We start from the raw sequence: 115,343 nt of genomic DNA on the forward strand, positions 1-115,343 counted from the left end.
CAGAACCATCTAACCGTTCATGGTGCTGGTAAGCACAATGTGCCACTAGTAAAGGAATCGTATTGGTTTTCCGCAAGAAATTAAATCCATCGACTGTATGCCCTTTGATGACTTCAAATTCTATATCAGTAAGCCTGCCTGGTTTGGTAAGGATTTCCTCTGGTGTAAATACTTTACCAATATCATGCAACATCGATCCTAAACCAATTTGTTCAATTTGTTTCTTAGGTAGCTTTAATTCAGTTGCTAGAGCAATAGCATAGATCGTAACATTCAAGGAATGCGTATAAACATAGTCATCACTTATTAAAATGTCCGACAAAAATGATAGTACATCTTCACGATTTTTAACCTCATTGAAAATGTTGTCAACCATTGAGGTGAAATTTTGAGTAGTTTTCTCAAGTATATAACTACTTTTCACAAGGTCATTTTTTCTAAGCACATTAAATGAATCACGAATAGAGTGAAGAGCTTCGATACGCATTTCTTCAGGAATTGGTGGGCTTACCAAAATATCCTCTGTATCCTTTTCTTTTATATATACATAGGTAACCCCTAATTCTATTAAGCGTTTAACCATATTTTTTGTTAATTTCACATCTCGCTGTATCAAAACTTTTCCGTGATCATTTAAAACAGCTTTTGCAAGTTCAGTTCCTTCAGTAATGGATCTGGTAGCAATTAGTCTCATATTGAACTCCTTACACTTATTGCGAATTTTCGACATCTTTCTCTAAAGTTTACCAAAAAGCTTTGAAATAATCCATTAAGTTTGTAAAAATGTCTTATAATTGTAGATATTTGATGCTTTTTCTACTTTTATTGCTTAAATTTTATCTATATTTCTATTCATTAAAATTTCACTAATGTGCTTGCTAAAATATCTCTCAAGAATTCAGGCATAAAATACTTTTTATTTTCAGACCTAGATATTTCTGGAAACATTCTCCCAAATGTAAACATATCTCCTGTAGCAAGTAAATATTTTTTTTGTGAATCAAGCGGTTTTCCATCTACATATATGTGATGAATAAAAATCTGGTCATTTTCTACTTCTTTTAAAGCTACATGGATACCACTAAAAATGATTTTACCAATAACTTTCCCCCTAAAACCAAACCCCTGTAATTTCATATGAGTGAGTTTAGGTTCCAATGAGGCTCTAATTATTTCTGTTATTTCTTGTCCCGTCAACTCTACAGTACAAGGATTTATAGGATGAGGACAAATCCTGTGAACATCTGCTAATGTAACATTTCCTTTTTGAAAACTTTCTAATAACACCCCAGCATTTAGCATACCAATATCTGCATTTGTCCATCTTCTTAAATCCTCAGTTAATGCTTCCATAATTGGTGTAACTGTATACCAGTCTGCTAATAACGGACTTTCGAGTGTTACGACTGTTTCACTCAATTTTTCCTTTGCAGAAGCTTTAAATCCTTCTAGTTTGTTTTCTGTAATTACATCTCTATCAGAAAATTCAATTGATGTTGCATATGCTTCTTTTTTAATTAATTTCTTTTCGTCGTGATCCCAAGTTAAAATGATCTCACCAACATAATTACCATGTTTCCCTGCGGCAGTTAATAGGGTGCCATCCACGTACTCACCATTTTTAAATAAATGGTGTGTGTGACCACCTACAATAACATCAATGTCTTTAAATCTACGCGCTATTTCCTCATCATCATTGATACCAAGATGTGATAAGAATACAATGATATCGCATTTCTCTTTAATTTCTAAAATCTCTTGTTCTAAAACTTCAAATGGAGACTCCACTTCCCAACCCAATAAGTTATAAAAAGCATTGAAAGGAGCAGTTAATCCAAGAAACCCAATTTTAACTCCATTTGAGCTTTCCATAATCGTTGACGTTTTTAACCAAGCGGGATTATCATCACCTATACTTTTGAGATTTCCGCAGATCACTTCGAAATTTGCTTCGTCATATAGATGATAAAGGTCCTGGTAATCCAATGTAATTCCTTCATTATTTCCGATAGTAACGAGGTCATAGTTAGCGTCATTTAACAGTTCTACGTTTGCTTTGCCTAGATGCGCTTCTGCTATTGGATGACATCTATCAACATGGTCACCAATATCAATTAACCAGCTTTCATTACCTTCTTTTATACGCTGTTGTTTTTGTTTTTGAAAATAATGCACCATTTTACTCCAATTATCAAATTGGCTATGTAAATCATTCGAATAATATAAGTATAGTTTTTCCTCCATAGTAATCTACTCCTTTAACCGAGTCCTTGCCAGATTAATCGTAAAGCTATTAAAAATAATATCGTCCGAAGCATAAATTCTACAGCTTTACTTGACATCATCTGATTTACTCTTGCTCCAAGAATCCCACCAAACCATGCCCCTGGAATAAATGCCCAAACATACTGCCATTCCACGTGTCCTAGAAAAATATGAGTGGATGAGCTACTTATACTTAAAAATAAGATCATAAACATGGAAGTAGCAGTGGCAATATGAGCAGGAAAACCAAACAATAAGATCATAACAGGAACCATCAAGGAACCCCCACCTATTCCGAAAAATCCTGATAAGCTTCCAACTGAAAAGGAAACCAGGATAGCTGCAATAACAGAATAAGAATAATGGAAGTCTTCCATCCCTATTTTCTTTTCACGATATAATGCAAATTTGCCTGTATAAGAAGATTTCCTAATATCTCCATCTTTCTTAATAAAAAACATAGAAAAGATTGCCAACATAAATAAACCTAAAAATAAAGAAAATAAATCCGTTGTTACAAATTGATTGGCCCACGCTCCAAAAATACCACCTGGAATACTGCCTGCTACAAATAAAAACCCGCTTTTTATATCTATTCTTCCTCTTTTACCATATGTATAAGTGGAGGACATTGCTGTAAATATCATAATGATCAATGAAATACCTACAATTGTATTTGGTGTAGCCCATTCGAAAGCATCTACGGTACTATGTAAAATTAATAAAATAGGAACTAAAATGACCCCACCACCGAAGCCTACGATACTCCCCATAAAAGCTGATAATAGTCCAATAAAAACACATAAAAAGATAACAGTCATTTTTTAACATCCTACATTTATTTTTGTTTTTCACTTTCTACGATGAAAGAAAAGAGCCCGATATCATCGGACCCTTCTATTATAAAGCTATTACATTCAATTATCCAATACTACCTTCTGATATAGAGCAATGTATGATTACAAGATAGTAAGAGGTGTTTGATTTTACTTTGTATTTTCTGCTAGCGTTTTTAATGCTCTAACCCTTGATATGATAAAATCAGTCATATACTTTTCTAAAAATAATTTATCAGCTACCCAACCAATTGGACCAAATGGTGACTTATATTCAAATGTTTCAATCATTAACGTTCCATCTTTCACTTCTACAAATTGATGTCTATGAATAAAAGAATGGAAGGCTCCGCGGATCATCACATCTTCAAATTTTTTATATTTTTCCATATAAGTTATTTTAGCGGTTAACCTTTGCTTAATTCCAAAATGAGTTGCTTCCCACGTAACACTATCCCCATCTTCTAATAAACCGTGTGTGACTCCATCTACCGCTTTTTCTTTTGTTTTGCCTGTGGTTTTGGTATGTATATCTACATTTCTTGCAAGGTCAAAGCAGATATTAACAGGCGCTTTAATATGCTGCTTGTACTTAATAATAGGCATAGATAACTTCTTTTATTATATAAAGTTTATTCAATTTTATTTTAATTAAGTGATTCTTTACTATATTATAACAATGAAACTCATACATAGAATCTTTTCTTAGCAAAAAAAATTCTGAAATCACATAAAAAAAGCACGAGGGAATATGCTTTTTTAATGATTAACGTTATGAAAAACGCTATCAAAAGCATATACCTCGTACCTAAACTCTTATATTTCAAATAGTATTTTACCCAATACTACCTTCCATTTCGAACTTAATTAAGCGATTCATTTCTACCGCATATTCCATCGGTAGTTCTTTAGTGAATGGCTCAATAAAGCCCATCACGATCATTTCGGTAGCTTCTTCTTCAGAAATACCACGACTCATAAGATAAAATAACTGTTCTTCTGAGACTTTCGATACTTTAGCTTCGTGTTCTAATGAGATATTTTCATTCAGAATTTCGTTATATGGGATGGTATCAGAAGTTGACTGATTATCCATAATTAAAGTATCACATTCAATATTAGAACGTGCACCATCCGCTTTACGTCCAAAATGAACAATTCCACGATAGGATACTTTACCACCTTGTTTTGAAATTGATTTTGAAACGATAGTAGAAGACGTATTTGGTGCTAAGTGGTGCATTTTTGCACCAGCATCTTGGGTTTGTCCTTTACCTGCTAAAGCAATAGATAGTGTCATACCACGTGACCCTTCTCCTTTTAAGATAACAGCAGGATACTTCATGGTTAATTTAGAACCGATATTACCATCGATCCATTCCATTGTAGCATTCGCATCACATATAGCACGCTTTGTAACTAAGTTATACACATTGTTTGCCCAGTTTTGAATAGTAGTATAACGGCAATAAGCATTTTCTTTTACGAAAATTTCTACTACTGCACTGTGCAATGAATTAGTTGTATAAGTTGGTGCTGTACATCCTTCTACATAATGAACGGATGCCCCTTCATCAACAATAATTAAGGTACGTTCAAATTGACCCATATTTTCCGAATTAATACGGAAATAAGCTTGTAGTGGTGTATCAGTTTTTACACCTTTAGGAACATAGATAAACGATCCACCAGACCATACAGCTGAGTTTAAAGCTGAGAATTTATTATCCGAAGACGGAATAACTTTCCCGAAATATTCTCTGAATAAATCTTCATTTTCTTTTAGTGCTGTATCGGTATCTTTAAAAAGAATACCTAGATCTGTTAAATCTTGCTTTAAGTTATGGTAAACCACTTCTGATTCATATTGTGCAGAAACACCAGCTAAATACTTTTGCTCTGCTTCAGGGATACCTAGTTTATCAAATGTTTGCTTGATTTCTTCAGGTACTTCATCCCATGATCTTTCAGAACGTTCTGATGGCTTCACATAATACGTAATTTCATCAAAATCAAGTTCAGAAAGGTCACCACCCCACTGTGGCATTGGTTTCTTGTAGAATTGCTCTAACGCCTTTAAGCGATAATCCAACATCCACTGTGGTTCTTCTTTCATTCGTGAAATTTCTTCTACTATATTTTTCGTAAGACCTTTTTCTGTTCTGAAAATAGAAATATCTCTGTCATGGAAACCATATTTATATTCTCCAACTTCAGGTGCTTTTTTAGCCATTTTATTACCTCCTTATTCGGATTGGTTATCTACACCTTTTTCCATTGCCTTCCAGGCTAAGGTTGCGCACTTAATTCTTGCAGGAAATTTAGCTACACCTTGTAAAGCCTGGATGTCGCCAAGGTCGATATCCATTTCATCCACGTCTTTCCCTAACATCATATCTGAAAAAATCTGGGACATTTGCATTGCCTGCTCTACTGTCTTACCTTTGATAGCCTGCGTCATCATAGATGCTGAAGATAAACTTATAGAACAGCCTTCTCCTTCAAACTTCGCTTCTTGAACAATATCATCTTCTACATGTAGGTGAATTTGAATTCGATCACCACAAGTAGGATTGTTCATATCTATCGTAACAGATTCATCGGTTAAAGATCCACGGTTTCTGGGATTTTTATAATGATCCATGATTACTTGTCGGTACAATGTATCTAGATTATCAAAAGACATCACCAAAATACTCCTTCGCTTTCTTTAATCCTCCAACTAAACGATCCACATCTTCCTCTGTGTTATAGAGATAGAAGCTCGCTCTAGCAGTAGCTGTCACATCTAACCACTTCATTAGAGGCTGTGCACAATGATGCCCCGCTCGAACTGCGATACCTTCTGCATCTAAAACAGTTGCAGTATCATGTGGATGTACATCATTTAAATTAAATGTAACAAGACCTGCTCTTTTAGTTGGACCGTAAATGGTAACTCCATCAATCGTTGATAGTTGCTCTTGTGCATAGGCTACTAATTTATTCTCATGCTCTGTAATAGCATCTAAGCCAATTTCAGTTAAGAAATCAATTGCAGCTCCAAGCCCAATTGCTCCAGCAATAATTGGAGTCCCACCTTCAAATTTCCAAGGTAACTCTTTCCAAGTAGAATCGTAAAGATCGACAAAATCAATCATCTCTCCTCCAAATTCTACCGGTTCTGTTTGTTCCAAAATCTCTTTTTTTCCGTATAGTACACCAATACCTGTTGGTCCACACATCTTATGACCAGAAAATGCATAGAAATCACAATCTAAGTCTCTAACATCCACTTTCATATGTGGGACGCCCTGAGCTCCGTCTACTAATATAATAGCACCATTTTCATGGGCAATTTGCGTAACTTCCTTGATCGGATTAACTGTTCCTAAAACATTCGACACATGCATCATAGCAACAATTTTAGTTTGATTTGTAACAGTAGCTCTAACATCTTCAATAGATATCGTGCCATCCGGCTGTAATGGAATATATTTTAGTGTTGCACCAGTTGCTTTAGCAGCTTGCTGCCAAGGGATAATATTACTATGGTGTTCCATTGGTGTAATAACTATTTCATCCCCCGGCTTAAGACGCTGTCTAGCATAACCATAAGCTACTGTATTAATCGCCGTTGTTGTACCTCTTGTGAAAATAATTTCTTTTGCTGACTCTGCACCGATAAATGATTTAACTTTATCACGTGCCCCTTCGTATAAGTCAGTAGCACGATTCCCTAGTGTATGAACACCACGGTGTACATTTGAATTATTCCATTTGTAATAATGTTCCATCGCTTCAATTACTTGTAGAGGCTTTTGTGAAGTTGCTGCTGAATCAAGATATACTAACGGCTCGCCATTAACTTCTTGGTCTAGTATTGGAAACAACTGACGTATCTTCACTGCATCCATTAATATACTTTCCTCTCGATAACTTCTGTTAGTTGGTCACGTACTGCTTTTATTGGAATTTCTTTTACTACTGGAGCTAAGAAACCATGAATGACTAGACGTTCAGCTTCTTGTTGTGAAATTCCACGGCTCATTAGATAATATAATTGAACTGGATCTACACGTCCAACTGACGCTGCGTGACCGGCGGTTACATCATCTTCATCAATCAACAGAATTGGATTTGCATCTCCTCGAGCATCTTTACTTAACATTAATACGCGAGACTCTTGCTCTGCATTCGACTTACTTGCACCATGTTCAATTTTACCAACACCATTAAAAATTGCAGATGCTTTTTCTTTCATTACACCGTGCTGCAAAATATAGCCTTCGGATTGTTTACCATGGTGAATAATGTTTGTTGTAAAGTTATAGGTTTGATCGCCACGACCAACCGAAACTGTCTTTGCATAAGAATAGGAATTGTCACCAATTAAATGTGTTGTATTCTCAGATACCGTATTACCTTCATTCATTTGACCTAAATTCCACTCAATTTTAGCATCTCGATGGGCAAGCCCTCTACGGTTTACATACGTAGTTGTACCATGCGCAAAGTTATCTACTGCTCCATAAGTAACGGAAGCATTATCATGCGCAATAACTTCTGTAACAATATTTGCAACTGCATGCTCATCTTGGTTATCAGAAATATAGTTTTCTACATAAGTTAACGAGCTATTTGCTTCTGCAACAACTATTACATGATTAAAAGAAGCAGCTTCTTTATCTTCCTGCCAAAAAATAGCTTGAAGAGGTTCTTCTACTACAACATTTTTAGGGACATATACAAATACCCCTCCATTCATAAGTGCAGCATGAAGTGCTGTCATTTTATGCTCATCAACTTGAACTGCATCCTTCATATAATAACGCTGAACTAAATCACTATATTCTCTTAGTGCTGTATTCATATCTGTTAAAATAACGCCCTTATCCACTAATTCTTGAGATAATGATGCGTAGGCTAACGATTGATTTCGTTGAATTACAATGTTGTTTTCTTTTTTATCAAGATCTAAAAGAACTTTAATATCTTCTGGTAATTCCTCTAAGTTAGCTAGTTTCTCTCCAGAAGTATCATGTTTATAATCATCAAAATTCCATCTTACAATATTTGTTTTATCCGGCTTAGGCATTTCTAAGTTGCCAGCTAATTCTAAAGCTTTCAAGCGTAATTCTGTCATCCATTTTGGTTCATTTCGGTTTTCAGAAAAAGTACTTACATACGCTTGATCATATGGTAGTTTTGTTTCCACAGTCATACAACCCCTCCTTACTTATGCGTTTTGTCCTACAGTTTCGTCTTCGATTCCAAGCTCTTGCTTGATCCAGTCATAACCTTCCGCTTCTAAACGATGCGCTAATTCAGGTCCCCCAGATTTAACAATACGACCTTGCATCATCACGTGAACGTGGTCAGGCGTAATATAGTCAAGTAAACGTTGGTAGTGAGTAATTATTAAACAACCAAACGATTCATTTCTTAGTTTATTAATTCCTTTAGATACTACTTTTAATGCATCTATATCTAAACCTGAATCGATTTCATCCAAAATACCGATTGCTGGTTTAAGCATCATAAGCTGTAAAATTTCGTTGCGTTTCTTTTCCCCGCCTGAGAAGCCTTCATTCAAATAACGTTGAGCCATGTTTTTATCCATCTCTAGATAATCCATAGCTGCGTCCATTTCTTTAATAAACTTCATTAAAGGAATTTCGTCACCTTCTTCACGGTGAGAATTTATAGAAGAACGCAAGAAATCAGAAGTTGTTACCCCACTAATTTCACTTGGATATTGCATAGCTAAAAATAAGCCAGCTTGTGCACGCTCATCCACTTCCATCTCTAATACATCTTTACCGTCAAGTGAGATAGAGCCTTTTGTTACTTCGTACTTAGGGTGACCCATGATTGCTGAAGCAAGTGTTGATTTTCCAGTACCATTTGGTCCCATTACAGCGTGAAATTCTCCACCTGTTATTGTTAGATTAACACCTTTTAATATTTGTTGACCTTCAATTTCTACATGAAGATCTTTGATTTCTAAAGTTGAAACTGCCATACTTAATTACCTCCAGAACTTGTGATATTTATATTTTTGCAAAGAATAGAATGATACCCATTCTCACTTTATTCTCATTACAATCTTATACTATTTCGAATCTATTATCAACCTTTACGCCAAACCTGATTAGTCTACAAGGTGTAGCTATTACCTAGTGTATCAGATTAACTTCGAACTGTTTACAAATCTCAACATTTATTTTTTTCCAAAATAAAAACTCCAGTAATTGGAATATACTGGAGTTTCTGTTTTTTATATTATCGATGCACTTGGCGATCTAATTCACTGATTAATTTTTGGCTTTGTACGTGGCTTTCATATCTTTCTTTTTCAATTTCTAGGCGTTGGTCTAACTTACTACCATATTCTGCATAGCCAACTCCGTGCGCTTGATGCATTGCTTTTTCCATTTCACTCGTGTAATTTAGTTCAACCTTATGGTCACTAATAATAAATCAATCCTTTCAAATTTTGTACATGAATAATTGTAGCATCCACTATTTCCGTAAACAAAGAGGAAACAAGATGGTTCAAAACTGTATATCCCTTTTTAAACCACTGTGAATAATAGACATCTTATTTCCTGCAAAATACGTAGCATATGCTCCGTATAAATCATATATCCTCTCCAGGAAATTTTTAAACATAAAAATATCCCTTGGATATTATCAAGGGAGTTAGATCAATACATCTATGAATTATCTAATGGCATTTGTCTGTTTCCACTTTAAAACATGTTCATATATTTTTGGTACTGATTCAAATGCATATAATCGTGCCGAAACACCAGTTATTGTTAAGTGGATCAATGCTGGCACACTCTCTATTTTTTCCTCTTGCATGAATTCTGGAAACATGGAACCATTTAACCGATAAATATTTACTTCAGATTCCATTTCATCTACTACTTTTAACATTCTTTCTGCCAATTGACAGGTAGCACAAAACGGGGTGTGCACAAAAATTATACTTGAATTGGTATCCTGCTTGATACTATTAAAAATTTCTTTCGATACTTCTATCATATGCTTCACACTTTCATTATAAATAATTTGGATTTACCGCAATGCTGCCTGAAACGAGTACACTGGCTAATAATGATTCGGGCGTTGCAGCTACTTCACGAAATGCTCGATCTATATATAAGTGTACAGCATGAGGTAATTCTCTTTTCAGTTGCTTCCGTAGTTTTTTTCCGGCTTGATCTTCATCAACTAAAATCACCACTTCTCTATGGTCTAAATCAAAAGTTTCGATTAAAGTTTCTAATTTTTCCATTCCAATTGTTCCATTCGTACATATAATTTCAAGATTTTCATTAATCATTTTTTCTATTTTCTTTTTATCTGATAGCCCTTCAACAATGATTATTTTTCCTTCATTATTACACATATGTCCATCCACTCCGGTTAAAGAAATGCCTAGCAAGAACACATTTTAAATTTTTTATAGTTCTATTTTTTAAATAATTATACAGAATTGCTAAGGCTCAATCTAATTATATAGAAAGAGATAGCATTTGTCTTCTACACAAATGCTATCTGTTTACAGTGAGAGTTACATTTCTTCTACTTTTTCTTGATAAGATTTCGCGTCTAAAAGTTCTTCTAATTGTGATTCGTCAGTAACTTCTATTTTAATCATCCAAGCTTTCTCAAATGGGGATTCATTCACTAGCTCAGGACTATCTTCTAATTCCGCATTCACTTCAATTACTGTTCCACTAATCGGTGCATATAGTTCAGAAACTGTTTTAACCGATTCTGCGCTACCAAATGGTTCAGATACAATTACGTCTTCCCCTGTAGCGGGCAGTTCAATAAAAACAATGTCCCCTAATTCTGATTGAGCATGCTCTGTAATTCCTACTGTTGCAACATTATCTTCTACTTTTACCCAAACATGTTCGATTGAATATAATAAGTCTTGTGGTAATGACATCTAGCATTTCCTCCTTAGTTTCGTAAAATAATTATTCGCTGATATATAATAAGCATAGTTGAATCTTAATGTTATTTCCACGTATTAGCAAATACTTCTTCTTTAAAACCAACAGTTGCTTGATTATCCCCTACTACTATTGGTCTTTTTATTAACATTCCATCAGATGTTAAATAGGTAAGCTTTTCATCGTCTGATGCGTCTTTAAGTTTCTCTTTAAGATTCAATTCGCGATATTTTTTCCCACTTGTGTTAAATAATTTCTTTATTTCTAGACCGCTTTTATTAAGGATATCCTTTAATTCTTCCTTAGTTGGGGGTGAATCAACTATATGTACTGCTTGATATTCTACTTCATTTTGATCTAACCATTTTTTTGCTTGTTTACACGTTCCACAGTTTGGATACCAATAAAAAGTTAACATTTTAAAAACCTCCAATTACTATCTTGTCTCTTTTTTATTTTATCCAAAAGTTATCTTTGTTCGCAAGTAATGTTTCTTTTATGCTAATGCATAAATTTGTTTCATAGGAACATGATAAAGATATAAAAAGGAGGCTATAAAGAATGCAACATCACCCCAATACCGAAAGTCAAAAAATGAACCAACCACCCGAAATGGTAAGTAATAAGGATCACTTATATCTAACTGACATGCTTTCTTGGACATTGTTAGCCGCAAAGAAAGCACACTTTTATACGCAGCAATGTTCTAATAAAGATGTGAAACAAGCACTAACTAAAGCACAAGAAATGCATCAGCACCATTACGAAAAAATATTGCATCATTTAAATCGTAACTAGAAGGAGAATGTCCATGAATTCCAACTCGAACAAAATTCAGAACCCTGAAACGCCTGTTATGAAAAGTTCACAGATGAGTGATCGTGATTTTTTAAACGATATGCTCACAACTGAAAAATACTTAACAGCTTCCTTTAATTATGCAATCAATGAAGCAAGTAACCAAACGATCTACCAAGATTTAATGCGAATTTCAGAAGATGTTCATCAATGCCAGCGCGACCTTTATAATACAATGTTTGCAAATGGATGGTACAGCTTAACAACAGCAGACACTGCTACCCTACAGCAATCCTATCAACAGTTCGAAGGTTACAAACAACAATTACCACTTCACTAGCGTATATGTTATTATATTAAATGCCCGAACATACTTAAATGTTCGGTTTTTTATTGTTTGACTAGCTTATAGATAAGATACTGTCTCATCTAATGGTATGTCATTCATTGGAAAGTCATTCAGAGGAGATCTAAAACGGAACTGTTCTTATTTACAAATTAAACAGAGAACGGTAGAATAAGAAAGAAGAAATGTATAATGAAAGATTATGTTTTTAGGAGGGATTCCATGAGCGAATCCATTGTTAATATGAGTAAGGTAACATTTTCATATGATGATAAAAAATCACTTGACCAGGTTGATTTTAATATAGAGCGTGGTTCTTTCATCGGACTAGTTGGCCCCAATGGCGGTGGTAAGACTACCTTAATTAAATTATTATTAGGATTAGAAAAACCAAATTCAGGAGAGATCACCCTATTTAATACACCCAGTAATAAATTTAAAGATTGGAATAAAATAGGTTATGTATCCCAAAAAGCCAATTCCTTTAATAGAGGATTTCCCGCAACTGTTGAAGAAGTGGTATCGATGGGCCTAACTTCAAAGATTGGTTATTTTAAATTTTTCCGATCTGCTGATCGCAAAAAGGTTTACAATGCAATCGAACAAGTGGGTATGGCTTCCTATCTAAAAGAAAATGTGGGCGACTTATCAGGCGGGCAACAGCAAAGAATATTTATTGCAAGAGCATTAGTCAGCAATCCTGAGTTATTGATATTAGATGAGCCTACGGTTGGAGTGGATGCAGAGAACGTTAAACGCTTTTATGATCTTCTGCATCATTTAAATGAAAAAGAAGGAATAACACTTCTTTTAGTAACTCATGATATTGGGACCATGACAGCTCATGCCACAAAAGTTGCCTGTATAAATAAACATTTACATTTTCATGGAGATGCGAAGTCATTTCAATCATTAGATCAGGAGGCTTTATCTACGATATATGGTCATCCGCTTCAGGTTGTTACACACAACCACTAATCGCATCATATGTTGGAGGAAACTACATGCTGACACATTTTTTTGAATATGAATTTTTAAGAAATACTTTTTTTACTGGTTTAATAATTGGCATTATTGCACCCTTACTAGGAACCTTTATTGTTGTTAGAAGGCTTTCCTTAATTGCGGATGCACTTTCACACGTTACCTTGGCCGGCATTGCATTTGGTCTATTAATGGAGAAAAAAGTTGGTCCAGGTATCATTACACCCTTTTATAGTGGATTAATATCTTCTGTCATTGGTTCTGTGTTTATTGAGAAATTAAGAGGTATATATAAAGCCTACCAAGAGCTTGCGATACCAATAATTCTATCAGGTGGTGTAGGGTTCAGCGTTATTTTTATTGCTTTAGCTAATGGCTTTAATACAGATCTTTATAATTATCTTTTTGGTTCAGTCTCTGCTGTTAGTAGGCAGGATTTATGGAGCATCATGATTATTGCAATCATTGTTATTACCGTTATCATCCTCTTTTATAAAGAATTATTTATGCTATCCTTTGATGAAGAACATGCAGTAGTATCTGGAATTCATGCTAAATATATTCATTTTATTTTTATTGTATTAACTGCTCTTGTTATCGCTGCCTCCATCCGGATCGTTGGTGTACTACTCGTCTCAGCATTAATGACTTTACCTGTTGCAGCAAGTATTCGAATTGCAAAAGGATTTAAGCAAACCATACTTTTTTCAATTATAATTGGAGAAATAAGTGTTATTTCAGGTTTAATCTTTGGTTATTATTTTGAAATACCACCAGGTGGAACGATTGTTATGGCATTATTAATTATTTTAGTCGGAACAATTTTCGGGAAAAAGCTTTATACAAAAAAGTTGAAATCCAATAGCTATGCATAAAAAAGTTGAAATCCAATAGCTATGCATAAAAAAGGAGCGATCATATGGACACAAATAAAATGAACACTAAACAAGCGCTCAACCTATTAAAGCAAAACGGATACAAATATACTGGAAAACGTGAAGATATGATACATTTTTTCGATAAAGAAAATAGGTATCGAACAGCGAAGGATCTCTTACATCATATGGAACCTAACTATAAAGGTATCAGTGTAGATACGATTTATCGAAACCTACATCTATTTCATTCACTTGGGATTTTAGAATCTACTGACTTAAACGGGGAAAAACACTTCAGGATGAAATGTGATCATCATCACCACCATCATTTCATATGTAAAAATTGTGGAGAAACAAAGGAGATTCATCACTGTCCAATGGACAAAATAGTTCAGGAATTGGACAGTTATGAAGTCGAAGATCATAAATTTGAAATATATGGATTCTGTCCAGCTTGTAAGTAGACATTTTAAAAGGTATGTGAAATAGATGGCAAAAAGATTAAAGATACAAATATTTCAGTTTAGTTTAATAGGTATAAGTAATGCAGTAGTAGATATAGGATCATTAAACTTATTCCTGTGGCTGTGGCCGACACAAGCAGCAGGATTACTACTAACATTTAATACATTGGCTTATACCTTAGCTATCCTTAACAGCTATTTTTGGAATACGATTTATACATTTAAACATGCTGCTAATAAAAACAGAACAGAGTTCAGTTTATTTATCGCACAGGCAGTCATTGCACTACTAATAAGTAATGTAACCTTTATTGGTGCAATCCAACTTTTTCAGCAATTTCCATTTCAAACGCCTTCTAATTTTGTTATGCAGAATACGGCTAAAATACTAGCTATGTTTACTTCATCTAGCTTTAGTTTTATTGTTATGAAATTTTTTCTATTCAAAGATAAACCAAAAAACTAAAGGTTTTATTTTACAATTAATATTGGGCATTTTGCGTATTTTGCCACCTTATGACTGACGCTACCCAACACCATTTCCTGCAAGGCATTTAACCCTCTGCTTCCTATAATTCCAATGTCTATTTGGTTTTTATCGATATAATCTACAATCTCTTCACTTGCATCTCCATATAGCAATTGAACTTTATATGGGATGTTTTGTTGTGTTAACGCGTCCTCAGTTTCCCGCAACGCATTACTAGGAGTATCTATTACTTCATCTTTATCGTCTTTTCCAACCGCCTTTTTTGATTTTGCACGATCAACCACAGAAACAATGGTAACTGTTGCCTCTTCAACTTCTTTAGCTAGGTTTATTGCCTGTGTAAGTGCTCGAATCGCATGCTTGGAACCATCTGACGCAAGTAAAATATTTTTGTACATAATTATCACTCCCTCATTAGTTCTATTCTATCAAACAATTTTTCTAAATTCACTCTTTATGTAAGCGTTCACTAAATTATCATTTATTAATTTTACAGACACTTTACATAGTTTGGTTGTTCTTTACATTATTTCGACGTATGTTTATTATATCAAGAGCTTTAAACATCGATTAAAATAAGGGAGTGTACAGAATGAAAATTGCTCTTTTTACAGATACCTTTTACCCAGATATTAACGGGGTTGCAAAAACGCTCTATCGCTATACAAAATATCTAGATAAGAAAAAGATTTCCTATCTGTTATTTTCTCCACAAAATTCCTACGACGATGAAACGGCCGAGCATGTTTATACACAATCTAGTTTTCCATTTCCACTTTATCCCGATTGCCGTATTTCCTTTCCAAATTCACTTCATATCAGATCAATCTTGAAAAACTTTAAACCTGATATTATTCATGTTACAACGCCTTTTTCCATTGGATTAGCAGGCTTGCAATATGCCAAAAAAAATAGAATACCAATTGTGGCGTCCTACCACACTGATTTTGAAAAATATCTATCTTATTATCATATGGGATTATTATCTAAAACTTTTTGGAGATACATGGAGTGGTTTCATCAACCAATGGAAAGAATATTTGTCCCATCACCCTACACTTTGAACCAATTAAAAGAACGGAACTTTAAGCATTTAGAAATTTGGGATCGAGGTGTTGATACAAAGACCTTTCACCCAATACCATCAAGGAATCAGCTTCGAAAAAAGTATAATATTCGCTCTAAATATATAGTCTGTTACGTTGGAAGGCTATCTCCAGAGAAAAATATCGATCTACTCAAAAATATCATCGAAAAAATTCCCACTCCTTATCAAAATGACATTCACTGGATTATTGCTGGCGATGGACCAAGTAGAGCTAATCTAACTAAAATAAATAATCCACATGTTACCTTCACTGGATTTTTGAATCAACAAGACATAGCAACGATTTATGCAAGTAGCGATATATTTGTTTTTCCCTCTACAACAGAGACATTTGGAAATGTGGTATTAGAATCCATGGCATGTGGGACACCAGTAATAGGTGCAAATGCAGGAGGTGTAAAGACAATTATAAAGGATTCCTTTAACGGCATTCTTTGTAAAGAAGAAGATGAAGACGTGTATATTGAGGCGATAATGAAATTACTTGATAACGATTATTGGCGAAAACAAATGTCACAGCATGCTATGACATTTGCCAAAAAACAAGAATGGGACCAAAAATTCGAAGATTTATTACACGGATATCAAGAAGTGCTTTTTCACTCTCAGCAAAAAAAACTTCATGCATTTGGATGATCTACGGCATATTTGGCTAAAAATAGACCGACATAGCAATTCTCTCTCCATATATGATCATAATATTTCAAAGGTACGGCTCTCGGCCCAACATATGGGGCAATTTCAATAGTGAATGCTGGACGTTTGATTTCAGTTAAAAACCAATCAGTAAATCCCCCACCACTTGGATTTTCATCTGGTGCTACCAAGCTATATCCAGTTAAGATTGATAATTTGTTTGCAAGAATTGCAGCTTCTTTTAATAACGCACCCTCAGTTTTATATTTCCAAAAGATCTCTTCGCCTGAAGCATGATAACTGACAGCGTATAAAAAGTTGTGAGCACATGTGAAGGAATATAGCGATAATGCTTCAGGCTCACTTAAAGGGGCTGGGCCTTTATAATTAGCAAATGCTGGTTTTTGGATTCGATCATCAATTGTGTCCCAATCTGCAGGATATTGACGATTTAAATCTACTCCCCTAACATTTGCTTTCCACGCTTCTTGATACTTTTTTATCTTATCATTTGCCTGATGTCTATTAGGTGTCGATTTTGCAGTTTGAACAAACTCTACTCCATCAGGATTCACCATAGGGACAATCCAAATTGACACTTTATCAAACAATTCATTAATGGCTACAGATTGATACGTCTCTTTCTCTTTTATTTGCTGCGCATACCACTCAATCATGTCCATTAATAATACAGAGGTTAGCCATTCTCTGGCATGATGGCTGCCATGCATAATTATTTCTTTTTCACCAGTTCCAACTCTAATTGCGTCTATCCCTCTTTCTTCAACGGAATAGCCAATTACTGTATGATAAAGAATATCGGAATAACGGGATAGTAATTTTTTAATATCGTGTTTCATTTTTTTATCATTATAATTTTGCTTTGGTACTACTATTTTCTCCATCATTAATCCTCCCAATTGCAAAACTTTATCATTTAAGTATATGCCCTTAGAAAGAGATTCATTATATTAATTAAATGCTTTTCCTGCTAACATCTGGATCACCATATCATCCATTGGTGGGTTGTGAAGTCCAGCCCTGACATCCCGGTAAAGTTTTTCAAATGGCATTTCTTTAGAAAGGCCTCTTCCTCCAGCAATTCTCATTGCTAAATCCACTACTTCATTAGCTGTGTTTGTGGCAACAACTTTAACAGCAGCTAATTCACTGCCTAGTTCACTTCTATTTTCTGGATGCTTATCCCATTTTTCTGCCACTGCATACATAAAATATCGTGCCTGCATTAGTTTTAAATCCATTTCTCCAACCTTCTGACGGATATGATCCACCTCAGAAATTGGTGTTTTTAAACTATTCGGCTGAAAATTTTTAGCAAATTCAACAGCTTCATTTCTTGCTGCTATTGCAATACCCAGATAACAAGCAGGAATATGCAGTAACCATCCCTTAGGCTCTGGACGTTTAGGTTTGGAATTGACTTCTACTAAATTCATTTCTTTAACTTTGACATTCTTTAAAATTAAATCGTCGCTACCTGTTCCTCGCATGCCAAGGGTGTCCCATGTTTTATTGATTGCAACCCCTGCTGTGTTCTTTGCAATTAGAAATGAACCAACTGCCTCTTTTTCATGAATATAAGCAGTAACAATAAAATAATCCAATACAGAAGCCATTGTTGTAAAAGTTTTTCTGCCATTTATAATGTAATGATCATTCTCTTTTTTAGCAGTTGTTTCTGGTATTCCACCACGAGTAGGACTTCCTGTAGCAGGCTCCGTTGCTGCACGATTTACAAGTGACTGGTTTTGTTCAATATCTTTTGCCACGTAGCTAAATATCTCTTCCTCCCAAAGCTTTCCTTCACTAAGTTCCATCATCACTCCAAGATGCCATCCAACCGATAATGCTGTCGGTCCATCACCTTCTGCTAACTTTTCCTGAAGTAATAGGAATTCGTATAAGCTTATCTGCTGTCCACCATATTTTTCTGGCAGAGATAAAGATAAGTATTTTTCTTTTTTCAATGCTTGTAAAGTGTCTAAAGAAAATTGAGCTTTTTCATCCATCTCTTTACTATTTCTCTTGGCTACCTCACTAAGTTTTGTTGCTTTATTATATAAATCCTGCTGCTTTTTTGTCTGAATAAAAGTGTGACTTGTCATGAATTAGCGCCTCCTTTGTATCTCTACCTTTTATGATAGCGAATCAATAAGCATGTATCCAATAATTACACTTTTTGCATGAAAATAAACGAGCTGGTTAGACTAGTAAAAAAGAAAAGGAGGGCTAAACCTCTTATGTCTGGTAATAAGCAAAATTTACATACTACTAAAAATCAATTTTTAAATGAAAAACATACAACACTTCATTCTTTACTTACATACATGAATAAAAGCACTGATTTCAGGAATTTCCCTTTTCAAAAAGATAAAGCAATACATGTTTATTATTATGAGTCATTAGTTGATGAGAAAAAAATACAAGCAAATATATTCCCTTATTTAGAAAATAAAAAATACAGAGGCTTAGAGCGTCTATCTTTAGATATTCCATCTGATAATATTTTAATTACCAAAGACTTAAAAATAATAGAAGAGAAACTTTTATCTGGGTATATATTAATTCAGTTAACTTATGAGAAGGAAAATGTATTGTTAATTGCGGCTTTTTTAGAGCACAATCGTGATATTACTGCCCCCGAAATAGAATATAGTGTAGTAGGTCCCAAGGTTTCCTTTATTGAAGATATTGTTACAAATATTCATTTACTACGAAGAAGAATCAAACTCCCTCATTTACAAATCAAAGAAGTTGTTGTTGGCAAAATAACGAAAACTAGAGTAGCTATTGTTTCCATTGATGGAATTACCGACATGGAAAATTTAAATACGGTCACACAACGCATTTCAGACATTGAATTTGATCAAATTATTGATAGCTCCTTTATCGCTCAAATTATTTCGGATAATACAAGTTCACCCTTTCCAGGTTTAATTGATTCAGAGCGACCAGACCGTGTTGCTAGTGCGTTAGTTGAAGGAAAAGTGGCGATTATTTGCGATGGCTCACCGCACGTTTTAATTGGTCCAACTACGTTACCTGAATTTTTTGCCGCATATGAAGATTATTTTTTACCTTGGCATATTGCAACAGCTTTTCGGCTTATTCGACTTTTTGCTGTTCTATTCTCTGTTTTAATTACACCATTATATGTTGCAGTTTTAACTTTTCACTATCAAATAATTCCGATTGACCTGCTTGGAACGATCACTACATCAAGAAAAGATATTCCATTTCCACCCATTTTGGAAGCATTAATACTTGAATTGACTATTGAATTATTACGAGAAGCAGGAGCAAGACTACCAGTAAAAATCGGGCAAACTATCGGTATAGTGGGTGGGATTGTAATTGGGACTGCAGCAGTAGAAGCTGGTTTAACCAGTAATGTTTTATTAATTTTAGTAGCTTTAGCAGCACTTGCCTCGTTTACAACCCCAATCTATCGAATTGCCAATACCATTCGATTAATCCGTTTTCCATTTATTATTTTTGCTCAATTTTGGGGATTGATTGGAGTACTTATTGCTTTCTTATTTACATTAGGACATTTATTACGGCTAACTTCAATAGGAAGACCATATACCCAACCACTTTATCCACCTAGATGGCAAGACTTAAAAGATTCATTTATCCGTCTACCATTTAATAAACAAACAAACAGACCTATTTTCACGAGAGCCGAGGATAGCGGTAGAATGAATGCAAATCGTGCCAATAAGAAAAGAGGAAAAAGAAAGTAGGGATTAGATGCCTAACCATGCAAATTCAGACATTACCCAACAAGTCTCACCTTTTCTTATTTTCTTTATTATTCACGCTTCACAGGTTGGAGAAGGAGTACTATCATTCGAAAGGTTCATCGCAGAAAAAGCTGGTTATGACAGTTGGATAAGCATTTTACTTACAGGGATTATTTTCTCGATTGCGATTTTTCTTATCTGTAAATTATCAATTAGAAATAATGGAGAAGACCTTATTGCTATTCATCAATCATTATTCGGCAAATACATCGGAGGCTTCTTCTCTTTATTTTTCATCGCTTATTTTTTTCTAATAACAATGACGGTTATCAGATCCTATATTGAAATTATTCAAGTTTGGATCTTTCCTGATCTATCTGTATTCCTCTTCTCATTAATCATTTTCATTTTACTTTTGTATTATGTATTAGGTGGATTGAGAATTGTTGTAGGTCTTTTGTTTTTTAGTATATTTACGACAACTTTTTTATTTTCATTTAAATATGTTGCCTTTACAAATGGTTATTTTAGTAACTTGTTACCAATCATGGATCATTCATTTACTGAAATTTTACAAGCAGTCGAGCCAATGACCTATAGCTTTCTCGGTCCTGAATTAATTCTTGTCTATGCTCCCTTTATTCATCAATTTCAAAAAGGAATAAAGTGGGCAATAATTGGAAATTTATTCACGATGCTTGTCTATTTTCTTTCTGCTTTTGCTATTTTTCTCTACTTTAATGAACAGCAATTACTCCAATTATCTTGGCCTACATTACATATGTGGAAAGTAATTGACCTTCCATTTATCGAGCGGTTTGAATATGTAGGAATCACACTTCATTTTATTGCTATTATTTCTACAGCTGCAATTTATTATTGGGCTTGTACCCAGTCTCTTTTCCGCTTAACTGGACTTTCTTTTAAGAAAATAGCTACTGCTATTTTAATCATATCTATTGGATTTTCATTTTTTATTCATGATTTTCTTGTAGTTGAATTTATAATGCAAAAAATATCAAAAGTAGGCTTTTATATTATTGTTGCTTACTTTCCTATTCTATTTTTGTGGCAGAGTATTCTTTTAGGGGTGAAAAAGAAATGAGAAAGCTTCTTGTCATTATTATTTTAAGTATGGTTCTTATACTAAGTGGCTGTATTAGAACAAAAATAATTGATGATATTCAATTAGTATTAATGAACGGTTATGATTGGGACCCTGTCAATGATTCCTACATCGGCACCGCTGTCATTCCTTTATATGGAAATAGCGAGGAAAGCAACTTACAAGATGATGTGATCTATCATGCTGAATCGAATACCTCTCAAAATATACGAAACAAAATACAAACTAAAACACCTTATCGTATCGAAACTGGTAAATTGCTTGGCATTTTAATCGGAGAAGAACTTGCAAAAAAAGGATTAGAAGAAATTACATTAGGAATTAGTGAAAATCAAGATATTGGGAGAGGTTTGTATCTAGCAGTTGTAAAAGGCGAATCGAGTGAATTACTCTCTCAAGATTATAAGGTTGAAAAAAACTTACCAAGATATATTAACGAATTAATAGAAAGCAACATGGAAAGAAATTTTCCGAGAACAAATTTACATCAATATTTTTATAGTTATTATGGTGAAGGTATGGATCCTTTTCTTCCGCTACTTGCTCACACAAAAACAGAAGTATATTTGGAAGGATTAGCTTTATTAGATGGAGATAAATATGTAGATTCTATATCTTTTGATGAGCTTTTTATATTTAAAATGTTATTTGAACCTAATGACAGCGCAAGTTATCAATTTAATTGGAAGGATAAAGATACTTTTGTGGTCGTTAGTGCCATTTCCTCGACTGTAGATAGAGAATTAACGAGTAAAGAAAAAATCAATTTCAAAATTGATATAAAAGGTACTGTCACGGAATCTGCAGATGTGAAAATCGATTCTTTTGAAGTGAAAGGTGAGTTAGAAAAAGCAATTGCTGAGGACCTAACTAAAAAAGCTGAAGACTTAATTGCTAGACTGCAAAAAGAAAATATTGACCCCTTAAGAATAGGCGCTTTTCACAAAAGCCAAACAAGAGACTGGAAAAAAAAAGAATGGGATGAATTATATCCAACTATGAATATTGAAACAGAATTAGAATTTAAAATCGATCAATCAAATATCACAGAGTAACTCGTGCTAAAAACCTAAAACTGTTACCTGGATTATAAATCTATGTAAATGATGCGTCATCCAACACCTGCGATAAATTATCTAAAAAAAACCAATTCTATGTATTGTTTTGAATTGGTTTTCCTATACTTATATTAATTTATCAACTGTTTCTTTTACACGATCTTCAGTAAATGGTTTAACTATAAAATCTTTTGCGCCTGCTTTAATTGCTTCTACAACCATCTGTTGTTGGCCCATCGCTGAACACATAACAATAGTAGCACTTGCATCCATTTCTTTAATTTTTTTAGTTGCTTCTACCCCATTCATTTCTGGCATAGTGATATCCATCGAGATAATATCTGGTTTTAATTCTGAGAATAATTCTGTTGCTTGTAGGCCATTTTCTGCTTCACCAATTACTACATGTCCTAACTTTGTAAATATGCTTCTAAGTTGCATGCGCATAAATGCTGCATCATCAACGATCAAAATTTGTGCCAAACTATTTTCCTCCTTTTTGCATTCTCCAATTGCTAGTTATTTAATCAACAGCTACTTCTAAAACCTCGTCCATTTCCTCATAATTTAATACGTGGTCTAAATCAAGCAGTAAAAGCATGCCTCTTGCTTCTAACTTAGCTACGCCTTTAATATATCTATAGTCCACACCTGTAACTAGTTCAGGTGCATCTTCCACATGCTCTGGCGCAATATCAATAACATCTGTTGCTTCATCGACAATAAAACCAACCTGCACATCTCTTACATTTGCAATTAAAATACGTGTTTGCTCTGTTGGTACTTCTTCTTCCATACCCAGACGAGTACGCAGATCAATAATAGGTGTTACCTGTCCTCTTAAATTAATAATTCCCTTAATAAAATCTGAACTCTGTGGTAAGCCTACAATATCTTGTACTCTTTCAATAGAACGAATTTGTTCAATATTAGCGCCATACTCTTGATTTTTCAATTTAAAAATAATTGTTTTTGTTAACTGTACCATTACTTCGACCTCCAAATAATTATTTATGATGTCATTTTAAATCAGTAGTACAAATAAAAAATCTTAGTTCAATAACAAAGACATATCAATATCGCCGACAGTTTGAAGATGTATCGTTACCTTTAATATTCGTTTAAATCCTGTTAATTTTGCATCTCCATTAATAATAGTTGGATGCGTGATATCTGTTTCTATGCCTTCCGTTGCTAAATGAGTAGATAAGCCTCCAGCTAACATATTACCGAGCTCCCCTGAAAATGAGTCCAACATTTCATCCGATAATTGCATACCATAAAGAGCTTCACCAATACCACCAAAAACTTCTGGAGTTGCTTGAATTAATAGGTCACCTTTAAAGGAACCGCTATATCCAATTAAAACGCCATATTTAACTTGTACTGGACCCGTCATCATTTTAGGGGCATCAAATTCTTGCGTAATAGGGACAACATTTTTAATCGACATTACAGAACCGTTGTATAGTTCTTTAATCACATGGTTTGGATTTATCTTTTCTGTAGTTTCCATAGTAGTATCTCCATTCTTTGGGTAGATGCTGAAAATAGTTCAGATGAACAATTTTTCCTGCGCCTATCCTTCATTAATTATTTTATCATAAAAACTTTCTCAACTTCTAGTCAAAAATTATTATTTATTATAATTCATAATACCTAATTTTCACAAAATATACAATACTATTTGATTAAATAATAATATTTTATAACTTATAAATAGGTAAAGTTCAATTCTTATAGGTATAATAGTTAACAAACTGACAAAAATGGGAAATTAACGGACCACTTCTCTCACAATGAATCAGGTAATATTATCCAATAAAAAAATAGCACCATACAAGTTGTATGAGCTATTAGTCTTATACCTTTACTTTTATTTTGTCCTTTATGTACATTTATCTTATGCGCTTGTTTTCATTTTTCACTAAAACTTTTACAAGAATGAAACCAATGAGGAAGGTTATAGCTGAGGAGCTTATTATTTGGCTATTGATCTCACTATCCAGATTATTATAAATGGCAAATATCGAACCACTCACTAAACCTATCATCGCAACATATGTTTCGCTCGGATATTTCATTAATATATACTTAATTATTTTACTTGTGAACAAAACTCCCATTATTACACCCGAACCAATTGCTATAATAATAGGAATATTCATTGCCATTAAAGATGTAGTTGCTAATTCATATAGTCCTAGTATAGTCAAAATTAAGGCACCACTTATACTAGGAAGCACGAGGGCAATACTAGCAACAAAACCTGCAGTAAATAATAATAAATAGTCAACTGTGGTGATATTATGTAGATTTATTTCATTTAACCCCCCTAAGAGTTGTCCAACAATCACCAGAAGGAGTAAAAGTAACATGATGAAATAATGTCTCATTTTAAATTTGGTTTCAGAATAATAACGTGCTTCTTTCCATAAGTAAGGAAGAAATCCAACAATTATACCCACAAAAAAGATTAAGGTTGGTGTGCGGAAATTCTCTAAAAGAAAGTTGATTACATAAAGCGCTATTAGAAATCCAATAACCATACCGACCCCAAGCGTAAATAGAAATGGAAATACTTCTTTCTTTCTTTTTGTTGTCAGCATGCTTAATGCATAGAGAAGTCTCTCATATATGCCCAGGATCATAGCAACTGTGCTCCCACTAACACCTGGAACGACCTCAGTCATCCCTATTGCTATTCCTCGAAAAATAATTTGAATCATGCTTATTTCAACACCTTCATAAATGATTATCTTTATTATTATGATAAACAGAGCTATTATAGATCTTTATTCTAACATTTTATTCCATATAATGTTTAGAAAAACTTGGTTTACCGTCTAGTCTTTATGTCAAAAACTTTAGATTTTCTTATACTATAGTCCGATATGTTTTATATGCTTTTCTGAAGTATAAAAAAGGTAGCAAGTAAAACCTGCTACCTTTCCTAATATATATTATTCAGCTGTTATTCCAGCTTTTATTTCATTCACCATTTCAGCAACAGATATTAATCCACCACCAGAAAGATACCAATAATCTGGGCTCAAATAAACGATTTGATCATTTTCGGCAGCAGTTGTGCGATTGACGATATCATTATCCAATGTCTTTTCAGCACTGTATTCACCACCAACTACTTGATTTCTATCAATTACAAACAAATAATCTGGGTTTTTTTCAGCTACATATTCAAAACTAACATTCTGTCCGTGTGTTGCTACCTCAATTTCCTCGTCAGCTAAAGCTACGCCAAATTCATCATGAATGATACCAAAACGAGACCCTGCTCCATATGCATTAATACTTCCATCATTTGTTAGAATGATTAACCCTCTAGCTTCTTTACTAGCTGTTGTCTCTTTTAAATCCTCAATAGCTGTTTCAATCGATGCTAACTCTTCTTTTGCCGCTTCTTCTTTTTGGAATATCTCACCAATAAGTGTTACATTCTCTTCAAATGAATCCAAGTATCGATCAGTGTCTACCCCCATATAAATAGTTGGAGCTAATTCTTTTAAATCCTCGTACACTTCAGAAGTTCTACCAGATATGATAATAAGATCTGGATCAATTTCTGCTAATTTTTCAAAGTCAGGTTCAAATAACGTTCCTGCATTTTGATAGTTTTCTCCTTGATATTTTTCCAAATATGATGGAAGATTATCTTGCGGTACAGCTGTAACCTCTACACCTAATTTATCCAATGTATCTAATGTGCCAAAGTCAAATACTACTACTTTTTCTGGATTAACAGGGACAGTAGTCTCTCCTAATTCATGGGAAACCTCAATTTCTGTTGCTTCTTGTTCTGCTTCAGCTTCTCCAGAGTTATTGTCTTCCACTTCTTCTGATGCTTGGTCCTCTGTATTATTTTCTTGACCTTCTGTTTCTGCGGCGCCACATGCTGCCATTAATAAAATAGCAAATACTGCTATTAACCATCCAAATTTTTTCATTTCTCCCTCACCTTTCTTTATTCCTATATATATTTACACGGATTATTACAAAAAGAATGATCTTGCAAGTGCATTTATTCATACAGGGCCCAATACACTGCATACCTTACTATTAAAGTAATAATCACGGATGCAACAAATTTATTAATGAAAATATAAACAAATCTTACATTGATCAATATCTTGAATATTAATATCCATATCATAGACATCCCTTAGAATATCTTTATTGATCATCCAATCTTTTTCACCATGATGAATAATTTTCCCATCCTTAAGCGCGACAATATAATCCGAGTATACGGAAGCAAAATTAACATCGTGAATAACTATAATGACGGTTTTACCTAGATCATCAACTAATTTTTTCAATACTTTCATTATTTGAACAGAATGCTTCATATCTAAATTGTTAAGTGGTTCATCTAGTAAAATATACTCTGTATCTTGAGCCATCACCATTGCAATATATGCTCGTTGTTTTTGACCACCACTTAACTCGTCGATAAATTTATCTTTCATCGTGGATAACTCCATATAATCAATAGCTTCCTTTATATAACGAAGATCTTCTTTTGTCAGTTTTCCTTGTGAATAAGGGAAACGGCCAAAACTTACTAACTGCTCTACCGTTAACTTGACATTAATGTGGTTTGCTTGTTTTAAAATAGCAATTTTCTTTGCCAGTTCCTTACTTTTACTTTTTGTGACATCTTTTTTATCAAGAAATACCTCTCCACTATCCTTTTGTATAAGCCTACTCACAATGGACAATAACGTACTTTTACCAGCTCCGTTTGGACCGATAAAAGAAGTTATTTTTCCTTTTGGTATACTCACAGAGACATCATTAAGGACAGCTTTATCTCCATATTTCTTCGTTAAATCTTTTACTTCTATCATTGTTTACTCTCCTTCAATATCAAATATAGAAAATAGATGCCGCCTATAAAGTTTATAATGACACTTAATGTTGTTGAAAAAGAAAATAAGCGATCAACTACTAATTGTCCGCCAACCAGCGCAATTATACTGATCAAAATAGCACCTAAAATGATTTGCGTGTGTTTATACGTTTTAATATATTCATAAGAAAGATTTGCTACTAATAAGCCTAAAAATAGGATTGGCCCAACTAGAGCAGTTGCGACAGCAACTAACACTGCAACGATAATCAAAAGTCTTTTAACCACGTAATCGTAATCGATTCCTAGATTAATAGCCTGTTCTTTACCTAGAGATAATACGTCCAAGAATTTCATGAACCTTAAAAAATACAATAGAACAAGAATAATAATAATAATGGATATATATAAAATATCTGTATTTACATTATTAAAGCTTGCAAACATCCGATTTTGAACGATCATAAACTCATTTGGATCTATTAACACTTGCATAAAGGAGGACAGACTACCAAAAAACGTTCCAAAGATCAGACCGATTAACAGTAAGAAATATACATTTTGTTCCTTTTTAAATAAAACAAAATATAAAAACAATGCGAAGATTACCATTAAAACTAGAGATATCAAGAAATTGATGTTTGGATTTTGAGCTACTAGACTAGTAGATCCAAAAACAAAAATTAAAAATGTCTGAATTAATAAATAGAGTGAATCAAGACCAATCACACTTGGCGTTAAAATTCTATTATTTGTGATTGTTTGGAAAATGACGGTAGAGATAGCAATAACAGATCCTGTAATGATAATTGCTAATACTCTAGTTATTCTTCTTGGTAAAATGTAATCCCAGTTACTTGTAATCCCTGAAAACACATAAATGGAAATAACAATTAATGCTAGGACTAATAATAATATTAGTTTTTTACGGTTATGCATAAGCAGATCTCCTCATTAACAAATAGAGGAAAATACCACTACCAATTACTCCCACCGTAACCCCTATTGCAATTTCATATGGAAAAATAATAAGTCTTCCAATAATATCGCATAGTAATACAAAGACAGCTCCTAGAACTGCTGTATACGGTAAGGTCGCTTTGACATGATCCCCGCGAAATATGGTTACGATATTCGGGATAATTAGTCCGAGAAAAGGAATCATACCGACTGTTAGGATCACAACGGAAGTCATGATAGCAACGATGACTAATCCTAAATTAATGACAAGCTTATGATTCATACCTAAATTTGTTGCAAAATCCTCACCCATACCTGCAATTGTAAAACGATTGGCATACAAGTAAGCAAAAAGAACAAGGGGAATACTTATGTAGAGCATTTCATACCTTCCTTGCATAATAAGAGCAAAATTTCCTTGGAGCCAGGAAGACATGTTTTGAATCAAGTCATTTTTATAAGCGAAAAATGTTGTGATCGAACTAATAATATTCCCAAACATCAAACCCACAAGCGGGATAAAAATAGGATCCTTAAATTTTATCTTGTCGAGTAATTTCATAAAGATAAATGTTCCAGCTAATGCAAAGGTAAAAGCAACTAACATTTTTTCCATCGTACCTGCACTAGGAAAAACCATTAATGCAAAAAGAATTCCAAAACGAGCAGCATCCATAGTCCCAGCAGTTGTTGGAGATACAAACTTATTCCTACTAAGCTGCTGCATAATTAACCCACAAATACTCATGCTAATTCCTGCTATTATAATGCTGATCAATCTTGGAAACCGACTAATCCACAAAATCTCTTTCTGGCTTTCTGTTAAATGAAAAAGATCTGAAATACTTAAATCAATTACTCCAATGAATAAAGATATAAAAGATAGTACGATTAAAATAAAAACAAGGTAACGTAATTTCATTTAAGACAAAGCCTTCCTCTATAATTTCATTAATAATGATATTCATTATCAATTAGATAAATTATATCCTACCATATATTTAAAAGGTGTCAAGAGATCTTGATGAAATAATTGTGATATAAAATATAATTTCTTATCTCATGCTATAATGAAAGACAGATGAACTTGAAATTACATATAGGAACGAACTACATGAAAGGAGAAACCAAAATGATTGTAATCATAGATAATTACGATTCTTTTACCTATAATCTTGTTCAATATTATAAAAAACTCACACCAAACGTCATTGTCTTTCGTCCGGAAGAAGTAAGCATTCATGAACTTCATCAAATGGATATTATTGCAATTATTCTTTCTCCTGGACCTGGTGAACCACAAAGTGATGGAATAGTCACGGACATCCTTTCTACTTTTCATAAAACTACGCCTATTTTCGGAGTGTGTTTAGGTATGGAAATGATAATATCTTTTTTTAAAGGCGGTATTATTGAAAACAAGGAGCCAATACATGGAAAACAATCATGGATAGAGCATAATGGTAGCAGTGTTTTTAAAGGTCTCGAATCCCCTACTAAAGTTACGCGCTATCATTCATTAATTGCAGATAACAAGCGTTTTCCTAATCATGAATTGGAAATTACAGCCCGGACAAAAAATGATGAGATAATGGCTGTTAAACATCACAAGTACCCTGTGGAAGGAGTACAATTTCATCCTGAATCGATTTGCACTACTTTCGGTTATGAGATGATTAAGAATCAATATACTAAAGCGCTAGACTATAAACGAAAGCGAGGGAAAAAATTTGACACAACCATATCTTCAATTTGACTTTACATCCGCACTTTCTAACCATCACCATTTATCCTTTAGTGATCCAATTGAAATTTTACAAACTTCTAATGTAAATGAGATTGAAGGGATTTTCCTTAAAATAGAACAAGCCTTAGAAAAAGGATATTATGTAGCGGGGTTTGTTTCCTACGAAGCTGCACCAGCCTTTGACGCTAGTTACAATGTCGGCGAAGCCTCTAACTTCCCACTTGTTTGGTTTGGTGTATTTCATGAACCCTTAAATGAAGAAAAACACGATTCAGAGCCTTATCAACTATCGGATTGGAAATTAAATACGAGCTTTAGACAATATGAACATAATGTTAAGACTATTAAGGCGGCAATTAAAAGAGGCGATACTTATCAAGTAAATTACACAACAAGAATGACTTCTAAGTTTACAGGTAGCAGCTTTGATTTTTATCAGCATTTACAAGCTAACCAGTCAGCAAAATATAGTGCTTATTTAAATATCGGAAATTATCAAATCCTTTCTGCATCACCTGAATTGTTCTTTGAAAAATCTGAGAATAAAATAATGACTAAACCTATGAAGGGCACTGCGAAGCGAGGTAAAACCTATAGCGAAGATCTCTCAAATAAAAAGGAGCTAGCTGAATCCGAAAAAGATCAAGCTGAAAATCTCATGATAGTGGATTTACTTCGAAATGATTTGGGCCGAATTGCTTTAACGGATTCGATTCGTGTGCCTAAGCTATATGAAATTGAAACATACCCTACCGTACATCAAATGACTTCGACTATTGAAGCGGATATTGACCCCGACAAAAAAGTTTGGGATTGGTTTAAGGCTTTATTTCCATGTGGTTCTATAACTGGTGCACCTAAAATCGAAACAATGAAATTTATCAAAGCACTAGAAAATACGCCTAGAAATATTTATTGTGGTGCAATTGGTTATATCACACCAAAAAAAGAAGCAATTTTTAATGTACCTATTCGAACTGTATTAATTGATAAAGAAAAAAAATCAGCAACATATGGTACTGGAAGTGGCATCACTTGGGATTCTACCCCTGAGAATGAATTCGATGAAATTTGGACAAAGGCTAAATTACTTACTGTCAAGCCTTCATCCTTTGAGCTGTTAGAATCTATTCTATTAGAAAACGGAACATATCCATTATTAAATTTCCATTTAAATCGATTAGAAAAAAGTGCATCCTATTTTCAGTTTAAATTTAATAAAGAAGCGGTTAAGTCTGCTTTAAACGAGCAAGCTACAAACTTCAAAGACGGGAATTTTAAAATCCGACTGACACTAAACAAAAATGGAGACATAAAGCTAGATAGAAATCAGATTACTCCAACTGATAGTGGAATAAACGCAGCATTTTCTTCTAACGCGGTGCATTCGGATGATATCTTTTTATATCACAAAACTACCCAACGGGACGTTTACTTAGAAGCTGATGAAAATTTGCCAGCATCCGTTCAAACTGCATTATTATGGAATGAAAATGAGGAAGTTACAGAATTTACGATAGGAAATGTTGTTGTTGAAAAAGATAATAAATTTTATACTCCTCCTGTAAATTGCGGATTATTAGCTGGTACCTTTCGAGAAAAATTGCTACTAGAAAATAAAATTACAGAACAAATTATAACAAAAGAGGACGTTAAAAATGCTGACACTATATGGTTTATAAATAGTGTCCGTGGTTGGGTAAAGGTTAATCTTCTGTAAAAAACGAATAAGTAGGAATCGAACGTTAATTTTGATAAAATCGCTATAAGGTATAGTTTAGTCGAGTTTTTAAATCTATTTCAAAAACTTTAGTAATGTCGGATAAATAGCTATATGTTTTAACGAAGAAAGGAGGTAAAGGTGTGAAGATTTTTTCTATTGAACCCACTCCTAGTCCTCACTCTATGAAAATAAACTTAGATGAAACCTTACCTATGGATACTAGGTTAAATTTTAGTATTAAAGATAACTTAGATGATGCTCCAGCTTATATCCAATCCTTGTTTCAGATTGACGGCGTTAAAAACATCTATCAAGTAGTTGATTTTATTGCGCTTGAAAAAAATGCAAAAGTACCTTGGGAAACTATCTTGCCTAAGGTTAGAGAGCAATTAGGTACAGTTGAAAATATTGAAGTAGCAGAAAAAAATACTGAAAATGAAACAACTGGTTCTTCTTCTGAAGTGCAAGTCTTTGTTCAGTACTTTAGAGAAATCCCAATGCAGCTCAAGCTTATTGTAAATGAGGATGAAGAAAGGTTAGCATTACCTGAAAGATTTAACAAGGCAGTAATGGAAGCTTCTGTAGATGCACCAAACTTTGTGATGGAAAGAAAATGGATTGAAATGCAAAGAAGATATGGAATGCTAGCAGAAGTGAAGACGGAGTTACTAGATGAAATAGATGCCAGCTACGATGAAAAGAGAATACAAGAACTAGTGGAGCTAGCACAAAATCATTCAGCTAGTGATAAAATTAGCAACGAAAAAGAAAAGGTAGATCTAGCAGACTTAGAGCATAGAGATTGGAAGGTTCGTTACCGGGTGCTTGATCAAATGGATCCAACAATGCAAGATCTTCCGCTACTTGCTAAAGCTATAAAAGATGAAAAAGCATCGATTCGTCGATTAGCTACTGCCTATCTAGGAATGTTAGAAAGCAGAGATGTGCTTCCTTACCTATATGAAGCATTGACTGACCCTGCTGTTACCGTTAGAAGAACGGCTGGCGATTGCATCTCTGACTTAGGGTACATGGAAGCCATGCCTCAAATGATAGCTTCCCTTAAAGATTCAAATAGGCTAGTAAGATGGCGTGCAGCAATGTTTTTATATGAAATAGGCGATGAATCTGCTGTTCCAGCTCTAGAATTAGCATCGAATGATCCCGAATTTGAAGTGAAAATGCAAGTAAAAATGGCTCTTTCTCGAATTAATGATGGTGAAAAAGCAAAAGGATCTGTATGGCATCAAATGACACAAGCTACAAGTAAAAATCAAGGAGGAATATAATCATGAACGCATATGAAGAATATATGAAGGAAGTTTCACGTCCAATGCGAGAAGAATTGACCACAGCAGGATTTGATGAATTAACATCACCAGAAGAAGTTGACAAATTCATGAAAAACACAAATGGAACAGCTCTTGTTGTTATTAATTCTGTTTGTGGATGCGCAGCTGGACTGGCTCGACCAGCCGCTATCGCTTCACTAGAAAATGATCAGAAACCTGACCATTTTGTAACAGTATTTGCAGGCCAAGACAGAGAAGCTACAGAAGCTATGAGAGGATATTTTACTGGAGTCGAACCCTCCTCTCCTTCCATGGCAATATTAAAAGATGGTGAGTTAAAGCATTTCATTCCGCGCGAAAATATTGAAGGATTTGAACCAGAAGATATTCTCGACCAGTTAAACGCTGCTTATGAGAAATATTGTTCATAAGATTAAAGGAAAAACCAGAAGGGATATACTCCTTTCTGGTTTTTATTAATACTCTTATTATTAACACTACTTAATAAATAAATGGATAAACAAAATTTAACGAACCTTTTATAATACGTTCTCTTTTAATTCATTTTTTCAAATTCTTGGATCATTTGATCATAATTCATAGCACCCATGCCAATATATTGAATCCGACCCTCCTGATCAATTAAATACGACGTTGGATAAGCCTGAACGCGGTAAAGAGTGGAAACTTCTGATTCTACGTCCATAGGGATAGGAAAAGTTAAGGATAACTCCTCCACAAATTCACTAACACCTTCTACATTTTTTTCAGATTGAGTTAAATTCACGGCTAAAATTTGTATATCTTCATTATCATAAAGCTTTTGCATATCTGGCATTTCAGCACGACATGGTGGACACCAAGTTGCCCAAAAGTTAAGAAAAACCCGTGTACCGCGATAATCTGATAAATTAACTTGTTCCCCGTCTAACGTTTCCAATGTGAAGTCTGGTGCTAATTCACCTCTTTGTAGTCCAGTTTTTTCAGAATTAACCACATCTCCATCATTCAACGACCCTTCAGCTACTATCTTAGTGCCTTCTATTTTTTTTGCTTCGTTTTGTGTATCAATATAGTCATATACAGCATATCCTACCATACCAAGAAGTAGAATAATGACAATTCCTTTTTTCATAAATATCCTCCCGAATCTTAACCTAATTCTGCTAACCATGTATCTTTAATTAAATCTAAAATATAGGATGAAATAATAGGCATTAGTCCAAAAAACAAAACAAGACCCATTATTATCATGAATACAGCACCTATTTTCATAATTATTTGACTTTTACGCACCAGCCATTTTGTTGAACCTAAAAAGAATGTGAGTAATAAAAATGGTAAGCTAAAGCCTATGACATACATGATTGTATAAAAAATTCCTTGACTAGGATTGCTAGCAGCAAGTACTAATATAGAAGCAAAAATTGGACCAATACATGGCGTCCAACCTGCAGCAAAGCCTAAGCCTACAAAAAATGTTCCGACATAACCAGCTGGCTTTGTTTTAGCGTGAATTCTTTTTTCTTTCATTAATGTTTTAATATTTAGCCAGCCACCTATAAATAGTCCCATCACAATTATAAAAATCCCTGCAATACGTTGAATTAATAACCCTGTACTACCGAGTAAAAGTTCTTGCAGCCACTGCCCCAAAAAAGATGCACTCGCACCTAAACTAACAAAAACAAGTGAGACTCCCATTAAAAAAACAATGGAGTGACTTAATAATTTACCTCTGATTTTTGTATTTTGATTATTTTGCAATTCCTTTACACTAATCCCAGTAATGTATGATAGATACGCTGGAAAAATTGGAAGGACACATGGAGATAAAAAGGATAACGCTCCAGCTCCTATTGCTAAAAACATTCCAACGAAAATTAATGTATCTGTTTCTATGCCTGGCATGTAACCCCTGCTTTCCATAAACTCAGTGCATAACTTGTACCACTAAGATAAATATGATAGTAAATTTCTTTTATGAAAAATTTCAAAAAAATTATTGATTAAAAATTTGCTTAATGAAAGATTTTATTCAGAAATTGAAAACTACCACTAATTTTTATTTTAACAACGCATAAATTAATTATAACTAACATATAACCAAATAAGAACAAAACTGCTTATCCAATAGTAACTCAACCAGACCTATAATAATTTTCATCGAATCCTTTTGCTACTTAGCAACATTTCATTCGGTTAAGTGATCAAAAAAATGCCTCCCAGCTAAGTGAGAGACATGCTTTTAAAAAGATATACTATTGAATAACGCGACGAACGTGACCTTTAAAAGTACTACTCCAATAAGAGTTATTCATACTAGCTATAGCAACACCAGTTGAATTTTGTGAACCAATAAATTTATTATTTCCAAGGTAGATGGCAACATGACCATTTGTTTTGTAAGTATTAAAGAAAACCAAATCTCCAGGTCTCATATCACTTACAGAGACTTTTGTTCCTACACCACTTAAGGCACCAGTACTTGCAGGTAAGTTAATACCACCTTGACGGAATGCCCAACTTACAAATCCAGAACAATCAAAACGTCCATTTGCAATATCATAAGAGGAACGACCCCCACCAAAAACATAAACTGAATTACCAAAATAACGATTACCTGCTGTTAGAATAGTTTGTAAGTTACCTGTTGCTTTTGGAGCTGATTGTGAACTTGAACTACTACTAGATTTTTTTGTTTCTTGTGCAAATTGTTCAATTTGTTGCGAAGAGTTTCCTCTTGTACTTGTTGTAGAAGAAGATGCTTGATTTGCTTCAGCTTGCGCTTCTGCTTCTTTTATTGCACGCTCTTTATTTGCTAAAATTTCTTCTTCAATATTTAAATCTGCTAAAATATCAACATTCGCAGATTCTTTTTCTTTTAATTCAGCCACTAGAGCTTCATTTTCTGCTTTTTGTTTTAAAATTTGCTCCTGCATTGCTTCTAGCTCTACCATCATGTTCTCTAAATTTTCAAGCTTTTCTGTTACAGCATCCTTCTTTTTTTCTAATTCTAGTTTATCTGCTGCTTGTTTATCTAATAAATCCTTGTCAGCTTCAGCAATTTTATTTACAAGAGAGACACGATCAATAAAATCTAAAAAACTTTCAGCACCAAATACAACTTCTAAGTATGTAGATGATCCACCGCTTTTTTGTATGGAAGCTGCTCTTTCTTTAAGAATATCATTTCTTTTTTCAATTTCTATTTCCAAGTCTACGATAGAGCTTTGTATTTGCTCTACTTCTTTTTCTGCAGTTTCGATATTTACTTCTGTCTGATCAATAGTTTTTTCGTTATCTGCAATTGCTTCTGTACTTCTATTAATTTTTTCATTTAACTCTATTAATTCTTTACGAGTTTTTTCAATTTCTGTTTCGGTGTTTTTAATTTCTTGCTGTACTTCTTGTCTTTCCGCTTCTATTTCAGCTGAAGGTTCTGCTTTCACTTGTTCTACAAATAGAAAACTGGTGACAACTATAGCAATAATACCTACATTCTTAAGACTTAAACTGTTTTTATTCACGTATTTCCCCTACTTTCCATCGATTTTTTCTATGTATGTTCATTTTAAGTATCTTTATACCTAGTCACATTATTCTAAGACCATAGTCAGTATATCACCCAAACATAACAGGAATGTAATAGAAATATTACATTTGTATTTCAAAGATAATATTATAAGGGGAAGTATGTTTAGAATGCCTTTAGAATGGGAATAAACGATTCTTTATTTCTATCAAAAAAATTTTATTAATTTCTTTTTTTATAACAACATTCAAATAAAAGGAGCAAAGCGATATGCTTTGCTCCTTTTATTTGTTTGCTTCTGCTGTCTTCTGCCTAAATTGCCTTTGTTTATCATGAACCTTTTTAAATGCCTTTTCTGCAGGCATCATAATGATAATACCCATAATACTAATGCTAAAAAATAATGCTAAGCCTTGGAAATGCCAAAGAATATATATAAGTCCTAGCATTCCTAGAACCATTATCAAAGTTGGCATTGGATTTAATACCATAATGAAAAATGCACTTTTAAAGACTTTAAAACCTTTCATCTCATAATAAGAGTAAACAGGAAAAACATATAACGCCGTTAACAGGAAGAGGATTCCAACAAATAAAAATGGAATCGTAAGAACCACGGTGTATTTTCCATCAGCAACTGTTATAAATAAAAAGTCAAGGTATAAAATGTAACTGAAAATCACGAGTAAAAATCCCAAAACATTCGCTTGTAAAAATCCTTCTTTATAGTATTTCCAAAAGGTTGAGAGAATAGGGATATCTTTTTGTCCTGTTATCCATTTACGTGTAATAACAAAGACAGCTGCAGTAGCTGGAAATATACCAAAGATACCTAATCCAAGTAGCGTCATCGTGATCCATATAATATTTAAGTAGGCAACTTTTGTAATCCATTCAAAACTAGTATTCAGTGCAGTCATATTGATACCCCCAAAGCTTATTTCTCTTATTATTAACCTTTTAAACCACTCGTACTGATACCTTCTACAACATAACGCTGGAAGATAAAGAAAATAATAAATACTGGTACTAACGATACAATAGACATCGCAAACATGGCGCCCCAGTTGGATACCGTTTCATTACTTAAGAACATATTTAGTGCCATCGAAACTGTATATTTGGACGGACTGTTTAGAAAAAGTACTGGGCCTAGTAAATTATCCCATGTCCAATAGAATGTAAAGATTGCTGTCGTCGCAAGGGCAGGTGTAATTAACGGTAGTATTATCCGGTAATACACACTAAAAGTGTTACATCCATCTATAATTGCCGCTTCATCTAACTCTCTTGGAATGGTTCGAATAAATTGTACAAGCAAGAAAATGAAGAAGGGATGACCAAAGTAAGCTGGTACTACTAACGGTTTTAGTGAGTTCAACCACCCTAATTCGGCAAAAATGATGTATTGCGGAATCATTACAACTTCATATGGAAGCATGAGAGTCATAATCATAATCGCAAACCAAAAATTTCTACCCGCAAACTTCAACCTAGCAAAGCCAAATGCGATTAATGAACAAGATATTAAGTGTCCAATCAACACGAAAAGTACAAATACAGCAGTGTTTTTTATAAAAACACCGAATGAATAATCTCCAAACCCTTGCCAGCCTTGTGCATAGTTACCGAAAACAAAAGGATCTGGAATAAGTACATCCGCTGTAATGAAAATTTGTTCACTTACTTTAAAGGAACTCATCAACAACCAAAAAACCGGATAGAGTAAAAGGATGGCAAATCCACCCACTAATACATGATAGATGAGTTTTTTCATATGCTTTGGTTTCATGGATTATTTGCCTCCTTCTGATTCATAGTGCACCCAATACTTCGATGATAAAAAGATCAATGAAGTTAGGATTGCAATAATAATTAACATAACCCAGGCCATAGCTGACGCATAACCCATATGGAAGAATTCAAAACCTTGTTTGAATAGATATAACGAATAAAGTAATGTTCCATCTAACGGGCCACCAGTACCTTTAGAAATAATGAAGGCTGGAACAAATGTCATAAAGGCAGCTATTGTTTGCATAATTGCATTAAATAAGATAACCGGACTTAACATTGGTATCGTGATATTAAAGAATTTTTGAAAAAAACTAGCGCCATCGACACTGGCCGCTTCGTAATAGCTTTGTGGTATTGACTTCAATCCTGCTAAAAAGATAAGCATGGAGGAACCAAATTGCCATACTGACAAAAAGATTAGCATCCACAATGCTGCAGTTGGATCACCAAACCACCTTATTGGATCAATGCCCATCGACAAGAGGGCTAAATTTACAATTCCTTCATCGCCAAAAATATTACGCCACATTATAGCAACTGCTACACTTCCACCGATCAAAGAAGGTAAATAATACATTGTACGGTAAAGTCCTACTGCTCTTGAGGCTGTATTTAATAACATAGCTACTAATAAAGCAAAACCAAGTCTTAAAGGTACACCTACAAACACATAAATAAACGTTATTCTTAATGAATGTAGATATCTTGGATCACTAGTAAACATTTTTTCAAAGTTCTCTAAGCCGATCCATCTTGGTGGATTAAATAAATCATAGGATGTAAATGAAAAATAAAGTGAAGATATAATTGGAATTATTGTAAAAGCTAAAAAGCCAATGACAAAAGGTCCAATAAAAGCGTATCCCCATAGGTTCTGTTTCATATGTGTATTCAAAACTGTCCGCTCCCTTCCAAATCTTCCTGATGCCAAATCTTTTTTATTTATCAGAAAACATTTTTGGAAAAACGATAGCTGATCAATAGTGATCAGCTATCGTTATATTTCTAATTAGTTTCCTAAAATACTTTCTGCTTGCGTTCTAAAGTTAGTTGCTGCATCTTCTGGGGTAATTTCACCATAGGATATTTGTTCGCTTAGACCATCAATTAATTCAATGATCTCTCCTGCGCCAGCTGGATCAGCTGCACCCATTGGTGAACTGTTATCTTCTACCCACTCAATGTATTCAAATACTGCTGCTTGAGAATCTGAAACCTCTTCTTTTAACGCAGATAGAACTTCTGAAGATACTGGAACCCCGCGGTCACCTAAGATTAATTTATTTGCTTCAATGTCATTTACAAAGTAGCTAATAAACTCTGCTGCCGCTTCTTTTGCCGCTGAATTTTCAGAAACCGAGAAGAACATACTAGGCTTTAAGAATAATCCGTCACTTACATTTGGACCAGGTGTAGGAGCCATTTTAAAGTCTAAACCTGAAATATCCTCTAATCCTACAAATTGGTTAGACCATTGGAAAATCCCCACGCCTTCTCCTTTAACAACTGGGTCATCTTCTGGACCAGCTAATTGAGCTAAAAAGTCAGGTGTTGGTGTAGCACCCATTTCTACTTGTTCTTGTACCATAGTGAAGAAATCTACAAATAGTTGATCATCTTCATAGCCAAGTCCACTTCCATCTTCCGCATATAAGCGCTTTCCTTGTGTACGTAAATAATAATTAAAGAATACATCTGCTTTTAATGCATTATCAAAATAAATATCTTGTTCAGCTGCTTGTTTAGACATCTCTTGATAATCTTCCCATGTCCAATCTTCAGGAATTTCATCAATTCCAGCTTCAGCTAAGACTTCAGGATTATAGTGAAAACCAAGTGCGTTTACACCTAAGTTAAAGCCATAGATACCGTCACCAACTTCACCGCCACTAACAGCATTATCAGATATATTTGATACATCGATTTGTTCACCTAAAAATGGTGTTAGATCTGCTAATTGATTGTTCTGTGAATATTGAGATAAATAAGATAAATCCATCGCGATAATATCTGGTAGTTCATTTGCTGCTGCTTGAGGAGCTAGCTTCTGCCAGTAGTCATCCCAGCTTGCATATTCTGGTTCAATTGTGACATTTGGATTCTGTTCCTCATACATTTCAATAACTTCTAATGTATAATCGTGTCGTGGTTGTGAACCCCACCATGCGATTCGAAGTGTAACTTCTTCATCCCCTGAAGCTTCTTCACCTGAATCTTCTGATTCTGTCCCCTCTGTTTCGTTATTCCCTGATTCATCTGTTTCTTCTGACGAAGTTTCGTCTCCACCACAAGCTGCTAAGAATAGAATTAACACCATACCTAACAATAACAAACTTAGTTTTTTCATTTCTTTCCCTCCCCTTTTTATTCGCTGTAAGCGATTACAAACTAATCATAACAGATTTTATTATATAGTAATGATAGAAAAAACAGTGGTAAATGTTCAAAAAAAAGAGGAGTTCCCTCAATTAGCTCGAATAATATCTGAGGGAGTACATCCTTTTAAACGTTTAAATATTTGACTGAAATATTGGGGATTAGCACCGAATCCAAGCCTTTCAGCTAATTCAAATACCTTTATATCTTGTTCTCTCTCTATAATCTGAACTGCTTTATTAATCCTCTCATTTGTTACATAGTTAGAAAAACGTTGCCCTGTTTCTTTCTTAAATAATTTTCCTAAGTAATCAGCATTCATGTACAAATATTCATTTGCAACCCACTGTAATGATAATGATGGATTACTTAAGTTATCTATCACTGCCTCTTTCATTTGTTCAACTACTTTAGAATATTTATTGGACTGTGATTGTCTTTTTTCAAATAAATCTTCTAATAAATAATGAAAAAAGGATTCTATCTCTGATAACCTTGCACATTGATCAATATACTCAATTGACTTAAATCGATCATCATTATAATCCTTCACTACTTTTGAAACCAATAGCAAGTAAAGTTGAACAAAATATGATTTAGCAATTCTAGGATCAATGCTATCTTTCTTTAATTGATCAGTCATTTTCGAAAATTGTAGAAAAGCTTTTTCAATTTCACCTGTTTTAATAGAAAAAGATAAATTTTCCACATCCACCAAATTCTCTTCTAATAAATTAGTCTGGTAACCAATCCATTGTTCGCTATCTATAAATGTTCCAGCGTCATAATAGAATCGTTGATCATCAAACTTCATCAGTAAGGATGTATCCTTCCCTAATTCAAGAAAATCAATTCGATGAGATAATAGGCTTGTTATCCTTCTATTTACAGTGTTTATTTGAGAATGACAGTTATAAAGCGACTTTCTTAATAATTCATCATCGTTGCTTTCTACTAAGAATACGATTCGGTTTTCTAAAATCGTACTAATCTTGTTATAACCTGATAAGCATTTTTGTAAATTTAACTCCATATTTTCCATTTCCTCATAACTTAAATCGTCTTCAACATAAGCAATAAAAAAACGGCAAGCTGCTGAGGAGTCTATTTCATCTGACAAAGCTTCTTTTAGGTTCTCAACTAATGATTTCGGTACTTGTTTGTATAATAGTAATTGCTTAAATAAATATATTTTTTCCTCGTCGGTAACTTTAGTTACTTCTAATTCTATATTTTCAAGGTATTGTGCTTCGTTTTCTTCCTCTCTCAGTTCGGAAACAATCTCTGTTACCGCTTCTGAGATTGCTGTTTCATTACAGGGCTTTAATAAATAATGCCGAACTCCAAATCGCATTGCTTGCTGAGCATACTCAAACTCACTAAACCCAGAAATGAAAATCCATTTTATGTCTGGATAAGCTTCTGATGCTTTTGCAACAAGCCCAATCCCATCAAGTCCAGGCATAGTGATGTCAGTGATTACAATATCCGGCTTATTATCTTGAATGAAGGAAAAAGCTTCTATTCCATTTCTTGCCGTACCACTCAATTCCACATCAAGTTCATTCCAGTTAACAATAGCAGAAATTCCTTCTAATATAATGCGCTCATCATCGACCAACAACACTTTGTACATTCTTATTCCTCCCCTCAATAGGTAATTTAATGATAACTTTGGTGCCTTCATTTAACTTACTTTCTACTTTTATACCATAATCTTCACCAAATAATATTTTTATGCGTTCATCAATATTTCGAAGTCCAATGCCTGTTCCTTTTGGTTGGTAATCTCCTGTTTTTAACTGCTTTAAAAATTGTTCTTCCATACCTGGTCCATCGTCTTCCACAATAATATATAATAAATCGTCGATTTCTTTTACGCGTAAAATGATTTTACATGTGCCTAGCATTTGTTGTAATCCATAACGGATCGCATTTTCTACCAAAGGTTGAATAACAAACTTAGGAATATTGTAAGATAGCGTAGAGTCTTCAATATCTGTAACAAAGTCTAACCTTTCTTCAAATCGATAGCTTTGAATAGTTACGTAATGCTCGACAATCATTAACTCTTCTTCTAGTTGAATCAAAGAATCCTTCATATTAATTGATGCTCTTAGTACATATCCTAGAGATTCTGCCATCTGTGAAATTTGTTTATGACCAACAATTTTTGCTGACCAGTTAATTGATTCTAATGTATTGTATAAAAAATGCGGATTGACCTGTGCTTGTAAAGTTTTAAACTCTGAATCTTTTATTACAATTTGTTTTTTGTAATTTTCTGAAATAAGATTATCTATTTGCTCCATCATTTTTCTAAAGTTGTCGTGTAATTGTCCTGCTTCATCACGATAATACGTTGCATCATCGTCTCGATCAAATCCTTCTAAATCGCCAGTTTGCACTCTTTTCATTTTTTTATTTAGACTTTCGATAGGATTTGTAATTGTACCAGTAAACTTAGTACCAAGAAATATTAATAAAATAAATAATGCCGAGAAGATAATTAACACTGCAGTTCTAGCAGTAGAAATTGCTGAAAATAAATTATTATAAGGAGTAGCAATCATATAAGTCCACCCCATCTGATTACCACTTGAATAAGTTAAAAAATAACGCCTACCATCTTCTTCCACAATATCGTAGCCGTTTGTATTTCGCTCCATTGATTCCAAGAAGTTAAGTTCTTCTTCTTCATTATTGTAAAAAACAAACTCATCCTCTTCATTGATAACTGCAAAGGTAGTTTCTGTTTCTGAAAGGTGATTGGTTAGCTCAGTGATAATACTATCTACATCAACTCTAAGCGTCACCGTCCCTATCTTTTCTAATGAAAAATCTAGGTAGGACCTGACATTTCTAGCTGCTGTTAAGCTGTCGTCATCTTCTGAAGGTATGACCCAATCAACCCCACCACTATGTTCATTTGCTGTCTCTTGAAGTAATTTAAGACGATCTTCAGGTAAGGTGCGAATATGATTACCTGATGCGTATTCATTATCTAACAGATCATAAACTTGGATAGATAATACATATTTATTTAAAGCTCCTATATTTAATAATCTTCTTCTAAGTTCAGTTCCAGTAACAAATCGATCGTAATTGGAATCCGCTTCTCTTAATGCTAATAAATAGGATTGTAAGTAATTATCTGTCGCTACTTGATAGGAAAGCCTCTCCATCTTCTTTAATTCAGCCTCCACAGAATTAGATGAAACTTGAAGTGCTTGAGCTGATTGTTGATATATCTCTTTATTATATGTGTGAAAGGTAAACTGAAGAATGGATAATCCACCAACACTAAATGCACATAAAACAAGTGTTGTAAGCATGACCATCTTATATTTCAAGGGTAGGTTCATATAAAATGTTCGGACGCGTTGATACAAGAAAATCTCCCCTCCCCCATTTTCCGAAATATATATGCACTTTGTGTTACCGCTTTCAATAGAAGTATTTTATTATATCTTACCAAATTATGCAAACTGAAATTTTTAAAAAAAGCAACATTGCATTTACTCAATCCATAGGTAAATTTTCTAAAAATGTATTAATTTGTTCTTTTATGAAGGTTAAAGAGCAATTTCTTAGAGGGAAAATCATATATTACAAAAAAAGATGAATCAAGTTGTAAATAACATGATCCATCTTTTCCTATATTTTCTATGCAATAACCTGTAGTAAATATCCACCGGCTACACCAATTATAACAATCAGCCATGCTGGTACCTTCCAAAAATACAATAATGCAAACAAAATACCCGCTAAAGCAAAGTCTGAAGCGTTAAAGATGGAGGACTGGAAGACTGGATCATAAAATGCAGCTAATAATATCCCTACAACACTAGCATTTACTCCCATCAACACACTTTGGAAAGCTGATTTCCTTCTAAGTAAGGAAAGAAATGGAAGGGCCGCAATAATTAATAAGAAGCTTGGTAAAAAAATAGCAACCGTAGCAACCACGGCTCCACCTAATCCTTCAATCATAGTGCCAAGATAACTAGAAAAAGTAAATAGTGGGCCAGGTACAGCTTGTGCCATACCGTAGCCAGCTAAAAACTCATTAGCAGTTAATAATTCATTTGGTACTATTTCTCTTTCAATCATCGGTAATACAACATGACCACCACCAAAAACTAGAGAACCTACCCGAAAAAAAGTATCAAATAAGTTTAATAAAGGATGTTCTATGAATCTTGTGAGAATAGGTAATGCTATTAATAGACTAACTAGAGTAATTAGAGAAGCTATGCCAAGTTTTTTTGAAATACCAATCTCAAATGGTTCTACTTTGGGATTTGTGCGGTTTTTATAAAACATATAACCAATCAGTCCTGCTCCTAGGATAATTGCTATTTGGATCCATGCCGAGGGATATAATAGTAAAAGTACAGCTGCAATAACCGCGATTGCTATTCTAGTTTTATCTGGAGTCAGGTTTTTCCCCATTCCGATTAATGCATGCAAAACAACGGCCACAGCCACTATTTTTAGACTATGTATAAAGCTAGCCTCAGCTAGATCATAGGTTTGGTAAAGCATTGCAAAAAGAATCAGAACAATTATAGAAGGCATAGTAAAGCCAAACCAAGATATTAATCCTCCCATTAAGCCCCCACGCAACATTCCTATCGAAATACCCACCTGACTACTAGCAGGTCCAGGTAAGAATTGACAAAGTGCAATTATATCTGCATAAGTTTTATTATCTAACCATTTTCTACGATCTACATATTCATCCTTAAAATATGCTAAATGGGCGATCGGTCCCCCGAATGAAGTTAACCCTAATTTAGTAGAAGTAAATAAAATTTCCCAGAGTCTTTTACTTTTATTTGAATTAATTACTTGTTTTTTCATCTAGTCTGCCCCTTTAGATTAAATCTCTTTGTCGCTTATAGCGACTAGTTTACTAATTTTCATTATATGAAGCAATTGGAATTGTGAAACTTTACATTTCTTTTACACATTATCGTTTAAAAGAATGATGTTTTTTCTCTTTTTCAATTGCACAGACATAAAATGAACTCTCAAAGGGAAATGTATTGATGAATAAAAATGGAGGGATTCTAATGAAAAAAATAATAATTAAGGGTGTTGTTCTGTTTATTTTGTTATTACTGGCAGCTTGCGGTAACGAAGCAGATGAACCAGCACCACCAGAAGAAACCGGATCAGAAGAAGAGCAAAATACTGAAGCAGATAATAATGACACGGAAGCTGAATCACATGGCGAAATGGAAAATGACGATCATTCCGGAATGAATATGTCTGGTTCCGGTGAAGTTCCTGAGGAGTTAGAACAAGCAGAATCTCCTACTTACGAAGTTGATAGTAAAGCTATTATTGAAGCTGATCACATGGAAGGAATGAAAGGTGCAGAAGCGACAATCGCAGGAGCCTATAATACTACAGTATATAGTGTTTCTTACACACCAACCAATGGTGGAGAAAGAGTAACAGATCACAAATGGGTGATTCATGAAGAATTAGAGGAAGCTACTGAATCCCCTTTAAAAGAGGGTGATGAGGCAACGCTTAATGCAGAGCATATGGAGGGCATGGAAGGCGCTACTGCTGAAATAGATGAAGCAAAAGATACCACCGTATACATGGTTAATTTTGTACTAACTACCACGGAGGAAAAGGTAACCAATCATAAATGGGTAACAGAAGATGAACTTTCATCTATTGAATAATATTATTAAATTAGAATACAGAGCATATTCGATTAGAATTTGCTCTGTATTTTAATTTGACGGACAAAATTACTAATAATAGTAGTTTTCATAATTGATGATTGTTGGAATAGCTTCCTATATATTTAAAAATAATTTATTTCTATCTCTATTTAACAAGCCTTGAATAGATAGATAATATAAGATAAATAAATCTCCTACTAAAAATTTGTATGCTGAATTGCAAGATCCTTTTAAAACAAAAGAAATAACGTTAGAATATTATTATATTAAAAATGTATTCGAAATTATACTTTTCTTCCGTAATTCTTAATCATTTTATTTCTAATTACCTTTGATAAAGCCTTTTTAGTAAATTTAATACTTCTCCATAAATTTAAAATATTTCAATTCTATAGTTATGAGGTGAAACATTGGTTTATATATTATTAATTCTCGGTTTTGTATTTTTGATAAAGGGGGCAGATTTATTTGTAGATGGATCATCAAGCATCGCAAAAGCATTTCGTGTGTCACCTTTACTAATCGGTTTAACAATCGTTGCATTTGGTACAAGTTCACCTGAAGCAACAGTCAGCATAATTGCTGCTCTTGAAGAAAATGCTGGTATAGCACTTGGTAATGTTGTTGGTAGTAATATTTTTAATATCACGTTAGTAGTTGGTATTTCGGCGTTTATATATCCACTTAAGGTTGAAAGTGAAACAATTCGAAAAGAAATACCATTTACATTACTAGCAAGTATTGCCTTACTAATCCTAGTTAGTGATATAGCCTTGCAAAAAGCTACTGAGAATCTTATTACAAGAGGCGACGGTTTTATCATTTTGCTGTTCTTTGCAATTTTCTTATATTATGTATTTGAAGTTGCTAGGAAAAGTCGTGATAAATTAATTGATGAAACGAATGATACACCATCCCCACTTGCAAAAAAGGTAATTTTAACAATAGCGGGGCTTGTTGGGATTATTTTAGGCGGAGAGTTAGTGGTGAGGAACGCAACTGAAATAGCTCTCTCTTTTGGAATGAGTGAAACCTTGGTTGGACTTACTATTATAGCAATAGGTACATCCCTCCCAGAACTATTAACATCAATCACTGCTGCAATAAAGAAACAAAGTGAGATAGCTCTGGGTAATATAGTAGGTAGTAATATTTTTAATATATTATTTGTTCTTGGTACGACTGCTGTTATTCATCCTCTTACTGTCAGCAGTAAGATAATTATTGATATCCTTATTATGATCTTTCTTACAGTTGCTTTACTTATTTTCTCTAGAACTAACTTTAAAATTGGAAAATTCGAAGCTAGCTTTTTAATTATTTGTTACATTGTTTATATGGTTTTTATCATTTTAAGAAATTAATAATACTTTTTTTGAAAAATCACTTAGAGGATAAAAAGTTATACTCTAGGTGATTAATTATTTTTTGTCTCTAAATTACTATAGGTGTCATATGCCATTAGAATTTACAGCTTATCAAATATAAAACTCCACCCAAATAACCAAGAATTTTCAGCCTCGACCAATCGTAATTTAACAATTTTTTTAAACATCGGTGTTACATACTAAATGGATTACATAAACAATTACTTTTTACCTTTGGAAAGGTCACTAAATATCCCAACATATTTAGTCACTTCCCCTGTATCATCTTTAACAGCACTTATTGTAAGCCATTCAGAATAAATTTGTCCGTTTTTCCTTTTATTCCATACTTCACCTTGCCAATAATTGTTGCTATCTAATTCCTTCCACATTTGTTCGTAAAATTCTGCACCATGTATACCTGAACTTAATATTTGTGGTGTTATTCCAATAACTTCGTCTGATTCATATCCAGTTACCTTACTAAAGGCTTCGTTCACTTTAATTATTTCGCCTTCATTATTAGTTACCATTACACCTTGACCAGTATTTTTCATAATTTCATTTGCCAGAGAAAGTCTATCTGAATAAAACATCCATATAACAATTATTAAACTTGCTAAGGCAAACTGTGACAATGCCATAAAACCTATCGCATAATGCCCTGTTAAACTATAAACTGTTGTCAATATTAATGGAGGAAAAAAACCACCTAAACCTCCTATTGCTGAAACAATACCATTGACAATTCCACCTTGTTTAGAAAAATAGAGTGGTACTAATTTAAAAATTGTTCCATTCCCGATCCCCGAACATGCAGCTACAGTTAACGTTCCAACTGTATATAAGGTAATGGATGGCGAAAAAGATAATAATACACCAGAAAAAGTTAACCCTGCAAAAACTAACATTAAAATTTTAAAAGGGTTAAATTTATCCCCCAACCATCCACCAAGGGGTCTGATGAAAGTACAAATTGCAATAAAACCAGCTGTACGTAAGCCTGCATCAACTTCTGTTAAATTAAATTGGGTAACTAAAAAATTGGGTAAGTATACAGTGAAAGCTACAAACGAACCAAAAGTTATAAAATAAAAGATACTTAAAAACCATACTTTTTCGTTTCGATAAACACTTTCAACTTGTACTTTTAATGAGGTAGTAACTTTAGCTTCATTTTTATCACCAAGAAAAAAGTTTAATAAAGCAAAGCCTAAAAGCGGAATTAGGAAAAACTTAACCGTTAATTCCCACCCAAATTGGCTAGCAATAATCGGTGCTCCAAATGACGTCAGTGCAGTACCAATATTACCAATGCCATAAATTCCGTTAACGAAACCATGACGATCTTTCGAATAGTATTTTGGCAAGGAAGTAACACCTACTGAGAATATGGCACCACCAACACCGATTAACAATCCTGAAATAATTAGGTCGAAAAACGAATTAGCGAGACTTAGATAATAAACAGGTAAAATTAAAAACAATAGACTTAATAGAAATATCCATCTAGCTCCAAAACGGTTTGTCCAATACCCTATCGGAATTCGCATAATGGATCCAAGTATAACTGGTACTGCTGTGACCCATGATAATTGAACGGATGAAAGAGGAATATCTTCTTTTATATAAGGCATCAATGATGAGATTATCACCCACACCATAAAACCTACAATTAAACTAGATGTTTGAAGTGGTAATTGTAATTTGTTTTTATTCATCTGCGAAATTCCTTTCTAAAGTATTCTATTCTCTAGTTTTTATAAGTGGGAGACAACCTTATATGATCGATTTGAAAAAGGCAGCCTAAATACTATGACTACCTTTTTTATATTCTTATTCACTAAATCTCTCCTTTAAATTCCCTTTCTTTTAAAAGCTGATCTAGACCTGTATTGTTGCGGTGCTCGCATAGGGTAATGAATAGGTGCACTGTAAAGGTGCACTAAGCGCGTAAACGGAATAGACGCGAACAAGGCAAAAGCGGTAATTACATGTATCTTAAAAATCAACGGAACATCAAGCATTAGCTTATATTGTGGTTGGAAAATAAATAAACTTCGAAACCAAGGACCAATCGTTAATCGATATTCATATTCAACAACTGTTGTATTGTAAATTATAGTCATGTACACACCAATACCAGCAACAATTATTAAACTAATTACTGAAAACCAATCAGCAAAAGTCGCATGAATTCTAAGTCGATCGATTGTCATTTTACGTATAAGTAAAATGATCGCACCTGCAACTACCATCAACCCAGCTAGACCACCCCCATAAATAGCTCCAAAATGGTACATATGGTCAGATACACCTATCCATTGATAAAATTCTATAGGAATTAACATCCCCATAACATGACCAATAAATGCAAGCAGAATTCCATAATGAAACAAAGGAGAACCAATTTTTAGCCACTTTTTTTCAAAAAATTCCGTTGATGGTGCAACCCAACTAATTTGGTTAGATGCAAAGCGATAAATGCTTCCAATAATCATTATTGCTAATGTTAAATAAGGAAAAATAACCCACCAAAAAATTCCTTCCATTATCTCGCCTCCTTGGCTTTATTACATACTAGCACTATTGATACATTATCGGATAAGGAAGTTCCTCTAAGTCAGCCTCTTCTTTATCCTGTTCCATCTCCATCAAATCTTTTTTTGTAGGAGGTTCAAAAACGTATTGCATGAGAACAGAAAAGAAAGGTCGATATGGATTCTCTTCTGGTAATTGATCTAATATTCGCTGCGTTACACAAGCTAATCGCTTAATTAATCTATCTTTATTCGCACCTTCTGACATATTAGCAACAAATTCATATAACATCGGAATATAGTCAGCTAATTCACCGTCTATCCGCTCATAGCCTGCCTCATTGATAATTTTCTGAAGTTTAATTAAAGCAGCTCCACGTTTTGGACTATCTCCAAATTCATGAGCAGATAAATAAAGTCCTAATCTCGTCTTTAAATCAAAAGTAGCAACATAAGTTTCTTGTAAATCTTTTAAAGGAAGGTAAAAAATTGTATCTACAGCTTCTTTTAAAGTTTCACTTATATCTTCTGATAAATTCATCTCACCGATACAATTTATTACCGTTTTTTTGTCCTCTGTTGTTGGGTAACTTAAAAGGCGTGAGCCAACCATTAATAATTCTGATTGATAAAGCTCCATTATATTAATTTCTCCTTTCAAAAGGGGCTGTTACAACACCTTCAGGAGGGGCTAAATCTTCAAGGCTACAAGCACCTTGTTGATAATATAAATCATCATCCATTTCTCTTCGGCCAGTAGGAATCACGAAACGTTCATTATATTTTGCAACACCTAACAAACGCGCCATTTCTTCAACCGTCTCCACATCAATTCCTGCTTCTTCAAGTAACTTACTTTCACTAAGGGGATCAACTCCACCTACATTTACAGAACGCATATGCACTCTCATTGCCGTTAATTTAAGAAGTACTTTTCTAATTACCTCCGTATCACCAGCAGACAAAAGCGACGCTAAATATTCAATTGGAATTCGCATTTGATCAACTGTAGGAATGTAGCCATCGGTATTTAGTTCATCTTCATTGGTCACATGATTCATAATTGGACTGAGTGGTGGAACGTACCATACCATCGGCAACGTCCGATATTCTGGATGTAATGGTAAAGCTATTTTCCATTTAATAGCCATTTTATAAATTGGTGATTCCTGTGCCCCTTTAATCCATTCGTTATTAATGCCTTCTTTTTCTGCCTCTGCAATAACTTCAGGATCAAATGGATCAAGAAAACAATCCAATTGAGCTTCATATAAATCTTGCGGATCTTCTACCGATGCTGCTTCTTTAACTTTATCGGCATCGTACAATACCACACCAATATATCTAATTCGGCCCACACAAGTTTCTGAACAAATAGTTGGTAATCCCGCTTCTGTTCTTGGATAACAAAAATTACATTTCTCAGCTTTGTGGGTATTCCAATTATAATAAACCTTGTTATATGGGCAGCCATTCATACAAAAGCGCCACCCTCGGCATTCTTCCTGATCTACTAAAACAACCCCATCTTCATCTCTTTTGTATAGTGCTCCTGATGGACAAGAAGCAACACAAGAAGGATTTAGACAGTGTTCGCAGATTCGTGGTAAGTACATCATAAATGTTTTTTCGTACTCCATAGCAATATGCTCTTGAAGATGCTGTACATTGGGATCAAGCGGTACAACTTCACTTCCCCCCGCAAGGTCATCATCCCAGTTGGATCCCCATTCTGGTTTGTCCATGTATTTACCCGTTATCATCGATTGTGGCCTTGCCACAGGTAAATGCTCAGATTTTGGACTGTTTATTAAATTCGCATAATCATATGTCCACGGCTCATAATAATCGTCCAACGTTCCCATATCCGGGTTATAAAAAATATTTTTCAATTTTGACATCGGTCCACCAGCCTTCAACCGGAGCTTACCGTTCTTATATTCCCATCCACCTTTAAACTTGTCTTGGTTTTCCCATTCTTTTGGATAACCTGGACCAGGTCTTGTTTCTACGTTATTAAACCACATATATTCTGTACCTGGTCTATTTGTCCATGTGCTTTTACAAGTAACTGAGCATGTATGACACCCTATACATTTATCTAAGTGCATAACCATTGCAACTTGCGCTTTAATTCTCAAGCCAATTTACCTCCTTCAACGGTTTGATAATTGCAATCGTATCTCGTTGACTTCCGGTTGGACCATAATAATTAAATCCATAACTAAATTGGGAATAACCACCTATCATATGTGTTGGTTTTGCAGTTATTCGAGTAACGCTATTATGTGTACCACCTCGCTTTTTTTTGCCTACTGTGGTAGCAGGAACACCCATGGTACGGTCCTGTGCGTGGTGCATATAGGCCATACCACGCGGAATTCGATAAGTAAGTACTACTCTTGCTGATATTGCTCCATTTCGGTTATAAACCTCTATCCAGTCATTATCTTTCAATCCAATTGATGCTCCATCTTTTTCATTCATCCATACTACTTGCCAACCTCTGAATAATTGAACCATTGCAGAAGTTTCAGTAAACATGGTGTGAATTCCCCACTTTTGGTGTGGTGTTAAATAACGGATAGTAATGGACTTCTCATCATGCTCTGCCTCTTTTTCACCTTTAACATACGGACCTTTTGAAAGCGGCGGTAAATAGGTAGGTAAGCCTTCACCAAAATCAAGCATCATTTCATGATCCACATAAAAGCTTTGTCTTCCCGTTAGTGTTCTCCATGGTATACTATATTCGGTATTAACCGTAAAAGGAGAATATCTTCGTCCATCCTTCTCCAGTCCACTCCAAACAGGTGTTGAAATCGTTTGACGAGGTTGAGCAGTAAGGTCACCTAAGGTAAACGCCTCTTCTTCCCTTCCCTCAGCTATTTCTGTTAATTTTTGACCAGTTTTCTCTTCTAAAGATTTCCAGCCTTCAACGGCACGCTTTCCATTGGAAGCTCCAGACATCAATAGAATTGTTTCAATAGCTTTTATATCTGTGTATAAGTCAGGGTTTCCTTTACCAATTCCTTCTCTTTTCGATACACCCAACCGTTCTTTAAGTTCTTCATAAACCTTATCACCAGGTAATTTAATCCCCTTCATTCCATAGCCTTTTTTAAGAGCTGAACCGATTGTGGTCATTTTTTGATAGACATTAGGATAATCGCGTTTCACAACAGCAAAATTTGGCATTGTTTTCCCAGGAATGGCTTCTACTTCCCCTTTTCGCCAATCTAATATTTTACCATTTGGCTGAGCAATTTCATCCTTTGAATCGTGACCTAATGGTGACGTTACTATTTCCTCCGTTTCAGCTGGTAAATGCTTTTCAGCAAGCTCAGAGAATACCTTAGCTATCTCACGAAAACCATCCCAGTCACTTTTAGCTTCCCATGGAGGTGAAATTGCTGCATTAAATGGATGAATAAATGGATGAAGATCTGTTGTACTTAGATCAAATTTTTCATACCATGTTGCAGTAGGAAGTACAATATCGGAAAACAGACCAGAGCTCGTCATTCTAAAATCAACACTGACAAACAAATCTGCTTTACCTTCTGCACCATTTTCTTTAACATTTACTGTTTCTGGCTTCCAAGAAAGTTCTGCATCAGCTAAAACTTGATCTTCTCCTCCAATTAAATGTTTAACAAAATATTCGTGACCCTTGCCACTATCACCCAGTAAGTTTGACCGCCAATTAAAGAAGACGCGCGGGAAATTTCTAGGATCATCTGGATTTTCTATAGACCAATCAATCTCACCTTTTTTTACTTTTTCTACAACAGAATCAATAATTTCTTGATTAGAAGATGCACCGCTTTTTCGAGCTTCTGTAACTAAATCAATAGAGTTTTGCGTGAACTGTGGATATGACGGTAGCCAGCCAAGTCTCGCTGATAACGCATTTACATCAGCAGGGTGCATTTCACTATATTTACCACCCCAGTTATTTTTAGTTACTTCACTTTTTTCTTCGTAACGGTATTGATCAGTTGCGAAATAAAAGAAAGATGTACCATTTTGTAAGCGAGGGGGACTTCCCCAGTCCTTTGCAAATGCAACTGTTTGCCAGCCCTCTACAGGTCTAACTTTTTCTTGACCAACATAATGGGCCCATCCTCCTCCATTAACACCTTGTGATCCCGTAAGTAATACAAGATTTAAGATTGATCGATATATTTGATCACTATGGTACCAATGATTTGTTCCCCCACCCATAGCAATCATTGATTTACCTTTTGTTCTCGCTGCATTGTCAGCAAATTCTCTTGCTACTGTAATGACATGCTGTTTGTTTACACCAGTAATACTTTCTTGCCATGCAGGCGTATATGGTTTTTCGTCATTATAGTCTATAGGATAGTCTCCTGGGAGCCCTCTACTAACCCCTGTATGAGCCATCATTAGATCGTACACTGTGGTAACAATTAATTCCTTTCCATTTTTATCCTTAATGTGCTTGACAGGTATACCACGAGTAACTAAATCACCGTGTTCTTTTGCAAAGTAAGGAAATTCCACTTGTAGCGTATCTTCTGCCATAGACAAAAAACTTAGCTCTGGATCAATTATAGATCCATCATCTTTTTCTAAATTTAAATTCCACTTGTTATCGCCATCCCAACGATGGCCTTGCGTGCCATTGGGGACTGTAACTGAGTTGGAATTCCCATCCCAAAGTACTGTCTTCCAATCACCTAAATTTTGCGTTTCATTTAAATCAGAAGAATGTAAAAATCGTCCAGATCGATACGCATCGCCGTGTGGATCAATAGTAATTAAAAACGGTAAATCAGTAAATTTTTTAGCGTAATCTATAAAATAGGGAGTTGGATTATCAACATAAAATTCTTTCAAAATTACATGCGTCATCGCCATTGCTAATGCGCCATCCGTTCCAGCTCTTGCTGGTAACCAAATATCAGCAAATTTCTCATATTCCGCATAATCTGGACTAACACCTACCACTTTAGTTCCATTATATCTAGCTTCCACCATAAAGTGAGCGTCCGGGGTACGGGTTTGTGGTAAATTAGTGCCCCAAATTATAAAGTATTTGGCATTATACCAATCCGCACTTTCAGGTACATCCGTTTGTTCTCCCCATACCTGTGGGGATGCAGGTGGAAGATCTGCGTACCAATCATAGAAGCTTAAAATATTCCCCCCAATTAGAGACAAAAATCGTGTACCTGCCGAATAACTAACCATTGACATTGCTGGAATTGGACTAAATCCAGTCACACGATCTGGACCATATGTTTTTATTGTATGTATCGTTGCACTTGCGATCATTTCACAAGCATCTCTCCAATTTGCTCGAACAAATCCTCCTTTTCCTCTTGCTTTCACATATTTAGAGCGTTTTTCTGGGTCACTAGTTATATTGCTCCAAGCTTTAACAGGATCCTTTTCTAGCTCTCGTTCATCTTTCCACATTTGATAGAGATCACTACGTATATAGGGGTATTTTACCCTTACAGGACTATAGGTATACCAAGAAAAACTAGCACCTCTGGGACATCCTCGAGGTTCATATTCCGGAAAGTCAGCACCAGTTGTCGGATAATCGGTTTGTTGTGTCTCAGAAGTGATAATGCCATCCTTCACATATATTTTCCAGCTACATGAACCGGTGCAATTTACCCCATGTGTTGAACGGACGACTTTGTCATGCTGCCACCTTTGTCGATACATTTTTTCCCATTCTCTTGAGCGTGGACTTTCTTCTGTAAATCCATCGTTTATTCGTTCGCCTGGTTTTAAAAATTTCAAATGATTAAAAATGCTATTTTTCTTATTTCTCATTTTCATCACCACTTTTTTGAATGTATTCGATAGGGTTAAACCGTTCACCAACAATTTTAAAATTACCTTGTCCTTCTTGTAATTCCTCTAAGAATGTTTTTAGAGTCGGCGCATTAGCGGCAACAAGGATTAATCGTTCAATTGTTTCAAACTCATTTAACTGATAAATTGCTTCTAAAACATTTGGAGGCATGGAACCAAATCGCATGGTTAGTAACTGAATTAAATCTTCTCTATCTTCTCCTATTGCAGCTTCTTCTTCGTATTGAAACATGCTTATCCCTCTCTTCCTATGGTTTAACCATTTTGAAATAGTCTGCAATCAATGTTTCTTTACAAGTTTCTGCAATTTCTTCACAAAAATTACTAAATGCATCATTTATCTCCGTAACTTTTTCTTTTGAAAATGTTTTGCTATACGTATTATTAAATTCTTCTCCGAATTGAACTTGAATTTCTACTTCAGTTCCTATATCCCTGCTAGTTGCTTGAATATCAAATGAATGTATATTATGTGCAGATAATTCTTTTATTAAATAATCATATAATTGAGGGTAGGCGGATCTTAATAATTTTATTGATGATGGATTTGTTTTTGAATTCAACTTAACACCTCCAAAATTATTTAATGCTCTGGTAATACCTTCATTTCTTCCTTATTGTGTAATTCATCAACCAAGATTAGCGCGTGAAATCGATTCAGTACCCTTTCACAAATACCGTCTTTTTCCAGTATTTCTTTTACTTCTTTAATTAATAGTCTTAATATGTCATGATCTCTCATTAAAGCGGTTACATTTTTTGATAAGTCCGGTGAATTTTCGACAATTTCTTGATACAATCCTTTTTCCTCTGCGTCTGCATGGGCAAGCGTGCGAGTTTCCCAATGTTCTACTGTAATATAAGCCGCTTCTAACGCTCTATCTACATCTCCTTCTTTTAATAAATTTGCAACAACATTCGTTAATTCTTGAGCTTCCTGTAGTGCAGCGTCATGAATAGCTTCGTGGCTATCAATTTTTCTTAAAGCTGGACCTGACATAAATAATCCCTCCTAAAACAATTATGCCCTTTTTATAACTTAATATACTATAAAGGGTTAATTTACCAAATTATAACTAATCCAACTATTCTGAATATTGTAATTACAGGTAAGGTTACCATAATTTTTTTATTTATAAAATAATAACATGTAAATTTAATACATGTTATTAAACCACAACCATTACTTTGGACTCGCATTTTGCATACCATTACTTATCACAATTTTGCTTATAAGCACTTTAGTACCGATTATTCTTAGGAATATATATGGTCTATGAAAAGAAATAAATGCCATTAATAGATCTAATTAATCATATTTTAATATAAATAAAATACATAGTAACAGAGCTATTAATCAAAGTCTTGAAATATTTAGGTTATTGTATAGATACTAGCTAAACAAAAAAAGCTATTTCCTACTAATCGGTAAATAGCTTTTTTTATAGTATTGATTTAAACGATATAATTCACTGAAGGGATATATTTACTGTTAAATTGAGATGATAAAAATATAGAAAAGTAAATACTTCACACAAGCAATTCAAAAGTTGTCGTCGCTTTTTCTTCCCCATTTACTAGAAGACTGATTGCGTGCTTACCTGAATAGTGCTTTCTTGTCGTTAAGTTCTTAAACACATGCTTCCGTGTCAAAGTATGTACTCCACCCTTATAATTTTTTTGAGATAAATGAAATATTTTTTTAGATTGTTTTCCATTAGCTTTAACAAAATAAATGGCATATTCAACTCTCAATTTTTGTGGATGCTCTGATTCGTTATTTAGATTAAATGAGAATGTTAATGTCTCTCCTAGTGATATTTTAGGTTTGGATATTGATAAATTATCTACACTAATATCCTTAGGTGTAGCATAACCAAATAAGTGGAGGGTTTCTACATCCCCATTTTTCAGAAGCGTACGACTCCCATGTTTAAGTATCCACTCCGTTTCTGGGTTTCTATCACTCCACTTACGAATTATTTCTTTTACAATTGCTGGGTGGTCCTTTGATATATCATTTAGATTATTGGCCACACTTTTTTGAACATACTTTGAGGGATCCTTTTTTAATTGCTCTAAAATTGGGATCACCAAGGATGGATCTTTTTTAAAAGAAGTTAACGGGGCTGCCCATGGTAGACGTGGCCGACATCCTTCTGTTGCTAATCTTCTGACATGATGATTCTCGTTCAATGCCCAACATTTCATCTGTTCCATCATTTTAGATTCATTTTTCATAATAAATGCTCGAACTGCAAACTCCGAACTAGAATATTTAGTAAAATGCTCTAGTGCAGTCATCGAGACTTCCCAATCCTCTTGACCATAAACCTCTACAAAGTCAGGGAAGAATAAATATTCAAAACCACTGCATTCCGGTGCTATATCAATTAATATTTTTATAATATCTTCGTACGGCTCTGAAATAGTTTGATTCAGTGCTATTGAAATGTGTCTCATACGTTCTTTTAATTCTTTCTGATCCCATTCCCCATCATAAATTACATTCATAAATTTATTTTCTTCAAAAGCAGTGTAGCGTGATTTTACAATATTAATAAATTGCTCAAAAAAATCCGGGCTATATTTATCTTTTAGTAATTCCGTCATTTTATTTTCCTCTTTCATTTTTTATGTGTTTTGCCAAGCTTCACTAAGAATATCTACATGAAAAGTTTTACATTCCCCTTACAATTTAACGCCCTTGTTTTAAAATTAGGTGAAACAGCTTGTACAATTAAAAACCTTGAGTTAATTGTACCATCAAAATATATTAATTTTTATTAAGGTATTTTGATAAGGATTCTAATAAAAAACCAAACTAATCCCACCAAAAATCCGATTACTATACAGAATAATAAAAGAAAAGTTAATAAATTTAAAATGGTTGTGATCATATCTTCCTCCTTGATCCTACGGATAATTTCAGAAATGATTTTTCTACTTATGTAAATTAACCGATCACACACTATTATAATTCCATATGTTTCCTCTTGTAAACTTACAGATTATTCCCACCACATTTTATAATTAATATTTAGATGGATTTAAAAAAATTTCCAAAAAAACCTCATATTATTTTTTGAAAATCAGAAGTTAAATATTTATTTAATATAAATGATCCCACTTGAATAATTGTGCAAATAAAAAAAGCCGTTCCTTTAATGAAAGACGACTTCTAATCAATTAATAATATCAATATAGCTAAAAATATTAACGAAAATGTATCAATAAAAATAAAAAACCACCATATCAACGTTTCTAGATGATTGGTGGAGACGGTGGGAGTCGAACCCACGTCCAGAGATATTGGCACTCAAGCGTCTACGCGTGTAGTTGGTACATTCGTAATTCGCTAGTTCTTCTGCCTACCAACAGGCGTCCGAATAGCTAGTCTGATTAATCTCTTCTATAACTCCCCAGACGGAGGAGCATAGCGTAGCCCACTAATAAGTGAGACCCTTCATCTAGCACATGGGCGATGATAGGAAGGATCCTTTAGCATTGCTTACGCAGCTGCTAAAGAGTAATTGTTTTCTTTGCCAGTTATAATTGGCTGTAACGGTTAACGAGTCGTAGCCTCGACGCGCGACTTGAGCTCAATCTACCCCTGTCGAATCCGTAACGTCCCCTTAATTAAAAAGGTAGTAACGGAATGAAAGTATAAATTTCACTCAATTATTTAATTGTACTACTTTATTAGTATAACATATTTATAAGAGAAAGAAAATAACTGGATTAATGAAGGTTATCCTTAATCGCACGATCAATATCTCTTTTCGCTTGCTTTTGTTTAAGATCTTCTCGCTTATCATATTTTTTCTTCCCTCTACCTACGCCGATTAGAACCTTGGCAAAACCATTTTTAACATAGACTCTTAATGGTATTAGAGCATAACCAGCTTGCTGTGTTTCCCCAAATAATTTATCAATTTGTTTTTGATGAAGCAATAGTTTTCTTGCTCTTGTTGGGTCATGATTAAATCGATTACCTTGTTCATATGTGGAAATATGCATATTGTGTACATAAGCTTCTCCATTAGAAATACGAGCGAAGCTATCTTTTAAGTTCACTTTTCCTGCTCGAATCGATTTTATTTCAGTACCTTGAAGAACGATTCCTGCTTCATACGTTTCTTCAATAAAATAATCATGACTAGCCTTACGATTTTGTGCAATTACTTTACTTTGTCCTTTTCCCATTTTTATTTCCTCCTACTTCCTGTACCGTACATTTTAACAAAAAGAAAGAGAAGTTGCCATTAATTGCCGAAACGAAAAATAGGAGAATAAATTCTCCTATTTTCGTCTTTTCTTACTTGATTTCTTTTTGTTCTTTTCACCTGGTGCTTTTTTCTGTGCTTTTTTTGCAACTTTCTTTATTTTTCCATTATCCTTTTTCTTTGTATCAATTACTTTAGATGTCTTACTTGTCGTTCTAGTTTTTCTTGGAACCATACCGACTACTTCAAAATCGACTGCGCGTTCTTCGATATTAACGTTTGCCACTTTAACTTCAATGGTATCTCCAACTTGAAAAACATTCCCTGTTCGTTCTCCAATCATTGCATATGCTTTTTCATCAAAATGATAATAATCATCTGTTAAATAGCTAACATGGACAAGTCCTTCCACTGTATTAGCGAGCTCCACAAACAATCCAAAATTAGTGACAGAGCTAATAACACCCTCAAATTCTTCATCAATCTTATCAAGCATATACTCTGCTTTTTTCAGATCATCAACTTCTCGTTCGGCATCTACAGCAGACCGTTCTTTTATGGAAGCATGTTTAGCAATTTCAGGCATTTTCTCTTTCCAGTGATTCCTTGTAGCTGCATCTAGATTATTATTAATTAAATAGGTTCTAATTAATCGATGCACAATTAAATCTGGATACCTCCTAATTGGAGAGGTAAAATGGGTATAAAATTGGGTTGCCAGTCCAAAGTGACCAATGCTATTGGGATCATATTTCGCTTGCTTCATCGACCGTAGCATCAATTTTGAAATTATCATTTCTTCATCCGCACCGTCTACTTCTTCTAACACACGTTGCAGTGCTTGTGGATGGATTTCGTTAGAACTTCCTTTTACCACATAACCAAATCTTGCGATAAATTCAAAGAACGTTTGAAGCTTTGCTGGGTCGGGGTCTTCGTGAATTCGATGGATAAATGGTACATCCATCCAGTGGAAGTGTTCCGCCACTGTTTCATTCGCACAAAGCATAAACTCTTCAATTAATCGTTCACCAACAGATCTTTCACGAATTTCTACATCTACAGCTTTTCCTTTATCATCGACTAATACTTGTGCTTCTTTAAAATCAAAATCAATAGCACCGCGACCAAACCGTTTCTTTCGCAATACTTCAGCGAGGTCACTCATATCTTGAAACATTGGTACAAGTGATCTATATTTTGCAATTGTTTCTTCATTTTTATCAGCAAGTATTTCGTTAACAGCTTTATATGTCATTCTTTCTGTTGTTCTTATAACACTTTGAAATATCTCATGATTGACAATTTCACCATTTAAATCAATTTCCATTTCACAACCGAGTGTTAAGCGATCAACTTGTGGATTCAGGGAACAAATTCCATTGGATAAACGGTGAGGAATCATCGGTATCACACGGTCGACTAAATAGACACTCGTTCCTCTATCAAATGCTTCTTGATCGATTGGAGAATTCTCTTCTACATAATGCGTTACATCCGCAATATATACGCCCAATTTATAATTCCCATTGTCTAGGCGCTTAACCGTTACTGCATCATCCAAATCCTTTGCATCTGCACCATCAATAGTAACAATAGTTTCATCCCGTAAATCTCTTCTGTTTTTTATTTCACTTGGATCAATTTCCTCTGGGATATTAGCAGCTTGCTCAAGTACTTCTTCTGGAAAATCGATAGCAATGCCGTTTTTATAGATGATAGAAAGAATATCCATTCCTGGATCATTTTTATGTCCTAAAATGTGGACAACTTGTCCCTCTGCACTCATTCTTCCCTCAGGGTATTTTGTAATTTCAATAATTACTTTATGCCCATCGACCGCTCCATTTGATGCTGATTTCGGAATGAAAATATCATTTGGAATTCGCTTATCATCAGCAATTACAAAACCAAAAGCACCATTATTTTCATATGTTCCAACAATCCTACTTGAAGCACGTTCCAAAATTCGAATGACAACACCCTCTGAACGTTTGCCACTTTCATCTTGATTATCGACACGGACAAATACTTTATCACCGTTCATAGCTGAACTTAAATCCGCATGATTTATATAGACATCATCTCGATCTTCTTCGTCCGGTAGTAAAAATGCAAATCCCTTAGCATGCATCTGAATTGTTCCTCTTACCAGATTCATTTTTTCAGGCAATCCATATCTGTTCTTTCTCGTTCTAATTAGCATTCCTTCATCTTCTAATTCATTTAACGCTTTCACTAACTCAGTAAAATCAGTAGAGCCTTCTAATTCAAATATCTCTTGAATTTCTTCAACAGATAATGGTCGTGTTGCTTTTTCATTAAAATAATCTTGAATTTGCAGTTTCCATTCACTTGCTTCCATACGTTCACCTTCTTTTCCTTTTCATTAACTTGTCTTTATTATGGTCAATCACCAATCTAACGATTCTAAAAACTTATAAATATCTTCATGCAATTGATCCTTTTCTTTATCAAATGTAATTGCATGTCCAGATTCTTCATACCATTTTATTTCCTTATGCTCTGCTTCAACATTTTCATAAATATAATTCGCACTTTCAGTATTGATCATTTGATCTTTACTTGCTTGTACCACCATCGTTGGTGTGTAAATGGTGTCGACATTATCCTTCACATCTTGAATAGCAGAGGCAACTTCTAAAAATAAATCCTTTGCGTCTTCTATCAATGCTTCGACTTCTCTATCAATTGTCTCTTCATCTTTTTTCTCTAATTGTTTATATTCTTTTGCAAAACGTTTAAAGCCCCATGTTAGTTGTTCTTCGTTATCAAAAAACATAGGAGAACACATCGGAATAACAGCCTCAATAGGATTACTGTAGGCTATTTTTAATCCCAACACACCACCGAGGGATAAACCTGCTACAGCTACCTTTTCATAGCCCTTGTCCTGTAGTTCCTGTAAAGCTGATAAGGCATCCTCCCACCACTCAGTCGCATTTGCTTGAACTAATTCCTCAGGTGACTTCCCATGGCCCCGGTAGATCGGAGCAGAGCATGTATATCCTTTGCTATTTAAGAAACGGCCTAGCATTCTTACATCAGCAGAGTGCCCAGTGAAACCATGTAACAATAAAACCGCTCTTTCCCCTCCTTCAAAGAAAAAAGGTTCTGGTTCTTTAACTTTCATCGAATTTTGCTCCTTTCCTTACTGCATTTCCTTTATTATTTATTTTAAAACACTATTTAACCAAAAAAATTATGTAATAAAAAAATCCCCTACTTATAATATAGCAAGGGATTATCTTCGTACACAACACATATATGTTCATGCATTTTCTACGCTTAGATAATGTAAGCAATCCAAAATGTAAGAATAAAAAAGAGTGCTCCAGTTACAACGGTAATTTTATGCAAAACAGCATCAATACCTCGTGCTTTTTGCTTACCAAATAATTGCTCAGCACCACCAGAAATGGCACCTGAGAGTCCTGCGCTCTTCCCTGATTGTAACAATACTACTGTAATTAGTGTTATGACATCAATGATTAATAATGTAATCGCAACTGCTAACATGTTGCGTGCACCTCCTAGACGGTCGAATCCATAATCATAATGTAGCATAATTTCTATCTACTACGCAAGATAAATTTCTTATTCCATCAAATCCTTATGAATATTATCAATCTTCTTATATAATAGAAAAAAGGGAGGGATCCTGTTTGGTGATGGAAACTACTTGGTTGAAAATGAAAGATAACACTAACATTTTTATAAAAACTTGGATGCCTAAAAATCAAAGCCCACAAGCCATTGTCCAACTATCTCACGGTATGGTCGAACACATAAGTCGGTATAATGCTTTTGCTCAATTTCTAGCAGATCATGGCTTTCTTGTTATCGGAAATGATCACAGGGGACATGGGCAAACAGGGGAGCAAAATCAATCGTTAGGGTATTTCACAAAAAGTGAAGATATTGATACCTTAGTAGAAGATTTAAATGAGGTGACGACCTATATAAATAGGAAGTTTCCTACTTTACCCGTATATTTATTGGGACATAGCATGGGGTCTTTTTTAGCTAGAAGATACCTACAAAAAAGGCCCGCCTACTTAGATGGAGTTATTTTATCTGGAAGTGGATTTCAATCTCCTTACATCCTTTCTTCAGCAAAAAAGCTTGCACGCTTTTTGATTCGCAAAAATGATGAAAAACAAAAAGGCGAAATATTAAATCGCTTAACTTTTTTAGGATACAATAAAAAAATTAAAAATAATTCTACTGTCTTTGATTGGTTAACGAGGGATCCTACAATTATCGAGGAATACTTGAAAGATGATTATTGTGGTTTTACACCCACCAATCAATTCTTTTTTGTATTATACGATGGAATAGAAAAAGTCCAACAATCCAATACACATAATGAGGTAGCCCAAGACCTTCCCATATTATTAATCAGTGGTGAGGAAGATCCAGTGGGCAATTATGGCAAGGGACTAAAAAAGCTAATGGAATTCTATGTATCAGAAGGCTTTGAAAATTTAAACTTGCATTTATACCCAAATGGACGGCATGAAATATTAAATGAAATAAATCGTCATGAAGTTTTTCAAGATGTTTTAGATTGGTTAACCGATAAAATGAAGAATAAAAAATAAGCAAAACAACAAAATAATTATGTCTATTTATTGAAATTGCTAAATTCCATAGAATAAAATTGATTAAAAAACTTGTCTAGCTTAATATGCTGAATTATAATGTTTATGTCTTAAATGTTAGTGGAATATAAAAATATTAATACTTTTGTGATAGGATTCTTGAAATGAACCCTATAAAAAGAGTAAAATTAAGAAGTAGCACTAATTTAAAACAAAATTACTGGGAGGTATTTTATTATGGCAGTAGAAAAAACAATGAAAATCACAGACGAAACAGGCGTTCACGCTCGTCCAGCAACAGTTCTTGTAAACAAAGCAGGTGGTTACGCATCAGATATGACACTTGAATATAATGGAAAAGCTATTAACTTAAAATCTATTATGGGTGTTATGTCACTCGGTATTCCTCAAGGCGCAGAAATTAAAATCATTGCAGAAGGTTCTGATGAACAAGAAGCATTAGATGCAGTAACAAGTGTTATCAAATCAGAAGGGCTAGGAGAGTAATTCTTAATGAGTAATTTAAGCGGTATCGCAGCTTCAAGTGGAATAGCTATAGCAAAAGCATATAAGTTAGCTATTCCTGATCTTTCTTTTGAAAAAAAGAAAGTAGAGAGTACAGACGAAGAAATTAACCGCTTAGAAGAAGCATTAACCATCTCAAAAGAAGAGCTAGAAAAAATTAAAACGCATGCCAGAACCTCTTTAGGTGATGAGCATGCGGAAATTTTTTCTGCACACTTGCTTGTTCTAAGTGATCCAGAGTTAATCAATCCTATTAAAGACAAGATTTCAAACGATAATGTCAATGCAGAGGTTGCATTAGACGAAACTGCACAAATGTTTATCGATATGTTTGAAGGAATGGAAAATGAATATATGCGTGAAAGAGCTGCTGACATTAAAGACGTTACCAAACGTGTGATGGCTCATTTATTAAATGTTTCTTTCCCTAATCCGGCACTTATTAACGAAGAAGTTATAGTAATTGCTGAAGATTTAACACCTTCCGATACAGCCCAGCTTGATAAACAATTTGTTAAAGGTTTTACTACTAACATTGGTGGTCGTACTTCACACTCAGCCATTATGGCTCGTTCTTTGGAAATCCCTGCTGTAGTAGGAACAAAAAAGATTACTGAAGTAGTTGAAGAAGGCGACATTATTATTGTGGATGGTATTGACGGTGACGTTATTATTAATCCATCAGAAGACGAGCTAACTACTTATAAACAAAAACATGCAGATTTCGAAAAGCAAAAGCAAGTTTGGGCAAAGCTAAAAGATGAACCAAGCATTTCTGCAGATGGAACTCAAGTAGAACTAGTAGCTAACATTGGAACACCTAATGACATTGAAGGTGTTTTAAACAATGGTGGTGAAGGTGTTGGATTATATCGTACCGAATTTTTATATATGGGTAAGAGTGAGTTACCAACTGAGGACGAGCAGTTTGAAGCTTATAAATCTGTTTTAGAGCAAATGAAGGATAAGCCTGTTGTGGTTCGTACACTTGATATTGGTGGCGATAAAGAATTGGACTATCTTGATTTGCCAGAAGAGATGAATCCATTTTTAGGATTCCGTGCTATTCGTTTGTGTCTAGAGCGAGATGATATTTTCAGAACGCAATTACGAGCACTACTTCGTGCAAGTACATTTGGGAATTTAAAAATTATGTTTCCAATGATTGCTACACTTGATGAATTTCGTGCAGCAAAAACAATGCTTTTAGAAGAAAAAGATCGTCTTACAAACGATGGTGTAGAAGTATCCAATGATATTGAAATTGGAATTATGGTAGAAATCCCATCTACAGCCGTTATTGCACGTCAATTCGCAAAAGAAGTTGATTTCTTCAGCATTGGAACGAATGATTTGATTCAATATACATTGGCTGCAGATCGTATGAATGAACGTGTAAGCTATTTATATCAACCTTATCACCCAGCAATCCTAAACCTCGTGCATAATGTTATTGAGGCTGCTCATGCAGAAGGAAAATGGGCTGGTATGTGTGGAGAAATGGCTGGAGACTCCATTGCGATTCCAATTCTGCTTGGACTTGGATTAGATGAATTTAGCATGAGTGCTACTTCCATCCTTCCTGCACGTACGCAAATAAGAGATTTAAATAAAGAAGAACTAGCATCCTTTAAAGAACAACTGTTAGGGATGAATACTGCGAATGAAGTGGAAGCTTTCATTCGAGCTAAAACCAATCAATAAAAATAAAAATCCTCCTTGCTTTAAGCAACGAGGATTTTTATTTTTATTTATATACCTTTGTCTGATTCTTACCATTTCTTTTTGCTAAATATAGAAGTTCATCAGCTTTTCTAAAAAGCTCTTCTTTATTCGAGGCATTATTAAAATTCTCTAATCCCATACTAACCGTTACAGGATTGTGCGCCTCAATTTCCTCATGAAAATAATCTTGAACTGCTATTCTACATGCCTCTGCTAATTTATAACTTTCACTAAATGATTTATCCATAAAAATAATGACAAATTCTTCTCCCCCATAACGAATAACATAATCTTCATCATTTACTGAAATCATTAGAACATTGGCTATTCTTTTTAGAATTAAATCTCCTATGCTATGACCATATGTGTCATTTATATTTTTAAAATTATCAATATCTACTACAGCCAGTTGCATCTTGATGCTTTTATTTTCTCTTTTCTTTTCAAACATATAATCCATATACTCATGATACATTTTAATATTTAAAGCACCGGTTAAAGCATCAATTTTTGAATCCTGTTCAATAAATAAACTATGCTCCCGCATTTTATTTCCTAAAATTGATTGGGTGACTAACACCGAGGTAATTAATACATGTGAGGCTAGTAAAGGAATTAAATAAGCAACGGGGAAATACGTAGGAAAAACTAATTCACCATAATTGAATACGAAGAAACACGTATAAAATAAATTAGAAATACCCAAAAGCAAAACAGGCTTATAATTAAAATATAAGGATAACATTACAGTAAAGATGTAGGTGAATACATATGCTGTTATATAAGGACCTAAGGTATATGGCATAACAGAAAAAATCATTACAAAATAATATGGAATAAAAGTTGAAAATAGTCTTTTCCATACAAAAATAGTCGGTAAAATATACCACATTACTCCAATACCTATTATAGCCACCCCTATTTCCACTCCAACTCCTGGCATAGCAGAAATACCAGCAATAATATTGAGAATCCAACATATCGCCACCATAAGCTTATTTCGGTCATGAATAGAAAACAATTCCTTTTTCAGTGTCGTCACCCCCCCTTTTTTAAAATTATATAAGCTAAACTAATATAACTGAAAATTCGATTTGTATAAATATATTATAGTTCTTTTGCATCATTTTTACAAATGTAATATAACTATTTTTCACTGTTAATATGAAAAAAAGACTAAGCAATCTTAGTCTTTTAGATCTTTATTTTATTTGCGCGATGCATTAGCCATAAAAAATATGGTGCACCAATAATAGCGATAATAATACCAGATGGAATCTCCTTTGGAACGAGAAGTGTTCGACTAAGTGTATCAGCAATCATTAGAAAGGTAGCACCTAACAATGCAGTAGTTATTACTAAATGCTTGTGAGATGGTCCTAAGAGCATTCGTGCAACATGTGGCGCGATTAACCCAACAAAACCAATTGTTCCAACTGTAGCTACACTAGCTGCTGCAATGATAGATCCTAATAATGCTAAAAAAAACCTCGTCTTTAACACGTTTAACCCTAAACCCTTAGCAGTCTCATCTCCTAGACTTAACGTTTGAATAAGGTGATTTACCAGTAAAATAATAGGAATTAATAACAAAAAAGGTCCTAATAAGTAATAAAGCAACTCTTCCCAACTTTTCGCATAAGTCGTTCCAGAAAGCCAAGTTAAAGCAGAAGCAACAGCCATATTTGATCGCACTACGATGATTTGAATAATTGCGGATCCAAATGCCGATATTCCAATTCCTAAAAGAGCTAGGAGAGATGGTTGAAAATCAGCCCTATAAGCTAGGATCATAATTACTATAAATGCAATCATAGCACCGAGAAACGCACCTAGCGGCATAAATGTGGCTGAAATTGATCCTGCTGTTAGAAATATTAAAGCTCCCACTCCAGCGCCAGATGTAATCCCTATGATAGAGGGGTCAGCAAGCGGATTTCTCAGCACACCTTGAAAAATATAACCACTTAGTGCAAGTAAAATACCACTTATTGCTGCCACTAATAAGCGTGGTAATCGAATATCGAATACCATCTTTTTAATAAAACTATCCTCACCCGACATGAGCGCATTCCACGTTTTAATTAAATTAACTCCACTATTTCCGGTAGATATTCCTATTACTAAAGTTAAAACTACTAATACTAATAAAATAGGGATAATCCACTTTTCAATAACAAGTGCTGTAGGTTTTCCAGTTAGAATCCCTGTATCTGTTTTACTATATTTACGGTTTCGTTTTTGCATGATTAATAAGATCAACGTAGGAGCCCCAATAAATGCTGTAATTGCTCCTACAGGAAGCTCAGAAAAGCTCGGATCTAAAAATCTTGCTAATATATCAGCGGATAACAGAACAATAGCGCCCCATAAAAACGATCCAATAAGAACTGGTACATGTTTTTTAAAGCCTAATAATTTTATTAAGTGCGGAGCAATAATACCCACAAATCCAATTGGTCCAACAACACTTACAGTAACAGAAGTTAAAAATACTGCAAACAATAGGGCAAAAAACCGAAGACGCCCTACATTTTGTCCTAAACCTTTCGCAACTTCTTCACCTAATTGAAAAAGGTCTAATGACTTAGCCAAAAATAAACAAGCAATAGAAGCTACTATAACGAAGGGTAATGAAAATAAGACACCATCCCAATTATTTTGGACCAATGTTCCAGAACCCCACAAAAATAGCCCAGCAGTTTCATTTTCAAAAAAGATTTGTAATACGGTAGTAAACGCTGAAAACATCATCGTTATTACCATGCCTGCTAATACCATTCGTACAGGACTCGAATTTGTAAAGCCTGCTAATGAGAATACTAGCAATGCAGTAATAATTCCACCAATGAAAGCAATCACTAAACCACTTACACTCCCAGTTGAACTGAAAAATACGGTCGATAAAACTACAGCAAAATAAGCACCTGAATGAATACCAAGTGTACTAGATGATGCTAACGGATTTTTTGTAATGGTTTGCAGGATGACCCCAGAAATTGCTAATGCGCCACCTGCTAATATACCGATAACTGCACGAGGCATACGCAGATAACGCACGGTATGATGTGCTAATTCATCTTTCGGGAAAAATATTGCTTCTAATATGACAAGTGGTGCAATCTCTACACTACCTTGATTAATATGTATAAAAAGGAGTAAAAGCAAAAGCACGGTCCCTCCCCCAAAGGTAAGAACCGTTGCTAGATGCTTTTTATTGTTTAATGCAATCATCGTATTCACTCCGCTGATACTAATGCTTCTTTAATTTGCTCAGCAAAAACTTTCGCAGACAATGGACCTCCAAATGTCCACGTATCTCCTGGTAACTGGTATGTTCTATTTTCTTCTACAAATCCAAGACCTTCCCAGGCTGGGTTTCCTGCTAACTGATTTTCAAATATATTATCATCTTCTTGAACAATATAGAAGAAATGAGCATCTTGAAAATTTTGTAGTGCTTCTACACTTGCAGAATCAAATCCATACACTTGAAAACCTTCTGATTCATACGCATTTTCAAGACCTATTTTCGTCATGATTTCAGTAGCCATAGCATTATCTTTAAACAATCGAATAACTGGAGCAGCATCAGAGCTAAATGCTTGTGCTAAGACAAATTGATTATTCTCGATTTCTGCATCCGTAATTTCCTGTTCGATTTCTTCGTATGAGCTATCTAAGTTTTGCAACACACTTTCTGCTTCATCCGTTTTACCTACCACTTTTGCCATTTCTTTAAAAGTGGTTTCCATTTCTTCATACTGTGTCATTGTTCCTTCTTCTGGATAAGAATTAAATGCTAAGGTTTGTGTGATATCATTTAAGCTATCCATAATTGCTTCATGTCTAAACCCTGCAGTAATGATTAAATCTGGCTCTAATTCAGAAATAGCTTCTAAATTTGGTTCTTGTCTGGTACCAACATCGACAACATCATCAGATAATTCGGCATCAATGTTAACCCAGCTATTATATCCTTCAATATCTGCCATACCTACTGGTTGAACACCTAAGGCTAATAGATTTTCTGCATATACCCATTCTAATACAACGATTTTTTCAGGAGCTTCTTCAATCGTGTGCTCTCCATACATATCAGTTACAGTGATTTCACTACTAGACGAGGTTTCTTCCTCTTCAGTTTCAGTTTCTGTTTGATCAGTATCTGTTTCGGACTCACTTGTATCCTCATTTTGACCACAAGCAACTAGCAAAAGTCCCAAAATTAGACCTAAAAATAATAACCAAATTCTCTTTTTCATTCTTTTTATCCCCCTGTATGTAATTGATAAAGATTATCATTATCGTAATAAATCCTATCACTTTTGTCAACTTTAGTCAATAAATAGCCGGAAAATTAAAAATAATTTTGAGGTTCGCGATGTGTTATTTTTTGAAAAACTATAAAAAAAAAGCATGCGATCCTATAAAAGAATCGCATACCTTTTCGATAATAAACTTATTTATTTAAGTTGTAAAAAGCTGTTTTTCCAGCATAGATAGCTGTTCCAACTAATTCATCTTCGATACGTAGTAATTGATTGTACTTCGCTACGCGGTCTGTACGAGATGGTGCACCAGTTTTGATTTGCCCTGCATTTGTTGCAACAGCAATATCAGCAATGGTAGCATCTTCTGTTTCACCTGAACGGTGAGAAATAACTGCTGTATAACCAGCTCTTTTAGCCATTTCAATTGCTTCAAAGGTTTCTGTTAGTGTACCAATTTGGTTCACTTTAACAAGAATGGAGTTACCTACACCTTGTTCAATACCTTGAGCTAGACGCTTCGTATTTGTTACGAATAAATCATCCCCAACTAATTGAACACGATCTCCAATACGTTCTTGAAGCATTTTGTGACCTTCCCAGTCGTTCTCGTCTAAACCATCTTCAATTGAGATGATTGGATATTTGTTAACCATTTCTTCGTACCATACTGCCATTTCTTCAGAAGTACGTACAACGCCTTCACCTTTTAAGTTATATTTACCATCTTCGTAGAATTCAGATGATGCCACGTCCATTGCAAGCATAACTTCTTCACCTGGCTTGTAACCAGCTGCTTCAATTGCTTCAATAATTGTAGAAAGTGCTTCCTCATTTGATTTCAAGTTTGGTGCGAAACCACCTTCGTCACCAACACCAGTGTTATAACCTTTTCCAGTTAAAACTTTTTTCAAGTTATGGAAAATTTCAGCACCCATACGAAGAGCTTCACGGAAAGTAGGAGCTCCTACAGGCATAATCATAAATTCTTGAATATCTACGTTATTATCCGCATGTTCCCCACCATTTAAAATGTTCATCATTGGTGTTGGAAGTGTAGTTGCGTTAAATCCACCTAAATAAGTGTAAAGTGGCATTTGAAGATAATCAGCTGCTGCATGAGCTGCTGCCATTGATACACCAAGAATAGCGTTAGCTCCTAGCTTACCTTTATTTTCAGTGCCATCAAGCTCAAGAAGTAATTGGTCAATAACTACTTGACGCGTTACATCTAAACCAATTAATTCTGGTGCAATAATTTCATTCACATTTTCTACTGCTTTTAGAACACCTTTACCTAGGTAACGATCTTTGTCTCCATCACGAAGCTCAACTGCTTCATGCTCACCAGTAGATGCACCACTTGGAACTAATGCTGAACCAAATGCTCCTGTTTCTGTGAAAATTTCTACCTCAACTGTTGGGTTACCACGTGAATCTAATACTTCGCGTGCATAAACATCTGTAATATATGGCATTTAAAAACTCTCCTTTTAATTTAAATTATTTTTTAATTAATGTCTTTCCTGTCATTTCTTCAGGTTTTTCAACTTTCAGTAGATCTAATAAAGTTGGTGCTAAATCAGCTAATATACCACCGTCACGAAGTCCAACTCCATCCTGTGTCACAATAACTGGAACAGGATTAGTTGTGTGAGCCGTCATCGGTTTACCCTCTGGCGTGGTTACTTGATCAGAGTTACCATGGTCGGCAGTGATAATAGCTTGACCACCTTTAGCTATTATTTTATCTACAACTTTACCTAAGCATTCATCCACTGCTTCTATCGCTTTAATTGTTGGTTCAAGCATTCCGGAATGCCCAACCATATCTGGATTAGCAAAGTTTAAAATAATCGCATTTTGCGTATCGTTATCAAGCTCCTCTAATAACGCGTCCGTTACTTCGTAGGCACTCATTTCTGGTTTTAAATCATATGTTGCAACCTTTGGAGAATTAATCAGAATTCTTTTTTCGCCATCGAATTCCTGCTCACGCCCTCCGCTCATAAAGAACGTAACGTGTGGATATTTTTCTGTTTCAGCAATTCTTAACTGATTTAAGTTATTTTTTGCTAAAACTTCTCCCACCGTATTATCCAAATTAACTGGCTCATAAGCAATTTTGCCGTTTACCGTATCACTATATTTCGTTAAACATACAAAATGAATATCTTTCGGTGATTTTTCGCCACGATCAAAATCATTGAAATCAGCATTTGCGAATGTTTGTGAAATTTGAATAGCGCGATCAGGTCTGAAATTATAGAAAATAACAGCATCTTCATCCTGAATCGTTGCTTTCGGATTGCCATTTTCATCTGTAATAACAGTTGGAAGAACGAATTCATCAAAAATATCTTTTTTATAGGCTTCGTTAACTACCTCTAGTGGATCAGTGGAGGCAGGGCCATCACCATCTACCATTGCAGCATAAACCTTTTGCACACGATCCCAACGCTTATCTCTATCCATTGCATAATAACGTCCGGAAACAGTTGCAAATTCTCCTACACCATACTCTGTCATTTTTTCTTGTACTTCTTTTAAATATTGAATAGCAGATTTTTGCCCAACATCGCGACCATCAAGAAATGCATGGACATAGACCTTGGTTAAACCATAATCTGCCGCCAACTTTAATGCTGCATATAAATGCTCAATATGACTATGAACTCCACCATCAGATAGTAAACCAAAAAGATGGAGTGCCTTATCATTATCTTTCGCATGTTTTACAGCATCAACTAATACTTTATTTTCGAAAAAGTCTCCTTCTTTAATAGAAAGATTGACCCTAGTTAAACTTTGATAAACAATACGACCAGCACCAATATTTAAATGACCAACTTCAGAGTTACCCATTTGTCCATCAGGTAGACCTACCGCTTCACCAGACGCTGTTAATTGATTGTGTGGGTATTGGTTCCAATACCGATCAAAATTTGGCGTATTGGCTTGTTTTACTGCGTTTCCCATTACCTCATCACGAATGGCATAACCATCCAAGATAATAAGTGCAGCTAGATTATTCTGACTCATTTAGCACCAGCCTCCACTAGTTGTACAAAGGAGTCTGCTTCTAAACTTGCACCACCTACAAGTGCACCATCAATATCTGATTGAGATAATAATTCATCAATATTTGCTGGCTTTACACTTCCACCATATTGAATACGCACAGCTTCACCAGCTTCAGTAGAAACTTCTGCAGCAACTACTTTACGGATATAAGCACATACTTCATTAGCTTGTGCAGAAGTTGCTGTTTTACCAGTACCGATAGCCCAAATTGGTTCATAAGCAATAATCGTTTCTTTTACTTGATCATCTGTTAACCCTTCAAGTGCAAGCTTTACTTGATCTTCAACGATTGACATTGTCTCGTTATTTTCGCGTTGTGCTAAAGTTTCCCCTACACATAAAATAGGTGTTAGGTCATGATTAAAAGCAGCGTGTACTTTTTTATTTACCATTTCATCTGTTTCAGCGAACAATTCACGACGTTCTGAGTGTCCAAGAACTACGTAAGTGACACCAATATCTTTTAACATCGCTGGACTTACTTCACCTGTAAATGCTCCGCTTTCTTCAAAATGCATGTTTTGTGCAGCAATTTGAAGCTTAGAGCCTTTTGCACTTTCTACTAATGAGGTAAGAAATGGGTATGGTGCACATACCACTGCTTCTACCTTATCACCAGTTGGTACTTTTTCTTTTGTATCTTCAACAAATTTTACAGACTCCGAAAGAAACTTATTCATTTTCCAGTTACCTGCAATTACTCTTTTACGCATGAAAACACCTCGCCCTTCTTATTTATCAGTTAATACATTAACTCCAGGAAGCTCTTTACCTTCCATAAATTCTAAGGAAGCTCCCCCACCAGTTGAGATATGGTCCATCTCTTTTGCATAGTTAAACTTTTCAACAGCTGCTGCTGAGTCGCCACCACCAATTACGGAGTAACCATCTGTTTTCGCTAATGCATCTGCAACTGCTTTAGTTCCATTTGCAAACGTTTCTAATTCAAATACACCCATTGGTCCATTCCAAATGATTAATTTAGAGTCTGCAATAATAGATGCGAATTCTTCGCGTGTTTTTGGCCCAATATCTAATGCTTCCAAATCTTTTGGAATACTATCAATTGCAACCTCTTGCGTATTTGCATCGTTTGAAAAATCATCTGCAACAATGACGTCTTGTGGTAAAACTAAATTAACACCTTTATCTTTAGCTTTTTGCATAAATTCTTTAGCTAGCTCAATTTTATCTTCTTCAAGTAGAGATTTACCAATCTCGTGACCTTGTGCTTTAACAAAAGTATAAGCAAGGCCGCCACCGATTAATAAATTATCAACTTTTTCTAAAAGATTATCGATAACACCAATCTTATCCTTCACTTTTGCCCCACCAATGATAGCTGTGAAAGGACGCTCGGGATTTGAAAGTGCTTTACCTAATACCTCTAATTCTTTTTCTAATAAAAATCCTGCAGCTGATGTTAAATTTTCTGCAACACCTGCTGTTGAAGCATGCGCACGGTGTGCAGCACCAAAGGCATCATTCACATAATAATCTGCAAGTTTAGCAAATTCCTGAGCTAATGCTGGATCATTTTTTGTTTCTCCAGCTTCAAAACGAACGTTTTCTAATAAAAGAACCTCACCATTTTGCAAATTATTTGCAGCTTCTGTAACTTCCGCACCGTAAACTTGATCTGCTTTAGAAACTGTTTTATTTAATAAATCACTTAGTCTTTTAGCAACTGGATCAAGACGAAGGTCTTCTACCACTTCTCCACCTGGTCGACCAAGGTGACTTGCTAAAATTACTCTTGCTCCATTTTCTAAAAGATATTCTATTGTGGGAACTGCAGCTTTAATTCTTGTATCATCTGTAACCTGTCCATCCTTCATCGGAACATTGAAGTCAACGCGACAGAATACTTTTTTCCCATTTAAATCTAAATCACGAATTGTCATTTTATTCATTCAGATAAACCTCCTTGGGATATCACCTGTATGTATCATACAAGTTTTCTTTAAAAATGGGAGGAGGACTGATCCCCCTCCCATTCATTTATAGGTTCTTATTTATTAAAGCCCTTGAGCTTTAAGATAAACTGCTAAGTCTACACAACGGCTAGAGTAACCCATTTCATTGTCATACCAAGATACTACTTTAACTAAGTTATCTTCCATAACCATAGTAGAAAGTGCATCAATAGTAGAAGAATTAGAATTACCAATGTAGTCTACAGAAACAAGTGGCTCTTCAGAGTATCCAAGGATACCTTTTAAGTCACCTTCTGCAGCTTCTTTAAATGCTGCGTTTACTTCTTCAGCAGTTACATTTTTGTCTAATTCTGCAACTAGATCTACTAAAGATCCGTCTGGAGTTGGTACACGCATTGCCATACCATTCAATTTCCCTTTAAGTTCAGGAAGTACAAGAGATACTGCTTTTGCAGCCCCAGTTGTAGTTGGGATAATGCTTTCAGCAGCCGCACGAGCACGACGGTAATCTTTGTGTGGTAGATCAAGGATTGATTGATCATTTGTGTATGAGTGAACAGTAGTCATCATACCGCGCTTCAAACCAAATTTGTCGTTTAAAACTTTAGCGAATGGAGCTAAACAGTTTGTAGTACAAGAAGCATTTGAAATAACATCATGCTTAGATGCTTCATACTTATCTTCGTTAACACCCATTACAACTGTGATGTCTTCATCAGTTGCAGGTGCAGAAATAACAACTTTTTTAGCGCCAGCTTCTAAGTGCTTCGCAGCAGCGTCACGCTTAGTGAAAATACCAGTAGATTCAATAACTACTTCTACTCCAAGGTCTCCCCATGGTAAATTCGCAGGGTCACGTTCTGAAAGTACTTTAATTTCTTTACCAGCAACTACGATGTTTGATCCGTTTACTGATACTTCTTCTTCTAATTTTCCGTGAACAGAATCATATTTCAATAGATGTGCAAGCATGTTCGCATCTGTTAAATCATTAACAGCAACTACCTCAACCTCATTATTTTTCAACGCTTGACGAAACACATTACGACCAATACGGCCAAATCCATTAATACCTACTTTTACTGTCATTCTTGTTTCCTCCTTGTATAGCTTTATTTATATTTAAAGGGAATCTCCCTTTAATAACTGGTTTGCTGCAGCTTCATCCGTGATTAAAACATCACTTTTGGCTTGTTTGAAAAAGGATAATATTGCTTGTGTTTTTGATTTCCCACCAGCTACTGTGATGACTTTATTCGCATTTTTTAAATCATCCAGCTGTAAACCCACTGTTCTAACTTTGTGAACTACTTCGCCATTTTTATCCAAATAGTACCCAAAAGCTTCACTCACTGCATGTTTATCTTTAATCTTTCTCATAACGGTTGAGGAAGCTTTCCTTCGTTCTGCCATGGTGACAGCATCTCCAATTCCGTGTATTACAACTGCTGCATCATGGATTAATTCCACAATTTCCTTAATAGCAGGCTCTTCTTTAATCGTTTGATACGACTCTTCACTAAGCGGATCCGGGACATAAAGCATCCGGTACTTTCCGTTTGCTTTTTTTGCCATCTCTGCACAAATCGTATTTGCCTGATTCTCCACTTGCTCACCAAGTCCGCCCCTTGCCGGAACAAAAGTACAATTTTTAGCGTGGGCTAGTGGTGTCATCATGTTCGCTACTTCTGACATGGTTGTACCACCAGTGATGGCAACGGTTTGCTCAGCAGATAGAATGGAACTGAGATATTGAACACAAGCTTTACCGAGTTGCTCCTTTACTGTTTCATGAGCATCACTATTACCCGGAATCACTATAACATGCTCCAATTGTAATTTATCCTTTATTTGCGATTCTAAAACACGAAATTTAGAAATTTCATTAATAAAGGTAGAAAGCTCTTCAGACATTCGAAGACCTTCTGGTGTTAGTTTCATTCCTTTTGCTGTTACAGCAATAAATCCATGATCATGCAGAAAATCAATTTCACCTCGAACGACACGTTCTTTCATCTCTACAAAATCGGCTAGGCTTCTTCTGCCTATCGGCTGCATCATTTTTATGTAATGTAAAATCTTATACCTTCGTTGCATGACATCGAGTATATCAGGGAAGATTTTTTCTTGTATTGCTAACAATTCCTTCACATCTAAACTCCCTTTCTCAGAAGTCCGGTGGTTTTATGACCCTCATAGTCAAAAAACGTCCCACAACGATCAAAAAAATAACTTCCATTTGTTATTGTACCAAACTGATGAGAAACTCTCAACTATTTTTCAGAATTTTTTCCAGCTTTCAATTTTTGTTCAATACTTTCATAAGAGATATTGCCATAAGCAACTACTTGATTATCTATCTCAATAACCGGAATCATCAGTTGATATTTTTCTAAATATTTTTCCTCTTTATATATATCGATCTCAATAATTTCAAAATGATGCATTGCTTGTAATAATTCTACGATAGTTTTAGCTTCTTCACATAATCCACAATTCTCTTTTGTGTAAAAATAGAGACGTTGCATGTTTATCACCTTTTCTATTAGAGAAAAGCCTGCAAAATATGCAGGCCATTTCAATTTCGCTATTCTTTGATTGCTTGCTTCGCTACTTCTGTCATCTCTTTTAATACAGAAGCAGACTTTTCTAATTGTTTTTGTTCCTTTTCATTTAAGTCTAATTCTATTATTTCCCTAACACCATTTTCATTTAAAATAGCAGGGACCCCGAGATAAACATCGTCTAGACCATACTCTCCATTTAAATGAGTAGAGATCGTAACAATGGAATTCTCATTGTTTAAAATAGCCTTCGTTAATCGAACTAATGCTAAGCCAATCCCATAATACGTTGCACCTTTTCTTTCAATAATATGATAAGCTGCATCTCTTACGTTTACAAATAACTCTGTCATTACTGGGTGAGAATATAAATCATCGATACCTGCATATCTGCTTAAGGGAATACCACCAATTTGCACGTGGCTCCACACTGGAAGCTCTGAATCCCCGTGTTCACCAATAATATAGGCATGCACATTTCTAGAATCCACTTCAAAGTGTTCACTTAACAAGTAACGAAATCTTGCTGTATCTAAAATGGTTCCAGAACCAATTACTCTTTCTTGTGGGAGTCCGGAAACTTCTAATGTAATATCACTTAGTATATCAACTGGATTGGTTGCTACTAGGAATATACCGTCAAAACCAACATCCATTATACTTTGTACAATGCCTTTAAAGATTTTTGCATTTTTAGAAACAAGATCTAACCGCGTTTCACCTGGTTTTTGATTTGCACCTGCTGTGATAACAACCAAATCAGCATTGTGACAATCACTATAGTCACCTGCTTTTATTTTCATTGGCGCGCCAAAAGGCATACCATGATTTAAGTCACGCGCTTCCCCTTCTGCTTTATCTTTATTTAGATCGACTAATACTAATTCATTAGCCACTCCCTGATTTAATAAAGAATAAGCATAGCTTGAGCCTACGAATCCTGTTCCAATAATTACTACTTTTCTTAATTTCGTTTTTAATTCTGCCATTTTATCCATCCTTTCTATCTAATTACATTCTGACATTTAACTTAAAAAGTAAAAATTAAACTTATCCATTTATACCTTTTAAGTTTACCCGAAAAAATAGGATATAGTATCACTATATCCTATTTCTACATATGAAAGAACATTTTTCCAACTTTTCTATATTTTTTAACTAAATGGTAAATGTTATACGCCAACTAAAGTAGGTTCAATATTTTTCTGTATTTGGTTGATAATATCGTAAGTTCCTTGATAACCACCTGCTGTTAAACCATACAAATAAAAGGAACGAATTGAGATATGGTCAAATCCACTATTTATTAAATCTAGGAGGTAATCTTGATCAGAACTATTTGTTTCTATAATTGTTTCTAATTTAGTTTGTTTAATATAATTTATGAAATCGATATTATTAATTTCACTATCCTTTAATACGATTCCTTTTGCACCAATTTCAATTGCTTTTTCTACATCTGAAATTGTTTGTGCTCCTTCAATATACAAAGGTAATTGTGTAAATTGGTCAAGATATGAAATGTCCTTCCACGACAAAGCTTTTGTTTCTAGAGCGTCATTCCATGTTTTCGTTGCATTTTTAAAAGCAAGCTTTTGAAAAATAGGGTCTACGATAAAATTAGTGATTCCGTCTAATCGCCACTTTACTTTTGAAAAGGAGGCTACGGAATTTAAATTTAAAACAATAGCCTGATAACCTGCAAGAGACGCTCTTTGTATAAATTGTTTATTTATCTCTGTATTGGGATGACCATTTAATCGAAACCACAAATTTGAAAAGTCCCCGCTGTCGGCAATTTCTTCGATGCTGTACGAGCTGTAACTAGAGATAATATAAGGAATTTTTAATTGTTGTGCAGCCTTTGATACAGCTAGTTCAGCATCCTCATGATACAATCTTAAGGAATCCGTGGGGGCCAGAATTAAATTTGCTTTTTTAATTGTCTTTTGTGTAGCCAGCCTTTTAACTAGCGCTTTGTTCACATCATTTTCTTCTTGCGCTTCGAGGTAGTAATAAAGCTCTTTATTTAATAATTCTTTCGCGTGTGCTTTTATTTTCTCAATCTTTACATTTACATTACTAGTATTTACTGACATTTTTTATCCTCCCGATTATGAAAGGAAACAGCTGAATGGAATTTTTATATGTGAACCATTCTTCGTAACCTCTCTTATTTTTCAAACGAATGTTTGCAGGAATTAGCACCTTTCCTTTTTGGTAAAAGTTGGTTGCTGGGTTTCATCGGGCCAGTCCCTCCACCTCTCGTAATAAGAGCGAAACTATATACTATGACTTAACTGCTTGTTTTTCTACTTCTAGTGCTTTTAATTGTCTTCTGAGAATTTTTCCACTAATTTTGGTTTTGGGTAAATCTTCTACAATTTCAATTTCACGTGGAGCTGCGTGAGCAGATAAATTCTTTCTAACAAATAACCGGATCTCTTCTTTTAAATTATCTGAGGCTAGGAAACCTGGACGTAGTGTGATAAAGGCTTTTACGATTTCTCCTCGGACTTCATCAGGCTTTCCTACTACCCCAGCTTCTGCAACCGCTGGATGCTCAATTAATTTACTCTCTACTTCAAAGGGACCAATTCTTTCACCCGCTGAGTTAATCATATCATCACTTCTACCTTGGAAAAACACATGGCCTTCCTCGTCTTGATAGGCAAGGTCACCTGAGATATACCATCCTTCATATATGAAATAGGATTTAAATTTATCTTCATTTCCCCATATTTCCTTCATTAAGCCAGGCCATGGTGCTTTTACGGCTAACTGACCTACTTCACCTGCAGGAAGTTTTTCACCATTCGCATTTAAAATTCCAACTTCTATTCCAGGGAAAGCACGCCCCATCGAACCAGGCTTTATTTTTTCAGATGGTAAATTAACAATTAAATGACCACCAGTTTCTGTCATCCACCAGGTATCATGAATTCTAACCTGTAACTTTTTATGTGCCCAAGTAATCACTTCTGGATTTAAAGGTTCCCCAACACTTAATACATGCCTTAAAGAGCTTAAGTCATATTTCTCGTGTAAATCACCTTGTGACATTAACATCCGAAAAGCAGTTGGCGCACTATACCATATAGTCACCTTTAAATCTTCCATCAACTGATACCAATTTTCCGCTTTAAATCTGCCACCTTGAATGACAATTGTTGCTCGGTTTAGCCATGGTGCAAATAAGCCGTAAACACTGCCAGTTACCCAACCTGGATGAGAAGTACACCAATAAACATCTTCATCATGAATATCAAGCACCCATTTACCTGTTACAATGTGATGTACCGTTGATCGGTGGGCATGCAATACACCCTTTGGTTTACCTGTTGAACCACTTGTATAATGAATAATCAATCCATCTTCCGGATCAACCCACTCAACCAGTTCATTTCCATGATTTCCTGTTCTATCTTCCTTAGCAATATCTTCCACATATAGAATAGTTTCTAATGATGGAATATCAGCTTGTGGCACACGTTTCACAAGCTCATGGTCCGTAATTAGCAAGCTACCTGTACAATCATTTATACGGTCTTTTATCGCATCTTCCATAAATGCTTCAAATAATGGCCCAGCAATTGCTCCTACTTTAATCACTGACAATATAGCAATATAGCACTCCGCTGTTTTAGGTAAGAATACAAATACTCTGTCACCTTTTTTCACACCATTTTCTTTTAAAATTTGTGCGTATTTATCGGTTTCTGCCTTCACTTCACGAAAGGTTAAACTTTTCGTTCCGTTTTCATCAACATAATGTAATGCTATTTTTTCACCGTAACCTTCGTCTACATGACGATCAATCGTTTCATATGCAGCATTTAGCTTACCAGTTTTACCATATGACAATAACTTTTTAGCATCTTCCCAGCTGAAGTTATCATGTGTTTTCTGATAATTTGTGAGATGGAAATCCCCTTCTATTGGATCAATATGACTAGAAACATTTGATGACATTTTTATTCCCCCCTTGTTTCTTCTTTTATCTGTTAACTTTTTGTACCACTTAAATCTAAACAATCTAAAATTTCTGATTTGATACGTGCCAAGTGTTCACTACCTCTATTGCGTGGTCTTTCTTCCTTAATCGTTATTTCCGTTGCAACCTCTCCGGGCTGCCCTCTAAGTACAACAACACGATCACATAGAAACAAGGCTTCATCAATATCGTGCGTAACAAGAACAATAGTGGACTGATAAATTTTCCAAATATCTAACAAAAGATCTTGAAGTTGCATTTTAGTAAAAGCATCAAGCGCACTAAATGGTTCATCTAACAATAAAATTTCAGGTGAAGTTACAAGTGCTCTTGCGATTGCCACACGTTGAGCCATACCTCCTGATAACTCTCTGGGATATAATTTCTCTTTCCCAATCAACCCTACGCTTTCTAAATATTCTATCGCCCGGTGTTCCTTATCATTTCTCTTCCCATTTAATCCAAAAGTGACATTATCTAAGACGTTTAACCATGGTAACAAACGTGGTTCTTGAAAAATAAATCCTGTTGTATCGTGAATTTCTTTCGTTACTTGACCATTTATTTCTATTTCACCATCGTATTCATTATCAAGACCCGATATAGCCCTAAGTAACGTACTTTTTCCACAACCACTTGTTCCAAGCAATCCTACAATCTCACCTGGTTTAATATCTAAATTTATATTCTGAACAGCTGTCACATTATTAAAAGTTCGACTAACATTCCGAAGTGCTAGGCTCATGCTTATTCCTCCCAATCATTACTTAACTACTCGATCTTGCCAGTGCAGGGATCTCAGTTCAATTTTTTTAAGTACCCAATCACTTAATTTACCGATGATTGCAAACAATATAATACTTGCAATAATCGTTTCAGGCTGGGCCATGTTTTGTCCGAATACGAGTAAAAATCCTAGTCCTTGGCTTGCTCCCATTAATTCAGCAGCAACAACAAACATCCAACCTAGGCCTAAGCCACTTCGCATTCCAACTAAGAACGATGGTAAGGAAGCTGGTAAAATAATTCGTCTAACTAATTGAAAACTATTTAATCCATACATTTTACCAACCTCTATTAACTTACGATCGACACTGAAAATTCCACTCACAATGTTTAAGTAAACGGGAAAGAATACTCCGACAGCAATCATCGTAATTTTAGACGGTTCCCCTATTCCCATCCAAAGTATAAATAATGGCACCCATGCAAGTGACGGAATCGAACGAAATGCTTGAATCATCGGATCAAATAACTGCTCTACCTTCTGATAGAATCCAACTAATGCCCCTAAAACAACTGCAGCTATGGTTCCTAAAATAAACCCAACAAACACACGATAGGTAGTAATTCCAATATGTCCAAAAAGCGATCCGTCGCGTGCCATCTCTACTATTTTTTCTAAAATAACAGTTGGTGCAGGGAGTTGGTAAGAAGGGAAAAATCCAACTCGACTAAGTAATTCCCAAATCAAGATAAGAATTGCTGGAATCAGGCTTCCTAACACAATATTTTGCCAGACGCCATTTTTGGCAGCCGCTTTTCTTTCCAATCGTCGTTGTTCTTTTTTCTTTCCTACTAATACAGCTGTGAGTTCCCCTTGATTTTTAGCCATCTTTTTCCCTCCTGATTTTCCCCTATTCGTTAATTGTTTCTTCTGCGTAGCTTGAATTAATTAATGCTTCAGTCGTCTCAGCTATGTCTACGTCTTCTTTAATTACTTCACCCTCTTGCAATACTTTACCAGCTGAATTTAAAGCTTCTACATGTACATCTCCAGGTACTGGATTAGAAAAATCATTTCTCTCTAATTGTTTTTTAGCTACTTCAAGATCGATTTGGGCTTCTTCTGCTAATAGTTCTGCTGCCTCTTCTGGATTTTCTAAAATCCAATTACGAGCTTTTTCATAAAGCTCAATTACTTTATTCACATATTCTGGGTGATTTTCAGCAAATTCTTCACGAACATTTAAGAATCCATAAGTGTTAAAGTCTGCATTGCGATAAAATAACTCTGCTCCAGCTTCTAACTCAAGTTTTGCCATGTGCGGATCTAAACCTGCCCATGCATCCACATCTCCTGAAGTTAATGCAGAACCACCATCTGCGTGCTGAAGAGGTACCACTTCTAGATCATCGATAGATACACCTTCTGCAGCTAACGATCTTACTAAGAAAATATATGGATCAGTTCCTAGTGTTGCCGCAACTTTTTTACCTTCTAAATCTTGAAGAGAAGAAATTCCGGATCCTTCACTTGTTACAAGAGCTGTCCACTCAGGCTTAGAATAAATATAAACATTCTCGATCGGTGCACCTGTAGCTTTTGACATTAAAGCAGCAGCTCCAGCTGTCGAACCAAAATCTACACTATCACTATTTAAAAATTCTAACGCTTTGTTACTTCCTTGACTTAATGTCCAAGATACCTCAATATCTTCTTCCCCTAATACTTCTTCTGCCCAACCAAATTTCTTTAACACCAAGCTAGTTGGTGAGTAATATGCATAATCTAATCTGATTTCTTCAGGCTTTCCTTCTGCTTGCCCACTTGAAGAGCAACCTGCTAAAAATAAAGCAACCAATCCTAATGCTACAATTGCAATAAAGCTTCTAATATCAATCAATGGAATTCTTTTCATTTTCTTTTGTCCCCCTATTTTTTTAATTAATTTTAAATTTCACATGCATATGTGCTAATTGAACCTTTTAAACGTTGTGCTTCTTTATACGTACATCTGTTGTGAATAACCTCTAATCCAGCTTCGCGTGCTATTTTTTCAGCTTCTGGTGATACTACACCTTCTTGTAGCCAGAAAACCTTAGGTCCAACCTCTGCTGCTTCTTTAGCAACCTCTACCGCAGCATCCGGACTTCTAAATACTTGCACAATATCAATGTCTACTGGAACACTTTTTAGATCCGGATAAGCTTTTTCGCCTAATATTTCCGTTTCTCTTGGGTTAACTGGAATAATCTTATAGCCTAATCGTTGCATTTTTCTTGCTAAACGGTAACTCGGTCTAGCTTCTTTCCCGCTTAGACCAACAATTGCTAATGTCTTTTGTCTAGTTATTTCCTTACCATTCTCTGTAACTTTTTCATGAGCGGAATTTAGCGCCCATTTAATGACACCTTCATCATTGACTACGATATGTTTCTTCGTGTCTTCACCGATTCCAGTTGCTTTCGCTAATGCTTGATCTAAATCATTTTGAATATCTCGTATCGATTCGATCCCCACCGAAAGCCTTATTAACTCTTCAGTCACACCAGTTTCTTTTAATTTATCCTTTGAAAGCTGTTGATGCGTAGTAGATGCAGGGTGAATAATAAGTGACTTCGCATCTCCTACATTTGCAACATGCGACCATAAGGAAACATTATTGATTAAGCTTCTTCCAGCATCTTTTCCTCCTTTAATTCCAAAAACGATAATGGAACCAAATCCATTTTCTAAGATCGAAGAAGCAAGGTTATGACTTGGATGGCTTTCAAGTCCTGGGTAAGTCACCCACTCTACTGCAGGATGTGTATTTAAGTAGTTAGCTAACTGCAAGGCATTTCGATTATGCCTTTCTACCCTTAAATGTAAGGTTTCTAAGCCTTGAATCAGTTGAAAGGCATTATAAGGACTAAGTGCTGCACCAAAATCTCGCAGTAACTGAACTCTTACTTTAGTAATAAAAGCTAATGTTCCAAAATCTATGGCATATCTGATTCCGTTATAGCTTGGATCTGGTTCTGTAAAAGCTGGATACTTATCTGAGTTCCAGTTAAACCGCCCACCGTCAATGATAATCCCGCCTATGGATGTACCATGACCGCCAATCCATTTCGTAGCTGAATGGACAACGACGTCTGCACCTAAATTAATTGGTTTACAACCATATGGTGTAGCGAATGTGTTATCGACAATTAATGGAATACCAGCTTCATGTGCTATATTTGCTACTTTCTCTACATCAAGCACCTGTAATCCTGGGTTACCTATTATTTCGCCGTACACCGCTTTTGTTTTATCCGTGATCGCTTTTTTATAATTTTCTGGATCAGTTGGATCGACGAATTTTACATTTATACCATAGCGTGGAAGTGTAACTGCAAATAAATTATACGTTCCACCGTACAGGTTCACTCCTGCTACAATTTCATCTCCAGCACTTGCTAGATTTAAGATTGATAATGTAATAGCTGACATCCCGGATGCCGTTGCAACTGCTGCTACCCCGTCTTCTAGGAGTGCCATTCGTTTTTCAAAAACATCAACGGTTGGATTTCCAATTCTAGAATAAATATTTCCTGGCTCATCTAAAGCGAATAATCGCTCAGCGTGTTCTGTGTCGTGAAAAACGTAAGAAGTAGATTGATAAATAGGAACCGCTCTAGCTCCTGTTGTGGGATCAGGTGATTGCCCACCATGTAGATTTACTGTTTCTGCATCGTACGTGTGATGATTTGTCATTACTATCTCCCCCAATTTCGAATTACTTTATTCCATTAAAAAAGCCCTCTTCAGCTAAGAAGAGGGCTTGGTTATACATACATGTTTCACCATAAATTTTCCTCCCCTCATCTTTCAGGATATTATCCTGCAGGAATTAGCACCTTTTAAGCTAAAGCTTAATGGTTGCCGGGTATCATCGGGCCAGTCCCTCCACCTCTCTCGATAAGAGATAAACTATTTAGTTTTCAAAATACAAAAAGTCTCCCTATCTATAGATAAGAGAGACTTGAAAAATTTAAGTTCAGTCCTCTTATCTCTTCTAAAACCTTTACGGTAATAGTAGGAATTGGCACCTGTATTAAGTAAGTTACTTAATGGTTGCCGAGGTTTCAAAGGGCCATTCCCTCCACCTCTCTTGATAAGAATTAATTCCGAGTGAATTACTCATATTTAATTTGTGATTAATTAGAAGTTTAGCAGAAGCCTATAGGAGTGTCAATATATTTTTTAAATAAATTTTATTTTCAGATAAATCAACGTTTTTCTTTTTAAAACAAAAACAATAATATCATTATTTAACTTACTTTTGAACGCTTTAATTCTGCGGACAAAATATTTTCAATCTTAAACTTTCTAACTTTATTACGAAAATAACAATATGCCAAAATATCATGTTGACCTATCTTTAACACCTTAATATAACGGTTTGATATATGATTCTTTCCATCAATATAGAATATAGCTATTCTCATATCTTCCCGTAAAGATTTCTTTATCATAAACATCATATTTATTCACCGCCGTTTTCTTTTATATTAACACGAACAAACGTTCCTGTAAATGGATTAACATAGACGGTTTTAATTTTTTATATTAACTATTTCTATATTATTTTAAGAAATGGAAATGATGAGCTAGCTGTGTTAAATTTAACCTAACTTCAACTCAACTTAAGGAGCGATTTTTATGACTGAACAGAAAAAAAGAGATTACAAAGCAATCCATTGGTTTAGTTATATCATTATAATAATTTCCTTGTTAGTAAACACTTACGCAATTTCAAATGGAATTCCGCGACCTATTTTAGGATTTAGTTATTTATCTTTTTTAGGAGTCATCATTGGTTTAGTCATTTTCATCCTATTTTCTTATAAACTAAAAAAGCTTAAAAGTAGAAAATAATCTATTCAGATGTGGGACGAAAGAAAATTTTTTAGACTGAAGAATTTAAAGCTAATGAAATTGTTTTTCAGAATCATATAAATCTAATCATACTCAAGTAAAAGGATTTATTCATCGAAGTCATTTTAGAGGAAAGTTACTATGTTTTTGAGGATGTAAAGTCATCTAGTCATGTTCAGTCAATGATAATTTCATGAAATCTTCTATTACAAAACCTTCATGCGTAATCTCATTAATCAAACACACAAAAATATATACGCGCCCGGAGGGATTTGAACCCCCGACTCTTGGTACCGGAAACCAATGCTCTATCCCCTGAGCTACGGGCGCATGATTCTATAAACGACAAGACTCATTATAGCTGATTAAGCCTTCATTTTCAATTAATTCTTTATCTATTAGTTATTATTTTAAATTCCCATTAATATCGTTTACAGTAGGAAAAGAAAGGGAACCCTGTAAAGAGAGAATTTCATCAATATAAAGATCAAATTGTTTGACCTTTATTGACCAATTCGTTAAGCTATACATAGAAAGCTTAAAACGATAAGATAACATTAGAGCTATATAAGGAGGAAAATGAAATGAATTTAATACCTACAGTTATTGAACAAACCAATCGTGGGGAACGTGCCTATGATATTTACTCTCGTCTTTTAAAGGATAGAATTATCATGCTAGGCAGTGGTATCGATGATAATGTTGCAAACAGCATTGTTGCGCAGTTACTATTTTTAGCAGCAGAAGATCCTGAAAAAGATATTTCTTTATACATCAATTCCCCAGGCGGTTCAATTACAGCGGGGATGGCTATTTACGATACGATGCAATTTATTAAGCCAAATGTATCTACTATCTGTATTGGTATGGCAGCATCAATGGGAGCATTCTTACTTACAGCTGGTGAGCCTGGTAAAAGATTCGCATTACCTAACAGTGAAGTGATGATTCACCAACCACTTGGTGGAACACAAGGTCAAGCAACAGATATCCAAATTCATGCGAATCGCATTATTGAGATGCGTAAGAAATTAAACGAAATATTAGCTGATAGAACTGGTCAACCGATCGAAGTGATTGAAAAAGATACAGACCGTGACAACTTTATGTCAGCTGAAAAAGCAAAAGAATATGGTATCATCGACAAAGTAATGGCGAAGAAACCTCAATAATATTTATATCAAAAAGCTCCTGTCTATATTAACATTAGGCAGGAGTTTTTCTTTATATACTATTATTTATTTTCCACGTAGGTTGTTAATTCCTTTAATGCCACATCTTCATCAGAGCCGTCCACAAGTAGTGTTATTTCGTCTCCATTCGTTATTGCTAAGCTCATTAAACCCATTATACTTTTTGCATTCACTCTTTTATTTCCTTTTTCGATAAATAATTCTGAAGCATAACTATTTGCACGCTGCACAAATTCTGCAGCTGGCCTTGCTTGAAGACCAGGATGTAAACCAATCACTACTGTCTTTTCTACCATTTTCATTCCTCCCTAATATAAGTAAGCGTTATCATTATACGTTAAACAGGAAGTCCTTATGCTAAAAGGACTTCATGATGGCTATATTTTAATTTTTAACAGGTAAATCTCCTCGCCTTAACTGATCTGCAAATTGATCAATCTTTTTAAGTCGATGATTAATCCCTGATTTACTGATATTGCCTGTTGATACCATTTCTCCTATTTCCTTTAAAGAAATATCTTGATGTTCTAATCTTAATTCAGCTATTTCTCTAAGCTTATCAGGTAAGGTTTCTAAACCTACTGAATCTCTTATAAAGCGAATATTTTCAACCTGTCTAAAAGCTGCACCAATTGTTTTATTTAAATTCGCGGTTTCACAATTAACAAGTCGATTAACGGAATTTCTCATATCTCTTACAATTCGTACATCTTCAAATTTAAATAACGCTTGATGGGCACCGATATTGTTTAAAAACTCTGTGATCTTTTCCGCTTCCTTGATATAAGCGATATAACCCTTTTTTCGTTCTAATGCTCTTGCATGAAGACCAAAGCTATCCATTAATTCTAACAAAGCGTCATTATGTTCCTCATAGAAGTTATATATCTCCAAATGATACGAGGACGTTTCTGGATTATTTACAGAGCCACCCGCTAAGAAGGCCCCCCGTAAATACGCCCGTCTGCAACAAACCTTTTTCGTATAGTTTTCTGAGATAGTACGAATTAGTGTAAATGGTTCTTTTAAAATTTCCAGTTCAGAAAGTAGATGTTTTACGCCTTCATTCATTCGTACAATATATACATTATTTTTCTTTAATTTCATCTTTTTTCGTACTAAAAGTTCAACTGGGTAGGCATATTGCGACTTGATCAATGTATAAATTCGTCTTGCAATTGCTGCATTTTCAGTTTGAACATCCAATACATATTTTTGACGTGAAAGTGAGACTGCACCATTCATTCGAATCAGCGCTGCTAATTCTGCTTTAATACAACACTCGTCGTTTTTTATATTCGTTAATTCTTTTTTTATCTCTGAAGCAAATGACACTTTCTCACCTCCCCTATAAGTTGTTACAGTAGCGACATTAATAAAGTGGCAATTTTTTCTGTATTATGCCGAATCGCCTGACCACGCTGTTCTATGATATCAGCTTCAATTATATCAATATCTAACTTTTTCAAACGCTCCAAATCATATACAACAGGTTCTGCCTGTTCTTCAGCATAAACCTCTCTTACATCGCGATTTATTGTCTCGCTATGTACAATAACAGATTGAATACAGCCCTGCCCGATATGATCCATAATAGCTTGGACATGATCGGTAGCAGTATAATGACTTGTTTCACCTTTTTGAGTCATCACGTTACAAACATATACAACCTTAGATTTGGTTGATCTCAATGCTTCCCCAATTTGCGGTACAATTAAATTAGGGAGTGTACTGGTATAAAGACTCCCTGGAGCTATGACAACCAGGTCTGCATTCTTTATAGCATCTACTGCCTCTGGAAGAGGTAAGACCGGATTAGGCTCTAAAAATACTCGCTTAATTTTTTCTCCTGATAAAGGGATATTAGATTCTCCAGAAACTATGTTGCCACTTTCTAATTCTGCATGTAAAAACATATTTTGGTTAGCGATCGGAAAAATACTACCTTTTACATTTAGTACACGTGAAATTTCTTTGATTCCATTATAAAAGTCGCCTGTTACAGATGTCATGGCGGCTAAAAGCAAATTCCCCATGGAATGACCAGTAAGTTCATTTCCTTTGGTAAATCGATGTTGAAAAAGGTCCATTAACATCGGCTCAGCCTCAGACATAGCCGTAATAACATTTCTAATATCGCCTGGGGCAGGAATCGCCATTTCCGTCCGTAGACGTCCAGAGCTTCCACCATCATCCGCTACGGTTACAATTGCGGATAAATCAATAGGATAATCCTTTAACCCTCTTAGCAGCACAGGCATTCCTGTTCCACCACCTAAAACGACGACTTTCGGGTGCTCTTCTTCTATCATGTTAATGTCCCTTTCTCTTGTCGATATCTCGATGACTTACATGTGTGACATAGCTTGTTTGAAAATATTTTGCTAAATACTCTGATATTGCAACTGAGCGGTGCTGACCACCTGTACAACCAATAGCAATTACCAGCTGACTTTTACCTTCTCGCTTATACTGTGGAAGCATAAATTGTAGTAAATCAATGGTTTTTTCTAAAAACATTTGGGTGTCAGACCATTTAAAAACATAATTAGAAACTTCTTGATTTAAACCTGTTAATGGCTGCATATGTGCCACATAATGTGGGTTTGGTAAAAACCGAACATCAAATACTAAATCCGCATCAATTGGTATACCATACTTAAATCCAAAGGATAATGCATGCACAGAAAATATCTCTTGATCCTCTTCACTATATCGTTTCACAATTTTTTCTCTTAATTCTTTTGGTTTTAAATCTGTTGTATCTAAAATGTTTTGTGCACGTCCGCGCAATTCGTCCAACATACTTCTTTCTAAATGAATTCCGTCTAACGGTAATCCATCAGGTGCTAAAGGGTGAGAACGGCGTGTTTCTTTATATCTCGTCACTAAAACACTGTCTTTTGCATCTAAAAAGAGAACATGCTCCTGTAACCAGTCTTCATGTGCCAACTTATCAAGAGCTTCAAATAAGGCATCAAAAAACTCTCTACCTCTTAAATCCATTACTAAAGCAACTTTTTGTATATTGTTACTGGAATCTTTCATTAGCTCCAAAAACTTTGGTAATAAAGCTGGTGGTAAATTATCTACACAATAGTATCCTAGGTCTTCAAAGCTCTGAACAGCCACCGTTTTCCCAGCGCCACTCATCCCAGTAATAATTACTAAACGTGTTTCTTTTTTTTCATTAGCCATGATTATCTCCCCTTTAGATCCACGATCTCATTTCATATCTATATTATACACCGAGTGAATTGGGGGAAACAATAGAAGAGGGTTAACCAAGAAAATAAAAAAATGGCACAGGTTAAATTACCTGTGCCGAAAAACTATATCTATAAAAAAGGGGGTCAATTAGTTATTTATAGTGTACCCCATAATTGTTTCGTCCGTGTTACAGCCAGGTTAAGAAATGGTTACTTTTCATTTCCATCAGATGACAAGACTATTTGACAGCGTCTAATTCTTCTGCTAAGTTCTCAACAAACCCTTGAGCTGCTTGAGCTGCAATACTTCCATCACCTGTTGCAGTAACGATTTGACGAAGCTCCTTGTCACGAATATCACCTGCAGCAAAAATCCCAGGAATTTTCGTTTCCATGTTCTCATTTGTTGGGATATAACCTTCTTCATCTGTAATTCCGAGCGATTTGAATGGTGCACTTAACGGAACCATACCGATATAGATAAAGGTACCATCAATTTCTTTATCATACTCTTGACCGCTATTTTTATCATATAAAGTTACGCTACCAACTTTTCCATCTTTATCATTAATAGTTTTTACAATAGTATCCCATATAAAATCTATTTTCTCATTTTTAAAAGCACGATCTTGTAATATTTTTTGTGCACGAAGTTCATCTCTGCGGTGAACAATCGTTACTTTTTTAGCAAAACGCGTTAAATACACGCCTTCTTCTACTGCAGAGTCTCCTCCACCTACAACAACCAATTCTTTCTCTTTAAAGAAAGCACCATCACATACCGCACAATAAGAAACACCGCGTCCACTTAATTCTTCCTCACCTGGAACACCTAGTTTCTTATATTGGGCACCTGTTGTAATAATAAGTGCTCTCGTTTTATATTCTTTTTTTCCAGCAATTATTGTTTTGTATTCTTTTCCGTCAATTACTTCTTTAATGTCTCCGTAAGCGTACTGTGCGCCAAATTTCTTGGAGTGATCAAACATTTTAGTAGATAAGTCTGGTCCTAAAATATGCTCATAACCTGGATAATTTTCGACATCCTCTGTATTAGCCATTTGTCCTCCAGGAATTCCTCTTTCAAGCATCAATGTATCTAAATTAGCACGGGAAGTGTATACCGCAGCTGTTAAACCTGCTGGTCCTGCTCCTGCAATAATTACGTCATAAATACGATCTTCTGACACGGTCATTCATCCTTTCCTCCATAAACTCTATCCTCATTATCTATTTTTGCTTGCTTTTGGTCTACTTTTTTGCTCATATCTTAGTGTATCTATTTTTATTAAAAAGTATCATTATTTTCCCGTAATAATCAATGAATAAGAACTTATCTTCAAATTATAATAAACATGGGTACTTTATTCTAATTTCCAATAGAATAAGCTTGAATTATTTCAGCAATCCTTTGCACAGAAAAAACACAGCTTGTAACTGTGTTTTAATGAATTATCTCTTCATCAAGCCAAGGTCGCTTCTTTTTTTCCAGCCATTTATGCTGATAACATCCAGCTTGCCATAATTCTTCCGCTTTTTCAAATTTTTGCAATTTAAAACTAGCCATGCTATACCAATAGAAATACATCGCATGCCCTTTTAAAATACTGCGATTTAATGAGCGGAATCGCTGGTAAGATGTTTCATATTGACCGATATGTGCAAATGTCGTGGCTAAACGAAGCTTTTGCTGTTCATGTATCGGATAAATATTATCGAGGATCTGCAGCATTTCGCCAAATTTAGTGAATTGGTTAGAATGCTTGTAGAAGATCGCCAAATTCATATATCCACTTAAAGAAGCTGGTGATTCTTCTAAAAGCTCTTCCTCATGTTTAATAGCTTCTTTTTCTTTACCAGAAAAAAACAAAGCATAATGATACTCGTGATTCGCAGCTTGATAAGATGGATACAACGTCAGCATCTCTTCTAATACTAATATTGCTTGTTCCCACTCTTTCCTTTCAATGTGTGAAAAAGCTGTTTCTTGATAAATTAAAATTTCGTCTTCCTCTTCTAATATCCAATCATCATCGCCATCTTCTTTCTCTTCTTCTATACCAATTTCAAGTAGCTCTATAAGCTCATTTGCTTCTTCAATAAAATCTCCATTTGGAGCTTTTTCTAAATAAATATTCGCATATTTTTTTGCATCCTGTAAAAGTCCAAGATGTGCATAATTATTTGCAATGAGATAATAACAATCCATATAGGATTCACCTTGTTCTGAAAGTACTCTTGTTAAAATCTGATTTGCATCATGGTAGGAGCCTACTTCTGTATAAACAATAGATAATTGACACTGAAATAACGGATTACTTGGAGTTTTTTCAGCAGCTTTTTTTATCCATTTTAAAGCTAAATCAAACTTTCTTTTCCGATAAGCAATAACGCCTCTAGAAAAATAAAAATCACTTTCAGGAATAAACGGTATGATATTATTATCCACTTCCAAATTTTTGGTTACTGTCATCCGCTTTCCCCCTCACTAACTTATCAAATATAAGATAAGTCGATCTTCATATATTCACATACAAACTACATAGTATCTAGATTGGTTGGAAAAAGCAACTTCTTTTTTAAGAAAAAAAGAAATGATCGATAGAGACCATTTCTTTTTCTTCATGATTCTTTAAAATATTATTTTAAGTATTCCTTTAAGTCACGCTTATAATAAGCTAGTTCATCAGGACTCCACCCAAAGAATCGTGCCATGAGATTAATAATTTTCTTTTCATGTGCAGTTACTAAATCTGGATTTGTATAAACAAGACCTGTTCTTGAAACCAAAAAATCCACAGCAGTATAGATCCCTTCTTCTTCCATTGCATACTCTATTTCTTTTTTTAAGGATTCCCATGTGTTCGCTTCATTTTCTAAAGATGCTGAAAATGATTTGAGCCAATTTAAATCTTTATTTCCATATAATCGTTCATACCGATTGTTGTAGGAAATATTTTTATGTTCATGCTTTTTAAAGCTTGAACCGTGTTCATGAGTACCTAATATTTTGAATACTATAGAAGAGCTGTAAAGGATTCCTTTTTCTTTTTTAAAATAATGTACCATTTTATCAACAACTGCTTTTGCAGTGTCACGGTAATACATATAATGTTGGGATGGCACTAAAATCAATTGCTCATGCAATCGAAAATAAGAAGGTGTTAGACGTTTTAATTCCTTTGAATACTTTTCAACGCTATTTATTGTAATATCAGACTCACTTATTGTTAAATTTTCATTTAAAGTAGCTAGTAATTGAGAAAGAGTTAATTTCACATTGCTTTGATTGTATGTTCCCGCCTTATTATTGATGATTGCTGTGAATACTGCTTTTCTTTCAAATAAATGTAATTGATAGATATCATTGTTTGAATGAATAACAGCAGGTGATAGTTTTATTTCGTCCGGAAGTTTAAATTCTCCTCTTACAAAGTAACCAAAATCAGATTCTCTTCCTTCTTCCAATCTCTTCATATTTTCACTTGATGAAGTAGTATCAATCACCATATAGGATTTTAAGTGATAATTTTCACCATCAATTTGATCCTCTACATATATATGGTAAAGCTTCTTTTTTGGCTCATATAGATATTCACTTACCTTCGCATAATTCATAAATTTTGCATAATAATTTCTGGCATCTTTTAATAAGTCGATCGTTAATCTAGCAACGTCAACTGTCCAATCTGACTTAAGCTTCCATCTTTCCTTATTTATGGGCTTTTTCTTCCCCATTTGTGCAAGGGTTTGAATAGATTTATTCACATTGTGAAGGAGCTCAACTGGTTTGTTTTCGTTTGTTTCCTCTATAAATGGCATCTTTCTTTCGGCAATAACATGTGGATACCATTTAGTTAACCATTGCTTTTCCCTAGCAATCATTCTTTTCGATAATGGTTGACTATGCATACTAATTGCGACCTCGGCACTGTGTAGTTGCGTAAAGTCAGCCTCTTCTAATAGTAAGGTTTCAAACCCCCTGCTTGCAGCATCAAGCGCAATCGCTGCTCCTTTAATTCCTGCACCTATAATACACACATCAAACGTTTTTTTAGAAATTGACTCGTACAATCCTGTACGAGCTTTGTTTGAAAATCCCCCCACATTATCACATCCCATTGTTTCTCTATTTAAATTATATTAATTACGATTATAATTGGTTATCTGTTTTAAAAAATGGGTCCTGTGCGATTCGAGCCTGCATTTCTTCTTTTGTGTAGATGACTTGCATTGGATTTCCGCCAACAAAGTAACCCGCTGGCACATCCTTATGCACTACAGTGCCAGCAGCAATGATTGCCTGATTTCCAATCACCACTCCTGGTAAAACGGTAGTGTTAGCACCAATCATTACTTCATCGCCAATAATCACTTCGCCTAGGCGGTATTCTTTTATTAAATATTCATGAGCGAGTATCGTGGTGTTATATCCAATTACAGTATTTTTCCCAACCGTAATTTTTTCTGGAAACATAATATCAACCATTACCATTAACGCAAAAGCTGTTTTATCTCCAACTTTTATTCTTAAAAATGTGCGATACAACCAATTTTTAACTGGTAAAAATGGCGTATAGCGTGCGAGTTGAATAATAATAAAATTTTTAAAAACCTTCAAAAAAGGAACAGTCTTATACAATTCCCATAATGAATTTGCTTCTTTTATATGGTAACGGTCTGTGTTTCGCATTGGTTTACTTCACTCCAACTATTTGCAATAGGTCACTCATTTCTTCCAACATAAAATCTGGATCATGCGCCTCTAATACTTCTCTTCCTTTTATCGTCCATGCAACCCCTGCAGTTTTAACTCCTGCATTGTGTCCCGCTTCAATATCATGATAGTTATCCCCGACCATTAAGGTCGTCATCGGATTAGCCTTTAGCTCTCCCATAGCCGTTAATATTGGCTCTGGATGTGGTTTGGCGTGTGTAACATCATCCAAACCAATTAAACTATCAAAAATATTCTTCATTCCAGATAGTTCTAGTCCAAGCTGAGCAGCATGATTTAACTTTGTAGTAACAATTCCCAACTTAAAACCTGCTTCTTTCAAAGCTATCATAGTATCCACGACAGTAGGGTATGCCTTCACATACTTTTCATGATTCGCATAATTATGAACACGATAAGCTTCCATCATTTCTTCTATCCGGTTTGGATCAATTTTCTTTAAGCTATCTACTAACGGAGGACCAATAAAATCCATAATTTCTTCTCTTGTATAGCTCTTATCACTAAATTGCTCTAATGTATGTGTAAAAGAAGCAATGATCAATTCATTGGTATCAATTAGCGTGCCGTCTAAATCAAATAAAATTGTTTCAATTTGCATCTTGCTGCTCCTTTCATTTCTAGCCTTTCTTTTTCACTTTTTTACCTTGATACGTTTTATCTGAAAGTCCTTTTTTCCTGCGATACCAGATAAGTGCAAGACTTAAAACGATCAAGACGATGGATATTACTTGTGCTGTTCTAAGATTTCCGACGATATATAAGCTGTCGGTACGCATGCCTTCAATAAAGTAGCGGCCAAATGAATACCAGATAACATAACTTAAGAAAAGCTCGCCTCTTCTTAACGGATATTTTCTTAAAACGATTAGTAAAATTACACCAATTATATTCCATATTGATTCATATAGAAAAGTTGGGTGATACATCACACCATCAATACACATTTGATTAGTAATAAAGTTAGGTAAGTATTGCATAAAATTTTGATAGGCCTGCTCCGACACCGGACCACCGTGTGCCTCTTGGTTCATGAAATTACCCCATCGACCAATGGCCTGTCCTAATAACAAGCTCGGCGCCATAATATCTGCAATTTGAAAAAAAGACAGCTTTTTATAGCGTGTATAAATGACAGCAGTTATGACGGAGCCAATTAAAGCACCATGAATGGCAATACCACCTTCCCAAATTGCGAACGCATCCCACCAGACACCTCCAGCATATCTTTCCCATTCAAATATGACGTAATATATTCGAGCGGATATAATGGCAGCTGGAATAGCTATTACTACTAAATCTACAATATAATCTTTTTTCAATCCCAAACGATCTGCTTCCCTTGTTGCTAATAACAACCCTAAAAAAGCACCCGTTGCAATGATGACTCCATACCAATAAATCGACAATGGACCCAATTCAAAGAATACTGGGTCCAGTGCCGGTGCACTACATGACAAATTAAATCCCTCCCGTTATCAATCTCCATCAACGTCAAATTCAGATTCTAAATCAGGCTCCCCACTTTTAATCATCGTGGTTAACCTTCTTGAAAATTCTTCTGCAGCATTTACACCCATACGTTTTAACCTGAAGTTCATTGCTGCAACTTCAATAATTACGGCTAAATTTCGACCTGGACGAACAGGTAGTGTAATCTTAGGTATATTTACATCAATAATTTTCATCACTTCTTCTTCTAGTCCTAAACGATCGTATTGCTTCTTTTGATCCCAGGTCTCTAAATTAATCGTAAGCGCAATCCTTTTATGAGAACGAACAGAGCCTGCACCAAATAGTGTCATGACATTTATAATACCGAGTCCTCGTATTTCTAATAAATGCTCAATTAATGGTGGGGAAGAACCAATGAGACGATCATAGTCTTCTTGACGAATTTCAACACTATCATCGGCTACTAAACGATGTCCTCTTTTTACTAGCTCTAAAGCAGTCTCACTCTTACCAACACCACTTTGACCTGTGATTAAGACACCAATACCATAGATATCTACTAGAACGCCGTGCACTGCTGTAAATGGAGCGAATTTCGCTTCAAGAAAATTCGTTAGGCGACTAATAACACGCGTAGTTTTATATGGCGAACGTAAAAGTGGAACACCAGATGCATTACAAGATTCAATTAATTCTTCCGGCACATCCATATCGCGAGTAATCACTATTCCTGGTGTGATGTCTGTACAAAGTCGCTCTGCGCGATTTTTACGTTGGTCAGGGGATAAGTCATAATAATAAGACAATTCTGTTTTTCCTAGTAATTGCAAGCGATCTTTCGGATAATATTTAAAATACCCTGTCAATTCAATTCCGGGTCTTGAAATTTCACTCATAAATATTTCACGATGTAATCCGTCTTTTCCTGCAATCAATTCCATATGAAACTGATTTGTTAAATCCTGTGTGCGTACTTTTGCCATTCTTTGGCCTCCTCAAGCAATAATCAAATTAATGATGTATGGATACTATTGTAGCACTTTTTTAGGGGACTAGCATATATTATCTTTCGTTTTATTTTCAACTTATATTAAGAATTAAAGGAGTAATTTAAGAAATCGTTATTTCTTAACTATTCTCATGACAATTCCATTGTAAATCTACTTCGATAAGTGAAATGTTTCAATCCATCAATTAAAAAAGTTAATTCTAAATAAATGAAAAACACAGGCAAAAGCCTGTGCTTAATCTTTAATTATTTTGTTAATAATTAAATTAATAATAGACAGCAAGATTGCTGCTAATAATGCTGTTAAAAATCCGTCTATGACAAAACTGTCGCCTAAAAGTACTTGTGTTAACATTAATGTCAATGCATTAATGACAAACAAGAATAACCCTAACGTTACAATTGTAATAGGTAACGTTAATAACACTAGGATTGGTTTTACAATGACATTTAGTACAGCCAAAATTACACTCGCTAATAAGGCTATCCAAAATCCATCAATCTGAAATCCATCAAATAACTCTGCAATTAATAAAAGTGCTAACGCATTAAATATTAAAGATAAAATCCAGCGCATTATACCTGTTCTCCTCTGTTAGGAATTATTAGAGCAGCAGCAATATAGGCAATAGTTAGAGGCAAGCCTAATGAGAAAATAAGTAAAACAACAAAGATTAAACGTAAAATAGTGGCATCTAAATTCGTTAATTCTGCAATTCCACCTAATACCCCTGCTAACATACGATTTGTTTCTGAACGATATAACTTGTTATTCATCGTATTCTCCTCCACCTTCTATATATTTATGTTTATCTCTTTAATACTATTACCTTTTTCAAAGACGATTAAACGTAACTATATAGTTCGTGACAGTTTGAAAATACTAGGCATTATAGTCCCATGTATAAAATTGTTCAGATCCTAATCTAGCTTTTGCCGACTCTTCGATATCCACTTTTTCCTGCTTCATTTTTGCAAGCATGCCATCTGCTTGTGATTTATGTGCCATTATTGTTTCTAATTTCTTTTTAAACACACCAGTAACATCATTTTTCACATCAGGTTCCCCTAATTTTTCAACATGATCTAAGCTAATAGCCTGTGCCCAAACAGTTGGTCTTTCCGCTTCGTCAAACATGCGGACTGCTTCTATAGCCGCTGCACCAAAAGCATCGTGGTCTGGGTGAACGGCATGACCTGGATAATGAGTAATAACTAATGATGGTTGTAATTCTTTTAGAATGCCATATAAGTGTGTGGCAACTTCTTTTCTATCTTCAAATTCTAATGTTTTATCACGATATCCGAGCATTTGCAAATCAATATCTAACACCTTGCAGGCATCGATTAATTCTTTTTTTCGAATTTCTGGTAGCGTTTCACGATTTGCAAAAGTAGGATTTCCCATATTTCTACCCATTTCTCCTAATGTTCCACATAAATAAGTTACTGGTACCCCTTCATTACGGAAGGTGCGAATGGTACCAGCAGCACCAAATGCTTCATCATCTGGATGCGGGTAAATGACAACGACATGCTTTTCCATAAATTAAAAACCTCCGTATTGATTAATATTGAAAAGGACTTTCACTTAATTGAAGGGCAACCATTAGACGTCCCTCACGATCATGTCCAGCCATTAAAAGCTGTCCATTTTCATTTTTCTCATATTGATTAACACCTTCTGCGTAAATCCATCCAATGTCGAGCTTTAAACCTACACGGTATTTTGTGCCAGCTCCAACTACTTTTCCATGATCAAAACTTACTTTTGCATTTCGAATAAATGCTCCCACATTATAGGCATTATTATCGAAATGACTTGCATAAGCACCATTAGTAGTTTCGAGGTGAACGTAAATATTTTTGTTCGCAAACTGATCAATTTCATTTTGCAACTTTTCAATCTGAATTGGTTCCATAGTCCCTCTCCTTCATCAAGCTTCCATATCGCAATACTAAAAGATGATAATACTCATTATATCCTCGTTAACTTTTTAATCTCTTCTTAACGATACCGAAAAAGCTATAACACGTCAAAACATCAAGCTTTTGTCAAACGTTTGGATAATTTGTCATCCATTCTGGACCGATCTCGCTCTAGAACAGGTTTTAAATATTGACCTGTATATGACTCTCTTACTTCCGCTACTTCCTCCGGTGTACCAGTTGCGACAATAGATCCACCCTTATCGCCACCTTCTGGACCCAGATCTATAATGTAGTCTGCTGCTTTTATTACATCTAAGTTGTGCTCAATGATAATGACCGTATCACCATTTTCTACTAATCGTTGAATAACTTCTAATAGTCGAGATATATCATCTACATGAAGCCCGGTTGTCGGTTCATCTAAAATATATAATGATTTACCGTTAGAACGACGATGTAGTTCACTAGCAAGTTTAACACGCTGTGCTTCTCCACCAGAAAGCGTAGTTGCAGGTTGACCAAGTCGAACATAACCTAAACCAACGTCAAAAATGGTGTCTAATTTCCGCTTAATCTTAGGAATATTAGCAAAAAATTCTGTTCCCTCTTCTATTGTCATCTCTAGTACATCTGCAATATTCTTCCCTTTATATTTCACTTCAAGTGTTTCACGGTTGTATCTTTTACCTTCACATACCTCACATGGGACATAAACATCTGGTAAGAAGTGCATTTCTATTTTAATAATTCCATCACCACGACACGCTTCACATCTTCCACCTTTAACATTAAAACTAAAACGTCCCTTTTTATAGCCTCTTACTTTTGCTTCATTTGTTTGCGCATAGACATCACGAATATCATCAAATACACCTGTATAAGTCGCTGGATTAGAACGAGGAGTTCTACCAATCGGTGATTGATCGATATCAATTACTTTTTCTAAATGATTTATCCCTTTTATCTTTTTGTGTTTCCCAGGCTTTTGTTTTGCTCGATTTAATTGCATGGCTAAACTCTTGTGTAAGATCTCATTAATGAGCGAGCTTTTTCCTGACCCTGAAACACCTGTTATAGCAGTAAAAATACCTACAGGAATCTTCACATCAACATTCTTCAGGTTATTTTCTTCTGCTCCTATTACTTCGACAAAACGTTTTTTCTCTTTTCTTCTTTCAGCAGGTAACGGAATAAATTTTTTCCCCGATAAATATTGCCCTGTTAAGGACTTCGTGCTTTTCATGACTTGCTTTGGTGTACCACTCGCAACTATTTCACCACCGTGTTCTCCTGCACCTGGACCAATATCTATTAAATAATCAGCTGCTAGCATCGTGTCTTCATCATGTTCAACGACGATTAACGTGTTTCCTAAATCACGCATTCTCTCTAATGTAGCAATTAAACGATCATTATCACGCTGGTGTAGCCCAATAGATGGTTCATCGAGGACATATAGAACTCCAGTTAAAGCTGAACCTATTTGCGTAGCTAATCGTATACGTTGTGCTTCCCCGCCTGATAAGGTTCCAGCCGCACGTGACAGTGTCAAATAATCCAAGCCAACATTAGTTAAAAAGGTTAGTCTGTCATCCAATTCTTTTATAATCATACTAGCTATTTGTCTATCTTTTTCAGATAATTCTAGCGTCGTAAAAAAATTATTCGCTTCTGTAACCGAATAAGCGGTTATTTCCCCAATATGCCTCTCATTTATTTTAACAGCTAAGGCTTCATCTTTTAGTCTGTAACCATCGCACTTGGGACAATCTTTTCGTGCCATATATTTTTCCATTTGCTCTCGGATATAATCAGAAGACGTTTCTTTAAAACGTCTTGAAATATTTTTTAATACACCCTCAAAATAGATGTCATTTTCTCTTGTCATACCATAATCATTTTCATATTTAAAGAAAATTTTCTCTTTTCCGCTTCCATGTAAAATTTTATCAAGCTGATCTTTTGGTAAATCTTTTACTGGTGTTTTCATGTTTATTCCGTAATGCTTACAAACACTTTTTAAAAGTTGTGGATAATATTGAGAGCTGGTTGGTTCCCAGGCTACAATAGCACCTTGTTTTAAACTAAGATCTCGATTAGGTATAACTAAATCTAAGTCAACTTCAAGCTGTGTACCCAAACCATCACAACGATTACATGCTCCATAAGGACTGTTAAAGGAGAATAATCTTGGTTCAAGGTCACTGATTGAAAAGCCACATACCGGACATGCGTGATTTTCACTGAATAATAATTCTTCTTCTCCTATCACATCCACAACAACATTCCCATCCCCTAAACGAAGAGCAGTCTGTAAGGAATCTGATAACCGCGTGTCAATTCCACTCTTTACAATTAGACGATCTACCACTACTTCAATCGAGTGTTTTTTGTTTTTATCTAATTCAAATTCATCCGTTACTTCACGCATCTCTCCATCGACACGAATCCTGACGAAACCTTCTTGTTTTAAGTTTTCTAGTGTTTTCTCATGCATTCCTTTTCTTCCGCTAATGACAGGAGATAGGATTTGCAACTTTGTTCGTTCTGGATATTCTAAAATGCGATCTACCATCTGTTGGGTTGTTTGAGATGTAATCTCTATGCCATGCTTTGGACAAATGGGATGGCCAATACGGGCAAATAAAAGACGCATATAATCGTAAATCTCTGTCACTGTAGCTACTGTAGATCGAGGATTTCTACTTGTTGTTTTTTGATCAATCGAAATCGCTGGAGAAAGTCCTTCAATCGCATCTACATCTGGCTTGTCCATTTGCCCTAAAAACTGCCTAGCATATGCAGACAAGGACTCCACATAACGACGTTGCCCTTCTGCATAAATGGTATCAAAGGCTAAAGATGATTTTCCTGAACCAGATAGTCCCGTCAAAACTACAAGCTTGTCTTTGGGTATATCTACATTAATATTTTTTAAATTATGTGCTCTCGCACCTTGAATACTTATTGATTTTCTCGCCATAAATGGTCACCCTTCTGCTTTTAATTCTAAAACTAAATCACGCAATTCTGCTGCTTTTTCGAAATCTAGTTCCCTTGCAGCCTGTTTCATCTCTTTTTCCATCTTCTCAATTACCTTCTGTTTTTCTTTCTTAGAAAGCTTCGATAATTTTGGTGTTTCCTTCGCATCTTTACCATCTTCATCTGTAGCGACTGTTGCGCGAATAACATCTCGCACTTCTTTAATAATGGTTTTCGGCGTTACGCCGTGCTTTTCATTATACGCCTGCTGCTTTTCACGTCTACGGTACGTTTCATCAATCGCTCGTTGCATGGAGTCTGTAATTCTATCGGCATACATAATTACTTGACCGTTTTCGTTACGAGCAGCACGTCCCATTGTTTGAATAAGCGCACGTTCTGACCGTAAAAACCCTTCTTTATCGGCATCAAGAATAGTGACAAGGGAAACCTCTGGAATATCTAATCCTTCTCTTAAAAGGTTAATCCCAATTAACACATCATATTTCCCTATTCGAAGATCTCTTATAACTTCAATTCGTTCTAATGTTTTAATTTCCGAATGTAAATAAGCAACCTTCAAGCCAAGCTCTTTTAAATAATCAGTTAAATCCTCTGACATTTTTTTCGTTAACGTGGTAATTAACACTCGCTCATTTTTCTCGGTCCGCTTATTTATTTCTCCAATTAAATCATCTATTTGACCTTCAATTGGTCGAATATCAACGACTGGATCTAATAAGCCAGTAGGCCTTATAATTTGCTCCGTCATTTGCGGAGTATGTTCGAGTTCATATGGGCCTGGTGTCGCTGATATAAATAGCATTTGATTCGCTTTCTCTTCAAACTCCTTAAATGTTAACGGACGGTTGTCCATTGCTGAAGGCAAACGAAATCCATGATCTACTAGAACTTGCTTTCTTGCTTGGTCACCGTTATACATTCCCCTTATTTGTGGTAAAGTAACATGGGATTCATCCACCACGATTAAAAAATCATCCGGAAAATAATCAATTAAAGTATAAGGTGTGGAGCCAGGCTCTCTAAGTGTTAAGTGTCTAGAATAATTTTCTATCCCAGAACAAAAGCCCATCTCCTCCATCATTTCTAAATCATAATTTGTTCGTTGCTCTAATCGTTGCGCCTCTAGTAACTGATCATTTTCCCGCAATTCTTTTAGTCTTTCTTGTAATTCTTTTTCAATGTTTTTCATCGCAACCTTTAATTTTTCTTCTCCGGTTACGAAGTGAGAAGCAGGGAAAATGGCAATGTGTTCACGATCTCCTATTATTTCTCCTGTTAAAGCATCTACTTCTCTTATTCGATCAATCTCATCACCAAAAAATTCTATTCGAACGCAGTGCTCTTCTCGTGAGGCTGGTATAATTTCAACAGAATCACCACGTACGCGGAATGTACCACGCTGAAAATCTATATCATTTCTAGCATATTGGATTCCAACTAAACCTCGTAGAAGCTCGTCCCGATCTTTTTCCATTCCAACCCTTAAAGAAAGGACTTGACTCCGATATTCCTCTGGTGAACCTAACCCATAAATACAAGATACACTCGCCACTATTAAAACATCATTACGTTCAAATAAGGATGAGGTAGCTGAGTGACGTAGTTTATCAATCTCATCATTGACACTTGCATCTTTTTCAATAAATGTATCTGTTGAAGGGACATACGCTTCTGGTTGATAATAATCATAATAGCTTACGAAATACTCGACAGCATTGTTTGGGAAAAACTCTTTGAACTCACTATATAATTGGCCAGCTAAGGTCTTGTTATGTGCAATCACTAAGGTGGGTTTATTTACTTCTGTAACCACATTCGAAACAGTAAATGTCTTTCCTGTCCCTGTTGCTCCTAGTAATGTCTGGTTTCGTTTCCCAGCATTAACACCGTTTACTAATTCTTTAATTGCTTTAGGTTGATCTCCTTCAGGCTTATATGGAGACCTAAGATCAAATGTATGGTTTTCCACTAACATTACCTCCAATTTCCTAATATATCTATTATACACAATTCGTTTAAAAAATACGAACAAATATTCGTTTATTTTATTTTACAACTTATTAAACAAAAATGTTATAAAAACGTCACAATTCATTTACATCACCGCTATTGTGTTTCATTATAATAAAGGAATAGCTTTAGATGAAATAGAAAGGACTTTGATTATGAAAAAATTAGCAATTGTACTTATGTTATTTAGCTTACTTCTTCTTGCATCCTGTAGCAACGATAGTGACACAGAAGATAGTAATCATGAAGATATGGAAATGGACGCACAACCTATTGAAGCTACATTAGACCTTCCAGAAAAAGCTGAAGTAATGGAAACAATTGAAGCGAAAGTAACCGTCTTACATAACGGCGAAGCTGTAGAAGATGCAGATGAAGTTGAATTTGAATATTGGTTAGAAGGTAAAAAAGGTGATAGCGAGATGATCATGGCAGAACACATCGGGGAAGGTGTTTATAAAGTAGAAGTAAGCTTTGATGCAACCGGCACTTACATCCTGCAATCCCACGTAACAGCATTAGCGCAACATACCATGCCAAAACAAGAAATAGAAGTAACTGATTAAATAAAATGCAGCATGATTGAGCTTATACTAGGATGTTTAGTTAATACCCAAGATTCAATTTTATATTTGTAATAACAAAAAAGCAGAGGAAGATAATTTATCTATCAACCTCTGCTTTTTCCTTTATTAATAGTTTGTTTGATCGTATTGATTTACTTCATATAAGTCAATGAGTTCTACATCTGGGTATTTATCAATAAACCATCTTAATGCAAAATCATTTTTAAATAGTACTAAAAATTCATCTTCACGGTCTTTTACCAACATATTGCGTTCATCGAAGACACGAGGATCTACTTGATCTTTTTTTAACCAGCGTGGAATTCTTTCCCCAATTGACTCAAGCATTACTTCCACATTATATTCATTTTTCATTCGATATTGAAAAACTTCATACTGTAGTTGACCAACCGCTCCAATAATCATAGAGTCAGTAGGATATCCTCGGAACAATTGAATCGCGCCTTCTTGAACCAATTGCTCAATTCCTTTTCTAAATTGCTTCGCTTTCATCACATTTTTCGCCGTTACTCGTTGGAACATCTCTGGCGGGAATTGTGGTAATTCATCATATTCAAATAGCTGTTTTCCTTCTACTAATGTATCACCTATTCGGTAAGATCCCGGATCGTAAATCCCAATTATATCTCCGGCAAATGCTTCTTCCACTGTGTCCCGTGAAGATGCTACGAATTGCTGCGTTTGTGAAAGCTTTATTGTTTTTCCAGTTCTCGCTAACTGAACATTCATACCCCGCTCAAACTTTCCCGAGCAAACTCGTAAGAAAGCAATGCGGTCTCGGTGCTGAGGATTCATATTTGCTTGGATTTTGAAAATAAATCCTGAAAAATCCGGATTATCTGGTTGAACCACCTCTTCAGTCGTTCTTCTTGGAACTGGAGTTGGTGCCATCTCCACAAACGTATCAAAAAATGTTTGCACCCCAAAAGGAGCTAACGCACTACCAAAGAAAACTGGTGTTTGTTCACCTTCTAAAACACGATCGATTGAAAATTGGTCTCCCGCTTCATTCAATAGCTCAATTTCGCCCATGCTTTCTTGATAGGTAGGATTTTCTGTCAAGGAAGTATAGTCTCCATTATCTAATTCATCAAACGGAATATAAGACTCATCTTCATTGCCATTATATTTTACAAATTGCTTGTGATAACGGTCATAAATTCCCAAAAATCTTTTTCCCATACCCACAGGATAATTCATTGGATATGTTTCAATCTCAAGAACCTCTTCAATTTGGTCTAACAAATCAAGTGGCTCACGACCTTCACGGTCTAGCTTATTAATAAAGGTAAAAATAGGAATGCCACGCATTTTACAAACTTTAAATAATTTAATGGTTTGCGCCTCAATCCCTTTTGTTGCATCAATAATCATGACAACACTGTCTACTGCAGTAAGTGTACGATAAGTATCTTCACTGAAATCCTCGTGACCCGGTGTATCTAAAATATTTACTTTGTGACCCATATATTCAAAATTCATTACACTAGACGTAACAGAAATACCACGCTGTTTTTCAATTTCCATCCAATCTGATGTAGCAAATTTTCCTGATTTTTTACCTTTTACGGTACCTGCTGAACGAATTAAGTTTCCAAATAATAATAGTTTCTCCGTCATGGTTGTTTTACCTGCATCAGGGTGAGAAATAATCGCAAAGGTTTTTCTTTTCTTTACTTCATCTTGTATACCCATTAATAATCCCTACTTTCTTTATGTTTAGTGCTTTTACTTTTTGGGATTTTTCACATTGGATTGCCCTCTTTTCAAAACTATACTATAACCAAATTAAGATAGCAGTTTACGAATGAAATGTCAATCTGATGCGGATAATGACTCAAGAGATGAAAATAAGTAAAATCCTGTTATAATAAAAGGATATATGTTTGGCAAGGAAGGGATAATCGTGCAATCAATAAACATGGATAAACAAGAAATAAGACAATTAACAGGTGACCGGTTTTATAAAAGAGGTCGCGATTACTATACAAAAGGAAAAGTTTATGGTCTTTCCTATAATCCTGCAACAAATGCTTGGCGCGGACTTGTTAAAGGAGCTAAGGTCTATACTATTCGTATTTACCTATTCGATGACAAAGAACTTGAAACCTCTTGTACGTGTCCAGCATATGCCACACATTTCACATGTAAGCATATTGCAGCAGTCCTACTAGCACTTACAGAAGAAGAAAATTCTGGGAGAAAAAAATTTGCAGTGGATCACCGAGCTTCACCGACTACTCCAACAGAAAGTGACTTGTATACAAAACAGCTGTTATATACATTTAGAGAGTTGAATACAGAACTCGAGCAAACGCCAGAAAAACTTGAAACAGAAGTAATACTAGCGATAGAAGATGCTAATCAAAAAGCAAAACACGCATTAACGATTGAAGTTAAAATTGGTGATAAACGTCCTTACGTGATTAAAGATATTCGTTCGTTTTTAGTAGCATTTCAAACAGGTGATAGCTACAAAATCAATCAATCATTCACCTATACTTCCCGCGAATATTATTTTCAGCAGGAAGATTTAATTTTAATGGAATTATTAAGTGATTGTTATGACCAAGAGAAAATGTATGGTAATACCTATCTGCATAAAATGGAGCATCCACGGTCCCTATATGTTCCGCCAAATTTAAGTGAGAAACTTTTAAAAACCGTGGAGAATCGATCCCTTTCTTTTAAAGCAAAGGATGGTTCGGTCTATCCAGCTATTGAGCTTGAGGAACAAATGCCTGAGCTCGACTTTACTGTGGATTACTTAAAACAAGATGTTTATACATTAGAAATGACTGACCTTTCTAAGTATACCTTTTTGGAAAACTATCGTTATTTAGTAAAAGATAACGTATTTTACTCCATTACCTTTCAAGAAAAACAATTTCTTGAAAAGTTATTCAGAGTACATGTTTTTCAGCAAAATGAGAAGCATCGTATTGCTCCGAAAGAGATGAGTACTTTTGTAAAAAATGTTTTACCATCGTTTGAAAAGGTTGGCAATGTCACTTTAACCGACTCAATGCAAACACAGTTAAATACAGAGCCGCTACGGATCAAATTATATATTGATGAAGAAGATGACGCAGTTAAATCCACGGTCACTTTTTCCTATGGCGATACAGTCATTTCTCCATTTTCTAGAGACGACTCTGGAGATAAGATAACAAAACGAGATAGATTTCTAGAGCAGGAATTTATATATAAGCTCTTAGGTTATGGCTTTATAGAAATGAAAAATGGCTATTTCTTATTTAATCCAGAATCCATTTATGATTTTTTTCATAAAGGAATTGATCAGCTAAGAAATTTAGCTCAGGTTTATATAAGTGATCAGGTGAAACGAATGATTGGTTCTCAGCAAGCTGTAAAATTAGAATCACGTGTGCAATTTGATCAATCTCGCGGGATGCTTGATATTCAATTTGACATGGGTGGTATCTCTGATGAGGATGTATCACGCGTGCTTACAGCCTTAATTGAAAAAAAGAAATATTATCGCATCCCCAATGGAGAACTAATTGCGTTAGATGATGACAGCTTTGAGTCTTTCTTCCAACTAGCTGAGCAAGTAAATCTATCTAAAAAAGACATATCAGATGGGCAAATTACTTTGAATGCAGCACAAAGCTTTCAAGTAGAAGAGGCTCTTAATCCTAAACATACAAAGTACAACGATGCTTTTCAGACGCTGTTTCATGAGCTGAAGCATCCAGAGCTATTAGACTTTTCACTACCGAATGGGTTAAATGCAGAGATGCGCGACTATCAAATAGTTGGGTTTCAGTGGATGAAATCCCTATCCCATTATCATTTAGGTGGGATATTAGCAGATGATATGGGACTTGGTAAAACCCTGCAAACAATAAGCTTTTTACTTTCTGAAATACAAGCAAAAGATGAAAGCTATCAGGCATTGGTTGTAGCTCCTGCATCGCTTCTATATAACTGGCAAAAAGAAATAGAAAAGTTTGCACCAAGCATTACTTCAACCGTAATTATTGGTTCTAAAAAACAGCGCAGAGAGCGTATGGTAAGTGCTAAGGAAAGCAATATTTTAATCACATCCTATCCAACACTCAGAAAAGATCTAGATTTATATGAAGAAAATAATTTTGATTGTCTTATTTTAGATGAAGCACAAGCAATTAAAAATCATCTGACACTTACCGCAAAAGCTGTTAGATCTCTTCAAGCACGACAACGGTTCGCATTGAGTGGAACACCAATTGAAAATGCTTTAGATGAACTATGGTCAATTTTTTATACGGTATCTCCCGGATTATTTGGAAGCAAAAAAACCTTTGCAGCACTTGACCCAACCTATATTGCAAAAATAACACGACCATTTATCCTCAGGCGAATTAAAAAGGATGTATTACATGAGTTACCTGACAAGATTGAAACAGTGATGTACTCAGAACTCACAAAGGATCAAAAAGAGGTATATGTCGCCTATTTAAATCGAATGCGGGAGCAATTAGACTCAACGGTTGCAAATAAAGGATTTGGTAGAGGTAAATTAGAGATTCTAGCTGGAATAACGAGGTTACGTCAGGTTTGTTGTCATCCGTCTCTTTTCTTAGAAAATTATCAAGGGGAGTGTGGAAAACTAGATCAGTTAATGGAATTAGCTGATGAATTAGTTCAAAATAAAAAACGGACACTTATTTTTTCTCAGTTCTCAAGTATGCTTACCTTGATACGAAAATCTTTGGAAGCTGCTGGGCACCCAACATTTTATTTGGATGGGTCTACCCCTTCAGAGAAACGTATGGAAATGGTAGATGCCTTTAATAGCGGAGAAAAGGGATTCTTTCTCATATCTTTAAAAGCAGGAGGAACAGGACTTAATTTAACAGGAGCTGATACCGTTCTTTTATATGACTTATGGTGGAATCCAGCAGTAGAAGAGCAAGCTGCAGGACGTGCACATCGTATCGGTCAGAAAAAGGTGGTACAAGTCATTCGTCTCATTACAGAAGGGACGATTGAGGAAAAGATTTATCAGCTGCAGCACCAAAAGCGTGAATTAGTTGATAAAATTATTCAACCAGGAGAAACACTTCTTTCTAAATTGTCTGAAGACGAAATTAGAGAGCTTTTACAAATACCTTCGTAAGAAAATAGCCACATTCACTTAAATTTAAGTGAATGTGGCTATTTGTTTTAAAAATTATTTTCAATAAATTCGATTTCCTCTTCTACCGGTAACAAACCTGTTGCTTTCCCTACTGTTCCATTCTGAATTTTCCAGAAGTAATTATGATCTGCTTTCGCATGACTAAAATCATTGGCTTTCCAATATTCTAAAATTGTTAACAAATCACTCTTTCGATCAAAGTCGCTATTTTCGACGATACTTGCGACTTCTTCAATTGTCTTCTCATGCATCGGGATATTCCCCCATTTTTTTTCGGCAATGATTTTCTGGTGTGTCATTTTATGCATGACAGTGATCACTTGATATTCGGTTGATCCTTTATCAAGACCAGTCGTTAACTCACTTTCACTAATATTAGCTAAAGCTTTCTCTAATTCCGTTACTTCTTCAGATGATGCTGTATCTTCTTTCACTTCCGCTTCCGTTTCTTCTTTATTATTTTCTTTTTCTTCGGTTTCTTTTTCTTCGTCACTTTCTTCAGCGTCTCCACGCTCTAGTGGCACATCATTCATCGATGCATTATTACGATATTCAATTCCAACATTCCATAATTTAAACATACCAAAAATAACTAGTAACGTAGCAACAATTATAATAGCAGCAAGTACACCTTTATTTTTCAAATAAATCCCTCCACACAAAACCATTTAAAATTCCGCAAATTTACATTTATAAATAAATATTCCTATTTCAAATGATATAGCAGGTTAGCATTTTAGGCAATAGTTTCCTATTAAGGAGTCTAAAGAATTACAATGGATATTTTTTAACCTTTTATAAACAACAAGAAGCGATTGAAATTTCAATCGCTTCTTGTTATTATACTTCTACATTTATTCGTTTGATCTCATTTACTTCTTCGTTAATATATTGCATTTTAGCATCTAAGGCATGCACAGTGTTTGCTGCCTCTTTCAATTGATCTTTTAATTCTACGGGAATATCTCGTTCATATTTATAAAAAATTTTATGTTCCAAGCTAGCCCATGTATCCATAGCAATTGTTCTTATCTGTAATTCCACAAATACTTTTTCTTTTCGCTCCGCTAAAAAGACCGGAACCTTCACAATCAAATGAATACTTCTATATCCGTTAGGTTTAGGTTTTTTTATGTAGTCCTTTATATCAACTAACTCAATATCATCTTGACTACAAATTAAATCGACAATCCGATAAATGTCATTCACAAACGAACAGGTTACCCTAATACCCGCTATGTCTCTTAATTCTCTTTTCGCTTCCTCAATCGACAGGTTTAATCCTTTTCTTTCTAGCTTTTTTTTAATACTTTCTGGTTTTTTTATTCGTGATTTAATATGCTCAATTGGATTATGGTTGTGAATGAATTGAAATTCTTCATTCAAAATATTTAATTTGGTATTCACTTCATCTAAAGCAAATTTATAGACAAGCATTTCATTTCTCCACGCTTGTAATTGGGTTTTTTCGATTTCCAACTAAATCACCTCACCCACTATACGAAATATTCTAAGATGAGGTTTCACTTTTTTCTTCATTAGTATTTTTTCGATGAACTTTTTTTGACTTTCGACTTTTATCGCCAACAAATAGTATTCCGAGCTTGTAATTTTCTCCTTCATACAGTGCTCTTTGTGCAAATCTAATCTCACCATTTAAATCAAGAATCTCTAATTTACAGTATGCACCGTTCTGTTGCACTGCATAATAAAATTCTTCACCTGATTGAATTTGCAGACCATTTACCTTAATTATTTTTTCACCAGGGATAATACCTAAGTCTCTTCCGGCACTATTTCTTAGAACTGCTAACACTCTCACACCTGATTGATCCGGCTGAAAAATAGGCTTATGAACTTTATCCTGCATTTTAAATTGGATCGATGTAAATTCTCTACCCAATATCACGATAATGACAGCAATCAGGGTCACAATTGGAAGGAAATAACCCACAACACCTAACACAATCGTTAACAGACCTAATAATAATAC

Annotated in this window: 109 protein-coding genes, 1 tRNA gene, 1 other RNA gene and 3 riboswitches (2 of these 114 cut by a window edge); of the genes, 23 read left to right on the forward strand and 88 right to left on the reverse strand. The window is 35.0% G+C overall.

The features are described 5' to 3' along the window. The 14 genes from DFR57_RS10515 to DFR57_RS10575 form a co-directional block, all read right to left on the reverse strand. Window positions 1–694, reverse strand: the 5' portion of a protein-coding gene (locus DFR57_RS10515) for an HD-GYP domain-containing protein (RefSeq protein ID WP_114353117.1). 404 nt of this gene lie to the left of the window's left edge; 694 of the gene's 1,098 nt are visible here — the first part of the coding sequence; it begins with the start codon at window positions 692–694; the stop codon falls past the left edge of the window. 161 nt (window positions 695–855) lie between these two features. Beyond that, the gene (locus DFR57_RS10520) at window positions 856–2,244 is read right to left on the reverse strand and encodes a bifunctional metallophosphatase/5'-nucleotidase (RefSeq protein ID WP_114353118.1); all 1,389 of its coding nucleotides are present in this window, start codon (window positions 2,242–2,244) and stop codon (window positions 856–858) included. 14 nt (window positions 2,245–2,258) lie between these two features. Further along, complete coding sequence (locus tag DFR57_RS10525; RefSeq protein ID WP_114353119.1) at window positions 2,259–3,086, reverse strand: sulfite exporter TauE/SafE family protein; 828 nt, start codon at window positions 3,084–3,086, stop codon at window positions 2,259–2,261. A 165-nt stretch (window positions 3,087–3,251) separates the two neighbouring features. Beyond that, on the reverse strand, window positions 3,252–3,707 hold the full coding sequence (locus tag DFR57_RS10530; RefSeq protein WP_114353120.1) for an SRPBCC family protein: 456 nt from the start codon (window positions 3,705–3,707) through the stop codon (window positions 3,252–3,254). A 229-nt stretch (window positions 3,708–3,936) separates the two neighbouring features. After that, window positions 3,937–5,334 carry a Fe-S cluster assembly protein SufB gene (sufB, locus tag DFR57_RS10535; RefSeq protein WP_114353121.1) on the reverse strand — a complete coding sequence of 466 codons (1,398 nt, stop codon included), beginning with the start codon at window positions 5,332–5,334 and terminating at the stop codon, window positions 3,937–3,939. A gap of 12 nt (window positions 5,335–5,346) precedes the next feature. Continuing rightward, window positions 5,347–5,787 (reverse strand): Fe-S cluster assembly sulfur transfer protein SufU, encoded by a 441-nt coding sequence (gene sufU, locus DFR57_RS10540; protein WP_114353122.1) that lies wholly within the window; start codon window positions 5,785–5,787, stop codon window positions 5,347–5,349. Continuing rightward, window positions 5,777–6,997, reverse strand: coding sequence for a cysteine desulfurase (locus tag DFR57_RS10545; RefSeq protein WP_114353123.1), 1,221 nt, complete (start codon window positions 6,995–6,997; stop codon window positions 5,777–5,779). Before DFR57_RS10545 ends, sufU begins: the two co-directional genes overlap by 11 nt. Then, window positions 6,997–8,304, reverse strand: a complete 1,308-nt coding sequence (gene sufD / locus DFR57_RS10550) for a Fe-S cluster assembly protein SufD (protein WP_114353124.1) — start codon at window positions 8,302–8,304, stop codon at window positions 6,997–6,999. Before sufD ends, DFR57_RS10545 begins: the two co-directional genes overlap by 1 nt. Before the next feature lie 15 nt (window positions 8,305–8,319). Then, complete coding sequence (gene sufC / locus DFR57_RS10555; protein ID WP_114353125.1) at window positions 8,320–9,105, reverse strand: Fe-S cluster assembly ATPase SufC; 786 nt, start codon at window positions 9,103–9,105, stop codon at window positions 8,320–8,322. Window positions 9,106–9,365: 260 nt separating this feature from the next. Next, on the reverse strand, window positions 9,366–9,506 hold the full coding sequence (locus tag DFR57_RS18270; RefSeq protein ID WP_170132963.1) for a YuzK family famiily protein: 141 nt from the start codon (window positions 9,504–9,506) through the stop codon (window positions 9,366–9,368). A gap of 300 nt (window positions 9,507–9,806) precedes the next feature. Continuing rightward, on the reverse strand, window positions 9,807–10,133 hold the full coding sequence (locus tag DFR57_RS10560; protein ID WP_114353126.1) for a thioredoxin family protein: 327 nt from the start codon (window positions 10,131–10,133) through the stop codon (window positions 9,807–9,809). Window positions 10,134–10,149: 16 nt separating this feature from the next. After that, the gene (locus tag DFR57_RS10565) at window positions 10,150–10,500 is read right to left on the reverse strand and encodes a toprim domain-containing protein (protein WP_114353127.1); all 351 of its coding nucleotides are present in this window, start codon (window positions 10,498–10,500) and stop codon (window positions 10,150–10,152) included. A 165-nt stretch (window positions 10,501–10,665) separates the two neighbouring features. Beyond that, window positions 10,666–11,049 carry a glycine cleavage system protein GcvH gene (gene gcvH / locus DFR57_RS10570; RefSeq protein WP_114353128.1) on the reverse strand — a complete coding sequence of 128 codons (384 nt, stop codon included), beginning with the start codon at window positions 11,047–11,049 and terminating at the stop codon, window positions 10,666–10,668. Between the two features lie 71 nt (window positions 11,050–11,120). Beyond that, window positions 11,121–11,474 carry an arsenate reductase family protein gene (locus tag DFR57_RS10575; protein ID WP_114353129.1) on the reverse strand — a complete coding sequence of 118 codons (354 nt, stop codon included), beginning with the start codon at window positions 11,472–11,474 and terminating at the stop codon, window positions 11,121–11,123. Window positions 11,475–11,617: 143 nt separating this feature from the next. Here DFR57_RS10575 and DFR57_RS10580 point away from each other — a divergent pair, with 143 nt between their 5' ends. The 6 genes from DFR57_RS10580 (at window position 11,618) to DFR57_RS10605 (ending at window position 14,992) form a co-directional block, all read left to right on the forward strand. Next, window positions 11,618–11,854 carry a hypothetical protein gene (locus DFR57_RS10580; protein ID WP_114353130.1) on the forward strand — a complete coding sequence of 79 codons (237 nt, stop codon included), beginning with the start codon at window positions 11,618–11,620 and terminating at the stop codon, window positions 11,852–11,854. A gap of 13 nt (window positions 11,855–11,867) precedes the next feature. Then, entirely contained in the window at window positions 11,868–12,194 is a 327-nt protein-coding gene (locus DFR57_RS10585) for a spore coat protein (RefSeq protein WP_114353131.1), read from the forward strand. 228 nt (window positions 12,195–12,422) lie between these two features. Further along, window positions 12,423–13,178, forward strand: a complete 756-nt coding sequence (locus DFR57_RS10590) for a metal ABC transporter ATP-binding protein (protein WP_114353132.1) — start codon at window positions 12,423–12,425, stop codon at window positions 13,176–13,178. 26 nt (window positions 13,179–13,204) lie between these two features. Beyond that, window positions 13,205–14,059, forward strand: a complete 855-nt coding sequence (locus DFR57_RS10595; RefSeq protein ID WP_114353133.1) for a metal ABC transporter permease — start codon at window positions 13,205–13,207, stop codon at window positions 14,057–14,059. Window positions 14,060–14,118: 59 nt separating this feature from the next. Continuing rightward, entirely contained in the window at window positions 14,119–14,526 is a 408-nt protein-coding gene (locus DFR57_RS10600) for a Fur family transcriptional regulator (RefSeq protein ID WP_114353240.1), read from the forward strand. Window positions 14,527–14,551: 25 nt separating this feature from the next. Then, window positions 14,552–14,992, forward strand: a complete 441-nt coding sequence (locus tag DFR57_RS10605) for a GtrA family protein (protein WP_114353134.1) — start codon at window positions 14,552–14,554, stop codon at window positions 14,990–14,992. A gap of 5 nt (window positions 14,993–14,997) precedes the next feature. Here DFR57_RS10605 and DFR57_RS10610 read toward each other — a convergent pair whose 3' ends face one another. Next, window positions 14,998–15,414, reverse strand: coding sequence for a universal stress protein (locus DFR57_RS10610; RefSeq protein ID WP_114353135.1), 417 nt, complete (start codon window positions 15,412–15,414; stop codon window positions 14,998–15,000). A 194-nt stretch (window positions 15,415–15,608) separates the two neighbouring features. Here DFR57_RS10610 and DFR57_RS10615 point away from each other — a divergent pair, with 194 nt between their 5' ends. After that, window positions 15,609–16,760, forward strand: coding sequence for a glycosyltransferase family 4 protein (locus DFR57_RS10615; protein WP_114353136.1), 1,152 nt, complete (start codon window positions 15,609–15,611; stop codon window positions 16,758–16,760). On the opposite strand, the gene DFR57_RS10620 is transcribed toward DFR57_RS10615, so the two are convergent. After that, a complete protein-coding gene (locus tag DFR57_RS10620; protein WP_170132966.1) occupies window positions 16,745–17,665 on the reverse strand; it encodes a M14 family zinc carboxypeptidase in 921 nt (306 codons plus the stop codon). The two genes, DFR57_RS10615 and DFR57_RS10620, sit on opposite strands and share 16 nt — an antisense overlap. A 66-nt stretch (window positions 17,666–17,731) precedes the next feature. After that, window positions 17,732–18,886, reverse strand: coding sequence for an acyl-CoA dehydrogenase family protein (locus DFR57_RS10625; RefSeq protein ID WP_114353138.1), 1,155 nt, complete (start codon window positions 18,884–18,886; stop codon window positions 17,732–17,734). A 135-nt stretch (window positions 18,887–19,021) separates the two neighbouring features. On the opposite strand from DFR57_RS10625, the gene DFR57_RS10630 reads away from it, so the two are divergent. From DFR57_RS10630 to DFR57_RS10640, 3 genes are read left to right on the forward strand one after another with little or no spacing between them, the layout of a single operon-like run. After that, on the forward strand, window positions 19,022–20,527 hold the full coding sequence (locus DFR57_RS10630) for a spore germination protein (protein WP_342768838.1): 1,506 nt from the start codon (window positions 19,022–19,024) through the stop codon (window positions 20,525–20,527). Window positions 20,528–20,534: 7 nt separating this feature from the next. Continuing rightward, window positions 20,535–21,632 (forward strand): GerAB/ArcD/ProY family transporter, encoded by a 1,098-nt coding sequence (locus tag DFR57_RS10635; protein WP_114353139.1) that lies wholly within the window; start codon window positions 20,535–20,537, stop codon window positions 21,630–21,632. Then, window positions 21,629–22,708 (forward strand): Ger(x)C family spore germination protein, encoded by a 1,080-nt coding sequence (locus DFR57_RS10640; protein ID WP_114353140.1) that lies wholly within the window; start codon window positions 21,629–21,631, stop codon window positions 22,706–22,708. Before DFR57_RS10635 ends, DFR57_RS10640 begins: the two co-directional genes overlap by 4 nt. Before the next feature lie 129 nt (window positions 22,709–22,837). Here DFR57_RS10640 and DFR57_RS10645 read toward each other — a convergent pair whose 3' ends face one another. The 8 genes from DFR57_RS10645 to DFR57_RS10680 all read right to left on the reverse strand — a co-directional run bounded on the left by DFR57_RS10645 (window position 22,838) and on the right by DFR57_RS10680 (window position 29,463). Continuing rightward, entirely contained in the window at window positions 22,838–23,194 is a 357-nt protein-coding gene (locus DFR57_RS10645; RefSeq protein WP_114353141.1) for a response regulator, read from the reverse strand. A 40-nt stretch (window positions 23,195–23,234) separates the two neighbouring features. Then, window positions 23,235–23,699, reverse strand: coding sequence for a chemotaxis protein CheW (locus DFR57_RS10650; RefSeq protein WP_114353142.1), 465 nt, complete (start codon window positions 23,697–23,699; stop codon window positions 23,235–23,237). A gap of 63 nt (window positions 23,700–23,762) precedes the next feature. Next, window positions 23,763–24,227, reverse strand: a complete 465-nt coding sequence (locus DFR57_RS10655) for a chemotaxis protein CheX (RefSeq protein ID WP_114353143.1) — start codon at window positions 24,225–24,227, stop codon at window positions 23,763–23,765. A 382-nt stretch (window positions 24,228–24,609) separates the two neighbouring features. Beyond that, window positions 24,610–25,440, reverse strand: coding sequence for a DUF368 domain-containing protein (locus DFR57_RS10660; protein WP_114353144.1), 831 nt, complete (start codon window positions 25,438–25,440; stop codon window positions 24,610–24,612). Between the two features lie 234 nt (window positions 25,441–25,674). Then, on the reverse strand, window positions 25,675–26,676 hold the full coding sequence (locus DFR57_RS10665; protein WP_114353145.1) for a siderophore ABC transporter substrate-binding protein: 1,002 nt from the start codon (window positions 26,674–26,676) through the stop codon (window positions 25,675–25,677). A 144-nt stretch (window positions 26,677–26,820) separates the two neighbouring features. Next, window positions 26,821–27,579 carry an iron ABC transporter ATP-binding protein gene (locus tag DFR57_RS10670; RefSeq protein ID WP_114353146.1) on the reverse strand — a complete coding sequence of 253 codons (759 nt, stop codon included), beginning with the start codon at window positions 27,577–27,579 and terminating at the stop codon, window positions 26,821–26,823. Continuing rightward, entirely contained in the window at window positions 27,576–28,520 is a 945-nt protein-coding gene (locus DFR57_RS10675) for an iron chelate uptake ABC transporter family permease subunit (protein ID WP_114353147.1), read from the reverse strand. The genes DFR57_RS10670 and DFR57_RS10675 overlap by 4 nt, the downstream gene beginning before the upstream one ends. Further along, entirely contained in the window at window positions 28,513–29,463 is a 951-nt protein-coding gene (locus DFR57_RS10680) for an ABC transporter permease (RefSeq protein ID WP_114353148.1), read from the reverse strand. The genes DFR57_RS10675 and DFR57_RS10680 overlap by 8 nt, the downstream gene beginning before the upstream one ends. A gap of 210 nt (window positions 29,464–29,673) precedes the next feature. On the opposite strand from DFR57_RS10680, the gene DFR57_RS10685 reads away from it, so the two are divergent. The 4 genes from DFR57_RS10685 (at window position 29,674) to DFR57_RS10700 (ending at window position 33,734) form a co-directional block, all read left to right on the forward strand. Then, on the forward strand, window positions 29,674–30,297 hold the full coding sequence (locus DFR57_RS10685) for an anthranilate synthase component II (RefSeq protein ID WP_114353149.1): 624 nt from the start codon (window positions 29,674–29,676) through the stop codon (window positions 30,295–30,297). Further along, a complete protein-coding gene (gene pabB, locus DFR57_RS10690) occupies window positions 30,272–32,008 on the forward strand; it encodes an aminodeoxychorismate synthase component I (protein ID WP_114353150.1) in 1,737 nt (578 codons plus the stop codon). Before DFR57_RS10685 ends, pabB begins: the two co-directional genes overlap by 26 nt. 143 nt (window positions 32,009–32,151) lie before the next feature. After that, window positions 32,152–33,300, forward strand: coding sequence for a conserved virulence factor C family protein (locus DFR57_RS10695; protein WP_114353151.1), 1,149 nt, complete (start codon window positions 32,152–32,154; stop codon window positions 33,298–33,300). A 2-nt stretch (window positions 33,301–33,302) separates the two neighbouring features. Further along, entirely contained in the window at window positions 33,303–33,734 is a 432-nt protein-coding gene (locus DFR57_RS10700) for a BrxA/BrxB family bacilliredoxin (protein ID WP_114353152.1), read from the forward strand. Window positions 33,735–33,859: 125 nt separating this feature from the next. Here DFR57_RS10700 and DFR57_RS10705 read toward each other — a convergent pair whose 3' ends face one another. From DFR57_RS10705 to chrA, 10 genes are all read right to left on the reverse strand, one after another. Next, window positions 33,860–34,438 (reverse strand): peroxiredoxin family protein, encoded by a 579-nt coding sequence (locus DFR57_RS10705; RefSeq protein ID WP_114353153.1) that lies wholly within the window; start codon window positions 34,436–34,438, stop codon window positions 33,860–33,862. A 17-nt stretch (window positions 34,439–34,455) separates the two neighbouring features. After that, a complete protein-coding gene (locus DFR57_RS10710; RefSeq protein WP_114353154.1) occupies window positions 34,456–35,214 on the reverse strand; it encodes a cytochrome c biogenesis CcdA family protein in 759 nt (252 codons plus the stop codon). 350 nt (window positions 35,215–35,564) lie between these two features. Continuing rightward, window positions 35,565–36,833 carry a coiled-coil domain-containing protein gene (locus DFR57_RS10715; protein WP_114353155.1) on the reverse strand — a complete coding sequence of 423 codons (1,269 nt, stop codon included), beginning with the start codon at window positions 36,831–36,833 and terminating at the stop codon, window positions 35,565–35,567. A gap of 289 nt (window positions 36,834–37,122) precedes the next feature. Beyond that, on the reverse strand, window positions 37,123–37,758 hold the full coding sequence (locus tag DFR57_RS10720; RefSeq protein WP_114353156.1) for a YesL family protein: 636 nt from the start codon (window positions 37,756–37,758) through the stop codon (window positions 37,123–37,125). Between the two features lie 32 nt (window positions 37,759–37,790). Next, on the reverse strand, window positions 37,791–38,630 hold the full coding sequence (locus DFR57_RS10725) for a carbohydrate ABC transporter permease (protein WP_114353157.1): 840 nt from the start codon (window positions 38,628–38,630) through the stop codon (window positions 37,791–37,793). A gap of 3 nt (window positions 38,631–38,633) precedes the next feature. Next, window positions 38,634–39,518 carry a carbohydrate ABC transporter permease gene (locus DFR57_RS10730; protein ID WP_170132969.1) on the reverse strand — a complete coding sequence of 295 codons (885 nt, stop codon included), beginning with the start codon at window positions 39,516–39,518 and terminating at the stop codon, window positions 38,634–38,636. A gap of 126 nt (window positions 39,519–39,644) precedes the next feature. Further along, window positions 39,645–40,982: an ABC transporter substrate-binding protein gene (locus DFR57_RS10735; RefSeq protein WP_114353159.1), complete on the reverse strand. Its 1,338-nt coding sequence runs from the start codon at window positions 40,980–40,982 to the stop codon at window positions 39,645–39,647. A gap of 117 nt (window positions 40,983–41,099) precedes the next feature. Then, window positions 41,100–42,647 carry a response regulator transcription factor gene (locus DFR57_RS10740; RefSeq protein WP_170132967.1) on the reverse strand — a complete coding sequence of 516 codons (1,548 nt, stop codon included), beginning with the start codon at window positions 42,645–42,647 and terminating at the stop codon, window positions 41,100–41,102. Next, window positions 42,622–44,403, reverse strand: a complete 1,782-nt coding sequence (locus DFR57_RS10745; RefSeq protein WP_114353161.1) for a sensor histidine kinase — start codon at window positions 44,401–44,403, stop codon at window positions 42,622–42,624. Before DFR57_RS10745 ends, DFR57_RS10740 begins: the two co-directional genes overlap by 26 nt. A 274-nt stretch (window positions 44,404–44,677) precedes the next feature. Beyond that, window positions 44,678–45,877: a chromate efflux transporter gene (gene chrA, locus DFR57_RS10750; RefSeq protein ID WP_114353162.1), complete on the reverse strand. Its 1,200-nt coding sequence runs from the start codon at window positions 45,875–45,877 to the stop codon at window positions 44,678–44,680. Window positions 45,878–46,089: 212 nt separating this feature from the next. On the opposite strand from chrA, the gene DFR57_RS10755 reads away from it, so the two are divergent. Then, window positions 46,090–46,716 carry a DUF1541 domain-containing protein gene (locus DFR57_RS10755; protein ID WP_114353163.1) on the forward strand — a complete coding sequence of 209 codons (627 nt, stop codon included), beginning with the start codon at window positions 46,090–46,092 and terminating at the stop codon, window positions 46,714–46,716. Window positions 46,717–47,129: 413 nt separating this feature from the next. Continuing rightward, a complete protein-coding gene (locus tag DFR57_RS10760) occupies window positions 47,130–48,083 on the forward strand; it encodes a calcium/sodium antiporter (protein WP_114353164.1) in 954 nt (317 codons plus the stop codon). A gap of 224 nt (window positions 48,084–48,307) precedes the next feature. Here DFR57_RS10760 and DFR57_RS10765 read toward each other — a convergent pair whose 3' ends face one another. The 14 genes from DFR57_RS10765 to secG form a co-directional block, all read right to left on the reverse strand. Continuing rightward, window positions 48,308–49,807, reverse strand: coding sequence for an MFS transporter (locus DFR57_RS10765; protein WP_114353165.1), 1,500 nt, complete (start codon window positions 49,805–49,807; stop codon window positions 48,308–48,310). Window positions 49,808–49,942: 135 nt separating this feature from the next. After that, window positions 49,943–50,638, reverse strand: a complete 696-nt coding sequence (gene narI / locus DFR57_RS10770; RefSeq protein ID WP_114353166.1) for a respiratory nitrate reductase subunit gamma — start codon at window positions 50,636–50,638, stop codon at window positions 49,943–49,945. A gap of 34 nt (window positions 50,639–50,672) precedes the next feature. Continuing rightward, complete coding sequence (gene narJ / locus DFR57_RS10775) at window positions 50,673–51,266, reverse strand: nitrate reductase molybdenum cofactor assembly chaperone (RefSeq protein WP_114353167.1); 594 nt, start codon at window positions 51,264–51,266, stop codon at window positions 50,673–50,675. A 4-nt stretch (window positions 51,267–51,270) separates the two neighbouring features. Further along, entirely contained in the window at window positions 51,271–52,767 is a 1,497-nt protein-coding gene (narH, locus tag DFR57_RS10780) for a nitrate reductase subunit beta (protein WP_114353168.1), read from the reverse strand. After that, on the reverse strand, window positions 52,757–56,443 hold the full coding sequence (locus DFR57_RS10785; RefSeq protein WP_114353169.1) for a nitrate reductase subunit alpha: 3,687 nt from the start codon (window positions 56,441–56,443) through the stop codon (window positions 52,757–52,759). Before DFR57_RS10785 ends, narH begins: the two co-directional genes overlap by 11 nt. Beyond that, on the reverse strand, window positions 56,433–56,717 hold the full coding sequence (locus DFR57_RS10790) for a hypothetical protein (RefSeq protein ID WP_114353170.1): 285 nt from the start codon (window positions 56,715–56,717) through the stop codon (window positions 56,433–56,435). Before DFR57_RS10790 ends, DFR57_RS10785 begins: the two co-directional genes overlap by 11 nt. A gap of 16 nt (window positions 56,718–56,733) precedes the next feature. Beyond that, complete coding sequence (locus DFR57_RS10795; RefSeq protein WP_114353171.1) at window positions 56,734–57,048, reverse strand: hypothetical protein; 315 nt, start codon at window positions 57,046–57,048, stop codon at window positions 56,734–56,736. 20 nt (window positions 57,049–57,068) lie between these two features. Continuing rightward, window positions 57,069–57,485 carry a hemerythrin domain-containing protein gene (locus DFR57_RS10800; protein ID WP_114353172.1) on the reverse strand — a complete coding sequence of 139 codons (417 nt, stop codon included), beginning with the start codon at window positions 57,483–57,485 and terminating at the stop codon, window positions 57,069–57,071. A 530-nt stretch (window positions 57,486–58,015) separates the two neighbouring features. After that, the gene (locus tag DFR57_RS10805) at window positions 58,016–59,098 is read right to left on the reverse strand and encodes a DNA alkylation repair protein (protein ID WP_114353173.1); all 1,083 of its coding nucleotides are present in this window, start codon (window positions 59,096–59,098) and stop codon (window positions 58,016–58,018) included. Window positions 59,099–59,758: 660 nt separating this feature from the next. After that, window positions 59,759–60,120: a transfer-messenger RNA gene (gene ssrA / locus DFR57_RS10810) on the reverse strand. A gap of 106 nt (window positions 60,121–60,226) precedes the next feature. Further along, window positions 60,227–60,691 (reverse strand): SsrA-binding protein SmpB, encoded by a 465-nt coding sequence (gene smpB, locus DFR57_RS10815; RefSeq protein WP_114353174.1) that lies wholly within the window; start codon window positions 60,689–60,691, stop codon window positions 60,227–60,229. A gap of 96 nt (window positions 60,692–60,787) precedes the next feature. Further along, a complete protein-coding gene (rnr, locus tag DFR57_RS10820; protein ID WP_114353175.1) occupies window positions 60,788–63,076 on the reverse strand; it encodes a ribonuclease R in 2,289 nt (762 codons plus the stop codon). A gap of 48 nt (window positions 63,077–63,124) precedes the next feature. After that, entirely contained in the window at window positions 63,125–63,865 is a 741-nt protein-coding gene (locus DFR57_RS10825; RefSeq protein WP_114353176.1) for an alpha/beta hydrolase, read from the reverse strand. A 155-nt stretch (window positions 63,866–64,020) separates the two neighbouring features. After that, on the reverse strand, window positions 64,021–64,251 hold the full coding sequence (secG, locus tag DFR57_RS10830; protein WP_114353177.1) for a preprotein translocase subunit SecG: 231 nt from the start codon (window positions 64,249–64,251) through the stop codon (window positions 64,021–64,023). Window positions 64,252–64,403: 152 nt separating this feature from the next. Between secG and DFR57_RS10835 the strand changes: the two genes are divergently transcribed. From DFR57_RS10835 to ptsP, 3 genes are all read left to right on the forward strand, one after another. Next, on the forward strand, window positions 64,404–65,336 hold the full coding sequence (locus DFR57_RS10835; protein WP_245937450.1) for an alpha/beta hydrolase: 933 nt from the start codon (window positions 64,404–64,406) through the stop codon (window positions 65,334–65,336). A gap of 237 nt (window positions 65,337–65,573) precedes the next feature. After that, window positions 65,574–65,843: a phosphocarrier protein HPr gene (locus DFR57_RS10840; protein ID WP_114353179.1), complete on the forward strand. Its 270-nt coding sequence runs from the start codon at window positions 65,574–65,576 to the stop codon at window positions 65,841–65,843. A gap of 6 nt (window positions 65,844–65,849) precedes the next feature. Next, a complete protein-coding gene (ptsP, locus tag DFR57_RS10845) occupies window positions 65,850–67,565 on the forward strand; it encodes a phosphoenolpyruvate--protein phosphotransferase (protein ID WP_114353180.1) in 1,716 nt (571 codons plus the stop codon). A gap of 43 nt (window positions 67,566–67,608) precedes the next feature. Here the strand turns inward: ptsP and DFR57_RS10850 are convergent, their stop codons facing one another. The 17 genes from DFR57_RS10850 to DFR57_RS10930 form a co-directional block, all read right to left on the reverse strand. After that, window positions 67,609–68,628, reverse strand: a complete 1,020-nt coding sequence (locus tag DFR57_RS10850; RefSeq protein WP_114353181.1) for a GGDEF domain-containing protein — start codon at window positions 68,626–68,628, stop codon at window positions 67,609–67,611. 152 nt (window positions 68,629–68,780) lie between these two features. Then, on the reverse strand, window positions 68,781–70,820 hold the full coding sequence (locus DFR57_RS10855) for an iron ABC transporter permease (RefSeq protein WP_114353182.1): 2,040 nt from the start codon (window positions 70,818–70,820) through the stop codon (window positions 68,781–68,783). Window positions 70,821–70,825: 5 nt separating this feature from the next. After that, a complete protein-coding gene (locus DFR57_RS10860) occupies window positions 70,826–71,851 on the reverse strand; it encodes an ABC transporter substrate-binding protein (protein ID WP_114353183.1) in 1,026 nt (341 codons plus the stop codon). Between the two features lie 197 nt (window positions 71,852–72,048). Further along, window positions 72,049–73,335, reverse strand: a complete 1,287-nt coding sequence (gene eno, locus DFR57_RS10865) for a phosphopyruvate hydratase (protein WP_114353184.1) — start codon at window positions 73,333–73,335, stop codon at window positions 72,049–72,051. Window positions 73,336–73,360: 25 nt separating this feature from the next. Beyond that, window positions 73,361–74,899, reverse strand: coding sequence for a 2,3-bisphosphoglycerate-independent phosphoglycerate mutase (gene gpmI, locus DFR57_RS10870; protein WP_114353185.1), 1,539 nt, complete (start codon window positions 74,897–74,899; stop codon window positions 73,361–73,363). Then, window positions 74,896–75,654, reverse strand: a complete 759-nt coding sequence (tpiA, locus tag DFR57_RS10875) for a triose-phosphate isomerase (protein WP_114353186.1) — start codon at window positions 75,652–75,654, stop codon at window positions 74,896–74,898. Before tpiA ends, gpmI begins: the two co-directional genes overlap by 4 nt. Window positions 75,655–75,672: 18 nt before the next feature. Next, window positions 75,673–76,854: a phosphoglycerate kinase gene (locus tag DFR57_RS10880; RefSeq protein WP_114353187.1), complete on the reverse strand. Its 1,182-nt coding sequence runs from the start codon at window positions 76,852–76,854 to the stop codon at window positions 75,673–75,675. Window positions 76,855–76,959: 105 nt separating this feature from the next. Continuing rightward, the gene (gene gap, locus DFR57_RS10885) at window positions 76,960–77,967 is read right to left on the reverse strand and encodes a type I glyceraldehyde-3-phosphate dehydrogenase (RefSeq protein WP_114353188.1); all 1,008 of its coding nucleotides are present in this window, start codon (window positions 77,965–77,967) and stop codon (window positions 76,960–76,962) included. Between the two features lie 33 nt (window positions 77,968–78,000). Continuing rightward, window positions 78,001–79,029, reverse strand: coding sequence for a sugar-binding transcriptional regulator (locus DFR57_RS10890; protein ID WP_114353189.1), 1,029 nt, complete (start codon window positions 79,027–79,029; stop codon window positions 78,001–78,003). A 122-nt stretch (window positions 79,030–79,151) separates the two neighbouring features. Then, entirely contained in the window at window positions 79,152–79,406 is a 255-nt protein-coding gene (locus DFR57_RS10895) for a glutaredoxin family protein (protein WP_114353190.1), read from the reverse strand. A gap of 59 nt (window positions 79,407–79,465) precedes the next feature. Further along, the gene (locus DFR57_RS10900; protein ID WP_114353191.1) at window positions 79,466–80,431 is read right to left on the reverse strand and encodes an L-lactate dehydrogenase; all 966 of its coding nucleotides are present in this window, start codon (window positions 80,429–80,431) and stop codon (window positions 79,466–79,468) included. A gap of 183 nt (window positions 80,432–80,614) precedes the next feature. Next, window positions 80,615–81,541 (reverse strand): alpha-hydroxy-acid oxidizing protein, encoded by a 927-nt coding sequence (locus tag DFR57_RS10905; protein ID WP_114353192.1) that lies wholly within the window; start codon window positions 81,539–81,541, stop codon window positions 80,615–80,617. Window positions 81,542–81,612: 71 nt separating this feature from the next. Beyond that, window positions 81,613–81,719, reverse strand: a riboswitch (SAM riboswitch). Between the two features lie 12 nt (window positions 81,720–81,731). Continuing rightward, entirely contained in the window at window positions 81,732–83,414 is a 1,683-nt protein-coding gene (acsA, locus tag DFR57_RS10910) for an acetate--CoA ligase (RefSeq protein ID WP_114353193.1), read from the reverse strand. A 32-nt stretch (window positions 83,415–83,446) separates the two neighbouring features. Beyond that, a complete protein-coding gene (locus tag DFR57_RS10915; RefSeq protein WP_114353194.1) occupies window positions 83,447–84,181 on the reverse strand; it encodes an ABC transporter ATP-binding protein in 735 nt (244 codons plus the stop codon). 18 nt (window positions 84,182–84,199) lie between these two features. Continuing rightward, window positions 84,200–85,051 carry an ABC transporter permease gene (locus tag DFR57_RS10920; protein ID WP_114353195.1) on the reverse strand — a complete coding sequence of 284 codons (852 nt, stop codon included), beginning with the start codon at window positions 85,049–85,051 and terminating at the stop codon, window positions 84,200–84,202. Window positions 85,052–85,073: 22 nt separating this feature from the next. After that, window positions 85,074–86,078, reverse strand: coding sequence for an aliphatic sulfonate ABC transporter substrate-binding protein (locus tag DFR57_RS10925; RefSeq protein ID WP_114353196.1), 1,005 nt, complete (start codon window positions 86,076–86,078; stop codon window positions 85,074–85,076). A gap of 32 nt (window positions 86,079–86,110) precedes the next feature. Then, window positions 86,111–87,901, reverse strand: coding sequence for a PLP-dependent aspartate aminotransferase family protein (locus tag DFR57_RS10930; RefSeq protein ID WP_114353197.1), 1,791 nt, complete (start codon window positions 87,899–87,901; stop codon window positions 86,111–86,113). Between the two features lie 104 nt (window positions 87,902–88,005). Continuing rightward, window positions 88,006–88,112, reverse strand: a riboswitch (SAM riboswitch). A 78-nt stretch (window positions 88,113–88,190) separates the two neighbouring features. After that, window positions 88,191–88,308, reverse strand: a riboswitch (SAM riboswitch). 541 nt (window positions 88,309–88,849) lie between these two features. Here DFR57_RS10930 and DFR57_RS10940 point away from each other — a divergent pair. Further along, window positions 88,850–89,065, forward strand: coding sequence for a hypothetical protein (locus DFR57_RS10940; protein WP_114353199.1), 216 nt, complete (start codon window positions 88,850–88,852; stop codon window positions 89,063–89,065). A 257-nt stretch (window positions 89,066–89,322) separates the two neighbouring features. On the opposite strand, the gene DFR57_RS10945 is transcribed toward DFR57_RS10940, so the two are convergent. Continuing rightward, window positions 89,323–89,395 (reverse strand) — tRNA-Arg (locus DFR57_RS10945). Window positions 89,396–89,616: 221 nt separating this feature from the next. Here DFR57_RS10945 and clpP point away from each other — a divergent pair. Next, window positions 89,617–90,237: an ATP-dependent Clp endopeptidase proteolytic subunit ClpP gene (gene clpP / locus DFR57_RS10950; RefSeq protein WP_281270489.1), complete on the forward strand. Its 621-nt coding sequence runs from the start codon at window positions 89,617–89,619 to the stop codon at window positions 90,235–90,237. A gap of 62 nt (window positions 90,238–90,299) precedes the next feature. On the opposite strand, the gene DFR57_RS10955 is transcribed toward clpP, so the two are convergent. The 17 genes from DFR57_RS10955 to uvrB all read right to left on the reverse strand — a co-directional run bounded on the left by DFR57_RS10955 (window position 90,300) and on the right by uvrB (window position 107,576). Then, window positions 90,300–90,554, reverse strand: a complete 255-nt coding sequence (locus DFR57_RS10955) for an HPr family phosphocarrier protein (RefSeq protein ID WP_114353201.1) — start codon at window positions 90,552–90,554, stop codon at window positions 90,300–90,302. Between the two features lie 88 nt (window positions 90,555–90,642). Continuing rightward, on the reverse strand, window positions 90,643–91,593 hold the full coding sequence (whiA, locus tag DFR57_RS10960) for a DNA-binding protein WhiA (protein WP_114353202.1): 951 nt from the start codon (window positions 91,591–91,593) through the stop codon (window positions 90,643–90,645). Window positions 91,594–91,616: 23 nt separating this feature from the next. Next, on the reverse strand, window positions 91,617–92,570 hold the full coding sequence (locus DFR57_RS10965) for a gluconeogenesis factor YvcK family protein (RefSeq protein ID WP_114353203.1): 954 nt from the start codon (window positions 92,568–92,570) through the stop codon (window positions 91,617–91,619). Between the two features lies 1 nt (window position 92,571). Beyond that, window positions 92,572–93,456, reverse strand: a complete 885-nt coding sequence (rapZ, locus tag DFR57_RS10970) for an RNase adapter RapZ (protein WP_114353204.1) — start codon at window positions 93,454–93,456, stop codon at window positions 92,572–92,574. A gap of 250 nt (window positions 93,457–93,706) precedes the next feature. Then, entirely contained in the window at window positions 93,707–94,663 is a 957-nt protein-coding gene (gene trxB / locus DFR57_RS10975; RefSeq protein ID WP_114353205.1) for a thioredoxin-disulfide reductase, read from the reverse strand. Window positions 94,664–94,911: 248 nt separating this feature from the next. Then, window positions 94,912–95,940 carry a tetratricopeptide repeat protein gene (locus DFR57_RS10980; protein ID WP_114353206.1) on the reverse strand — a complete coding sequence of 343 codons (1,029 nt, stop codon included), beginning with the start codon at window positions 95,938–95,940 and terminating at the stop codon, window positions 94,912–94,914. A gap of 167 nt (window positions 95,941–96,107) precedes the next feature. Further along, window positions 96,108–97,574, reverse strand: a complete 1,467-nt coding sequence (locus DFR57_RS10985) for an FAD-dependent oxidoreductase (RefSeq protein WP_170132968.1) — start codon at window positions 97,572–97,574, stop codon at window positions 96,108–96,110. Between the two features lie 46 nt (window positions 97,575–97,620). After that, window positions 97,621–98,160, reverse strand: coding sequence for an acyltransferase (locus DFR57_RS10990; protein WP_114353208.1), 540 nt, complete (start codon window positions 98,158–98,160; stop codon window positions 97,621–97,623). A gap of 4 nt (window positions 98,161–98,164) precedes the next feature. Next, entirely contained in the window at window positions 98,165–98,806 is a 642-nt protein-coding gene (ppaX, locus tag DFR57_RS10995) for a pyrophosphatase PpaX (RefSeq protein ID WP_114353209.1), read from the reverse strand. Window positions 98,807–98,825: 19 nt separating this feature from the next. Then, the gene (gene lgt / locus DFR57_RS11000; protein WP_114353210.1) at window positions 98,826–99,665 is read right to left on the reverse strand and encodes a prolipoprotein diacylglyceryl transferase; all 840 of its coding nucleotides are present in this window, start codon (window positions 99,663–99,665) and stop codon (window positions 98,826–98,828) included. Between the two features lie 18 nt (window positions 99,666–99,683). Next, complete coding sequence (gene hprK / locus DFR57_RS11005) at window positions 99,684–100,643, reverse strand: HPr(Ser) kinase/phosphatase (RefSeq protein WP_114353211.1); 960 nt, start codon at window positions 100,641–100,643, stop codon at window positions 99,684–99,686. 261 nt (window positions 100,644–100,904) lie between these two features. Beyond that, window positions 100,905–101,246 (reverse strand): phage holin family protein, encoded by a 342-nt coding sequence (locus tag DFR57_RS11010; protein ID WP_114353212.1) that lies wholly within the window; start codon window positions 101,244–101,246, stop codon window positions 100,905–100,907. Continuing rightward, window positions 101,246–101,446: a PspC domain-containing protein gene (locus DFR57_RS11015; RefSeq protein ID WP_114353213.1), complete on the reverse strand. Its 201-nt coding sequence runs from the start codon at window positions 101,444–101,446 to the stop codon at window positions 101,246–101,248. The genes DFR57_RS11010 and DFR57_RS11015 overlap by 1 nt, the downstream gene beginning before the upstream one ends. A 106-nt stretch (window positions 101,447–101,552) precedes the next feature. After that, window positions 101,553–102,215 carry a bacillithiol biosynthesis deacetylase BshB2 gene (gene bshB2 / locus DFR57_RS11020; protein ID WP_114353214.1) on the reverse strand — a complete coding sequence of 221 codons (663 nt, stop codon included), beginning with the start codon at window positions 102,213–102,215 and terminating at the stop codon, window positions 101,553–101,555. Window positions 102,216–102,237: 22 nt separating this feature from the next. Then, window positions 102,238–102,591 (reverse strand): YojF family protein, encoded by a 354-nt coding sequence (locus DFR57_RS11025; protein WP_114353215.1) that lies wholly within the window; start codon window positions 102,589–102,591, stop codon window positions 102,238–102,240. Window positions 102,592–102,713: 122 nt separating this feature from the next. Beyond that, on the reverse strand, window positions 102,714–105,584 hold the full coding sequence (uvrA, locus tag DFR57_RS11030) for an excinuclease ABC subunit UvrA (protein ID WP_114353216.1): 2,871 nt from the start codon (window positions 105,582–105,584) through the stop codon (window positions 102,714–102,716). Window positions 105,585–105,590: 6 nt separating this feature from the next. Then, window positions 105,591–107,576: an excinuclease ABC subunit UvrB gene (gene uvrB, locus DFR57_RS11035; protein ID WP_245937445.1), complete on the reverse strand. Its 1,986-nt coding sequence runs from the start codon at window positions 107,574–107,576 to the stop codon at window positions 105,591–105,593. A gap of 196 nt (window positions 107,577–107,772) precedes the next feature. Here uvrB and DFR57_RS11040 point away from each other — a divergent pair, with 196 nt between their 5' ends. Then, window positions 107,773–108,183: a FixH family protein gene (locus tag DFR57_RS11040; protein WP_114353218.1), complete on the forward strand. Its 411-nt coding sequence runs from the start codon at window positions 107,773–107,775 to the stop codon at window positions 108,181–108,183. Between the two features lie 126 nt (window positions 108,184–108,309). Here DFR57_RS11040 and DFR57_RS11045 read toward each other — a convergent pair whose 3' ends face one another. Next, window positions 108,310–109,899 carry a peptide chain release factor 3 gene (locus DFR57_RS11045; protein ID WP_114353219.1) on the reverse strand — a complete coding sequence of 530 codons (1,590 nt, stop codon included), beginning with the start codon at window positions 109,897–109,899 and terminating at the stop codon, window positions 108,310–108,312. A 211-nt stretch (window positions 109,900–110,110) separates the two neighbouring features. Here DFR57_RS11045 and DFR57_RS11050 point away from each other — a divergent pair, with 211 nt between their 5' ends. Beyond that, window positions 110,111–113,329, forward strand: a complete 3,219-nt coding sequence (locus tag DFR57_RS11050; RefSeq protein ID WP_114353220.1) for a DEAD/DEAH box helicase — start codon at window positions 110,111–110,113, stop codon at window positions 113,327–113,329. Between the two features lie 47 nt (window positions 113,330–113,376). Here DFR57_RS11050 and DFR57_RS11055 read toward each other — a convergent pair whose 3' ends face one another. The 3 genes from DFR57_RS11055 to DFR57_RS11065 form a co-directional block, all read right to left on the reverse strand. Then, the gene (locus DFR57_RS11055; protein WP_114353221.1) at window positions 113,377–113,994 is read right to left on the reverse strand and encodes a DUF6241 domain-containing protein; all 618 of its coding nucleotides are present in this window, start codon (window positions 113,992–113,994) and stop codon (window positions 113,377–113,379) included. Window positions 113,995–114,190: 196 nt separating this feature from the next. Beyond that, window positions 114,191–114,829, reverse strand: coding sequence for a GTP pyrophosphokinase (locus DFR57_RS11060; protein WP_245937446.1), 639 nt, complete (start codon window positions 114,827–114,829; stop codon window positions 114,191–114,193). A gap of 31 nt (window positions 114,830–114,860) precedes the next feature. Then, window positions 114,861–115,343: the 3' end of a PDZ domain-containing protein gene (locus tag DFR57_RS11065; protein WP_114353222.1), read on the reverse strand. It continues 741 nt past the right edge of the window; only the last 483 of its 1,224 coding nucleotides appear in the window; the start codon falls outside the window, past its right edge; the stop codon is at window positions 114,861–114,863.

This window comes from Saliterribacillus persicus (assembly GCF_003337485.1).
GTDB classification, from domain to species: domain Bacteria; phylum Bacillota; class Bacilli; order Bacillales; family Amphibacillaceae; genus Saliterribacillus; species Saliterribacillus persicus.

Coding starts and splice junctions, on each gene's coding strand:
- DFR57_RS10520 (WP_114353118.1), bottom strand. CDS start 2,244: ATGGAGGAAAAACTATACTTATATTATTCGAATGATTTACATAGCCAA.
- DFR57_RS10525 (WP_114353119.1), bottom strand. CDS start 3,086: ATGACTGTTATCTTTTTATGTGTTTTTATTGGACTATTATCAGCTTTT.
- DFR57_RS10530 (WP_114353120.1), bottom strand. CDS start 3,707: ATGCCTATTATTAAGTACAAGCAGCATATTAAAGCGCCTGTTAATATC.
- sufB (WP_114353121.1), bottom strand. CDS start 5,334: ATGGCTAAAAAAGCACCTGAAGTTGGAGAATATAAATATGGTTTCCAT.
- sufU (WP_114353122.1), bottom strand. CDS start 5,787: ATGTCTTTTGATAATCTAGATACATTGTACCGACAAGTAATCATGGAT.
- DFR57_RS10545 (WP_114353123.1), bottom strand. CDS start 6,997: ATGGATGCAGTGAAGATACGTCAGTTGTTTCCAATACTAGACCAAGAA.
- sufD (WP_114353124.1), bottom strand. CDS start 8,304: ATGACTGTGGAAACAAAACTACCATATGATCAAGCGTATGTAAGTACT.
- sufC (WP_114353125.1), bottom strand. CDS start 9,105: ATGGCAGTTTCAACTTTAGAAATCAAAGATCTTCATGTAGAAATTGAA.
- DFR57_RS18270 (WP_170132963.1), bottom strand. CDS start 9,506: ATGCATCAAGCGCACGGAGTTGGCTATGCAGAATATGGTAGTAAGTTA.
- DFR57_RS10560 (WP_114353126.1), bottom strand. CDS start 10,133: ATGATAGAAGTATCGAAAGAAATTTTTAATAGTATCAAGCAGGATACC.
- DFR57_RS10565 (WP_114353127.1), bottom strand. CDS start 10,500: ATGTGTAATAATGAAGGAAAAATAATCATTGTTGAAGGGCTATCAGAT.
- gcvH (WP_114353128.1), bottom strand. CDS start 11,049: ATGTCATTACCACAAGACTTATTATATTCAATCGAACATGTTTGGGTA.
- DFR57_RS10575 (WP_114353129.1), bottom strand. CDS start 11,474: ATGTTAACTTTTTATTGGTATCCAAACTGTGGAACGTGTAAACAAGCA.
- DFR57_RS10580 (WP_114353130.1), top strand. CDS start 11,618: ATGCAACATCACCCCAATACCGAAAGTCAAAAAATGAACCAACCACCC.
- DFR57_RS10585 (WP_114353131.1), top strand. CDS start 11,868: ATGAATTCCAACTCGAACAAAATTCAGAACCCTGAAACGCCTGTTATG.
- DFR57_RS10590 (WP_114353132.1), top strand. CDS start 12,423: ATGAGCGAATCCATTGTTAATATGAGTAAGGTAACATTTTCATATGAT.
- DFR57_RS10595 (WP_114353133.1), top strand. CDS start 13,205: ATGCTGACACATTTTTTTGAATATGAATTTTTAAGAAATACTTTTTTT.
- DFR57_RS10600 (WP_114353240.1), top strand. CDS start 14,119: ATGAACACTAAACAAGCGCTCAACCTATTAAAGCAAAACGGATACAAA.
- DFR57_RS10605 (WP_114353134.1), top strand. CDS start 14,552: ATGGCAAAAAGATTAAAGATACAAATATTTCAGTTTAGTTTAATAGGT.
- DFR57_RS10610 (WP_114353135.1), bottom strand. CDS start 15,414: ATGTACAAAAATATTTTACTTGCGTCAGATGGTTCCAAGCATGCGATT.
- DFR57_RS10615 (WP_114353136.1), top strand. CDS start 15,609: ATGAAAATTGCTCTTTTTACAGATACCTTTTACCCAGATATTAACGGG.
- DFR57_RS10620 (WP_170132966.1), bottom strand. CDS start 17,665: ATGGAGAAAATAGTAGTACCAAAGCAAAATTATAATGATAAAAAAATG.
- DFR57_RS10625 (WP_114353138.1), bottom strand. CDS start 18,886: ATGACAAGTCACACTTTTATTCAGACAAAAAAGCAGCAGGATTTATAT.
- DFR57_RS10630 (WP_342768838.1), top strand. CDS start 19,022: ATGTCTGGTAATAAGCAAAATTTACATACTACTAAAAATCAATTTTTA.
- DFR57_RS10635 (WP_114353139.1), top strand. CDS start 20,535: ATGCCTAACCATGCAAATTCAGACATTACCCAACAAGTCTCACCTTTT.
- DFR57_RS10640 (WP_114353140.1), top strand. CDS start 21,629: ATGAGAAAGCTTCTTGTCATTATTATTTTAAGTATGGTTCTTATACTA.
- DFR57_RS10650 (WP_114353142.1), bottom strand. CDS start 23,699: ATGGTACAGTTAACAAAAACAATTATTTTTAAATTGAAAAATCAAGAG.
- DFR57_RS10655 (WP_114353143.1), bottom strand. CDS start 24,227: ATGGAAACTACAGAAAAGATAAATCCAAACCATGTGATTAAAGAACTA.
- DFR57_RS10660 (WP_114353144.1), bottom strand. CDS start 25,440: ATGATTCAAATTATTTTTCGAGGAATAGCAATAGGGATGACTGAGGTC.
- DFR57_RS10665 (WP_114353145.1), bottom strand. CDS start 26,676: ATGAAAAAATTTGGATGGTTAATAGCAGTATTTGCTATTTTATTAATG.
- DFR57_RS10670 (WP_114353146.1), bottom strand. CDS start 27,579: ATGATAGAAGTAAAAGATTTAACGAAGAAATATGGAGATAAAGCTGTC.
- DFR57_RS10675 (WP_114353147.1), bottom strand. CDS start 28,520: ATGCATAACCGTAAAAAACTAATATTATTATTAGTCCTAGCATTAATT.
- DFR57_RS10680 (WP_114353148.1), bottom strand. CDS start 29,463: ATGAAATTACGTTACCTTGTTTTTATTTTAATCGTACTATCTTTTATA.
- DFR57_RS10685 (WP_114353149.1), top strand. CDS start 29,674: ATGATTGTAATCATAGATAATTACGATTCTTTTACCTATAATCTTGTT.
- DFR57_RS10700 (WP_114353152.1), top strand. CDS start 33,303: ATGAACGCATATGAAGAATATATGAAGGAAGTTTCACGTCCAATGCGA.
- DFR57_RS10705 (WP_114353153.1), bottom strand. CDS start 34,438: ATGAAAAAAGGAATTGTCATTATTCTACTTCTTGGTATGGTAGGATAT.
- DFR57_RS10710 (WP_114353154.1), bottom strand. CDS start 35,214: ATGCCAGGCATAGAAACAGATACATTAATTTTCGTTGGAATGTTTTTA.
- DFR57_RS10720 (WP_114353156.1), bottom strand. CDS start 37,758: ATGACTGCACTGAATACTAGTTTTGAATGGATTACAAAAGTTGCCTAC.
- DFR57_RS10725 (WP_114353157.1), bottom strand. CDS start 38,630: ATGAAACCAAAGCATATGAAAAAACTCATCTATCATGTATTAGTGGGT.
- DFR57_RS10730 (WP_170132969.1), bottom strand. CDS start 39,518: ATGAAACAGAACCTATGGGGATACGCTTTTATTGGACCTTTTGTCATT.
- DFR57_RS10735 (WP_114353159.1), bottom strand. CDS start 40,982: ATGAAAAAACTAAGTTTGTTATTGTTAGGTATGGTGTTAATTCTATTC.
- DFR57_RS10740 (WP_170132967.1), bottom strand. CDS start 42,647: ATGTACAAAGTGTTGTTGGTCGATGATGAGCGCATTATATTAGAAGGA.
- chrA (WP_114353162.1), bottom strand. CDS start 45,877: ATGAAAAAACAAGTAATTAATTCAAATAAAAGTAAAAGACTCTGGGAA.
- DFR57_RS10755 (WP_114353163.1), top strand. CDS start 46,090: ATGAAAAAAATAATAATTAAGGGTGTTGTTCTGTTTATTTTGTTATTA.
- DFR57_RS10765 (WP_114353165.1), bottom strand. CDS start 49,807: ATGAATAAAAACAAATTACAATTACCACTTCAAACATCTAGTTTAATT.
- narI (WP_114353166.1), bottom strand. CDS start 50,638: ATGGAAGGAATTTTTTGGTGGGTTATTTTTCCTTATTTAACATTAGCA.
- narJ (WP_114353167.1), bottom strand. CDS start 51,266: ATGGAGCTTTATCAATCAGAATTATTAATGGTTGGCTCACGCCTTTTA.
- DFR57_RS10785 (WP_114353169.1), bottom strand. CDS start 56,443: ATGAGAAATAAGAAAAATAGCATTTTTAATCATTTGAAATTTTTAAAA.
- DFR57_RS10790 (WP_114353170.1), bottom strand. CDS start 56,717: ATGTTTCAATACGAAGAAGAAGCTGCAATAGGAGAAGATAGAGAAGAT.
- DFR57_RS10800 (WP_114353172.1), bottom strand. CDS start 57,485: ATGTCAGGTCCAGCTTTAAGAAAAATTGATAGCCACGAAGCTATTCAT.
- DFR57_RS10805 (WP_114353173.1), bottom strand. CDS start 59,098: ATGACGGAATTACTAAAAGATAAATATAGCCCGGATTTTTTTGAGCAA.
- smpB (WP_114353174.1), bottom strand. CDS start 60,691: ATGGGAAAAGGACAAAGTAAAGTAATTGCACAAAATCGTAAGGCTAGT.
- rnr (WP_114353175.1), bottom strand. CDS start 63,076: ATGGAAGCAAGTGAATGGAAACTGCAAATTCAAGATTATTTTAATGAA.
- DFR57_RS10825 (WP_114353176.1), bottom strand. CDS start 63,865: ATGAAAGTTAAAGAACCAGAACCTTTTTTCTTTGAAGGAGGGGAAAGA.
- secG (WP_114353177.1), bottom strand. CDS start 64,251: ATGTTAGCAGTTGCGATTACATTATTAATCATTGATGTCATAACACTA.
- DFR57_RS10835 (WP_245937450.1), top strand. CDS start 64,404: ATGGAAACTACTTGGTTGAAAATGAAAGATAACACTAACATTTTTATA.
- DFR57_RS10840 (WP_114353179.1), top strand. CDS start 65,574: ATGGCAGTAGAAAAAACAATGAAAATCACAGACGAAACAGGCGTTCAC.
- ptsP (WP_114353180.1), top strand. CDS start 65,850: ATGAGTAATTTAAGCGGTATCGCAGCTTCAAGTGGAATAGCTATAGCA.
- DFR57_RS10855 (WP_114353182.1), bottom strand. CDS start 70,820: ATGATTGCATTAAACAATAAAAAGCATCTAGCAACGGTTCTTACCTTT.
- DFR57_RS10860 (WP_114353183.1), bottom strand. CDS start 71,851: ATGAAAAAGAGAATTTGGTTATTATTTTTAGGTCTAATTTTGGGACTT.
- eno (WP_114353184.1), bottom strand. CDS start 73,335: ATGCCATATATTACAGATGTTTATGCACGCGAAGTATTAGATTCACGT.
- gpmI (WP_114353185.1), bottom strand. CDS start 74,899: ATGAGTCAGAATAATCTAGCTGCACTTATTATCTTGGATGGTTATGCC.
- tpiA (WP_114353186.1), bottom strand. CDS start 75,654: ATGCGTAAAAGAGTAATTGCAGGTAACTGGAAAATGAATAAGTTTCTT.
- DFR57_RS10880 (WP_114353187.1), bottom strand. CDS start 76,854: ATGAATAAAATGACAATTCGTGATTTAGATTTAAATGGGAAAAAAGTA.
- gap (WP_114353188.1), bottom strand. CDS start 77,967: ATGACAGTAAAAGTAGGTATTAATGGATTTGGCCGTATTGGTCGTAAT.
- DFR57_RS10895 (WP_114353190.1), bottom strand. CDS start 79,406: ATGCAACGTCTCTATTTTTACACAAAAGAGAATTGTGGATTATGTGAA.
- DFR57_RS10900 (WP_114353191.1), bottom strand. CDS start 80,431: ATGGCAGAATTAAAAACGAAATTAAGAAAAGTAGTAATTATTGGAACA.
- DFR57_RS10905 (WP_114353192.1), bottom strand. CDS start 81,541: ATGTCAGTAAATACTAGTAATGTAAATGTAAAGATTGAGAAAATAAAA.
- acsA (WP_114353193.1), bottom strand. CDS start 83,414: ATGTCATCAAATGTTTCTAGTCATATTGATCCAATAGAAGGGGATTTC.
- DFR57_RS10915 (WP_114353194.1), bottom strand. CDS start 84,181: ATGAGCCTAGCACTTCGGAATGTTAGTCGAACTTTTAATAATGTGACA.
- DFR57_RS10920 (WP_114353195.1), bottom strand. CDS start 85,051: ATGGCTAAAAATCAAGGGGAACTCACAGCTGTATTAGTAGGAAAGAAA.
- DFR57_RS10925 (WP_114353196.1), bottom strand. CDS start 86,078: ATGAAAAGAATTCCATTGATTGATATTAGAAGCTTTATTGCAATTGTA.
- DFR57_RS10930 (WP_114353197.1), bottom strand. CDS start 87,901: ATGACAAATCATCACACGTACGATGCAGAAACAGTAAATCTACATGGT.
- DFR57_RS10940 (WP_114353199.1), top strand. CDS start 88,850: ATGACTGAACAGAAAAAAAGAGATTACAAAGCAATCCATTGGTTTAGT.
- DFR57_RS10955 (WP_114353201.1), bottom strand. CDS start 90,554: ATGGTAGAAAAGACAGTAGTGATTGGTTTACATCCTGGTCTTCAAGCA.
- DFR57_RS10965 (WP_114353203.1), bottom strand. CDS start 92,570: ATGATAGAAGAAGAGCACCCGAAAGTCGTCGTTTTAGGTGGTGGAACA.
- rapZ (WP_114353204.1), bottom strand. CDS start 93,456: ATGGCTAATGAAAAAAAAGAAACACGTTTAGTAATTATTACTGGGATG.
- trxB (WP_114353205.1), bottom strand. CDS start 94,663: ATGACCGTGTCAGAAGATCGTATTTATGACGTAATTATTGCAGGAGCA.
- DFR57_RS10980 (WP_114353206.1), bottom strand. CDS start 95,940: ATGACAGTAACCAAAAATTTGGAAGTGGATAATAATATCATACCGTTT.
- DFR57_RS10990 (WP_114353208.1), bottom strand. CDS start 98,160: ATGCGAAACACAGACCGTTACCATATAAAAGAAGCAAATTCATTATGG.
- ppaX (WP_114353209.1), bottom strand. CDS start 98,806: ATGCAAATTGAAACAATTTTATTTGATTTAGACGGCACGCTAATTGAT.
- hprK (WP_114353211.1), bottom strand. CDS start 100,643: ATGGCAAAAGTACGCACACAGGATTTAACAAATCAGTTTCATATGGAA.
- DFR57_RS11010 (WP_114353212.1), bottom strand. CDS start 101,246: ATGCGCTGGATTTTATCTTTAATATTTAATGCGTTAGCACTTTTATTA.
- DFR57_RS11015 (WP_114353213.1), bottom strand. CDS start 101,446: ATGAATAACAAGTTATATCGTTCAGAAACAAATCGTATGTTAGCAGGG.
- bshB2 (WP_114353214.1), bottom strand. CDS start 102,215: ATGGAAAAGCATGTCGTTGTCATTTACCCGCATCCAGATGATGAAGCA.
- DFR57_RS11025 (WP_114353215.1), bottom strand. CDS start 102,591: ATGGAACCAATTCAGATTGAAAAGTTGCAAAATGAAATTGATCAGTTT.
- uvrA (WP_114353216.1), bottom strand. CDS start 105,584: ATGGCGAGAAAATCAATAAGTATTCAAGGTGCGAGAGCACATAATTTA.
- DFR57_RS11040 (WP_114353218.1), top strand. CDS start 107,773: ATGAAAAAATTAGCAATTGTACTTATGTTATTTAGCTTACTTCTTCTT.
- DFR57_RS11045 (WP_114353219.1), bottom strand. CDS start 109,899: ATGGGTATACAAGATGAAGTAAAGAAAAGAAAAACCTTTGCGATTATT.